The sequence below is a fragment of the Janthinobacterium sp. 17J80-10 genome (assembly GCF_004114795.1).
Lineage (GTDB): Bacteria > Pseudomonadota > Gammaproteobacteria > Burkholderiales > Burkholderiaceae_D > Paucimonas.
The window spans coordinates 3,374,456-3,489,798 of record NZ_CP035311.1; the positions used below are offsets into that span (position 1 = coordinate 3,374,456).

Sequence of the window (115,343 nt, forward strand, 5' to 3'; positions counted from 1 at the left end):
ACAAAGGCACCGATGAAGCCGGCGGCGCCGGTCACCAGGATGGTTTTACTGCCGCTACTCACTGGCCAGTCCAGGGATTGCGTCGGCCGATGCCGTAGTAGCGCAGGCCGGCAGCACGGACAATTGCCGGATCATACTGGTTGCGCCCGTCAAAAATAGCCTTGCCGCGCAGCGTGCTCGCCAACAGGCTGAAATCTGGCGCACGGAACTCTTTCCATTCGGTGACCAGCACCAGGGCGTCCGCATCCTCGATCGCATCACTTGACGACGCCACCAGAGCAAGTTGTCCCGAGCCCAGGCTTTCCACCGCCGTGGTCTGCAGAATGCGCGCGGCCTCCTCCGTGGCCACAGGATCGTAAGCGCGCACGCGCGCGCCAGCCTGCAGCAATTGTTGAATCAGCACCAGGCTGGGCGCCTCGCGCATGTCATCGGTATTGGGCTTGAACGACAGGCCCCACAAGGCAATCGTCTTGCCGCGCAACTCGTCGCGGCCGCCAAAATGACGGGCGATTTTCTCGAAGAGCACCGCCTTTTGCGACTCGTTGACGTTTTCAATCGCCTTCAGCAGGTGCAGCGTGCGGCCATGATCGACTGACGTCTTCAGCAAGGCTTTGACGTCCTTGGGAAAGCACGATCCGCCATAGCCCATGCCGGAATAGAGGAAATGCGGTCCGATGCGCGGGTCCGAACCGATGCCAAGCCGCACTGCTTCAATATCGGCATCCAGTTCCTCGGCCAGGTTGGCCAGTTCATTCATGAAGCTGATGCGCGTTGCCAGCATGGCGTTGGCGGCATACTTGGTCAACTCTGCGCTGCGCACGTCCATCTCGATCATCTTGTCGCGGTTGCGGCTGAAAGGCGCATACAACTGGCGCATCACCCGGGTTGCCTGCTCGTCGTCGCTGCCGATGATGATGCGGTCCGGGCGCATGAAATCTTCGATTGCCGCCCCTTCCTTCAAAAACTCCGGATTGCTTACCACGGCAAAATCGATGCGCGCACTGCGCCGTTCCAGTTCCTGGGAGATTGCCTTGCGCACCGAGTCGGCTGTGCCCACCGGGACAGTGGATTTATCGACGACCACGACGGGACGGTTCAGGCGCGCACCAATGCTGCGCGCCGCCGAGAGGATATGGGTCAGGTCCGCACTGCCATCCTCGTCTGGCGGCGTGCCAACGGCGAGAAAGATCACTTCGGCATGTTCGACTGCCTCATCGTAGCTGGTGGTGAACGCGATACGGCCGGCGGCAGAATTGCGCGCAACCAGTTCGTCCAGGCCAGGTTCGTGGATGGGAATGCTACCGGCCTTGAGCATGTCCACCTTGCGGGCGTCAACATCCAGGCACAGGACGCTATTACCGAAATCCGCAAAACATGCGCCAGATACCAGGCCGACATAGCCTGTTCCGATGATGGTGATTTTCATGAATTTATCAAGCTTCCAATAATTGACTTACAGAAATACGATGCAATTACGCCAGGCCAACGAGATATTCGTAAAGAAATATGACCTTGCAATGAATAAATGAGTTTTCCGAAACAATGCGCGACATCGACAGATATTAGCTGCATTACCACATGATTTTATGGACCGAAATGTTAACAAAATTTAAATCCAAACATGTCTGATGAACAATCTTGCCGACATTTTATCGAAACGAATATACTTAATAAATTACTAGTAGTAAATATTTAATATTAGAATATTGTAAATACTTTTTATTTCAGTACTTGCTCGGCAATTTCACGATTGCCGGAACACGGGCCCGAATGAAATTGCTTACTTTCAGCACCCTGTTTCCCAACGCGGAAAAGCCCAGTCATGGCATTTTCGTAGAGACACGCCTGCGCTATCTTCTTGCCAGCGGCAAGGTTCAGTCCAGGGTCATTGCCCCAGTTCCCTGGTTTCCCTCGACGCATCCGCGTTTTGGCCGCTACGCCGGCTACGCCAAAGTGCCGACAGAGGAAACCCGTTCCGGCATCCAGGTGCACCATCCGCGTTACGCCTTGCTGCCCAAGGTTGGCATGAACCTCGCACCGCTCCTGCTTGCGCAATCAGTCAAGCCCGCGATGCGCCGGATGATCGAGTCAGGCTACGACTTCGACCTGATCGACGCCCATTACTTTTATCCGGATGGCGTTGCCGCCGTCATGTTGGGCAAGCACTTCAACAAACCTGTCGTCATTACCGCGCGCGGCACCGACATCAATCTGATTCCTCAGCACGCCATCCCGCGCAAGCAGATACTCTGGGCCGCCCGGCATGCACAGGGCATGATCACTGTCTGTAATGCATTAAAAGAAGAAATGGCAGGCCTGGGTATCGATGCTGCAAAGGTTACACCGCTGCGAAACGGCGTGGACCTGGAACGTTTCCAACCGGTCGACCGTGCTTCGGTGCGTGCATCGCTTGGAATGCGTGGCTTTACCCTGCTCTCGGTTGGACTACTGGAACCCCGCAAGGCACACGACTTGATCATTTCTGCCCTGCCAAAACTGGAAGATACCGAACTGCTGATCGCCGGCAGCGGCCCGGAACGCGCCAGGCTGGAAGCGCTGGCGCAGCAGCTCAACGTCGCAGAACGGGTCAAATTTCTTGGGGCGCTGCCTCAAACCGAATTACGCAATTACTATGGGGCGGCCGACGCCATGGTGCTGGCATCCAGCCGCGAAGGCTGGGCCAATGTGCTGCTGGAATCCATGGCCTGTGGCACACCGGTCGTCGCCAGCAATGTCTGGGGCACGCCGGAAGTCGTCGCCGCGCCCGAGGCAGGCGTACTGATGGCAGAGCGAACCCCGCAAGGCGTGGCCGATGCCGTGCGCCGGCTGCGCGCGAATTACCCCTCGCACGCAGCAACGCGCGCCTACGCTGAAAAATTCAGCTGGGATGACACCACCGAAGGACAGCTGCGCCTGTTTGACAAGATACTGGGAGCGTCACGCCCGTGAAAATTCTCTATCACCATCGCACCCGTTCCAAGGATGGCCAGTACGTCCATATCGAGGAAATGATCGATGCCCTGCGCAAGCAAGGACATGAGGTCATTATCGTTGCGCCGCCCAGCGCGGAAAGCGAAGCATTCGGCGCCGATGCCGGGCTCGTGGCATGGCTCAAGCGCCACTTGCCGAAATGGTTCTATGAATTGATGGAGCTGGCCTATTCGCTGGTTGCCTACCGGCGCCTGTCGAGGGCGGTCAGACTGCACCGGCCCGACTGCCTGTACGAACGCTATAACCTGTTTCTCCCGGCCGGCATCTGGCTCAAGCGCAGATACAAGTTGCCCATGCTGCTGGAAGTGAATGCGCCGATATTCGAAGAACGCGCACGGTACGACGGCCTCTCCCTGAAACGGCTGGCGCGCTGGTCTCAAGGCTACGCATGGCGCAATGCCGACTATGTCCTGCCGGTGACGCAGGTGCTGGGCGACATCGTTGCATCCTATGGCGTGGCGCGCGAACGCATCGTCGTCATCCCGAACGGGATCAACGAAGAACGTTTTGCCGAGGCGCCCGACGCACAGTCGGCCAAAGCGGCACTCGGCTTGCAGAACAAACTGGTGCTGGGATTCACCGGTTTCGTGCGTGACTGGCATGGCCTGGACAAAGTGATTGACCTGATCGCGCAAGACCCGCCCGCGTCGAGCCGGCATCTGCTGGTCGTCGGCGATGGGCCGGTACGCGCAGCATTGGAACAGCAGGCACGCGACCAGAACATCAGCCAACGGGTCACCTTTACCGGCATTGTCGGGCGCGACGACGTGGCGCGCTACGTGGCTGCCTTCGACATTGCATTGCAGCCGGCGGTGGTGGCGTATGCCTCGCCGCTGAAATTGTTTGAATATCTGGCGCTGGGCAAGGCAATCGTGGGGCCGGCGCAACCCAACCTGATGGAGATTCTGACGGATGGCCACAATGCCGTGCTATTCGATCCGGATCACTCTCATGGCTTGCCGCAGGCGATCAGCCGATTGTGTGGGGATGCTGCACTGCGCCAGGAGATTGGAGATAATGCCCGTAAAACCATTGCTGCACAAAAGCTGACTTGGCAAGGGAACGCTGCCAGGGCAATCGGCCTCTTCAAGAACATGCGCCATGCGTGACTTGCTCATTTTTGGCCTTGTTTTTGCCCTAATACCATTTATTTTTAAGCGCCCGGCGGTCGGCATTCTTGCCTTTATGTGGATCAGCCTGATGAATCCGCATCGTCTGACATATGGTGCCGCCTATGATTTCCCTTTTGCCGCGCTGATTGGTGGCATCACGATCATCAGCGCATTCATGTCAAAAGATCGCAAACACTTGCCTTTGACACCAGTGACAGCAATCTTGATCGTTTTCATGGTCTGGACAACGTTCACAACCCTTTTTGCCCAAGACCCAAAATTGGCGTGGGAAGAATGGAGCAGGGTCAGCAAAACATTTCTTGTAACATTTCTCGCCATGACTCTGGTGAACTCGGAAAAAGAGATCAAGGCTTTTCCATGGGTATTGGGCCTTTCACTGGGATTCTATGGCTTGAAAGGCGGCATATTCACCCTGGCTTCTGGAGGAAAGAGCCACGTTCTCGGCCCGGAAGGAAGCTACATCACGGATAACAATTGCCTTGCCCTGGCATTGATTACCACCCTGCCCCTGATCTGGCACCTTCAGGGGCAGGCGCAAAAAAAATGGCAGCGCTATGGATTGCGGGGGCTGGCCATCCTGACCATGATTGCAGCCGCCGGCTCATATTCGCGCGGCGCCCTGCTGGCCGCAGCGGCGATGCTGTTTTTTCTTTGGCTGAAGAGCTCACAAAAGCTACGCACTGGCGCAATCCTTCTTCTATTGGTTCCACTCATATATGCAATCATGCCGGAAAAATGGTTTGCTCGGATGGAAACCATCGACGACTATAAAGAAGATTCGTCTGCACTAGGGAGGTTGAATGCCTGGCATTTTGCATTCAACGTCGCCAAAGATCATTTCCTCGGCGGCGGGTACATTGCGTTTACCCCATCGATGTTCTTGGCATACGCCCCTGACCCAATCGACTTTCATGTAGCGCACAGCATCTATTTCCAGGTTCTCGGCGAACATGGATTCATTGGCCTGGGCCTGTTTCTCGCGTTAATGGTAAGCGCGTGGCGCACCGGATCACGCATTCTTCAATTTTGCCGGGGACGCGAAGAACTGAAACATGTCGCGAATTTGGCAGCCATGCTCCAGGTTAGCATCATCGGCTATGCCGTGGGCGGCGCTTTTCTTTCTCTTGCCTACTACGATCTTTATTACTATTTCATTGCATTGCTCGTATTGCTGGAAAAGGTATTTATGATGAAACCTGCAATCGCAACCAGTTTCCCCGGCATCCGGGGTGCGTCCACGGTGACAAGACAAAGTGAGGCCAAATGACTGTCGCTTGCAAATCGCCCCTGGCTAGCTTTCCGACTCATCAGTCATCGCTTGTCAAGGCGATCTTTTCCCTCCTGGCGCCGCATGGCGTCAAGGGGAAATTGACCATTCTCGTCTTTCACAAAATTCCGCCGAATGCCGATCCCTTGGTGCCGGATGAACTGGTTATCGATCGCTTTGAACCAATGCTGGATTTTCTTAAGGCTAATTTCCATGTGATGTTTTTGGGAGAGGCGGTGGACGCTTTGGCAAAGGGAACGCTTCCAGGCAGGGCATTGGCGATCACTTTTGATGACGGCTATGCGGATTGGCTGGATACAGCATGCCCGGCGCTACTACGTCGCAATTTGCCGGCAACATTTTTCATAACGACGGAACAACTCTCCGGGCAAGCCATCTGGCATGAGCGCATCCTTGCCGCAGTTAGGGCGTTGCCAGATACGGGCGCCGTACTTCCATACGGCTTTAGCACTTATGCGCAACTGGATACGCTGGAATCCAGGATCAAACTAACGCGCGATCTTCAGGAACGGCTTAAATATGTTCCTCTCGCGGAACGTCTTGCCGCGATCGATTTGCTCGAAGCCCAGCGACGGTCAGCGCTTGTGCATCCTTCCCCTTTCACTGCCGATTCCGTTCGCGCAATCCATAACCATGGATTTGAAATAGGCGCTCATACCGTGCGCCATCCCATTCTCAACGAATGCACGACCAGCGAAGCAATCGCTGAGATTGGCAGCTGCCGGGAAGAACTCGAAGCTATCATCAGTGGACCAGTCACATTATTCGCCTATCCAAATGGACGACCGGGCAAGGATTTCAATAACGAACATGCCGACATGGTCAAGGCTGCCGGATACAAGGCCGCAGTTGCCACGCATGTCGGCGTCGCTTCTGCATCGTCCGACCCATTTCAGTTGCCGCGATTCTCTCCTTGGGGAAGCACGGATGCCCGCATGGCTTACCAGCTGGCGCGCAATATGGTGAAAAAATCCTGGCACCTTCCTGGCAGAAAAACTGGCGGAAATTCGCCGTCTGCATCCGAAGTAAGGTGCCTGATGATCGCCAGCACATTCCCGCCCATACATGGCGGCTCCGCAGTCGTCTACGAAAATCTCTGCGCCAGAATGCCCACGGGGAGTATCAGGGTATTGTCTGCCAAGTTCAATTATCTGACGAATCGTGAAATCAGCGACTGGCATAAGCATGACAAGGCGACATCGTTTCCAGTAGAGCGTACCAAGCTGCTGCGCCCATTGATGATGCCGCCGCCGGCAAACATTTTCGTGTCCCTATATCGCCTCCTTTGCAAGGACGTGCCGCTATATGCACGGATTTTTCTAAAGGCAGCCAGGATCGTTCGACGCCATGATATCAATATCGTTTGCATCGGCGAACTGGTTACTGGCAGCTGGATAGGTATCGCACTCCGAAAATTTTTCGGAACAAAGTTAATTATTTATGTACATGGCGAGGAAATCACTACTGCAACCGGCGGACGGTTGCATGGGATGCGGCGCCAGCGCTATCTGGCCGAGGCTGACAAAGTAGTGGCGGTCAGCGCGTTTACCTGTGATGCCTTGACCCATGAAATGAGCATGCCGCCGAACCGGATTTCGCTTATTCAGAATGGCGTCGATACCGACCGTTTTACGCCAGGCCCGCCAGTTGCCGATCTGATTGCCCGGCATAATTTGCTTGGAAAAAAAATCATCCTGACCGTTGGCAGGCTGGTTCCCCGCAAAGGCGTGGACAAGGCCATCATGGCCATGTCCGAAGTGCGCAAGAAAATCCCCGAAGTACATTATCTGGTGGTGGGTGACGGAGATTACCGCGCCGAACTTGTGCATTTGATTGCAGAACATCGTTTATCGGACTGCATTACTTTGGTCGGCAAGGTCTCCGATGATGAATTAGTGAACTATCTACGCACTTGCGATATTTTTTTGATGCCGAATAGAACGATGCCGGATGGAGATACTGAAGGGTTCGGCCTGGTTTTCCGGGAAGCGAATGCCTGCCGCAAACCAGTCATCGGCGGACGCGCAGGCGGCGCAGTCGAAGCAGTCATTGATGGTAAAACCGGAATGCTGGTCAATGGCACAGATCCGCAAGAAATTGCCGGTGCCATTATCAAATTATTTTCCGATCCGCGCCTTGTGTCAGCAATGAGCGATTACGGCTATCGAATTGCCCAAGAAAATAATACCCAATCCATGGCAGAAAAATTTTTAACAATCTGCGAAAGACTGTTAAGAGAACATACAAAAAAACAATAGGAAGCAAGTATATGCAAGTTGCGATCAAGACCTTTGACCAGCAAGAAGATTTGCAGGCTATCGATGCAATCAGGGGGTATGCCATCTTGCTCGTGATTGGCGTCCATGCAACCCCTTACATCCAAAGCCTTGTATGGCCCGCCAAGCGCGTGTTATTGCTGGGTGTCTATGGCGTGCAACTGTTTTTTATTGCATCAGCATTAACGCTGCTCATGTCTTGGACTAGAAGCAGTGATGGCTTTGCTTTGAGATGCACGAAATTTCTTACCCGTCGATTTTTTCGAATAGCCCCGCTGTATTACCTGGCGATCGTGTTTTACTGGCTAGTCAACCAGAATAAGGTAAGTGCCTTCAGTAGCGAACTACTGTTTGCCACTTTGGGTTTTTACAATGCCTGGAGCCCTTATCTGATACCTACTGTGCCAGGCTGGATGCCAGTGCCAGGCGGTTGGAGCATCGGGGTCGAATTCTGTTTTTATTTTCTTTTCCCATTTCTGGCCATTTCAATCACATCGATTCGCCGTGCACTTATTTTTCTTGTCGGAACTCTGCTTATTTTGATTGCGGCATCTACGCTGGGTAACCACCTTTTCCCTGGACTGACAATAGAGCAGCGTGAAAATTTCCTGTATTTCTGGCCACCCAATCAGTTAGCGATATTTGCAATGGGATTTTTGCTTTATCAATTGATCAAAGATGAATGCATTCGTACTGCAATTACCAACAGTAGAATCACAACCGGCAAAGCAAGCATCCTACTGCTGTTGGTTTGTTTTGCGCTTTCTTTCCAAGGGCAACAAAAATTTTTCGATTGGCACAGCGGGTTGCCGCCCACGCATTTGTTGATTTCTTTGGGATTCATGCTCTGGGCGCTGGTATTAGTCATCAAGACGGGAAACCGCATCGTCATCAACTCTGCAATCGTTCGTCTTGGGAAGGTCAGCTTCAGTGCTTATGTATTGCATTTCGCCATACTAAAACTGACTGCAGGATTTTTAGAGAAAGTTTGGCCATTTTCCACGCAAGGGGTCAACTCCTTGCCTTATGCAGCAATCTTGATCGGACTGTCCTTACTGCTGACCTGGTGTGCGGCCTCGCTCAGCTATCGATACGTAGAGCAAGTATTTATCAGCCAGGGGAAAAAACTTACAGCAAGAATGGGGAGATTCGGCACGTCCGATAGCGCCATTCCCAGTCCGGCCAGCCGCTTATAGATGCAATACTTGCATGGGTCTATTTACTGCGCGGATAAATTCTGTTGTGATCGCATCAAGCCCGCGCCTGAGCAATCCGCCACAGATTGGACCGGCAGACTGAGGGCAAAGCGAGGATCAACCTTTTAAGTAAGAATTTCAGATCAGATGGCTTTTTCCGCAGCAAGGAAAGCATTTCGGCTGCAAGTTCGAAATTTCCTTCTGCGAATGCCCCATGAAAAGCACTTAAACGCCGTTCCTCGACACTGGAAAGAACTGCATCTTTATAGGCCATCGCGTGGGGGTGTTGGGCCAAGGAATACTCTAATATGCGAGCTTCTCCTTGTGCCTGTCGCGCCGCATTGGCCGACTCATTGCCTACGTGCTTCCGCACCCTTGCAAGCGGGCACTGTGATACGCTGAGCTTACCGGCACCGACTGCGCGCAATAAAAATTCCAAGTCTTCCGAGCCTATGCCCTTGAATTCGACCCGGTATCCGCCTATGGCATGAAAAAAATTCTTTTTCATGGAATTACCGGCGGTAAACATCGGTTGAAAATCGATCAAGCGTTTATACAAATCCGGGATTTCACTCAGAAATTCTCCATGCACTGTTGCGCCAGAAAAAAATCCTGGCGGCGCCATTGAGAATTTATCGGGAAACGTCGTCCGGTCTGTAAAGGGAATGAAATTACAGTAAAGAATGTCGCATTGCGGGTCTTCCAAAAAATATGCAGCGACCTTTCTTACAAATTCCGGCTCCAGCAAATCGTCTGAATCACAAAAACTGATGTACTCGGACGTTGCAATAGCCACCCCTGCATTGCGTGCCGCTTGAACGCCTTGATTCGGCGTACGCAAAAGTCGGATGCGCCCTTCGAATTTCTGCAACACCTCTTGAGTATTATCGGTTGAGCCATCGTCGACAACGATAATTTCGGTAAACGAACGGGTCTGTCCAAGTGCGCTTGCGATGGTTTCGCCAATCAAATCAGCGCGATTATAAGTAGGTATCACCAAGCTTAGCGTGACGCCTTCCTGCACTGACAATTCACCCATTAGTCTTCTCCATTTCGACGATGCCTGATAACCGGCGGACGATTTTGCCAGATACTATTCTTTGCCAAAGCGCTGATAATTCTTCTTTCAAGGGATGCTTGAAATAGAAAACACAGACGAGCCACACGCTTCCCATACTAATGATCGCCAGCGACAAGCGAAGAAAATCCGGCCACGTGACTGGCATGGCATATTTCAAAAACAACGTTACCGCCAAACAGGAAAATCCCACCTTAAAACTTACCGCATGCGCTGCAATGGACATCCGCAGGGTATAGCCCAAATAGCGTGCCATCAGCATTGCAGCCACTGGCGTCGTAAGCAAATCAGCCAGACATAGTCCCAACGCGAAAGATGTGATGTCCCGCGCACCAAAAGCATAAATAAGTGCAATCCTCGCCAGCGTACCCAGTCCCGAATAAATGATCGACAAGTAAGGCCTGCCGATCGCGGTCAAGGCAGTCTGGCATAACGAGTAACCGATACGTGCTGCGCTTGCCAGAGAAAGAATAATCACTAAGGGTGCTGCTTCGAGCCAGCTCTTTCCATAAAGCGTGAGGATAATTTCTTCTGCAAAAATTCCGATCAAAATAAATGCTGGCCAAGCGATACCAGTCAAATAGCTTGTCGATTTAGCGAGGATAGGGCCCAATGAAACCTGGGCATGATGATTTTTTGCGATGTAAGGTAAGGCATTGTAATTGACAGTAGGGCCGGCAATCTGCACGAAGATGCCGACAAGGCCATTCGCGCGACTGAAAAGCCCGACGCTATGCGCGCCGCTGGACTTGCCTAACACAAGGTCAGGAATGGAATTGTATGCCTGCTCCACTAAGCGACCAATAATCGAGCCGCCGCCAAACTGTATGGGTTTAGCCCAGCCGCGGAAAGTGGGAATGAATGAAATACCTTTAGGTCGCAGCGGGATATAAATCAGGATCGTAACCGCAATATTCACTACATTTGCCCAAGCCAACGCCATGTAACTAAAGCCCATCGACGCGAGCGAAATGCATGTTACTGCGTAGGCAATAGTACTTAAAATGTTGACGACCGCCTGCTTTTCCGCCTGCAAATCGCGTGACAACAGTGCATAAAAAAATGAAGCGAAGGGGAGCAATACGAAACTTATCGTCAAGGTGCGCATGACGGAACCAATGCCCGGCTGTGCATAAAAAGCTGCGACAAAATCGCTTGCAAAGTAGATTAATGTAGCGATCAACCAGGATGCTGTGACCAGCAAGCCCATTGCTGAACGCATTTTTTCCGGCGTCAAATCTTTTTCTTGTTGCAAATAATTTGAAACACCAAAATCTCGGAACACATGAAATATTCCGATGAATACTGCGGTGATCGAAAAAATTCCTACCTCTGCCGGAGTCAACAGACGGGAAAGAATGACTGTGACGCCAAACTGCATTGCAGTTGCAGAGTTTGACGATAAAAAAGTGACGATTAAGGAGCGACGCAGTCGAGTCATTGGCGAGGATAAAGATTTTTACTTACCTGCATGCCACAATTGTCTCACTGTTAGTAGTGAATTGATATGACCGTCAAGCAGAATTGCCCAAGGAAAAACACATAATTACCTGATGGCAATGTTCAAACAGAAAGTTGCCGGTTCCGTGACTTCCTGCAAGAAGTCACGGAACCGTTCAATTAGCGGGGAATGATGGCGAATTGCGGTTCAGTCGGATAGTCGGCCTTGAGCTGGCGCTGGTCGAAGAGATTCCAGGCATTGGCGGCGTTCGCAATCCCGGAATCCTTTGCATAGGCGAGTGCCGGCTGCATGTTGGCAGGGAAGCCTGTGGGCGAAGTCGGATAGCCGACCATGGCACCTGCCACCATCGGCGTTGCGGTGTCGGTTTGCAAGATGCTTGCCATGGCGGCACTGCCGCACGCCGTTGCCAGCAAGGCTACGCTATTGGACGCTTGATATATCTGGGCAAACGAGGCATACAGCGGGCTTGCGTTAGTCGCCCGCAAATTAACTGTATAGGCCGAGCCCAGCACCCAGCAATAGCCCGGCGCTGTCATGCGCCCTACCGGAAACTTCGCTTTCCAGGCCAGCAAGGCCGGCGCACCTGCAAATCCACGTTCTGCCGCACGACCAATCACGGAGGTGAAGAAGTCATCCTGCCAGGGCGCGATGCCCGTTTCGCTATTGTAGGAATACGCATATCCGTTGGTCAGGACGCCAAAAGGATTCGCCCCCGCGTTGTTGGTGTAAGTGCTGTTATACCAGGCAATGTTGGCATTCAAAATGCTCGCAAAATGGGCTTTCATGGGATCGGCATCCGGCAGGATATACGCTGCATCTGCAATGTTGCGCAAGCTCCAGGCCTGTCCCCTGACCTGGTCCGAATGCACCAGGCCATTGCCGAAGTCACGATAAACAGGATTGCCGGCACCGACATTCCACATCGAATAAAACTGCAACTCTTCCAGATAATAGTGTTCCCCGGTCAACAGGTAAGGAAGATAATTGAACGCAGGCTGATGCGACGTATCCACCACATTCGTGTTGTTGCACACCGTTGAGCAATTCGGCATGGCTTCCTGCCGGCTGGCAGTCGCATTGTAGGAATCTGCCGAGGCCGGATACAGCGTCATATTCGGATAATCCACCAGGCTGATGGGACGGCCGGTGACCTTGTCGCGATAATGCGTCGGCCAGCTGCCCGACAGGTCGCCCATGGCCAGGGTCACGTCCTTGGCGCGCTTGTCCATGCTCAAGATCGTCATGGCGCCCCAACCTGGATTGAGGCCGATGTCTGGACGTCCTCCAGTATTAGGCATATAAGCCGTGGCAATCCCGTTACCCATCGGCCCATTCGGGGCCGCGTCGAAAATACTTTTCAGGTTCGCCAGGGCAGCCTGGGACACAGTCACGCTCTGGTCGTAGTTGGGCACGGCGCGCGAGCCGATCAGATAAGCAGTATGGTGCTTGAGATGCGCCTGCGGGGCAGTTCCCCACCAGAACGACTTGCGCCAGCGCGCATGGTGGTAATGCGTCAGCGCATTTTGCGAATACACAGCCTGGCCGCCGACATTCACCTGCACGTTGTAGGTAAAGTCTTGCGGACCCGGCTCGTAAGCCCAGCCATTCTCGACAATCACATCGACCTTGGCCTTGTCGTGGCCGGCGTAGGAGCGAATCGCGAAGCGCGCGCTCAGGTGCGGATGTTCCACGCCCCCTGCCGTCTTCAATGGCGCCGAAACCAGCCATTCATTGACCACAGGGCCGGAAAGCCATTTTGGTGGCGTACCGCTGCCAAGCAAAGTCTCGGCAGACACGCTGTAAGGAACCCCGCCAACGGTGACAGTCACGCTGGCAGTAAATCCGTTCCCCAGCAATTCGCTCAGGGCATTCGATGGCGGCGCCCCTGAAGAAGTCGCCACGCTGGAGAGAGATAACGTCTTGTTTTGTCCGGCATTAATTTGCGGCAAAACTGCGGAGATGACTGCATGGCGCAACGAGCCGTCTGTATGCCGCGCTTTTGCGTCGATTTGCAGGGTCAATGGAACGCCATCCAGGTTGCCAGTGACAGTCTGCCCTGAGGGAACGTCACCCACGGCAAATACCTGTCCGAACGTCAGGGGCACGCTACTTTGTTGAACGCCGGCGAGGCTGCTTATATCCAGGACGGTAAGTGCACCGGGTGGCAAGGTCGTCGTCGTGGTTGGCCCGGCAACCGTCGTAGTCGTAGCAGCGGTCGAGGATGTCGATGAACTTGCAGTTACCGAGGTTGAACCAGCATTCAAACTGACGGTTTGCCCTCCGCCTCCGCCACCACACGCAGTCAGTAATGTGACTCCAATCAAGAGAACACCCAACGACATTGCCTTGGATAATTTAGCCATTATTCTTCTTCCGCGCCCGATTATTTCTATGAAACAATTATTTACATTTCCCAAGTGAAATATAACATAGGCAAGTTTTTCACATAAAAAATATTTCCGTAAGAGATTGATTTCATTGCCATAAATCAACATTTGTCGCAAACAACACACTTGCCGATGTAACGCCCTATTTCCACAACTTTTCCGCCAAAAATCGCCGTCTTGATACATTTGGTTGCATTCTTTACGAATTGAATATGGTCGATCGCAGGTGCGCGGTGTGTAATGAGTGCATTGCCACAGCGAGCCCGATCATGAAAAACATATCTATTCGTCTTATTGCCACACTCGCGACCAGCACAATGCTCGGAGCGTGTGCCAATACTGGCTACTCGAATCCTGCCGGGTCACAGCCATATCCTTCGACAGGCCAAAATTACCCCACGAGTTCCCAGCCGTATCAGGTTTCATATGGCACCGTGGAATCGATTCAATTGTCGCCGGCAACTGCCAGTCAGGGGGTTGGCGCAGGCGCTATTATTGGTGGTGTCGTCGGGGGTGTACTGGGTAACCAGGTTGGCAGCGGCAGTGGACGGACAGCTGCCACTGTGGCGGGTGCAGTCGGCGGCGCACTGGCCGGCAATGAAATTGAAAAACGCAGAGATGGCGTACAGCGCAACCAATATCAGATCGGCGTGCGACTAGACAACGGCGCTTATCAAACGGTGGTTCAGGACAATATCTATGATCTGCAAGTCGGTGCCAGGGTCCGCATCCAGAACAACACCGCGTATCGTTATTGAACGATACGTATGAGACAAGAGAAAAGACTGATCCCGCAAGCCGGGGGCATAAAACGGCCTGCGGAAACCACAACCAAGGTACCAGGCGCTCAGGAAGCCATGCTGGCAGCCCCATGTAGTGCGCTGACGGAGGGCGGTGCGGCTGATTTTGGTTTGCCCATGATGTCGCCAAAGCGATATTTGGCCCTGCGGTCACCCAGCACTTGCCTTAATTCCCGAATGCTGCGCCCTGTCGTTTCATGCATGCGTATCAGAATCGAAGCGCTGACAGGCAATCTGCCATGGCGTATTTTACTGATCAACGGCGGTCCGATTTGCAAAGTACGACATAATGCCGCATCGTTCTTGAGATGCATTTCCTTGATCAGCGTATCCAGCAAACGATTTGGCTGGTAACCATCTTGCAATTGCGTATCGCTCATGTCGTCTCCCATCAGGTTTCAAAGGTCCTTCATGCCCATAAAAGATGACCAGCTTGCAGTGGCGGAATTCCCGGCTTGATTTGTATGTATTTGCGCACCAACAAAAGCCGTTTCAATGCCGCTGGGGACATGTAATGAGCTTGTGAGTCATATTGGTTGCATGCATCGATTGCTCAAGAAAAAAGTCAGAGTTACGTCAAGAAACGTGCCGTTTTTGCGGGGCCACCTGACGGGAACGCAGGCGGCGTGAAAATGCCGTGATAAACGCTGCATACTCATTCGAGCCCGGACGAATACCGGACTTGGCGGCCTTGGCCACCCCACTTTCAAAGGTATCCCCCAGATCGTAAGCTTGATCTCCCAGGGACCAGGCATGGCCATTGCTGGTAGCCGTTATTTCCGGGAACATGAATTTACCGAGGGTGGTGCCGGACAGCATCTGTTGTGGATGATCCATCTTTGTCGACTCCAATTGTCATTAAGTGGGCTGGAATGCGTTGCGGCCTTAGACTGGTTACAAGGTACACGGCTGAAATACATTCTCTTCTGCATAGGATGGAACAGTTTGAATTTGGTCAAAATTTGTCTTGCGTACGTCATTCAGCCAAACTGCAGGCAGAGTAGTAATGGGTTACTCGACAAGGCTTCCCGACGTTATTCCTACTTGGCAATATTTGGAGTTGCAGATACCATGGTCTTCATCAAATCCGAGGGTAGCTCAAAATGCAGGTGAAAATTCGCAACTCAGGCATGTGCCTGGCCATCATGCTGCTACTGACTACAGCCGCTATTCCTGCGGACGCTGCCAGCGAAGACAATACTGCGCTGGCGCGACGCTATCTGCGTTGTGCCGCTTTTTATGTATTTGGCAGTACCGGGGTGAAAAAACCGGAGTTAAAGCAAGAACTCCAGCATCTTGCCAACATCAGCCTTTACAGTGCCGAATTGTTGATGGAAAAAGACAAGCCGCTGGTTAAGAAGGAATTTGATATCGCACGCGAAAAATTTCTTGCCGAAACCTTGAGCGATGAAGTCAAGGCCGATACACGGGGATTTTTACAATATATGGGTAACCACTGTAACGAATTACGAAAAACGCACACTGTGGCGATGCCATAATTGGGACATTCATAGGCGCAGAAGAATCCTGACCGCATGAGAATCTGGCGAGACACATTGAGGTGTAGTAGTGTCGACTTGATCGTACAGTAAGGCCATGCCAGAGCGGAATCACCAGAACACTGTGTGCCGTTGGGTGCGCGAGCAACTCCACAAGATTTGCCAGACACTCTAGCCTAGTCGCCGCCGGTACCGTTGAACCTGACAGGCCCGGTGGCGTCCGTCTCCTGCGCGCTCAAGGCCCGCTGGTGCCTGGAAAAAAAGTCCCACATCATGCGGCTCGCATCCGGGCCCAGACTATCGCTGAAATTTACCGCGTCATCGCCGCCGCTCCAGGCGTGACCAAGTTCGCCAACTTCGCAAATCTGCAGCAATTTCTTCTTGCCGCAGTAATACTCGTAAATCTTGCACGGCCGGCCTGAGCGCTGGCTCGCCAGCTTCTCCGAAATTTTTACCAGCATGTTTTCGCGGGGGTACCCGGCAAGATGATGAAGCTCACGGAATTGTTCGGCAAGTTGGGCAAGGTTGACCGGCCGCACGATGCTGTCTTCTTGCCCATGGATCAAAAATGCCGGCATGGCAGGCAAGTACACCTGCCGGGCGGCAGCTTGGCGGATAGTCTGGCGCAGGCTGTCTGCAGCGCCATTTTGCATGACAGAATAGCCTTCCATCGGGGTGTCGGCAGCGCCGAACACCGCACCGGAATGCATGCCGACCGCCGCAATCAAATGCGGATGGTTCATGGCAATGATTTGTGCCATGGCAGCACCCGCCGAAATGCCAGCAACATAGATCCTGCTGCGATCCATGGCATATTGCTCTGCCACCTTCTGGATGATCGCCACGACAGATTTGACTTCGGCGTCTCCCTCGCGCACTTCCTTCTTGTACCAGCGCCAGCATCGGCCGGCATTGCTGCTGGCAGCCTGCTCAGGATAAAGAACGGCAAATCCCTTTTTGTCAGCCACCTGGTTCATGCGCGTACTTTGCGCGAATTGCCGGGCGGTCTGGGCGCAGCCATGCAGCATGACCACGAGCGGCAGGCGGGCGACATGCGGCGTCTCAGGCAGGTATAGCCAATAGTTCATGGTAGCGCCCGGCCGGCCACTCTCAAGAACACTCAAGGGATGGCTGAATTTCAACCATTGGCCCGGGCCCTGCACGCTGCCTGCTTGCTGGTGCGAACGCCGCGTTGACGGTATGGATGGTGAAAGCGCGGACGACACGTTGACTGCCCGTGTTCGGCGCGGCCGAGGCGCACGACTTGTTGGTGGCTTGGCAAGCAAGAGTGTGGCAAGCTTGGTATTACGCTTGTTTTGCGTTTTGATCCAGCGCTGGACGCCTTGGCCCCATAGGCCTGTCAACTTTCTTAGTAACATGCACTTTCACCTCAGACAATTTCAAATCATACCTCAGAGAAATTGTCTTCAACAGCATCGGTGCAACATTCATTACGACATCATTGTGGTCCGTGGAAACTCTGACAAGGAACGCAGGCTTTTTCACCACACTTGGTAAAAAACTTAAGATTTCGGCATTGCCAGATAATGTAAAAACCAGTCGGCGGCCTGCATTGCCACGCTTTCCAGGGTACCCGGCTCCTCGAACAAATGCGTAGCATCTGGAACGATGCGCAATTGTTTTTCACATCGCATGTGGCCATAGGCGATCCGGTTCAAAGCGATGACTGTATCGTCATTGCCGCCCACGAGCAAAAGCGTTGGGGCTTGTACCCGTTCCAGCGTACTGAGTCCCGCCAGGTCAGGCCGGCCGCCGCGGCTGACGACCGCCCTTACCCACTGTGGCAGTGTCGCGGCGACACGCAGTGCTGCAGCAGCACCCGTGCTGGCGCCGAACAAGCCGGTCGGGAGGGTGGCGAGTTCGCCCCCTGCCTGGCGCAGCCATGTCAACGCCGTTGCCAGGCGATGGGCCAGCAGTGAAATGTCGAAGCGGGTGTCATAGGTCCGGTCTTCGGCAACGGTCAAAAGATCCAGCAGCAAGGTCCCGAGCCCGGCCTGGCGCAAAACGGTGGCAACATGATTATTGCGCGGGCTCAGGCGACTGCTGCCGCTGCCGTGTGCAAACAAGACGACGCCGCATGCATTGGCAGGAATCTCGAGCATGCCTTCCAGGGCCACGCCATCGGCAGCAATGCTGACCAACTCCTTGCTTTCTGGTGGCGACATTCGTGCTTTCGCCTGCAACAATGGAAATCAGTTTGACGAAGCGACAATCAGAAGGTTGCGCATCAGTTTCGGAAATTGCTCCCGGCAGACACCGGATCAATGCGACTGAGATGCCGTTTCAGAGGGAAGATTTTCGGAAGGAGAATTTTCTGGGCTGCAATTTTGCAGACTGGGTTGCTGGCGGCGATCCAGTGCATCGCGCTGAACGGCGCGACGCTCGGTAACGCGCCGTTCTATGAATTTGTTTAAATCATAGCTGGCAGCTTCAAAAAGCGAATCGGGGCGAGTCATGAATCTTTCTCCAAATGTTTCCAAAATACAAAATTATGCACTGCCCTAAATCCATGCCTGTGCATAAGCTCACATCATGACTTGCATGGCCGCACGTGTTTTGACTAACGTCAATACTCGTAGATCCCGCTCCCTTAATGTAACTCCTTACCGAAAAAATAGATTCTTTCCGGAATCATTCTCGTCGAACCCTCTGGTGATTTGCAGGATTTTTGTAAAGGATACGAATATGCATGCTAATGGCCGCTCAAAATCAATGCCACTGGACGAATCTGGCATTAAACAGCTTTACCCGCAATTATTTTCCGAACTGGACGCCATGGCAGACGCTTCAGATGCCCAGTTTTGCGTACGTTATCCGCAGTTCGTTGCTGAGCTGGAACATGATTTTGCAACCGAAGAACAATGGATGGGCGAACTGGAAACGGGCATGCTGCAGCAACATCGCGCCGAACATGCCCAGCTCCTGCGTTTGCTGCACCATGCCCAATCTCGTGTAATGGCAGGGGACTGCCAACTGGGGCGCAAGATTTTACCCTTGCTGTCTCCCTGGTTTGCGGAACATATTTCGGCGATGGATACCGTCTGGGCACATGCCGCATGCCGTCCCAGCGTGCCTGTTGAATCGCGAGCGTAACGAGTTGTAACGGCAGGCGGCCATCCCTGCCAAAACGTACTACAATTTTTACGGGCCGTTATGATGTGGGCGGCTGCCTCACCGGCGGAAATTTAGCGCATCGGTCATTCAGCACATTACGCTGAACGTTGGAATCGAGTGCCCATGTTCAGAAAACCGTTTAACGCCTGGCTGTATGGACTTGCCTGCCTGTTATTGGCAGGTTGTGGCGGTGTTTCGGTTTCAGTGCTCTTGTTTGATGAATTTCCACATGACGACGTCCGGCCCATTGCGTTTCAGAATGTATTGCCAGCCGTAGATTCTGCCATTGGCGACCGTCGCCTGGTCGTCGTGCGCGACCTGGTAGCTTGGGACGGCTTGTGGCGTGCCCACACCATTGGCCTTGTACCGCTACCCACCCTGCCCCCCATCAATTTCGCCCAGCAGATGGTCATTGGCGTTTTTTCTGGAGTGCGCAACAACCCCTGTATCGATATCGAGATTCGATCCGTTTGGCACCACACGCGTCCAGAACGGATAGAAGTCAATTATCGGGAAGTACCGCGTCCGCCTGACGTAAATGGACAATGTACTTCTGGCATGCGCAATCCCGCAGCACTGATCGTACTCACCTATTCCCACTTGCCTGTGGAGTTTTTCCCGGTTAGCTAGAAAGAAGTGTGCGTACAATTGTTTAAAACGGTGCAAGCATTCCCCCTGCCCACGTAACTAGACGCAGGGGATGCTTAACTGCACGCAGCACATAATGAAGCGCAATGTTGCACATCGTCATTGTTCATCAAACCGTCGAACCCTAAGGCGCCGGTGAACAACATTGCGTCATTTCCGTCCAAATAGCCTGCCTTGCCAAAAACAAGCTGTCTAATGCATCGAGCCGGCTTGTTGCTGGACGCTACCCACATTTTCGCTGACCTTGGGCTTGCCCTGAGCATCGCTCAAACGGTATTTCGTCCGACGATCACCCATCAAGTCACGCAAATCGCGAATACTCATGCCAGTGACTTCATGCATGCGGATCAAGAGCGATGCACCAATCGGCAAGCGCCGATGGCGGATTTTGCTGATGACCGGCGGCGCCACTTCGAGCTTGCGCGACAAGGCAGCGTCATTTTTCAAGGCCATTTTCTCGAGCAAAAAATCGAGCAAATGGTTGGGGTTGTAGCTTTCCTGAGATGAGAGAGCGTGTTCAGCCATGATTTCCTCTAGAAAGAATGAATCTGTCATTTACTGCAATGACAATGAGCCATTGCTGATAAAACAAGACTTCATTGCGTATGAAAAAGTTCCGCAGATAATTCTTAATTAAGCTTGCTAAACATATCTAATCGTGCACTGCAGCACATTGATCAGCAGCAAAAGCACAGCAGAACAAGGGAATATGGCAATAAATATGTCGCTTTGCATCACAGCGGCAAAAGCGTTGGGCTTGCCAGCGAGACAATCCTCCTTCAAAGTAGGTGTTTTGCCCTCTATGCAATGTTCATGCAAAAGAATGAAAGATTGATCGAGCGCGTCATCGCGGTCACTGCAATGGCTTCACTGATCGGCGGCTGCCTGTATATTCTGGCGCCATTTTTCGCGCCGCTGCTCTGGGCGGCCATCATCAGCTTTTGCACGTGGCCGATTTATATGCGCCTGGTGCGCCTTTTGCGTGGCGAGCGCATCGCGCCAGCCATTTTCATGGTATTGCTGGCCCTGCTCTGCGGCGTCGGGCCACTTGCCTTTGCCCTGTTCGGCCTGGCCGGACAGACCGATGAAGTTCGCGCAATCGCCAACAGGCTGATTGAACGCGGCGTGCCGCCGTTGCCTGAATGGATCCACGGCCTGCCGCTGGTCGGCGCACGCATCCAGGAATTCTGGAACGACTTGACGCATGGCGGCGCCGAATTTGCCGAGTTCCTGCGCAGCCGCCTGGCCGCGCCACTGGGGCAATGGCTGCTGAGCCTGGGGGCGGCCACCGGCGCCGGCCTGCTGCAACTGGCACTGAGCATCATTTTTTCATTTTTCTTTTATATCGGCGGCCATGTCGCCCTGGAATGGCTGCTGGGCGGGGTACGCCGCATTGCCGGCGACCGCGGGCCCTACCTGCTGCAGCTGGCGGGCGGCACGGTCAAGGGCGTCGTCTATGGCATCCTCGGCACCGCCTTGGTCCAGGCCTTGCTGGCCGGACTCGGTTACTGGATGGCGGGCGTGCCGGGCGCCGGCATCTGGCTGCTGGCGACATTTTTTCTTTCAGTCATACCGATGGCGCCAGCCCTGATCTGGATACCGGCGGCGATCTGGCTCTACACTCAGGGCGCGCTGGGCTGGGCAATTTTCCTGGTGCTATGGAATGCGCTGGTCGTAGGCAGCGTGGATAATGTGATCAAACCACTCATGATCAGCAAGGGGGGCGGACTGCCATTCATCGTGGTGCTGCTCGGGGTGCTTGGTGGCGCCCTTGCCTTTGGCTTTCTGGGCGTCTTCATTGGCCCGACCATGCTGGCTGTCGGCTACTCCGTGCTGCACGACTGGACAGTCGGCGCGCAACGCCGCGTCGAAGTTACCTGAGAAGGCGGCGCGCCGGACTGCCCTATTTTGCCGGTTGCATTGGCGTTACCGGTTTGACGGCGCCGCAATCGGCAGCAAGCCATTTGCCGCTGCTTTCATGGTGGTTGTCGACTGGCCGGCCATGGGCGGTCCCCTTGAAATCGTAAGTCGAGGTAAAGCCGGTATCGCCGGCAAACGTGCCCTTGACCTTGCCCGTGCCTTTCATGTCGGGGCCATCGCAGACGATGTCGCTGCTGTAGGCATTACCGCTGCGCTGGAAGTTCCTTGCCTGGCAACCGCGATCATGGCGCCCCATCGGCGCCTGCTCGCGCTCGGCCATTTCCTTCGTAATGCACACTCTGGACACCATGGCGCCGTCCTGCATTTGCGGCACATTCACGCCCATCTTGCGCATTTGCGCCATCTGTTCCGCCGACATTTTCGGCATGTTCTTGAATGCGTCAGATTTCATCGACATTTCCCACAGGCCGGGCTTCATCGTTTCAGCAGCCCAAGCCGCAGGGGAGCCCACGGTACAACAGATCAACATCGAAATGACAGTCTTGCGCATGACGGTATCCTTTGCTTGCATGAGGTTCGAGGGAAAAGGCTCACCTGCGCAGATCGGCAGGTGATGCCCGGTTGCCGCTCAAAGATGATAACTGGTTTCAGGCGGCACTCCTGTCGTCTTTTTGGGCCTCTACCGGGTTTGCAGGGCACGACATTGTTGGCATAATGCCTCCTGACGCCTGTCGCCGGCATGGCTACCTATGAGGGGATGGATTGGAATCGTTGAACACCTTTGCCGAATACCGCCATGCCATCGGCGAACTGCAGCTGTTCGCGGGCGTCTCCGATCCGGCCCTGCCAGGCCTTCTGGCCGACTGTGCCGTGCTGCGGGTTGCGGCCGGCGAGGTTGTCATGAACAACAATACTGCCGGGGGGCGGCTATACATCCTGTTGCGCGGCGCCCTGCGCGCCACCCAGCCGGACCTCGAGGGCGGCCCGGCAGAGACCGCCGGGGTATGCCTGCTGCCTGGCGAATGCGTCGGCGAATTGTCGGTCCTGGACCAGCAGGCACAGGCAGCGACGATTCAGGCACTGCAGGAATCCGACCTGCTGGTGATCGAGGCAGGGCGGCTATGGCAATTGATCGACCACTCCAATGGGGTCGCGCGCAACTTGCTGCACCTGCTGTCGTTTCGCATCCGCGCAGTCAATGCCCAATTGCGCCGCCGCCACCGCGTCGGCGAGTTTTATCGGCAGATGTCGCTGGCGGATGGCTTGACCGGCTTGCAAAACCGCGCCTGGCTGGACCAGAACCTGCCCTTGCTGATCGAGCAGGCGCGTGTTGCCGACAATCCCCTTTCCGTGGTCATGCTCGACATCGACCACTTCAAGAAATTCAATGACGAATATGGCCACCAGGCAGGCGACGAAGTCCTGCGCGTGGCGGCCAAGGTCTTGACCGATACGCTGCGGCCACGCGACTTCCCGGTGCGCTACGGCGGCGAAGAATTGCTGGTGATTTTGCCAAACACCCATGGCAAGGGTGCTGCCGGCGTGGCGCAACGCCTGTGTGACAACCTGCGCAGCACTGTTTTTTTCAGCGACATGCACAAGGCGCTGCCGCATATTACCGCGTCCTTCGGCGTGGCCAGCCTGGCGCCGGACCAGGACGCCGGCGCCCTGATCGCCAGTGCCGACACGGCCCTGTACCGCGCCAAGCACGCCGGGCGCAACCAGGTCGCGCTCGCCTAGGCCGCTGCACCGCATTGCCGCCTTAAGCCGGCGGCGCGCCATTCAGGCTACAATGCGGGCACCCATCTTTTGACGTACCGCACTGCCCTTCCCCATGAGCTACCTCGCCATCAAACACATCCACATGACTTGCGCAGTCATAAGCTTGCTGCTGTTTTCCTTGCGCGGCATCTGGATGCTGCAAGAATCGCCGCTGCTGCAGCGGCGATGGGTGAAGATCGTGCCGCATGCTGTCGACACGCTGCTGCTGGGGAGCGCGCTCGTCATGGTGTTCTGGAGCGGCCAGTACCCCTTCGTACAGCCATGGCTCACAGCCAAGGTGATCGCGCTCGTCGCCTATATCGTTCTGGGCACCATTGCCCTGAAACGCGGAAAAACCAAAGCGGTGCGAATGACCGCCTTTGTCGCGGCGCTGGCAGTATTTGGCTATATCCTCAAAGTCGCACTGACCCGCCAGCCCTGACCGTCCACCTGCCCCCCCTATCTGACAATCGCCATGCCCATGCATCACACCGCCGCACTGCACACCCTGAGCGAATCGCTGGACGCCCTGCGCAACCGTCAGACCGGCATCGCCGCCTTTTGTATGCAATGGCGCGGAGAAACCGCCCTGCTGGCCGCGTTACCGCCGCGCTATGCGCAAGTCCTGGAAGATTTGCTCGGCCGCCTCGAAGCGGGCAGCCTGTTTACCGAAGAGAGCTGCTCATTCAGCCAGGAGGATTTGCACAAGCATCTGGCGGTATGGATCGACAAGGCGCAACAGACATTGCAAGCCGACGGCAAGGCATGAGCCTTGCCAGTTTGCACCCCAGGAGACACGACATGCAGGAAATCGACTTTGCGCTGGAAGGCGACTACATCGAATTGAACCAGTTGCTCAAACTCGCCGGCCTGTGCGACAGCGGTGGCGCCGGCAAGATGCTGGTCGCCTCAGGCGAGGTTGCCGTCGATGGCCAAACCGAGCTGCGCAAGACCTGCAAGATCCGCGCTGGTCAGGTAATTACTCTGGGCGACGTGCGCATACGCGTTGCCAGCACCTGATGCAGGCAGGCCATATTGCTGCCCTTGACGCATTTGGCATGATAATTTGGCATTTGGGCTACACTGACAACCGGATAGCTCGAACTCTGCACAAGGCCCACTCTAATTCCTGAGAGCAATTTACCTACGCAGCGCGCACCAAGGAGACAGCAATGAAATGGGAAGGCAACCGGGAAAGCGACAATGTCGAAGACCGACGCGGCGGTGGTGGATTCGGCGGGCGCTCGATTGGCCTGGGGACAATCGCCATTGCGCTGGTTGCCTCCTATTTCTTTGGTATCAATCCGCTCACCGTCATTGACATGATGAGCGGCGGCGGCCAGGTCGCCCCGGTGCAGCAAGACCCTTCCGCCCCGCCCGCCAATGATGCGGAATCACGCTTCGTGCGCACCGTGTTGGCCGATACCGAAGATACCTGGACCACCTTGTTCAAGCAGGGCGGCGCCAGCTATGCGCCGCCCACGCTGGTCTTGTTTGCCGGCCGCACGCCAACGGCCTGCGGTACCGGCCAATCCGCCAGCGGCCCGTTCTACTGCCCGGCCGACCAGAAGGTCTACATCGATCTCAGTTTTTTCCAGGTCATGCGCGAACGCTTTCAGGTCGACAGCGAATTCGCCCAGGCCTATGTCATTGCGCATGAAATCGGCCACCATATCCAGCACCTGACCGGGGTCGACGAACAGGCGCGTCGCGCGCAAAGCCGCATGTCCCAGGCCCAGGCCAACGCCGTCTCGGTACGTGTCGAGCTCCAGGCCGATTGTTATGCCGGGGTCTGGGCCCATCATGCAGACCGCGCCCGCGGCATCATCGAACAAGGCGATGTGGAAGGTGCCTTGCGCGCCGCCACGGCGATCGGCGACGATGCCCTGCAGCGCCAGTCGCAGGGGCACGTAGTGCCTGATTCCTTTACCCATGGCAGCTCTGCGCAACGCCAGCGCTGGTTTTCAATCGGTCTGAAAAGCGGGCAACTGGAGGAGTGCGACACCTTCAAAGCAGCCCAGCTGTAATCGACGCCGCCTCTTCTTGCCCCCTGCTGCAGTGGAACGCTGCGCGGGAGCATGTCTCCAATTCGCAAAAGCCCGGCACAAGCGGCTTTATTTCATAGAGCATTTGGTTATAATCTATCCAAGAGACAATTGACGCACTTCAAAAAGTGAGCGCACACCTGCATTCAAATCGTGCGCTGTTGACATATAACAAAGCGTTTGTGACGCGCCTTAGTCGCACCAATGAAGCCACCTTCCCGGATTATCAGCGATCCATTGCGCCTGGCGCTCAATAGCGGGGGCCATGTCGCCTTTCACTGGGAAATCACTGGCAATTCGCTGCAGGTCAATGGTGAATTGCCCGCCTGCTTTGCGCACGTCGCCTTGCAGGGCATCGTCAAGGCTGGTGCCTTGCATGCATTGATCCATGAAGAAGATTTGCCGGCTGTGAAGCAGCAATGGACACAGTTGCTTCAGGGTACTTTAGCGCATCCGGAATCAGGGATGCAGGTCGACCTTCGCTTGCAAGACAGCAAAATCGGTTGGCGTTGGGTTTGCCTGTCCGGCCAGGTGGCGGAACGTGACGCCCAAGGGCAGGCGCTGCAGGCAGTCGGTGTCCTGACCGACATCATGGCCCGCAAGGCGCACGAGGAACGCATCGGCAGGCTGCGCGACCTGTATGCGGCACTGCGACAAACCAATCAGGCAATCCTCCATGCAGAAGACCGCGAAGCCCTGTTCAACCAGATTTGCCGTATCGCTGTGGAGCGCGGGGGCTTCCAGATGGCGATGGTGCGCCTGGTCGATCCGGCATCGCAGGAATTGATCCCCATTGCCGGCCACGGCACCAAGTTGCCGCAAGCGCCCATTGCGCGCATTTCCATCGATGCGGAAAAAGCGGAGGGCAAGGGTCCGGCCGGCATTTCCATCCGCGAACAGCGCCCGAGCATCTGCAACGATTTTTTAGCCGTGGGATTTCACGATGAATGGATCGCCCTGGCCAACAATGTCGGTTTTCGTTCTGTCGGCAGTTTCCCTTTCCGCCAGGACGACGAGATCATTGGCGCCCTGCTGCTGTATGCCGAAGAGAAGGATTATTTTGACCAGGAATTAATCGAACTCCTGGAAGAAATGACCAATGAAATTTCTTTCGCGCTGGACAATTTCGAGCAACAATCCCGCCGCACCGAAGTCGAAGCGGCGCTGGCCAACAGTGAGAAACTCAAGAACGCGATCCTGCAGGCATCACTGGACTGTATCGTTTCCTTCGATGAAGCCGGACACATCATCGATTTCAATCCGGCGGCCGAACGCACCTTTGGTCATGTGCGCGCCGATGTGATCGGCCAACCCCTGGTCGAACGCCTGCTCACGCCGGCCTCGGGCGAGCAATTCGAGCAGGGCATGGCAGACCTGCTGCAAAACAGCGACAGCCCACTGCATAAGCGGCGCATCGAACTCTGGGCCGTGCATGCCGAAGGCATGCCCTTCCCGGTCGAAGTCGCCGTCGCGCCGATCGCCCTGGACGATCGCCTGGTCTTTACCGCCTACATGCGCGATATCTCCGAATGGAAGCAAAGCCAGGCGATTCTGGCCGATAGCGAAGCCCGCTACCGGCAATTGATCGACTTGTCGCCGGAGGCAATTTTCGTGCACCAGCACGGCAAATTCGTACTGCTCAACCAGGCGTGCGTGCAATTATTCGGGGCCAGCCATTCCGGCGACCTGCTGGGACAGAGCGTACGGCCCTTCATGCACCCTGATTACAAGGAAATCAGCAAGAAGCGCGCACTGGCGCTGCCGATGGGTGAACTGATCACCGGCCAGGTCGAGGAAGTGTGGTTGAAGATCGATGGCACGCCTTTCCATGCCGAGGCGTCCGGTTCCAAATTCATCTATCTCGGTTCGCCAGCGGTACAAGTCGTCATGCGCGACATCAGTGCGCGCAAGCTGGCCGAGGCATTGCAAAGCGCACAGAATGAAATCCTAGGCATGATCGCCGGCGATGAAGCGCTGCCGGATATTCTCGCCACCTTGACGCGCCTGATCGAAGACCAATCCGAACGCGGCAAGTGCGCCATTGCACTCTTGAATGCCGCACGCACGCACCTGCATGCGGTGGTGGCGCCGGCGCTGCCGCGGGAACTGGTGGAAAGCATGACCGGGTTGGCGGTCGGCCCCTGCCATTCGTCGGCGGGAACCGCGGTGTTCCGGCGCGAACCGGTGCTGGCAGCCGACATCGCCACGGACCCGCTGTGGATCATGTGGCGCGACCAGACGCTGACGCACGGCTTGCAGGCATGCTCGGCCTGGCCTATTTTCGGCAAGAACAACAAGGTGCTGGGCGCGCTGTCACTGTATTACCGTGATCCTCACCTGCCCAGCGCAAAGGAACTGCAGGTCATCGAAATAGCCGCCAACCTGGCCGGCATCGCCATCGAAAACAAGGAAACCGAAGACCGCATCCGTTACCTCGCGCACTACGATGAAATGACGGCCTTGCCGAACCGGGCATTGTTCAACCAGATTCTCAATCACGCCATGAAGACGGCGCACCGGCGCCACCAGAAGCTCGCCGTAATGTTCGTCGACCTCGACCGTTTCAAGAACATCAATGACACGTTCGGGCATAGCGCAGGCGACCAGGCCTTGCAGGAATTCGCCGAGCGCATGCGCGGCTGCCTGCGTGAAAACGATACCGTAGCCCGCATGGGCGGCGATGAATTTTATGTGCTGATCGAAGAACTGGTGGATGGACAGATCGCTGCCGGCGTTGCCGAGAAAATTCTCGAGGAAGCCTCTCGCCCGTTTTATGTCGATGGCCAGGAATGCCACCTGTCGGCCAGCATCGGCATCGCGCTCTATCCTGACGACGGCGGCGATGCCATGGCGCTCTTGAAAAATTCCGACATAGCCATGTACCGCGCCAAGAGCGATGGCAAGAATGCCTACCGCTTTTATTCCGCCAGCAAAAACATGCACTCGGTGGAACGGCTGGCGCTTGAATCGCAATTACGCCGCGCCATCGACAACCACGAACTGGAACTGTACTACCAGCCGAAGGTGGATGTCTTCACCGGCCGCATCAATGGCGTCGAGGCGCTGGTGCGCTGGCACCATCCCGATCTCGGCTTGCTGCCGCCGCAGCACTTCATCCCGATGGCCGAAGAGACCCGCCTGATCATCCCGCTATCCAAACATATCCTGCGCATCGCCTGCGAGGAAGCACACGCCATCAACAAGGCCAGCGGCTACCCGGTGCGGGTCGCTGTCAACCTGTCCGCACGACAGCTCGACGACAACCACTTTCCCGAAGCCTTGCAGCAGCTGCTGGAACAGACGGCGCTGCCAGCCGACTTGCTGCAACTGGAAATCACGGAAAGCATGGTGATGGACAACCCCGAGCAAGCCGTGGAGATCATGAATCGCCTGCGCGCGATGGGCATCCGCCTCGACATTGACGACTTCGGCACAGGTTATTCATCGCTGGCGTACCTCAAGCGCTTCCCGGTTTACAGCCTGAAAATCGATCGCTCTTTCATTCAGGATATTCCGACCGGCCCCAACGATACGGCCATTACCCAGGCCATCATCGCCATGGCCCATTCCATGGGCATGCGCGTCGTGGCAGAAGGCGTGGAGAGGCGCGAGCAAGCCGAAGCCTTGCGCCAGTTCGGCTGCGACGAATACCAGGGCTTTTACTTCAGCCGACCTGTGCCGCTCACGCAGTTGCTGGATTTACTCAGCAACCAGAAGAACTGGATGCAAGTGATGCCCGCCAGCCTGAAAGCTTCCTGAAGCGCCTTGCATGCCGGGCGCCTGGCTGTCCGCTTGCGCCAGGCAAGCCACCAGTTGCAGTTAAATCCCCCGCACTCGCCGCATTAGGTGAATTCCCCTCCGGAATCACTGCACAGTATCCGCTGCAAGGCAAAACTGCATAAATGCGCACACTCATGTGCGTTTGCACGAAACTGCGGCATGCCAAAACGTTCTAATGCTCACATTTACTTCAGATAAAGATCGTTTTTTCTTTGTTTTCCCGTCACAGGAAAACAGATTATTTTCTTTTGGAGCTGCCGATGGAACATGTGCCCACCCACAAAGTGCAACGCGACCTCGATGAAATCAATGAAAAGCTGCGGCGGGATGTCATCCGTACAATCGAACCTTACGGCATCAAAAAAATCGCAGAACTGGGCGAGATGACCGATAGCGAACGCACCAAATGGTTCTTCTGGAACATGCATGAAAATATCGATGAAATCCGCACCTGCGAGCCGGCGCTGATCGGCCAGGTGATCCGCACCCAGCTGACCGTCAGCGATGGCCAGTCGCTCTGGACAGAAAAATGCGGCTTGGAAAAGCGTATCGAGCTCAGCTGCAAATGGCAACTCCTCCTGAAGGATGGCGCCTATCAAAGCGAAGAAACCTATGCCCTCAGTGATGGGTGGATCGACCTGTCGGTCGCCCAGTGCCCGCCGCCGCATCCTGCCCTCCAGGAAAACCAGAAAGGCTATCTGGATTCCGACAGCAAACTCTATCCGAACCAGCTTTATCTGTATGGCTGGATTACCGAGGGCGTGTGGCAAGAAGTAAAAAACGAGCTGTACAATGCCAGCGCCAACTGCCACACGGACATTTTTATTCGGGATAATTTTCTATTTCCCGTCAAGCCCGGGCACAATTTCGTCACCGGTCCGACCGGTTCGATCGGCATCACGAATATCGAGTTCCGGGTATCGTCACAGCCCAGGCTGACCAGTTGGGTCAAACAGTAAACGCCTCTGGCCGGGGCGGCCCGGTGTGCCATTTTCGTGCAATCAAGGGAATAACACCGCGAATCCCCCACTATTTTCGGGACTGAACAGACCAAAGGCTGGCAAAATGACAGCCTGATCCTCGAATAGCGCGTACGGATCGCCCGCCAGCCCGGCACAACCCGACCGACAGAAAGAGGCACCATGGCCACCAACCTCATTTTCATCGCCGACCCCATGTGTTCGTGGTGCTATGGCTTTGCGCCGGAACTGGATGCATTGCAGCAAGGCTTGCCGGAAGTCCCGGTAGAAATCGTGCTTGGGGGCTTGCGCACGCAGCAGCAGCCGCTCGATGCTGACGGCCGCCAACTGATTCATACCCACTGGGAGCAGGTACAAGCTGCCACCGGCCTGACTTTTTCCAGCACGGCGCTCGACACTGAGGGGTTCATCTACGACACCGAACCTGCCTGCCGCGCGGTTGTAACGGCGCGCGGGATTGCGGCGCAAACCAGCCTGCCGGTGTTTCACGCGATTCAGCAAGCCTTCTATGCTGAAGGACGCGACGTAACACAAGCTGCCATTCTGGCGGAAGTCGCCGCGCAAGCCATGAGCAACGCGGGCCATGCAATCGATGCGGGGCAATTTCAGGAAATCTGGAGCAGCGCCGCCATGGTGGATGCGACCCAGGCCGACTTCGCCCTCACGCGGAATTGGGATGTGCAAGGCTTTCCCACCCTCGTGCTGGAACGCGGCCGCGATCTCGACCTCGTGACATCAGGATTTGTCACCATGCCCGTCCTCGTCGAACGTCTCGAGGAATTGGTCGAACAGCAGGCTGCAGCCTAGGGGCACCGGCCCGCCGCAAGCCTGCCGTCGCAACGCAAACGGTCAGTACATGTGCTGGCCGCCATTGATGGCGATATTGGCGCCCGTGACAAAGGCAGCTTCTTCCGAGGCCAGGTAGGCGACCAGGCCTGCCACTTCTTCCGGCTTGCCCAGGCGTCCCATCGGGATTTGCGGAATGATCTTGCCGTCGAGGACTTCCTGCGGGATGGCCATCACCATCTTGGTGCCGATATACCCCGGCGAAATGGTGTTGACGGTGACGCCCTTCCTGGCCACTTCCAGCGCCAGCGCCTTGGTAAAGCCATGCATGCCTGCCTTGGCAGCGGAATAATTGGTCTGGCCGAATGCGCCTTTCTGGCCATTGACGGAGGAAATATTGATGATCCGGCCCCAGCCGCGTTCGACCATGCCATCGCAAACCGGCTTGGTCATGTTGAACACCGAATCCAGGTTGGTGCGCATGACTGCATCCCAGTCAGGCTTGTCCATTTTCTTGAAGGTCATGTCGCGTGTGATGCCGGCGTTATTCACCAGCACATCGACAGGACGCACATCTTTTTCGATCTGCGCGATACACTCTTTCGCTGACTCGTAATTGGAGACGTCACATGGGTAAGCGCGGAAATTGAAGCCTTGCTGTGCCATTGTCTCCAGCCATGCGGGCGCCTTGCTGCTACCGGGCGAGTAGGTAGTGATGACCTGGTAATCCAGTGCCGCCATCTTGATGCAAATTGCCTCACCCAGACCGCCCATGCCGCCGGTCACCAATGCTATGCGTGCCATGTCCTATCCTCTTGCAAAATGACTATAAAAGAAGTGCAGCGGTCAGGACGGCAATCGCACCAGACCGGATACCCGCCATAAGCATGCTTCATGCCAAATCATGCCACACAGCAAACATCCGGTCTATGCCACTTTAAAACAGCAGTCTTACCGCTCCACCGCCAGCGCTACACCCATGCCACCGCCGATACACAGACTGGCCAAGCCGCGCTTTGCATCGCGACGGACCATTTCATGCAACAGCGTCACCAAAATACGGCAACCCGATGCACCAATCGGATGTCCGATCGCAATGGCACCGCCGTTGACGTTGATCTTGCTGGTATCCCAGCCCATTTCACGGTTGACACCAATCGCCTGGGCTGCGAATGCCTCATTAATTTCCATCAGGTCGAGATCCTGGTGCGTCCAGCCCGCCTTTTTCAGGCACAGCTGCGCCGCTGGGACCGGGCCCATGCCCATGACGCTCGGATCGACGCCAGCGGACGAATACGCCTTGATTTTTGCCAGCGGGGTCAGGCCCAGCTCCTTGGCCTTTTCAGCCGACATCAGCATGACGGCGGCGGCGCCATCGTTGATGCCTGAGGCATTTGCCGCAGTCACGGTACCCGCCTTGTCGAAGGCCGGACGCAGGCCGGAAATCGATTCCAGTGTCACGCCTTCCTTGACGTATTCATCGGTATCGAAAACGAACGAGCCTTTTTTCTGGGGAATTTCCACGGGCAGGATCTCATCCTTGAACTTGCCGGCCTTTTGCGCGGCTTCGGCCTTGTTCTGCGAAGCGACGGCGAATTCATCCTGCTCCTGGCGCGAGATGTCGTACTTCTTGGCGACGTTCTCGGCAGTGACGCCCATGTGGTAATTGTTATAGACATCCCACAGGCCGTCAGTGATCATGGTATCGATCAGCTTGGCGTCGCCCATGCGGAAACCGTCACGGGAATTGTTCAGGACATGCGGCGATGCGCTCATGTTTTCCTGGCCGCCGGCAATGACGATTTCGGCATCGCCGCACATGATGGCCTGGGCCGCCAGGTGGACTGCCTTGAGGCCGCTACCGCACACCTTGTTGATCGTCATGGCTGGAACCATGCTGGGCAAGCCTGCGCGGATCAATGCCTGGCGCGCCGGATTCTGGCCAACGCCTGCAGTCAGGACCTGGCCCAGGAGCACTTCGCTGACCTGGTCTGCCGATACGCCGGTCTTGGCCAGCAATCCTTTGATCACATGCGCTCCGAGATCTGCTGCGGCGATTTTCGCCAGGGAGCCACCAAACTTACCGACTGCTGTTCGCTGTGCTGCGACAATTACGACGTCTTTCATTTCAATTCCTCTATAACGGCAAAAAAGCTAACTAATAAGTTATAAGCCCTTCTTCTGTGCGGAATATTGCGGAGGACTAATACCACTTCCATCTTCAATAATTCGGTATCAAGAAAAAGATCGCTTATTGTAACCAGCCTCACGGCGGGTTCTCCCTGTTTTGCACCCAAATCTCCTGTTTTTAGGGCAATTTCTTAAGGAATTCGCTCTTCCTTGCCGTAATGAATCATAACTACTGGCAAAACTACGATATTGACAATCATCAAAGCATTAAAAACGCATCGTTTTTTCCTCGTCTGGATTCACGCCATTTCTGAAACCTCCAGGTTCAGGTTCTGCAGCATTTGACCGACGCCTGGAACCGTCGACTGTTGCAGAATCTCACGGTCAAAAAAATAATTGCGCGTTGTCACGAACAGGCACTTAATATGGTGCACAATGATTTGGCTTCCCCGTGCCGCGGCACACCGTGCTTCCTACAGGGGAAAACTCGACAGGCGCGAATGACAGGCCTGAGCCTGAATTTGCAAATGGCGAATCTGCTTTACTTTGACGGAGTCTGGCATGGATCGTTTCAGCAGAAATAATTACAGCAATTCGGCGCATCTGAAGGAATTGATGACTGCGCCGCCCATGACCGCCGAACAGCACGCCGCGATCAACCGCAAACGCAATGAATTGCGGCGCATGATCGAGGAAGCCAAGGAAATTCGTAACGAAAACGCGGATCTGCTTTACCAGCCCTGACGGCAGCAGATGATGCGCTGCCAGGGTGCCGCGCCGGCACCCTGGGGCAAACAACGCTCAGTGAATCAGGATGGCCCTGAAGTCATTTACGTTGGTTCGGGTCGGCCCGGTGATTACCAGGTCATCCAGCGCAGCAAATGCAGCATAGCTGTCATGCCGCGCCAGGTGTAGCGGCAAATCAAGTCCACGCTCGCGTGCCCGCTGCACACTATCCGGCAGCCAGAGGGCGCCGGCATTGTCTTCGCTGCCATCGATGCCATCGGTGTCGCACGCGAGGGCAAACATCCCCTGTTCTTCCTGCAAGGCCAGGCCAAGCGCGAGCAGGAATTCCGTATTGCGGCCTCCCTTGCCCGCCGGAGTGTTCCCCAGGCTAACGCGGCATTCCCCGCCGGAAAGCAATACCGCCGGGGGTGCCAGTGGCGTGTAATGGCGCCGTATGCTTTGGGCAATACCAGCATGCACCTGCGCCGCCTCCGCCGCCTCGGCTTCAATGCAATCTGAAAGGATCATCGGCACATAACCCAACTCGCGCGCGCGTGCCGCGGCTGCCTGCAAACTCTGGATCGGGGTGGCGATGGTCATGGTGCGGCAATGTGAAAAATCTTGCCGTGCATAACGGGACGGCTGCGCCAGCACAGCCAACACATGCGGCGGCAGACGCAAACCCAGGCGGGTAATGATTTCCAGCGGCGACGCCGACTCCGCCGGTGGCGGCACGGTGGGTCCGGAAGCAATGAAGGCGGGATCGTCACCTGGCACATCCGAAATTACCAGCGTCAGCACTTGTGCTGGCCATGCCATGGCCGCCAGTCCGCCGCCTTTGACCAGCGACAATGCCTGGCGCACCCGGTTCAACTGGCGGATGGTCGCTCCCGCCTGAAACATGGCTTGTGTGACCTGTTGCTTGTCGGCCAGAGTAATGCCGGCGACCGGCTCCACCAGCAAAGCCGAGCCGCCGCCCGAGATCAGGCTGATTACCAGGTCGTCTTTCGTGAGACCGGTAAGCTGCCGGCGCATGGCTTGGGCGGCATCCAGACTGTTCTGGTCAGGCTGAGGATGACCGGCTTGCAATACCTGGATCTGGCGACACGCCGTCGCATGGCCATAACGCGTGACCACCACGCCTTCCACCGGCGTCGGCCACATCGCTTCCAGGGCTGCGGCCATGTAGGCGGCGGCCTTGCCGGCGCCAATCACGATGGTGCGCCCGCGCGGCGGCGGCACTTGCGCCACGGCCGCGCGCATGCATGTCGCGGGCTGGGCCGCAGCAACTGCGGCAAGGAACAATTCGACCAGGATCGCGCGCGGGGTCATGTCCGACACGTCTCCCGGTCGCCTTTACTTGATGATGCGATAGCAGGGCGTGTACTTTTTCCCTGGCAGCTTCATGCGGTGATGCTCGACAAACGACGCCAGCAGCGCATCCATTGCCGTCATGATGTCGGCATCGCCGCGGATTTCAAAGGGCCCGTGCTCTTCAATGGCGCGAATGCCCTGGTCCTTGACATTGCCCGCCACGACGCCGGAAAAGGCGCGGCGCAGGTTGGCCGCCAGCAGATGGCTTTCCTGCTGACGCTGCAACTTCAGGTTGCGCATGTTGTCATGGGTCGGCGCAAAAGGCTGCTGGAATTCGCGGTCGATCTTGAGGCGCCAGTTGAAGTAATACGCATCGGCTTTTTCCTTGCGAAATTCACGCACGCGTTTGATCCCCGCCTGCATTTCGCGGGCTACCGCTGCCGGGTCGTCAATGATCACCTGGTAACGTTCGCGCGCCCGCTGCCCAAGGGTATCGCCGATGAAGCGGTCGATCTGTTCAAAGTAGGCTGCCGCGCTGTGCGGACCGGTAAAGATCAAGGGGAACGGTAATTCGGCGTTGTCCGGATGCAGCAAGATTCCCAGGATATAAAGAATTTCCTCTGCCGTGCCGGCGCCGCCGGGAAACACCACGATGCCGTGCCCGAGACGCACGAACGCCTCCAGGCGCTTTTCGATATCCGGCAAGATAACCAGGTCGTTGACAATCGGATTGGGAGCCTCGGCGGCAATGATGCCCGGCTCGGTCACGCCAAGATAACGGCCGCTGGTGATGCGCTGCTTGGCATGGCCGATCGTCGCCCCCTTCATTGGCCCCTTCATGGCGCCCGGGCCGCAGCCGGTGCAGATATCCATGGCGCGCAAGCCGATCTGGTAGCCGACCTTCTTGGTGTACTCGTACTCGATGCGTGAAATGGAGTGTCCGCCCCAGCACACGACCAGGTTGGGACTGATAAGCGGCCGCAGCATGTTGGCATTGCGCAGGATATGAAAGACGGCGTCGGTCGTGCCTTCCGTACTTTCCAGGTCGAATCGGGGATCGTCCTGGATTTCATTGCTCACGAAAATCACATCACGCAAGACCGCGAACAGGTGTTCGTGGATCCCCTTGATCATCTGCCCATCGACAAAAGCAGAAGCCGGGGCGCTCTTGATATCGAGCTTGATGCCGCGCTCGCGCTGGATAATGCTGATGTCGAAATCCTTGAAGCGCTCAAGCAATTCCTTGCCATCGTCCATGGCATTGCCGCAGTTGAGTACTGCCAGCGAACAGTTACGGAAAATTGTGTACAAGCCGCCCTGACTGGTATCGCGCAACTTGGCGACTTCCGCCTTGGACAAGACTTCTAGCCGCCCTTCAGGAGCGATCTGGGTATCGATAACCTCGTATTTCATGGATGCGACTATCCTGGTAGTGAATCTGCTTCCAGTTTTAACTGGAAAGCGGCCTCAAGTCCAGTATTTCGCAGTGCCATGCCCATCGATTGCATGGCTTGCGTCGCATCCAGGCATATGGCGCTGCAGCACGCCGTCAGTCAGTACTTTCAGCAAGTGGTCCGTGGCTACGCTTGAGCAACCCCTGCCGCTGCGCTTCGAACACGGCTTCGCCGCGCGAGTGCACAGAAAGCTTGCCATAGATGCTCTTGATATGGGTTTGCACGGTTCCCACTGAAACACTCAGCATGGTGGCAATGTTGCCGTAAGAATCACCACGCGCAATCAAGTCCAGGATCACTTTTTCGCGCTTGGTCAAGCGCGCGTCAGCCTGCAGCTTTTTATCGGCAGACACGGTCGCAGGCGGGCCGGCGCGCACCCGTTCGAGCACCATGCGGGCAATCGCCGGGCTCATGGGCGCCCCGCCTTCGCGCAGGCTCATGACTGACCGCGCGATATCGCTTTTGTGCGTGCCCTTGAGCAGATAGCCGGACGCGCCTGCCTCGATGCACGCAAGCACATCGGCTTCATTGGACGACATGGTCAATACCATGATGTCGCAGTGGGGATGCCGCTGCCGGCAAGCACGAATCAATTCGATGCCGGAACCGTCAGGCAAACCCAGGTCCGTCAGCAAGACGTCGAAGTTACCTGTCTGAATCCACGTCAATGCGGGCTGCATGCTATCGAACACCGCAGCCAGCGACAGGCTCGGCGCGGCCTCGATCGACAGGCACAAGGTCGCACTGGTGACTGCATCGTCCTCGACGACCAGCACCCGGGCGGGCGAGGCGTCGGGATCCGCTACCTGGTTCATGGCGCTATGGCAGGCCAGGCGGCCCAGGCAAACGATGCGGAAGCGCTGAACGCCGCCGGGAATGGCAGACGCTGCGGCAGGCGAATGGAGCTTTGAAATGACATTTTTTGTTGTTTATTGGAAACTACTGATGGTATAACAAGGAATATACCATCTTTCAATATCAAAATATCCCATAAATATGGGATGTGCGAAAACCAGCAATCTTCTATAGTGGCCTTGTCTCTTCCAACGCTTCTCCAGTGTTGAAGTTTGCCCGCTGCGCCTGGCGTATGCGGGCTATTTTTTTGCTCTCCGCGTTTTAATTTCCTGTTTTTTCTTACCCATTCGACGCCATTGCAGGATCGCCTGCGCATCCGCAATCGATGTGTGTAATTTTCGACACGTTTGCGACAATCAACGGCCGGTTTGGGCAATGTCACAGCAATGTCGGTTGCGCAGTTTCATAGTTAACCCATGAGAAATTCAGGTCTGGCAACCGACAAAACAGCGCATGGAAAATAGACCACGACAACCGGCGTCCGAATCCAGGGACACGGCCATACATGCCGGAATCAGAACGAGGCAACGACGCTATCGCTCGCTTGACAGCGTCATGCAGGAAAATGGCGGCGTGGGGCCTGGCTTCGATGCCATCCGCATCGCCCTGTCACTGATCATTCTGACTTATCACTCGTTCCTGCTGGCGCCGGATCGAAGCGGCATCGCCTTTATCAGCAACTATTTCTACCTCTTCATCATCGCCCTGGTGCCGATGTTTTTCGGCCTCTCGGGGTTCCTTGTGACAGGCAGCGCCTTGCGCACACGTTCGGTAAAGGTATTTCTGACGTACCGCGGCTTGCGAATCTTTCCCGCGCTTGCCGTCGAAGTCACCTTGTGCGCCCTCTTGCTCGGGCCATTCATGACCAGCTTGCCGCTTACAGAATATTTCACGACCAAACAGTTTTTTTCTTACTTCGGCAATATCGTCGGCATCGTGCGCATGGAATTGCCAGGCGTGTTCCTGACCAACCCCTTGCCAAAAATCGTCAATGGCAGCTTGTGGACGCTCCAGCCGGAATTCTATTGCTACCTGATTATGGCGGCACTCATGCTCTCCAGCCTGGTTTACCGGCGCACCTGGTACAGCGTGGCATTTCTGGTATCGACTGCGCTCCTGACAGCAAGCAATGCACTGTATGGCTACGGCAATCCGGGCGACTTGTTCCCCCCCAACGTCATCATTTATTACTTTTTTGTCGGCATTGCAGTGTGCCACTGGCGCGACTGGATTCCCGCTCATCCGCTATTGTTTGCCGCCGCGCTTGGCCTGGCTTGCCTCATGCTGTCACAACAAGGCCTGGTGTACCTTGCGGCATTTCCCGTCACGTATTGCATCGTGTATGTCGGCATGTTGCGACTGCCGCGCATCCCCCTGCTTCAAAATGGCGACTATTCCTATGGCATTTATTTGCTGCATTTTCCCGTCTTGCAAAGCCTTGCCCATCTTTTCCCGGGCTTGCATGCATGGTGGATGCTGTGGCTAGTCGCCGCACCAGTGGTGATCCTGTTATCGGCCGTCTCGTGGCACTGGATCGAGAAACCATGCCTGCAACTGAAAAAGCGGATATTGCCACGACAGGCAAATTCCGCAAACCGTGAAATGGCGACTCAACCAGGAAAGCCTCTGCCACGGATGAGCAGTTAAACAATCAGGACACCCTGCCTGCACTCGCAAAATTGACGGGGCCCGCAATAGCACAACTGGAGAGCGGAAAATGGATACCAACTTGTCTGGGCTGAACAAGACGGCGGACACCACGCAAACGCAACCTCTCGCAAGCAGGATTGCCGGCGTGTTTGCAGGACTGCCGACGGCCGCGATGGCGATGGAAAAAAACCGGGGCGCCGGCCCGGGCTTTGACGCCTTGCGCATTGGCCTGGCGCTGTGCATTCTGCTGTTTCATGCAATCCAGAATTCTTACGCAAAGCGTTATGTCGAGTACATCCCGACTGCCTTTTATCCTGTGATCCTGGCCCTGTTGCCGATGTTTTTCTGCCTCTCTGGCTTCCTGGTCACCGGCAGTGCAGTTCGCACGCGTTCCGTGCCGCTGTTTCTGAGTTACCGCGGCTTGCGCATCTTCCCGGCGCTAGCGGTAGAAGTTGCCTTGTGCGCGCTGGTGCTTGGCCCCTTGCTGACCATTGTGCCGCTCAAGGAATACTTTCACGACCGCCACTTCTTTGAATATTTCGGCAATATCATCAGCATGGTCCGTTACACTTTGCCGGGTCTTTTCACGGACAATCCTGTTCCCAATATCGTCAATATCAGCCTTTGGACCTTGCGCCCGGAATTTTATTGCTATGTGGTGATGGCAGGCCTGATGCTGACGTCCATCGTCTACAGGCCGGCCCTGTACACATGGCTGTTTTTAGCCAGTACAGTGGCTCTTGCGATGCTCAATATCGTCACCGGCTTTGGAAATGCAACGTCGTCATATCCGTGGCATGTGATCATTTACTACTTCTTTGTCGGCATTGCATTTTTCCACTGGAGAGGTCGTCTTCCGCTGCACATCGGACTTTTTGCAGCAGCCGCCACCCTCGCCTATATCTTGATACCGTTTGACGGCACGACCTATATCGCTGCCTTCCCCTTGACTTACTGCGTGGTCTATCTCGGCATGCTCAAGATACCTCGAATTCCCTTGCTACAAAATGGCGACTATTCGTATGGCATCTACCTGTTCCATTTCCCGATCCAGCAAACACTTGTGCATCTGTTTCCCGGCATACGCGAATGGTGGCTACTGTTTCCTACTGCGGCCATCCTGACCATGTTGTTTGCCGCAGCATCCTGGCACTGGATTGAAAAACCCTCGCTCAAGCTCAAGAAGCGCTTTGACTTCCTGCGGACCTGGCGACTGGCAAGAATGATGTCGGCAGATCGCGCATAAGCCGGAAGCTTCAACGCCGGCGTCACCAGGTTCAGGCAGGGAATTCAGGCAAATGCCGGCATGACCGGCATGGGAAAATCAGATTGGCGTTCGGCAGGCGGCAAGGGCTTGGCCACGTAAAACCCCTGGACTTCATCGCAACGCAGGCGTTTGAGGATTTCGAGCTGGCGCCGGTTTTCCACGCCTTCGGCCACGACCCGCATGCCAAGGGCATGTGCCATGGTGATGATCGCCGTGAAAAACACCTTGCCTTCCTCGGTCTTTTCTACCTCGGAGGTAAAGGAACGGTCCACCTTGAGCACATCGAAATCCAGCTTTTGCAATTGCGACAGTGAAGAATAGCCGGTGCCGAAATCATCGATCAGGAATCGGATGCCGAGTTTTTGCAACGCTGCCAGCGCGGCGGCAACATCTTGCGTGTCGCCCATCATGCAGGACTCGGTGATTTCAATCTCCAGCAAATGCGCCGGGACCCTGTGGCGCTTAAGACAGCCAGCGACGATCTTGATGAAATTGGCGTGACTGAACTGACGTGGGGAAACATTTACCGAAACCGGCAGCAGTCCGCGTTCCTGGCGTGCCCAGGCGGCCAACTGGGCGCAGACCTTGTCGAGAACCTGCTCCCCGATATCGAGGATTAAGCCCGTCTCTTCCGCCAAGGGAATGAATTCCAGTGGCTCGATCAATCCCCGCACGGGATGCTGCCAGCGCACCAGCGCCTCCATGCTCGAAACGACGCCAGTTTTGATATCGAAGCGAGGCTGGTAATGTACGAGTAATTCGTCATTCTCGATCGCCTGCCGCAATTCCTGTTCGCGGTCGACGCGCTTGCGCAATGCCTCATAGAGCTTGTGCTCAAAAAAACGGAAATTCCCCTTGCCGGATGTTTTGACGGCATACATCGCAATATCGGCATTCTTGAGCAGGGTATCCGCGTCCGCACCGTCGTCAGGAAAAACACTGATGCCAATGGAAGTACCGATTGAGTGCGTCCCTTGCGACAGCCGGAATTTCTCCCGAAAAGCGGCCACGACGCGCTCCGCCACATGCGCAGCATCCTGCCGGTCTTCAAGCTGTTCGACAATCACGACGAATTCGTCGCCCCCCAGGCGTACCACATGGTCATGCGGGCGCACTGCCACCTTCAGCCGCTCTGCCGAGTAACGGAGCAATTCGTCGCCAACCGGGTGCCCCAGGGTGTCATTGATCCACTTGAAACCATCGAGGTCGATGAACAGCAAGGCCAGCATGGCATGTTCGGTTCTTGCGCGAGCAATCGCCTGGGGCAGGAATCCCTGAATCCAGTATCGGTTTGGCAAACCCGTCAGGGCATCTTCATTGCCACGCCGTTCAAGCTCGGTCACATGCGCCTTGGTATCGCTGATATCGCGGATGGTAATGGCAAGTTCATCATCGGCGCGCACCATTTTCAGGTGCACCCATTTGACCACGCTCGACCATTCACCACTCGATTGCATTTCGCCTTCATAAAAACCCGTCTCCATGGCCTGGCGCATATGGTTCATGAAGCCATGGCGTTCCGGTTCGGGAAACAGCGTGGAAAAATGCTTGCCAAGCACGCCTTCGCGCCTTTGCTGGAAAAGTCTGGCGCCATAGGAATTGCAATCCCCGGCGATAAAATCGATGATCTTGCGGTCTCTGTCGCGCACGGGATGGGCGATGTAAAAACCTTCATGACCTTCCTCGGTCGCCATGCGGTAGGTGGCCTGCGTTTGCTCAAGCTGATGCTTGCGCCAGGCAAGCAGCAGCGACAAGATCATGGCAATCAGGCTGAACCCTAACAGCCCTGTCGTCGCCAGCGTGGCGCTACGGAGTGCCGTGGTACGGGTTTTCAAATAGGGGACCAGCACTTCTTGCTGGTCGAGCCCGGCAATTGCCACCAGGGGATACCCCTCAATCTGTTGCCAGCCAACATAACGAGAACGACCGTCGGCAAACCAGGCCTTACCCTCCAGCAAGCCACTTCCCCAAAGCATGGAAAATTGCGGAACTTTATTAAAGGCAAAGGCACTCACGCGGCCGATCTTGTTGCCCACCCTCGTCGCGCGCATGCCGCCGTCGTCACCCGCCAACGCCAGCAAGCCCTGCTTGCCCAGGCTGTTTTCATTGTATGTCGTCGTAAAGTAGGCTGGATTGACCGCCACCATCACCGTGCCGGCAAAACTTCCGTCCGGATCGTTCAGACTGCGCGCGAAATGCACAACGTCCTGGTTTAACGCGGAACTGAACACTGCCTTGCCCAGATACAGAAAATCAATGATGGCAAATTTCTGCGCATTGAAAAATTCGCGGTCGCCGAGAAACTTGTTTTTTATGCCCGGCATGGTGCTGGTATGAATATTTCCTTCACGATCCAGGATCGAAACGTTAAACAAGAGGCCTGCGTGAAACAGCTTTCTTTTATTGAGGGTTTCGAGTTCAAGATTGCCTTCCGTCAACTGCCATTCGTACCGAATATGCAGCAGTGTTTGATCAACCGTGTCAAAGCTTCTTACTAGATGATCGGCATGGTTCTTCGCCAGATTGAGCGCATCCGCCAGGGCCCGAGCTTCGGTTTGCTGCCAGGTTTTATCCAGATCGTGCACCAGATAAATCCAGCCCACCAAGGCGATCAGCAATGCACCTGCCGGCCATAGCAGGGCCCAAAATATTTTGCGCTTTAAAAAATGGCTTTTATCAAGAATTTCCTTGAAACGAAGTGGGAATGCACCGGCAAATGTCTGCATAAACGGAAATTTCTCGTCGTTCTACCGGCCACAAGTTCAATAACTTCTGTCCGTTACTTTTTCGTTGGAGGCCCCCCGCAATGAAGCGAAATCTGGCCAGTCACCTTCGCCGATAGGAGCGGTGTGGCAGATTAGCGCACACCTTTCTGCAGGAGTTTGACTTCAGACAAAGGGATTCTGTATTAGTTGCAAGATCGGAATTTTTTTCCAACCTAGCTGTCATCTTTTCCCTACTTTCTTTCCATTAATTTTTTACGCTTCAAAAAATGCATGGGCAAGGACGATTCGCGGCTACACAAATAAATATTAAATTTTTTACCGGACAATTAAGTCAAAAACCAGAGGAAGGCAAGAAGCAATCATTTATTGACAGGGTGCGCTGCGATATAACTTGAAGAACATGGGCCATGAACAACAGCGTCTGGAAGATTTTTATTGTTTTCGTTTTTGCAGCGATGCCTGCTGCTGTTCCTGCCTCGGTCAGGCCAGTCACGCTGATGACACTGAGCGGCGCGATCGCTCCGGCCGGTGCCGACTATGTCGAACGCGGTATTGCCCGCGCATCCCGCGATGACAGTCAATTGATTGTATTGACGCTGGACACTCCTGGCGGCCTGGATACCTCCATGCGTTCCATTATTAAAGCAATTTTGTCCGCACCCATGCCAGTCGCATGTCATGTCGCTCCAGGAGGTGCGCGCGCCGCCAGTGCAGGCACCTATATCCTGTACGCCTGTCACATTGCAGCGATGGCGTCTGGCACCAACCTGGGTGCTGCTACGCCGATTGAATTGCGTCTGCCGCTGAATGAACCTGCCGGCCCGCCCCCCGCACCCAAGAAGGACGATGGCGACCGGAAGCCCCGGTCTCCGACAGAACCCAATGAAAATGCCTCAACGCCTCTGCGGCAAAAACAGCTTAACGATGCGGCTGCCTATATCCGAGGACTTGCGCAGTTGCGTGAACGCAATGCCGACTGGGCCGAACGCGCAGTACGCGAGGGAGCCAGCCTGCCCGCAAACGAAGCATTGCGTTTGGGCGTCATCGATTTTCTCGCCAATGATACGCATGCACTGTTGGCACAACTGAATGGCAAGGAAATCCGCATCCAGGAAAAAAAACAGATGTTGCAAACGTATGGAGCGCCATTGCATGCATACGAACCAGACTGGCGCATGAAAATATTGGCGGTCATTACGGATCCCAGTATCGCGCTGTTGCTCATGACTATAGGCATCTACGGACTTCTTTTTGAATTCATGATTCCGGGCGCCGTTGTGCCCGGTGTTCTCGGCGCGGTGTGCCTGGTGATCGCACTGTATGGCCTGCAACTTCTGCCGGTCAACTATGCCGGCCTCGCGCTCATCCTTCTCGGCCTGTCATTCATGGCCGCCGAAGCCTTCCTGCCAAGCTTCGGTGCTCTTGGACTGGGCGGCATTGCTGCCTTTGCGGCCGGCGCCCTGCTTTTGATTGATACCGAGGCGCCAGGATTCGGCGTTCCCCCGGCGCTGGTTGGCGGGTTGGCGCTGCTGAGCGCGCTGCTGGCAGTCACCATGACAGGTATTGCCGTGAAGACGCGCCGGCGCGCCACCGTGGGCGGACTGGACGACATGCGCGGCAGGATTGGCGAGGTCATGACGATCCAGAATGACACCGACACAAGCTGGGTGCGCCTGGGCGGCGAGACCTGGCATGCAGTCAGCTCACAGCCTTTGCATGACCATCAAAAAGTCAGGGTAATCAGCCGCAAGGGGCTGGTGCTCGAAGTTGCACCAGTGGATTCCCGCGAAAAGGAGCATAGCCATGTTTTATAGTTTCGGGTTAGGCACGCTATTCATTTTTCTTCTGGCCTTGATCTTTTCAGCACTACGCATCCTGCGCGAGTATGAACGCGGGGTAGTGTTCCAACTCGGCCGGTTCTGGGCTGTCAAGGGACCGGGGCTCGTCCTGTTGATACCGGTAATCCAGCAAATGGTCCGAGTCGATCTGCGCACCATTGTGCTGGACGTGCCAACCCAGGATGTCATTTCCCGCGACAATGTCTCCGTGAAGGTCAACGCGGTCCTTTATTTTCGCGTGGTGGATCCGGAAAGAGCCATCATCCAGGTCGCCAATTTTTTCGAGGCGACCAGCCAGCTGGCGCAAACCACGCTGCGCGCAGTGCTCGGCAAGCACGAACTCGATGAAATGCTGGCGGAACGTGAACGCCTGAATGTCGATATCCAGCAAGTTCTGGATGCCCAGACCGACGCCTGGGGCATCAAGGTGGCCAATGTCGAAATCAAGCATGTCGACCTCGATGAATCGATGATCCGTGCAATTGCGCGGCAAGCCGAGGCCGAGCGCGAACGGCGCGCCAAAGTGATCCACGCAGAAGGAGAACTGCAGGCTTCGGAAAAACTGGCCCAGGCCGCCCATGTCCTGGCGCAGCAGCCAGGCGCAATGCAGCTGCGCTATATGCAGACGCTTTCCAATATTGCCGGCGACAAGGCATCCACGATCGTTTTCCCGCTGCCCATCGACCTCCTGTCCGGCATGGCAGAGGTTTTCAAGCGGCCGCCGCCCTGACCGCAATGAATGTATAGAAAAAAGCTGGCCACCCTTGCGGATGGCCAGCTTTCTTGTTTCAGCAGGCTGTAAAGCTTGTCGCACTCCCCATCCTGCTGCAGCTTGGGTACAGGCTGGCTGGAACCGCTTACCAGACTGCCTTGCCGGAGTCGTCTTTCAACTGGTTCTTCCAGGCATCCTGTACCAGCTTGACGACGGCCGGCGGCATGGCAACATAGTCCAGGTCCGCGGCCATGGCGCCGCCATTCTTGTACGACCAGTCAAAGAATTTCAAGACTTCCTTACCCTTGGCAGAATCCGCCTGCACCTTGTGCATGATGATGAAGGAGGCGCTGGTGATTGGCCAGCTTTGCTTGCCCGCCTGGTCGGTCAACACGACGCCAAAGCCGGGCGCCTTGGCCCAGTCGGCGCCGGCAGCAGCTGCCTTGAAAGTGATATCGTCCGGCTGCACCCATTGGCCATCGCGGTTTTTCATCTGGGTATGGGACATCTTGTTTTTCTTGGCATAGGCGTATTCAACATAGCCGATCGAGTTCTTGATGCGCTGGACATTGGCTGCGACGCCTTCGTTGCCCTTGCCGCCCACGCCGGTAGGCCACTTGACGGCCGTGCCGGCGCCAACGGTCGACTTGAAGTCCTCGTTGACCTTGGAGAGGAAGTCGGTGAACTGGAAGGTGGTGCCGGAGCCGTCGGCACGATGCACGACCGTGATGTCTTCGGCCGGCAATTTCACGCCGGGGTTGTCGGCGGCGATTTCAGCAGCATTCCACTTGGTGATCTTGCCCAGGTAAATGCCTGCCAAAACATTGCTGGATAATTTCAGCTGGCCCGGCGCAATGCCTTCGACGTTTACGACCGGCACCACGCCGCCCATGATGGCGGGGAATTGCATCAGGCCTTCCTTTTCCAGCTCGTCCGCCTTCAGGGGCATGTCGGAAGCGCCAAAATCGACGGTCTTGGCCTTGATCTGCTTGATGCCGCCACCGGAACCGATGGACTGGTAATTCATGCCGGTGCCGGTGGCGGCCTTGTAAGACTCGGCCCACTTGGAATAGATGGGATAGGGGAAGGTTGCGCCGGCGCCGGTGATATCGGCTGCCTGGACTGCGCCACTGGTCAGCACGACACCAGCCGCGAGAATCAGGGAAGGAACGAATTTGTGCAAACGCATTGGAACTCCTCGTAATGAATTAAAGTTGCACGCGAACTTTAACCACTCTTTATGACATCTTCATTACGTCAACACAGGCAGAAACCTTGACATCACTTTGTCACATTGAACTCATATCATATCCACAAGGAAATTACTTAATCTCTTGTCTACAAGTCAGGCTGTAAATCATGGAAGGACCTGCATGCATTTCTGGATCGCACGTATTACGGAGAATCGAAATCCGGTCCCGACAAGTGCGGCAAGGACTATCTGAAAGGGAGATTGACCCGGTCCTGACTGCTTCGCTGGAGGAAATACTTCAACTGGGATTGCTCGACCCGGTGTTTCAACCCATCGTCGATATGCGCAATGGCGCGCTGATTGGTTATGAAGGCTTGATTCGTGGCCCGCAAGGGTCGCCTCTGCATTCACCTTTTCATTTATTCAGCGTGGCGCGTAGGTGCGGCCTGGGACTGCAGCTGGAAAGCTTGTGCAGCGAAATCATTCTCAAGAAATTCGTGGAACTGGCTTTGCCGGGACGAATTTTCCTGAACATCAGCCCGGACTTCCTGAGCAAAGCAGGCTTCGCTTACAGGGAAAAGCTGGCGCAACTGGAGCAGATCGGCCTGGCGCCGCGACGCATCATCCTGGAACTGACCGAAAACCAGGCAACGTACGATTACGAGCAGATGCGCGACGTCTTGAAACAATGCCGCGATCTCGGATTTCAAATCGCCATTGATGATCTGGGCGAGGGCTTTTCAAGCTTGCGGCTATGGTCGGAAATCTTGCCCGATTACGTCAAGATCGATATGCATTTTATCCAGGGGATCGACCGCGACCCTGTCAAGCTGCAATTTGTGCAATCGATCCAGCAGATCGCCACCAAGTCAGGGGCGGTTTCGATCGCCGAAGGCATCGAAACCGCGGACGAATTGCGCCTGCTGCAGGAACTCGGGATCAGTTGGGGCCAGGGATACCACATTGCCCGGCCACATGCGCAACCGGCATCGGCGGTGGCCGGCGAACTGGTAGGGCGCATCCGCCACAACACCGCCTTGACCAGCGCCGGGAACCAGCGCGGATTCAATCTGCCGACCGCCCTGAAGCTCTTGCGCATCGTCCCGATCGCAACGCCGGACACCTCCACCAATGCCGTCTATACGACTTTCGCTGCAAACCCCGAACTGGCAGTCATGCCGGTGGTGCGCAACGGCGTGCCACTCGGAATCATCAATCGCTTCCAGTTCATCGACCGGCTGGCACGCCCCTACCAGCGCGAACTCTACGGCAAGCGTTCATGCACTGAATTCATGACGCCGTCGCCGCTGACAGCGGAAAAAAACACGCCCCTGCAGGATATCAGCCTGATGATCGTCGAAGGCGAATCGCATCATTTTTCCAACGGCTTCGCCATCACCGACCAGGGCCGTTACATCGGCGTTGGCTCAAGTCAGGAGGTCATGCGTGAAATTACCCAGATGCAGATCAACGCTGCACGTTATGCCAACCCTCTGACACAGCTGCCAGGCAATGTGCCCATCAATGAAGAAATCGACCGCCGCCTGACGGCCGGCGCCGCATTTAACGTCTGCTACATCGATATCGACAATTTCAAGCCATTCAACGATGTCTACGGCTATTTGCGCGGTGACGACATCATCCGCCTCACCGGCGACATCCTCGCACGCTATTGTGTGCCGGGAATGGATTTCCTGGGACATGTCGGCGGCGACGATTTCATCATCCTGTACCAGAGCGGCGACTGGGAAGAACGCTGCAATGGCATACTGGCCGCCTTCGCCTCAGCCATACCGGCCTTCTTCAGCGCAGAGGACCGCAGGCATGGCGGCTATGTCAGCGAAGACCGGCGCGGCAACAAGGTTTTCCACGCGCTGGTATCGCTCTCCCTTGGCGTGGTGAAAATCGATGCGAGCCGCCACCTGTCGAGCTACCAGATTGCGGCTGCCGCGGCAGAGGCAAAGAAACAGGCCAAAACCATCGCCGGCAACAGCCTGTTCATTGAACGCCGGGCATTGAAGTAATGCGGCAGCGCCTGGACACTCATCCGGGCGCTCAGGCGTCATCCAGTACAGGACGCGTTCCCGCCAGCAGCGCCGCCTTCACCTGCTCGAGATAGGGGCCGGCAAAGCGCTTGCCCTGCTGTGAATCGCGCAGCGCCATGTTCCAGTGGCCGGCCACCGTCATCAGCTGGGCAGCAGTGCGCGCCTGCTCGATGCGCTGGATTACCGGCGCACTCAACAGGCCCAGATAGGTCTGTGCGGTGGTAGTCATGAAATCCTTTACCTGGCGGACAATCGCCGGATCATCCGTCAGGGAATCACCTCCGCCCGCAGGCACGGCAACGGGCGTAGCAGCGCCGGCGGACGTCGCCGCTTCTCGCCGAACGTTATCGGGATAAGACTGCGGTGAAAATGCCGGGATCCCTGGATATGTCTGGCTTGCCGTGTCGCTGTCGGATGGCGCGATGAAGCCATGCTCGAGCAAATGCACAAGAATTTCCCTGAGCTGCCCGGCAGGCACCATCGCTGGAATCATGTCTGCGAGGGTTTCCAGATCCTTGCTGCCATCGATCAGGATGAGCACGCGCCGCTGCAGCGGGTTAAGGCCGAAAGTGCGCTTCGCCATTTCCTCGCGCCCTTTGTCGGTTTTTGAAAAAACGAGCCCGGTACTATCCAGGGTTTGTGCCAGCATATAGTTCCCTTTCATGCCGTCCGTGCCGCTGTCAAGCGAAGTCGCGTAATTCATGGACTTACACCACGAAGGGCACTTCGTTGAAATTCAGCCAGGTAACGCCAAGTCCATGCATCAGGTCCTCACCCAGGTCCTGTATGGCATCGTCCTCCTCGTCGAATTCCCAGTCGACATCGACGGCGGCACCGGCATGGGCAGCTTCGTTCAAGGCCATGAACAACTGCCGCATCGACTTGGTCGAGGCGCTATTGACATAGGAGAGGCGGACGCGCGCATAAAATTTTGCGGGCAATTTGTTGCTGAAATGCGCCTGCAAGGTTCCGAGGATCGGGAGGAAGAACAGGTTAGGATTTTCCGGATAGCATTCACCTGCAATAAACAGGGTGTTGTGCACCGGGTTGAAGATGACTTCTGGCGTACTTTCGGTACGGGCTGCTTTGATTGCTTGCATTTTTCGGCTCCCGAAAACTTTAGATCACGGTCTTTAAATAAAAATAGGAAAATCGTCCCGCCGACTGCGCGTGCGGAACAAAGTCAAATTCAATCGGCTGCGTGCTGTCGCGGGCAATCGTCAACAGGCCAAGGCCTGCGCCCTTGCTGATGGCATCGGTGGATTCATGTTCGTCATTGGCCAGTTGCTGGCGATAGGCGGCCTTGATCTCGGCCAGCGGCATGCGCTTCAACGCTGTCAGCTTGCCGTGGATACGCTCGACCTGTTCACTGGGAACCAGGTTGCCGCAGGCGACCCAGTAGGACTGCTCCTCATGCCCCATGCCGATCGCGCCCGGCTTGCCGGACTCCGGCGCGGTGCCGCCGGGGGCGCCGCCGTAATGCAGGACGTTTTGCGCCATCTCGATAAAGCTGGAAAACAGCTTGCGCTTGACCGGGCCGCTGGCGTTTTCACGCTCCAGCTTGTCCTTTAGCGCGCGCGCCAGCATGTCCATCATGCCGCTGTCAAAAAAGCCGGAATAGTAATAAATCACCCCGGCATCCGCCGCGCCATTCTGGAACAGTTCAAACGAGCGCAAATTCATGCCGCCTCCCCTGCGGCGAAGGCAAGGAAGCAGACATCGTCGCGCCGGCGCTGCTGGCCCTGCCATTCGGCAAAGCGCGTCAGCAAGAGCGACGTGAACTCCGCCGGCGCCAGGGCGCGCTCTTCGGACAACATCTGGTAAAGGCGGCGCCGGCCGTGCGCAATATTCTTGGGTCCGCCGATCTGGTCGATGACGCCGTCGGTGGTCACCAGGGCGCGGTATCCGGCCGGCAGGCGCACGCGATGCGATGCAAAGCGGTAGTCATCAGGCGTATCGCTGTAACCCACGCCCATGCGGTCGCCCTCGAACAGGCTCACTTCCTCGGCCTGCGGCTGCACCAGCGCCATTTCCAGGCGGGCGCCGGCATAATGCAGCGCATGGCCGGATTCGGTCAGGGCAAACATGAAGGCGTCCATGCCGTCATCGGATTTGTTTGCCGCAGCGCTGCCCGGCTTCTTGTCGTCGCTGCGCTGGCCCAAAACTTTCTTAATGTAGCCGTTCAGGCCGCTCAGGATGACGCCCGGATCCGGCTCATCGTCGCCATGGGCAACCTGGTTTTCCAGGTACGACAGCGCAATCAGCGTCATGAATGCCCCCGGCACGCCATGGCCGGTGCAATCGATGATGGCGCCAAAGATGCCGTTTCGGGTAGTGCGGAAAAAATAGCAATCGCCGCCCACCACATCGCGCGGCAGCCAGGTCAGCTTCGCGGCGGGCAGCGCGGTTTGCAATTCCAGGCCGGAGCTGCGCAGGTTGGATTGTTGAATGGCAGAGGCATAGTCGATGCTGGAAAGCAGCTGGCGCGTCTTTTCCGCCTCGATGTCCGACATTGCCTTCAAGAGCGCCATGCCGGTGCCCAGCCCGAAGTACTTGCCAGCCCTGGTGCAAATGAAACCATCCTTCATCACGCGCGCATCCGGCTCGACGGCATGGCGCACCAGTACCTCGACGGGCGTTTCTTCAGCGGCAATCAACGGTGCCCCATCGGCAAAGCCAAGACAAGACTTCTTGCCGAACAGTTCGCGGCTGAACGGCTTGCTGTACTGCTCCATGAAGACATTGCGATTGACCAGGCCAACGGGAATCTCGTTTTCAACCACGGCCACAGTTTCCATGTCCGGGTGGGCAAGAAAAAATTCCTGCAATCCCGCATTGGTCATTTCGGGCCCGATGCCGGGCACCATGGCTGCCAACTGACCGGCATGCACTGCCAGCACACCGTGCGCATCGCCGCCGGCGCTTGACGCCGCATTGGCAATGGAACTGTACAGATCTTCAATACTTGCCACTTGCTTTACTCCTTGAATTTCACTGGGATGCACTGGGGATATCGCCTTTTGTGAGCGACAGCCTGTCGAATTTCTTATTGGAACTTTTTCTCGAAGGCAAATATATAGTTGCCATATGACATGGGTATGAAGAATTGATGACAACTGTAAATTTTTTCCCTGCGTCGTCATCGCGCCGGCGATGTCATGTAATCGTCACAAAAAACTTTCCTGTTTGTAACAAAGCGGTCATACGCCCCACCTAAAATTCGCTCCAGAAATTTCGGTTTCTTCTTTGACAAACAACAGGAGTTGATCAATGAATTTGAAAAAAGTGTTTGCAGTTATGGGCGTTGCCTCCACGGCGTTGCTGACCCAGGGCGCACTGGCCCAGGCAGTAAAAGTGGATGCCGGCCTGCCGACTTACCAAAAGGCTGCGGGTGTTGCCGGCAACTTCACCAGCGTCGGTTCCGACACGCTGAATAACCTGATGACACTGTGGGCAGAAGAATTCAAGCGTCTCTATCCGAACGTGAACATTCAAATCCAGGGCGCCGGCTCCTCCACCGCGCCGCCGGCACTGACCGAAGGCGCCTCCAATTTCGGCCCGATGAGCCGCATGATGACTGCCAAGGAAGTCGAAGGCTTCGAGAAAAAGCATGGCTACAAGCCTTTTGCCGTGCCGGTCGCCATCGATGCCCTGGCCGTGTACGTCAACAAGGACAACCCGATCAAGGGCCTGAGCCTGCAAGACATCGACGCCATCATGTCGGTCGGCCGCAAGTGCGGCGGCGCTGCAGACGTCACAAAATGGGGCGAAGTCGGCATGAAGGGCGAATGGGCCAATCGCGATATCGCCATGTATGGCCGTAACTCGGTGTCCGGCACGTATGGCTACTTCAAGGAAATCGCTCTGTGCAAGGGCGACTTCAAGCGCAACGTCGCCGAGCAGCCTGGTTCGGCGTCGGTCGTGCAAAGCGTGGCCACCCAGCTGAATGCCATCGGCTACTCCGGCATCGGCTACAAGACTTCCGGCGTGCGCGCGCTGCCACTGGCGAAAAAGGCAGGCCAGCCTTTCGTCGAGCCGGATGCCGTTCACGCAATCGACGGCACCTACCCGCTGGCACGCGTGCTGTACGTGTACGTCAACAAGAAGCCGAACCAGCCGCTGGCGCCGCTGGAGCGCGAATTCTTCAAGATGGTGCTATCCAAGCAGGGGCAGACCGTTGTCGTGAAGGATGGCTTCGTGCCGATGCCGGCACGTATGGCCCTCAAGGCCACGCAAGATCTGGCCAAGTAAGCGCTTGCGGCGTGCCCGGCATGCCGCGCCTTCCCGCCTGGTCCTGCGCGGGAAAAATCATGACATGCCGCCGCCAACCGCGGCGGCAGTTCGAATTCAACAGGCAGCGTGGAATCATTCAAGCCGGATTGCCGGCGCCGTCGCTGCCTGACCATCAATACTAGGGAGTTAGGCATGAAGCAAAAAATGCGCATGGCAGCATTGCTCGCTGGCACCGCAGCAGTACTCGCACTGAGCGGCTGCGCCACCGACATGAACCAGACCGCGCCGGCGGCAACAGCCCCGGCAGTCGCGCCGGCAGCAGCGCCAGTCGCTGAAAAAGCGGTGGCGGCAGCCCCTACGGCGAAGGAATTCTTCATCATCCTGCCGCAAAGCGGCCGCATCCACGCTTTTGGCGAGAGCAAAAATTACCTGCAATTCCTCGCCAATGGTGAAGTGGCGCTGACCCGCACACAGATTGGCGTCGGTCCGAAAGGGGAAACAGTCGTCTATGGCATCACCAGCGACGACGTCAAGAAAAACCAGCCAAGCCTGGGCGAACTGGTCTACCAGGACAAGCTGCCGGCAGCCGCCGACTTCCATGGTGAAGTGGTCAAGAATGGCCGCTACTACGTGTTCGGCGACCTCAAGGACATGAAGGCATTTGCCTCCTTCGGCGAAGTGCCCTACTCCTACACCGATGTCGGCGCTGGCCCGAAAGGCGAAACGCTGGTGTGGGTAATGAACAAGGATAGCTACAAGAAGGGCCGCCCGCTCGCCACCATCGAGCGTTTCAAGCAGATCCGCGCCGCCAGTTAAGCATTGCGGAACCAGGTGTGACCTAACTGGTTCCTGCAGCTTGCGCCAGGATCGCAAAAGGGCGGCGGAATATCGTCGCCCTCGTTTTATTTTAAAACAGACAATATCCTCATGAATACCACAAGCCAGCGTCAGAGTCCGGCCAGCGGTGCGACCGCCAAGCTCGGTAACCGCCAGATGAGCCATCGCATGCTGATCGATCGCCTGTTCAAGCATCTGATGTCGATTGGCGGCATCAGCGTGATCGTCGCGATCTCGGCCATCTTCTTCTATCTTGCCAGCGTCGTCGTACCGCTGTTTACGCCGCCGGCGATCGAACAGGAAAGCCAGTTCGCCGCACCAGGCGCGGCAGGCCAGGATACCGCTGCCCTGTCCAGTGAAGAACAGCGCGAGATCGGCATTCGTGTGGGCGCCGCGGGCGCAATCAGCTTCTTCAGCTTCGGCACCGGCAAGGTGCTCGCCACCCACGCCATCAAACTGCCGGAGGGCGCACGGGTCACCAGCTACGCCAACGGCGAACGACGCACCTATGCGCTGGGCTTCGGCTTGTCGGATGGCCGGGTGGTGCTGGCCAAGCAAGGCTACCAGGTCACGTATCCGGACAACAAGCGCCTGATCACGCCATCGATCGAATACCCGCTGGGCGAAGAACCGCTGGTGATCGACCCGCAAGGCAAGGCCATCTCACAACTGGCGATCCAGCAGTCCGAGGATGGCTCCACCATCGTCGCGCTGACCGATGACGGCCGCCTGCTGGTATCCGCGGTCAGCATTACCAATAACCTGATGACGGGCGAAGCCAAAAGCCAGGTCGAACAGTCGGAAATCATCATGCCGCCGGCGGACATCCGCCGCCTGCTGGTGGAATCCAAGCAGCGCGAACTGTACGTGCTGCATGGCGACCGCGCGCTGGCCCGCTACGATATCGGCGACAAGTCCCAGCCCAGGCTGATCGAAACGGTGCAACTGACCGACGCCAGCGAAAAAGTCACCTCGCTGACCATGCTGAGCGGCGGCTTTTCAATCATCGTCGGCACCAACCGGGGCAATCTGGCGCAGTGGTTCCCGGTCCGTAAGGAATCCAACAATTTTGTGCTGACCAGGATCCGCAGCTTCGAGCCAATGCAAGGCGCCGTGACGGCACTCGCGCCAGAATTCAACCGCAAGGCCTTCATTGCCGGCGATAGCCAGGGCAACCTGGGCAGCTACTTCGCCACATCGAACCGCCAGCTCTTCGTCAAGAACCTGGCCACCGAGCCGCTGACGGTATTGGGCATTCCACCGCGCGGCAATGGCTATCTGGCGCAGGATTCCGGCGGCAAGGTGTATTCGGCGGCAGTGCATAACGACCATCCTGAAGTGTCGTTCAGCAGCCTGTGGCAAAAAGTCTGGTACGAGAGTTATGAAGCGCCGGATTACGTCTGGCAATCGTCGGCCGCCAATTCGGATTTCGAACCGAAGTTCAGCCTGGCGCCGCTCACCTACGGCACCGTCAAGGCAGCTGCCTATGCGATGCTGATCTCGATCCCGCTGGCCTTGCTGGGCGCCATCTTCACCGGCTACTTCATGACGCCGAAGATGCGCACCATTGTCAAGCCCAGCATCGAGATGATGGGCGCCTTGCCTACGGTGATCCTGGGTTTCCTCGCTGGCCTGTGGCTGGCGCCGCTGGTGGAAAACAACCTGGCCGGCATATTGCTGTCCATCGTATTTCTGCCGGTATCAATGGTCGGCTCTGCATGGCTCTGGCAGTTGCTGCCGGAAGACTGGCGCAACCGCGTGCCGCCAGGCTGGGAAGCTGCGCTGCAATTGCCTGTGGTGGCTTTCATGCTGTGGTTGTTCTTCCAGATCGGCCACCCGATCGAGGCCGCCTTCTTCGGCGGCGACCTGCCCAGCTGGTTCAGCAACGAACTTGGCATCAGCTACGACCAGCGCAATTCCCTGGTGGTCGGCATCGCCATGGGTTTTGCGGTCACACCCAACATTTTCTCGATTGCCGAAGATGCCATCTTCAGCGTACCCAAGCACCTGACGTCGGGTTCGCTGGCACTGGGCGCCACGCCCTGGCAGACGCTGGTCGGCGTGGTGCTGCTGACTGCCAGCCCCGGCATTTTTTCGGCTGTGATGATCGGCCTGGGACGCGCCGTCGGCGAAACCATGATCGTCCTGATGGCCACGGGTAACACCGCGGTGATGGATTTCAGCATGTTCTCCGGCTTCCGCACGTTGTCAGCCAATATCGGCGTGGAAATGCCGGAAGCCGGCGTCGGCGAAACCCACTACCGCCTGCTGTTCCTGTCGGCCCTGGTGCTGTTTGCCTTCACCTTTATCGTCAACACTTTCGCTGAACTGGTACGCCAGCGCATGCGTGAAAAGTACAGCACTATCTAATCGGAGTTCACAACATGCGAGACTGGTTCAAATCAGGTACCCCCTGGATCTGGCTGACTGCCGGCGCAGTGGCGCTGGCGCTCTTGATGGTCGCCGGCGTGCTGGGCTTGACTGCCATGCGCGGCCTCGGCCATTTCTGGCCCAAACCGGTGGCCGAGACCACCTACAAGGAAAAAGACGGCAAGCAGATTCGCCTGATCGGCGAAATCCGCGAACGCGAGGAAGTCTCGGTCAAGCGCTTGAAGGAAGCCGGCTTTGACATCGGTGGCGAGGCCGTGTTCGTCAATCGCCTGCTGGTCAAGATGGGTAACCGGGACGTGACCGGCGTTGATTTCCGCTGGTTCCCGCAGCCGCTGCTGGGCGAAGTGCGCTATCCGGGCGACGTGCTCACCATCGAGCGCCATGAATGGGGTAATTTTTATGGCCACCTGAAATCGGTCAAGGAAAACGGCGCCGTGATTGCCTCCAACGAAGCCGCCTGGCCGGAATTGCAAAAGCGCTTCGAACGCGCCCGTACGTTATTTAAAGAGATCCACCAGATTGAAAAAGATGAGATTGGCAAAATCAACCATGGCATCGAGCAATTGCGCCTGGAACTGCGCCGAGGCGAACTCAAGGGCACGCTGACCGAGGCAGACAAGGCCGATATCGCGGCGCGCAAGCAAAAACTAGACGATAGTTTCGCCGCCCTGCAAGTCCAATTGCAGGCGCTGCGCGCCGATATCGACCGCGACACCCTGGTGGCCGAAGTCATGGATGGCAAGGAAGTGGAAATCAAGCTGGCGCTGGTAGCGGACGTCTATCGCGCCAATGTCATGGGCCTGTTCGACAAGGTCGGCCACTATTTCCGCAAGATGGGCGAATTCGCCTTCGACGACCCGCGTGAAGCCAATACCGAAGGCGGCATCTTCCCGGCCATTTTCGGCACCGTGCTGATGGTAATGATGATGTCGGTAATCGTCACCCCTCTGGGCGTCATGGCAGCCGTGTACATGCGCGAATACGCCAGGCAGGGTCCGCTGATCCGCATGATCCGCATCTCCGTCAACAACCTGGCCGGCGTGCCTTCGATCGTGTATGGCGTGTTTGGCCTGGGCTTTTTCGTGTATTTCCTGGGTGGCAACATCGACCAGCTGTTCTTCGCCGAATCGCTGCCGGCGCCGACCTTCGGCAGCCCCGGCATCCTGTGGGCCTCGCTCACCTTGGCGCTGTTGACCCTGCCGGTGGTGATCGTTTCCACTGAAGAAGGGCTGTCGCGGGTACCGCGCTCGGTGCGCGAAGGCAGCCTGGCATTGGGGGCAACCAAGGCGGAAACACTGTGGCGCACCGTGCTGCCGATGACCGGCCCGGCCATGATGACCGGCCTGATCCTGGCCGTGGCGCGCGCCGCCGGCGAAGTCGCGCCGCTGATGCTGGTGGGCGTCGTGAAGCTCGCGCCGACGCTGCCGCTGGATGGCTACTTCCCTTTCATCCATCTCGAACGCAAGTTCATGCATCTGGGCTTCCACATTTACGACGTCGGCTTCCAGAGCCCCAACGTCGAAGCTGCGCGCCCGCTGGTGTACGCCACGGCCTTGCTGCTGGTGATCGTCATCATGGTCCTGAACATGGCCGCCATCCGCCTGCGCAACCGCATGCGCGAAAAGCTGCGCGGCCTGGAATCGGTGTGACCTGCACCGGCAACCACAACTGAATAATCTTTCAAGGTGAATCTCATGCAAACCACAATCAAAACCGCGCTGCCCGGCATGAAGGCCAATGCAGCCATCGTCCAGCCTGCGCTCGGCCATGGCGGCCCGGCGGACCCGAGCGTCGCGCTGAAGGTCAAGAATGTCAATCTGTTCTATGGCCAGGCGCAGGCGCTGTATGACGTCAACATGGATATTCCGCGGGGCCAGGTGGTTGCCTTCATCGGCCCGTCCGGCTGCGGCAAGTCGACCCTGCTGCGCTGCTTCAACCGTATGAACGACCTGGTGGACGATTGCCGCGTCGAAGGCCAGATCCTGGTCGATGGCAAAAATGTTTATGAGCGCGGCGTCAATGTCGCCGACTTGCGCCGCCGCGTCGGCATGGTGTTCCAGAAGCCGAATCCCTTCCCGAAGTCGATCTATGAAAACGTCGCCTATGGCTTGCGCCTCCTGGGCATCAAGGATCGCGCCACCCTGGATGAAAACATCGAACGTGCCCTGCGCCAGGCGGCGCTGTGGGATGAAGTCAAGGATCGCCTCCACACCAGTGGCCTATCCCTGTCCGGCGGCCAGCAGCAGCGCCTGGTCATCGCCCGCGCGGTGGCGCTGGAGCCCGAAGTGCTTCTGCTTGACGAACCCTGCTCCGCGCTCGATCCGATCGCCACGGCCAAGGTGGAAAACCTGCTGGAAGAACTCAAGAGCAAGTACACCATCGTCATCGTCACCCACAACATGCAGCAGGCGGCGCGCGTGTCGGACTATACCGGCTTCATGTTCATGGGCAAGCTGATCGAATTCAGCGAGACACAGCAAATGTTTACACAGCCGGGCAACCAGCAAACGCTGGACTACATCACGGGCCGCTTCGGCTAAGCAACGCCAGAAAACATACAAGAGAGAATGCGATGAACAACCCACATATCGTCAAATCCTACGACAAGGAATTGCAGACCCTGGCATCGAGCGTCGGCGCCATGGGCGACTTCGCCGGCGTGCAGTTCGCCGATGCGATCCAGTCGCTGCTGGCGCAAGACTCTGCGATGGCGCAACGCGTCATCGAACAGGACCGCATGGTCGATGCATTGCGGCGCGACCTGTCGGCGGCGGCGGCCAATGTCATCGCCCGTCGACAGCCGGTGGCCGATGACCTCGATGAAGTGCTGGCAGAATTGCGCATCGTCGAAGACCTGGAACGCATCGGCGACCTTGCAAAAAACATTGCCCGGCGCGCCATCACCATTGCCGGCGAACCTTTGCCGGCAGAAATTACCGACAAGATCCGCCGCCTGGCCGCGCTGACCTCGGAACAATTGCGCAATGCCATCGATGCCTATATCGCCGGCGATATCGAGAAAGCCCGCGCAATGCCGCAGGATGACGACGAAATCGATGCCCTGCACGGCGACATTTTCGCAGACATCATCGCCCTGATGAACGCGCGCCAGATGCAAGTGATTGGGCTCGTGCATTTGCTGTTCTGCGCGAAAAACATCGAGCGCATCGCAGACCACGCCACCCACATCGCCGAGATCGCATCCCAGTCCGTCAGCACCGGCCAGGCGCGGCAGTCGCATCCGCACGCATGACTGCCTCATAAGGAAGAAAAAGGCAGGATATGAGCTTGGCGAACAGCGGGGATTCCGGGGGTACTTTGCTGCCAGAAGGCAGCGCGGCCTCGGGCGCCGCCGGCACGACAAGTGCATATCCGGCTTACCGCATTTTTCTGCACCATGACGGGCAGGCTTATGTCGCTGAAGTGCCAGAATTCCCCGCCTGTCGTGGCAGCGGAACCAGCCCGGCGTCAGCGCTGGCAGCGGCACAGGGGGCGATCGCGGCCTGGCTGGATCGCAGCGTGGCGCCGCCGCCACTGATGTCGGCATCAGATCTGGCACAAACAATCCGGGACTTGCTGAACATACCTGCTGTCGCCCCCAAGCATGGACCCCGCATGTCGCCGGTGAAGCAATTACTGGTGAAAAAATTCGGCAAGATGTCCAATCGCGAGATGGCCACGCGCATCGGGCTGAGCGGACGCGACGCACCGACCATGCTGTCGGCGGCCGCATCCGGCAAGGGCACGCGCAAGGCGCGTTGTGCCATTGCCCTGGCATTGAACGAACTGCCATCGTGCTTGTGGCCGAATCGGCAGCCGGCGATTTGCCAGGATGACGATAGCCTGTATGTCAGCTTGCATGCCAACGCGGATGATTGGACACCGTCGAAAAATTGACAGCCGCGACGATTCATAACGAGTCGTCTCGCAGGTAACACGCTTGTCACTCAATGGTCACGGCGATGTAATGTTTCATATCTACACTCTTGCTGGTTATCACCTCAACCACAACCGGAGCAAGATGCATGAACAAGCCCAAGGATCTTCCGCTGACACATCTCGATTCTGAAGATATCGGCAGCAATACTTCCAACAATCCTGAATTCGGCGAAATTCTGAACGCCCGCATCAGCCGCCGCAACATGCTGCGCGGCGGCGTGGTCTCCGCCGCCGGCGCCCTGTTTGGCTCGCTGGGCTTGTCCGCCTGCGGCGGCGACAGCAGCGTGACTGGCAACACCACCACGACGACCACGACCACCACCACTTTGCCTCCCGAAAAGTTGTTGGGCTTTAGCGCGGTTGGCAAAAGCCTGGCCGACAGCGTCGTCGTTCCGGCCGGTTATACTGCTTCCGTCATCTTCGCGTTGGGCGATCCCCTTGCGGCCGCGACGCCGGCCTACAAGAACGATGGCACGGATACGGATTTTGAAAACCGCGCAGGCGACCATCACGACGGCATGGAGTGGTTCGGCTTGTCTGCCGCCGGCACACCGTCGTTGACCGCGACTGACCGTGGCCTCCTGGGCATGAACCATGAAGCCACGACGGACGAAACCAAGGCATCTTTCTTCCTGCATGCCAATGGCGGCACCGCAACGCTGCCGCGTCCGGCAGCCGAAGTCGACAAGGAAATTCCGATTCATGGCGTGGCCATCGTCGAAGTCAAGAAAACCGGCGCTGCCTGGGCCTATGTGAGCGATTCGACGTTCAACCGCCGCGTCACGCCATTGACGGTCGTGGAAATTTCCGGTCCTGTGCGCAGCAATGCCTTGATGGTCACCAAATACTCGTCCACCGGCACCACGACGCGCGGCACCATCAACAACTGCGGCACCGGCAAGACGCCCTGGGGCACCCTGGTCACCGGCGAAGAGAACTGGAATGGCTACTTTACTCGCGGCGCCGCCGACAATGCCGCGCGCGGCAATGACAAGAGCGTGACTTCGCTCAACCGTTACGGCAAGACGCAGGGAAGCGCCTCTCGCCACGGCTGGGAATCGGCTGGCGCAGACGACAAGTACGCGCGCTGGAACCTCAGCGTGACCGGCGCAACCGCCGCCGATGACTATCGCAATGAAATGAACACCTTCGGCTACATTGTCGAGATCGATCCGTACGACAAGACCCGGGCCATCAAGAAGCGCACGGCGCTTGGCCGCTTCGCGCATGAAAGCGCCGCCTTCGGCAAGCCTGAAGCCGGCAAGCCGCTCGCCGTGTATCAGGGTGATGATTCGCGCGGTGAATACATCTACAAGTTCGTTTCCAGCGCCAACTGGGATGCGGCAGATGCGAATGCTGCCGATCGCATTGCCACCGGCGACAAGTACCTCGATGCGGGCAAGCTGTATGCGGCCAAGTTCAATGCCGACGGCAGCGGCCTGTGGATCGAACTCAACATCAGCAACGCGGCCATTTCCGGCTTTGCCGGCTATGCCTTTGCCGACCAGGCCGATGTGCTGGTCAATGCCCGCCTGGCAGCCGATGCCGTCGGTGCGACCAAGATGGACCGCCCGGAATGGTGCGCCACCAATCCTGCCAATGGCGAGATCTACTTCACACTGACCAACAACTCTGGCCGTGTGGTCAATTCGGCGACCACGCCGCCCGATGCTGCCAATCCGCGCGCCTACACCGACATGAAGGGTGCCACCGCCCAGCCGGGCAACCCCAACGGCCACCTGATCCGCCTGCGCGAGGGCGCTGCCGGCTCGGCAGCCACCGGCTTTACCTGGGATGTATACCTGTTCGGCGCCGAAGCAAGCGCGGACAAGTCCCTCGTCAATCTGTCGAGCCTCACCGACGACCAGGACTTTTCCAGCCCGGACGGCCTGGCATTCACCCCCTCGACCGGCATCTGCTGGATCCAGACCGACGATGGCGCTTACACCGATGTCACCAACTGCATGATGCTGGCGGCATTGCCGGGCCAGGTCGGCGACGGCGCTGCCAAGACGCTCAGCTACACCAAGGCCGATAGCAGCCAGCTCAACGTTTCCACCCCTGTCGGCAAGGCGCCGACAGCCGACACACTGAAGCGTTTCCTGGTCGGTCCGAAGGCATCCGAAATTACCGGCATCTGCGAAACGCCCGATGGCAAGGCGTTGTTCATCAATATCCAGCATCCGGGCGAAAGCACCAGGCACGCCGACGTGGCAGACCCGACCAAGTACGTCAGCCAGTGGCCAAGCAATGCCGGTTACGGTGCCGGCAAGCGTCCCCGCTCCGCCACCATCGTCATTACCAAGAATGACGGCGGCCGCGTAGGTACTTAACCGCCTGCTCTGGCAACGGCGTTCAAACAACGGGCTGCGGCATTTTCAAATGTCGTAGCCCGTTTTTGGTGATGAGACAAATGACATTTTGTCATATCACCGTCATTGCAATTTTCAACACTTGATTTTTCAATAACTGGAATGATGATGATCCGCAATTCACACAAGCATTGGGCCGCAAGCGCGGTCGCGGTACTGGCAAGTCTGGGAATTCTGTCCGCCTGCGGCGGTTCGGGTGAGAGCGTGCCCTCTGCTGGCACATCCACGACACTGAGCGGAATTGCTGCAGTTGGCGCGCCACTGGTCGCATCTACCGTGGAATTCCAGTGCGCAGCCGGCAAGCCGGCAAACACGACCACGGCTGCCGATGGCGCATGGTCTGCCTCGGCAACCGGCATCACCTTGCCCTGCGCCATCGAAGTGTCCGGCGGTACCGCTGGCGGCGTAGCCAACACCGCCAGGCTACATGCCGTTGCCACTGCGGCAGGCCTGAATAACGTCACCACGCTGACAACCCTGCTGACTTCCCTGATGGCCGGCCAAGACCCCGCCACCTGGTTTGCCCAACTCAAGACCAGCCCGGCCGTGCTTGGCAACATCACCGCCGCGGTGCGCACTGGTGCGCTGGAACAATTGGTCGAATTGCTGAAGACCCTGCCGACCCCGGTGGATCTGCCGGCCGGTTTTGATCCGGTAACGACGAAATTTGAAGCAAAACTCGGCGACAAGTTCGACGCCTTGCTGGAAAAACTCGCGGCCAACGGGATTCCGCTCGCAGAAATCATCGCTCAGTCAAAGGAAAAAACCCCTGCCTCGCTGACGCTGGCTGCGCTCTCCGGCTTCGGCGGCGATGTGGATGGTACTGGCAAGCTCATCGACACCCATGAAATCCCGGCATACGACCCGGCCAGCAAGCGTCTGTTCGTCGTCAACGGCTCCGGCGTGGGCTCAGTCGAAGTCTGGAACATTGCCGATCCGAAAACACCGGTGCAAGTGGGGACGCTGACCGCTGCGGACTTTGGCACTGGCCTGGCCGGATTCAACAGCGTTGCTGTACACAACGGCGTCGTTGCACTCGCAATAGAAGCCAGTCCCAAGACCAGCGCCGGCCTGGTGGCGTTCGTCCGTGCCAGCAACCTGAGCATCATCAGCAAGATCGCCGTCGGCGCCCAGCCTGACATGGTCACTTTCTCGCCGGACGGCCGCTACGTGCTGTCTGCAAATGAAGGCGAACCAAACAGTTACAACGCGCTCGACTCGGTCGACCCGGAAGGTTCGGTCAGCATCATCGACGTCAGCGATGTCACAAAACCGGTCGAACGCCGGGCGACTTTCACTGCCTTCAACGGTCAGGAAGCCACGCTGCGCGCAGCCGGCGTACGCATCTATGGCCCGAACGCCACCGTCGCACAAGACCTCGAACCGGAATATGTGACCGTCAGCGCCGACAGCAAGACAGCCTATGTCACCCTGCAGGAAAACAATGCAATTGCGGTGGTCGATATCGCCACGGCAAAAGTCACCAAGATCATTCCGCTGGGTTTCAAGGACTTCAACGTTGCCGGCTACGGCATTGATGCCAGCGACGAGGATGGCGGTACCAACACCAACACCGGCACGGCAGCAGTCAAGATTGCCACTGTCCCGGTAAAGGGCATGTACCTGCCGGATGGCATCGCCAACTATACCGTGGGCGGCGTCACCTATCTGGTCACCGCAAACGAGGGGGATGCCCGCGCCGACTGGCCCGGCTTCAACGAAGAAACCCGCGTGCGCGAGCATTGCGCGGCGGGCGGCATGGACCTGTCGGTATTCGGCGCGAGCGCGGCCAATTTCCTGTTCGACTCCAATCTGGGCCGTCTGCGCATCACCAACACGCCGAATGGCGGCAGCACGGGCAAGAACGCTTCCGGCGAATGTAGCGAGCTGTACGCTTTTGGCGGCCGTTCGTTCACGATCTGGAATGCCGCAACCGGGGCGCGTGTGTTTGACTCCGGCGATGCCTTCGAGACCCTCACCTCCTCCCTGGCAGGCACAAGTGGCTTCGACTTCAAGTTCAACACCAGCCATGACAATAACAGCCTCGACAGCCGCAGCCCCACCAAGGGCCCGGAACCGGAATCCGTTGTTCTGCAACGCTTCGGCGCCAAGGTGTTCGCCTTCATCGGCCTGGAGCGCGTTGGCGGCGTGATGGTGTATGACGTAACGGTGCCGACCGCACCAAAACAAGTGACTTACGTTAATACCCGCACCGGCATCACTGGCGACCGCGGTCCCGAAGGCTTGATCGTGATCCCGGCTGCAAAGTCGCCCAACGGTGTGCCGCTGCTGGTCGTCGCCAATGAAGTCAGCGGCACCACCCGCCTCTTCGAAATCAAGCTGACGTACTGACGCAGGCAAGCCGCGTTCTGTGAAAGGTACCGGAAAAGCACCTGCGGGTGCTTTTCCTTTTTGCCCCGATTGTTGCCTGATAGGCGCCCAGCAGCGATGTCATTAACCTGTCATATTTTTACATTAACATTTTGCAAGATATGTGTGTTGCTGACGTCTCAACACCCACCTGAGCATACTGCACGCGTGTAAAATAAATAACAGAAGTGCCGGCATCCCCGTCCCATAAAACAAGGCTAGCCGCCCCGTGGCCAGACCATTACAGCGCAGTCGTATGCCAACATTATCGAGCCGCATGGATCAACGTGTAAAAACCGCCAGCAAGCCCGCCGCCGCGGATCCTGCCGAGATTTTCCTGAACCGCGAATTGTCGCAGCTGGCGTTCAACCGCCGCGTGCTGGCGCAGGCGGAAGACCGCACCATTCCCCTGCTGGAACGGCTGCGTTTCCTGTGCATCGTCAGCAGCAACCTGGATGAATTCTTTGAAGTGCGCATCGCCAGCCTGCTCGCGCAAGATCAGCGCGAAGGCAGCACGCCAGGGATGCCGGGGTTCGTCGAGCCGCTCGACCGCATCAGCGAGGAGTGTCACCAGCTGGTCAAGCGGCAGTACGGACTGCTGAACCATGAAATCCTGCCGCAACTGGCGAACCATGGCATTCGCCTGCTGCGCCATCAGGACCGCAATGAAGCGCAGCGGGCCTGGGTCAAGGCTTATTTCGAGCGCGAAGTACGGCCGCTGCTGACGCCCATCGGGCTTGATCCGGCCCACCCATTCCCGCAGGTGGTCAACAAGAGCCTGAACTTCATCGTCGAATTGGCGGGCAAGGACGCCTTTGGCCGCAGCACTGCCATCGCCATCCTGAAGGCGCCACGGGTCCTGCCGCGCATAATCAAGTTGCCGCCCGAGCTCTGCGACAACGGCACGGCGTTCTGCCTGCTGTCCTCGGTCATCCATGCCCATGTTGCCGACCTCTTCTCCGGCCGCGAAGTGCTCGGTTACTCGCAGTTCCGGGTCACCCGCAACAGTGACCTGTGGGTAGACGACGAGGAAGTCAAGAACTTGCGCGAAGCCCTGCAAAGCGAGTTGCAGACCCGTCCCTTCGGTTTTGCCGTACGCCTGGAAGTGGCGGAGAACTGTCCGCCGCAATTGTCACAGTTCCTGCTGGAACAGTTCGCCATTCCGCCGCACCGCCTGTATCACGTCGATGGTCCCGTCAACATGGTACGGCTGCTTGAACTCGCCGATTATGTGAATGAGCCGAGCCTGCGCTTCGAGCCGTTTCATCCTTCCTTTCCGGCGCGCCTGTCCGATGGCAGTATCTTTTCCATACTTGCCAGGCAGGACGTGCTGCTGCATCACCCTTTCCAGTCCTTCCAGCCGGTGGTGGACTTCATTCGCAGCGCTGCCACCGATCCCAGTGTGCTGGCAATCAAGCAGACCATTTACCGCACCGGCATGAATTCCGACCTGATGGAAGCGCTGATCGCAGCGGCGCGCCAGGGCAAGGAAGTCACGGTGATCGTCGAATTGATGGCGCGCTTTGACGAGGAAGCCAACATCAACTGGGCAGAACGCCTAGAACGTGTTGGTGCGCAAGTCGTTTATGGCGTCGTCGGCCTCAAGACCCATGCCAAGCTGGCGCTGGTGCTGCGCCGCGAAGAAGGCGGACTGCGCTACTATGCCCATCTCGGCACAGGCAACTATCATCCGACCACCACCAAGTTCTATACCGACTTTGGCCTGCTGACGTCGCGCCCGGAATTGACGCGCGACGTCAATGAAGTGTTCCTGCACCTGACCAGCCTGGCCAGGCCCAAGAAGCTCAATCACCTGTGGCTGGCGCCATTTACGCTGCAGAAGGAATTGATCCGGCTGATCCAGAACGAAGCGCGCATCGCCCGTGAGGGCCGTCCGGGACGCATCATCGCCAAGATGAATGCGCTGCTGGATGAATCCGTCATCCGCGCGCTTTATGATGCATCAGGCGCCGGTGTCAAGATCGACCTGATCGTACGCGGCGCCTGTGCCCTGCGCCCCGGCGTACCAGGCCTGTCGGAAAACATCCGGGTGCGCTCGATCATTGGCCGCTTCCTGGAACATACCCGGATCTTTTACTTCCGCAACGACCTGGCGCACGATGTTTACCTGTCCAGCGCGGACTGGATGAGCCGCAACCTGTTCCGGCGCATCGAAGTTGCCTTTCCCGTGCTCGACAAGACGCTCAAGAAGCGCGTGATCGCCGAGGGCTTGAACCCTTATGTGAAGGATAACCTGAACGCCTGGGAACTTGCCCCGGATGGCAGCTATCATCAGAAGAAGGCGCGCGGCAAACAAAAGGCGTTTGGCGCGCAACAGTCGCTGATGCACACCGTTGGTTCACCCTTGTCAAAGTAAATCATGGATATCGTGCTCTGGCGTCACGCAGAAGCTGAGCCGGGGGAACCCGATGAAGGACGCGTTCTGACGCCGAAGGGCATACGCCAGGCGCAAAAAATGGCGCAGTGGCTTGAGCGCAACCTGCCGAGCCGCTGCCGCATTCTCGTCAGCCCCACCGTACGTACACTGCAGACTGCGCAGGCGCTGGAGCGCAAGTTCAGGATTTGCCCGGAAATCGCCCCCGATGCCACACCCGAAACCTTGCTCGCTGCCGCCCATTGGCCGGAGGGGAAGGAGCCCGTATTACTGGTCGGCCATCAGCCGACACTGGGGCAGGCTGCCGCCCTGCTGCTGACGGGCAGCACGCAAGACTGGACGGTGCGCAAGGGGAATGTCTGGTGGATCGCCCAGCGCGAACGGGAAGCCATGAACAGCAATTACCTCAAAGCCATGATCGCGCCAGACCTGGTAATGAAATAGGCGCCAGGCACCTGGTTCATTATCTGCCATCACGCAATTTTCGAATCGCCCAGATCCCCCAACTGCAATATCGATGCCGGGAATGCTGCCGCAGGCCGCGACTTGACGGCAGGTCGCAGATTGCGAAGAAATTGCTGCGTTGATGCTTCCCACGAATACTTCAGGGCATGCTGACGCACCTGTTCTCGCGGCAGGCTCATTGCCTCGAAACAGGCACGCTGAAGGTCATTATCGAGCACGCCGGTAATGCCCTGTTCCACCACGTCGATGGGACCGGGAACCGGATACGCAGCGACAGGGACGCCGCAGGCCATGGCTTCCAGCATGACCAGCCCAAAAGTATCGGTTGTACTGGGAAACACCAGCACATCGGCACAGTTGTAGTAGGGTGTCAGCTTGTCGTTCGTGCGCGCGCCCAGAAAGCGCGCTGCAGGATAGCGCTGTTCCAGCTTTTCGCGTTGCGGGCCATCGCCGATCACCCACTTACTACCGGGCAATTCCATGTTGAGGAATGCCTCGATGTTCTTTTCGACTGCCAGCCGGCCGACATACAGATACAACGGGCGCGGAATGCCGGCATGATCGCGCAGCGCCGGCTTGAAACGTTCCGTGTCGACCCCCCGCCCCCACAACACCAGGTTATCGAAACCGCGCTCGGCCAGCCCGCGCATGACGGCCGGAGTGGCAACCATGACCGCGCTGGCCGGCTCGTGGAACCAGCGCAGCCAGCGATAGCTCAGGCGCAAAGGGAGCATGAATCGGGCGCGGATATACTCGGGGAACCGGGTATGGTAGGACGTCGTGAAACGCAAGCCATTGCGCAGGCAATAAGCGCGCGCGGCCAGGCCGATCGGCCCCTCGGTAGCGATATGGATGCAATCCGGTGCAAAGGCCTCGATGGCGGCGGCAGCCTTCCGGTTGGGGCGGTAGGCCAGGCGGATTTCCGGATAGGTCGGACATGAAAATGTCCTGAACCCCTCTGCCGACAGGACCATCACTTCATGTCCCAGGCGCTGCAGGCGTTCCCGCGTCGCCATGAGTGTATTGACGACGCCATTGACTTGCGGGGCCCAGGCGTCGGTGGCGATTACAATGCGCATAGTTCCTCGCTGGTCACTGCTTTGGACTGCTTTTGCAGCCCCATGATTTCTTGCCATGTGACCAGGCGCAGTCCGCCGTCCAGGTCCTCGACCAGCGCTGACAGGCTTTCCACCCAATCCCCGTCATTGCAATACGTGATGCCGTCGATATCGCGGATTTCGGGCTTGTGGATATGGCCGCAGATGACGCCATCCAGCCCCTTCTTCCTGGCTTCCGCCGCCAGCGCATGCTCGAAGGAACTGATGTAGCTGACGGCATTCTTGACCTTCAGCTTCAGGTATTGCGACAGCGACCAGTACGGCAGGCCGGCGCGGGCGCGCCAGCTGTTGTAGACCTGGTTGAATTTCAGGATCACGGTATACAGGCTGTCGCCCACATAGGCCAGCCACTTCGCGCAGGCGATGACGCCATCGAAGCGGTCGCCGTGCAACACCAGCATGCGCTTGCCCTGCGCCGTTACATGCACGTGCTCGTCGCGGATGCGGATGCCGCCGAAGTCAAGGTCGATGAACTGGCGCACCACCTCATCATGGTTGCCAGGCACGAATATGACCTCGGTGCCTTTCTTTGCCTTTTTCAGGACGGTCTGGACCACGTTGTTATGGGCCTGGTCCCAGTACCAGCGTCGCTTGAGTTGCCAGCCATCGATGATATCGCCAACCAGATACAGCGTTTGCGATTCAGTTGCTCGCAAGAATTCCAGGAGCCTGGCTGCCTGGCAACCAGTGGTGCCAAGATGGATATCGGAGATCCAGATGGTGCGAAAGCGCGTGCCCTCGCGCATGCGCCGGTGCGCCGTCGCACGCTTTGCCGCGTCCAGTTGCTCGCGCAATGCGTCCGCCAGAAACTGGTCGCGCGGCTTCATGCTGCGCGCGCTTCCAGGAAGTGCTTCGCATAGCGCGATTCAAGCTTGGCCAGAGGCATCAGCATGAACAGGTCGATGCAATTGAAATCGGGATCCCAGGCCGGCTCGCCGCACACCCAGGCGCCACTGCGAAGGTAACCCTTGATCAGCGGCGGAATGTAGGCGCCGGCAAGCTCGGGCGGGCGCTCGCCCACGGGAAAGGGCAGGCGTGGTCGCACGCGGTATTCAGCCGGCGCAATGTTATTCGCATTTAAGGTATGGTAAAGCGCCAGCGCATTCTGGCCGCCATCCGAGAGGCTGACGCTGGCACAACCGATCAGGTAGTGGCAATTTTCCTTTTGCAGGTACTCGGCCAGCCCCGCCCACAGCAGCATGATGACCGAGCCGCTGCGATAGTCCGGATGGATGCAGGCGCGTCCCGCTTCCGCCATGTTCGGGCGCATGTGATTCAGGCGAGTCAGCTCGAACTCTTGCTCGGAGTAGTAAAGGCCGACGCGGCGCGCCGCATGCGGGCTCAGGACGCGGTAGGTGCCGACTACTTGCAGCGACCGCGCGTCGCGCACGATCAGGTGATCGCAATGTTCGTCGAACTCGTCGCGGTCCAGGCGCTCGGCATTGGCAAGCGCCGAAAGTCCCATGCCTTCGACAAAGACCTGGTAACGCAAACGCTGCACCTCGCGCACCTCTTCCGGGGTGCTGGCGAGACTGAGGACGAACTTCGAGGAACTGGAGAGGTTTTCCGCTGGAGCCGTGTTCAGTTGACGCATGGATCATCCTGGTTATGAAGATGAGCCAAGCGTAACGACGGATTACTTCCAGAAAATGACAGCTCCGTGTCAATTCCATGACATGACAACACCCTGCAAGGCCAGCGCAGGCTTGCCCTGCAGGGCGGGGTGTCTTGCGGCGGTTAGGCTGCCTTACTTGGCCTTACTTGGCCTTGCGGGGCCGGCCTGCCTTCAGTGCTGGCAAGGTCGTGAGAATCTGCTTGAGTTTAGCCACGTCCGCCTGCTGCAGCAGCACCACGCCAACCCGCAACAGTTCGCTTTTCTTGACTTCAAAACCGGATTTGATGCACGCCTTCTTGAGGTCGACCAGAACCTGGTATTCGGCTTCCGGCATGGTGAAACTGTCGCGCACCAGCTTCGGCTTCTTGATTTTTTCGCGTGTCGCTTCGACAGCCTTGGTTGCCGACCTGGACCCGGCATTGTCAGCCGTGGCAAGCGGCATGCTGGCTGCCGTGTTCTGTTTTGCCGCCGCGGCCGGCTTGGCCGCCGCGGCCGGCTTGGCCGCCGCGGCCGGCTTGGCCGCAGCCTTGGGAGCTGCTTTGGCGGCGGGCTTCACAATTTCAGTCGAGACGGGCTTGGCAGAGGCTTTAACGGCGGATTTTGCGGCGACTTTCACCGGCGCTTTTGCCGGGGTTTTCGCTGGCAACTTGGCGACGGATTTGCTGGGGGACTTGGCTGGCATTTTGCATCCTCATATTAAATTGTATAAATCATATAAATAATATATACAATTTAATGCAAAAAGACAACCTAGCTCCTTACAATGAACTCGATGCCAGCCTCGCCCCACCACTCCTGCTCTTTCTCGATCCAGTAGGCCAGCGTGGGGTGCTGGCGTATCCAGTCGCGCCGGATCTCGATTTCGATCCGGCTTTTCATCTTCACACGCAACTCGTCGGCCAGCACATCAATGCGGGAATGCATGGCCATCACTGCCAGCCGCAGCGCCAGCACGGCCTTGGCAAAGTCAGTATCTGCCAAGGCGCCGTTGAGCTTGCGCAAGTTGCCCTTCTGTCCCAGCACCAGCCTGCCCAGCAGGCGCTGCTCACCAGAGGTAAATCCGGGCAAATCGGCGTTTTCGATCATGTAGGCGCCATGCTTGTGATAGCCGCTGTGCGACACCACCATGCCGACCTCGTGCAACTGGCCGCTCCAGTACAGCTGCCTTTCATAGGCATTCGAAGCCGGCTTGAGTTGCGCATACAGGCCACTGGCAATCTGGGCGACATGATCGGCACGCGCCTGGTCGACATCGAAACGGTCGCGGAACTGCTGGACCGACTGTTCGCGGCGGTCACGCCGCGTTGCACGCAACTGCAAGTCGCGCAGCACGCCCATGCGCAGCCCCGCTTCGACTGGCTGCATGGCCTTGACGCGCAACTCGCGCAAGGCTCCCATGAGTACCGCCAGGCCACCCATGATAATGGCGGCGCGATCCGGTTTCATGCCGAGCAGGTCGATGCGGCTGACATGACCGAAGCCGATCAGGCTCGCCTTGAGCGCTTCCATGCTTTTATAGGAAAGCTTGCCGTCGCCCAGGGCATTTCTGGAGATGGCATCGGCAATGGCGCGAATGGTGCCGGACGAACCGTAGACGTTGCCCCACTGCCGTTCCAGGAAGGCGGGCACACCGTCTTCGAAGTGGCTGCGCGCCGACAGGATGGCCTTGTCAAACGCTTCCTCGGTAATGCGACCATCCGGAAAAAAGGCGTGACTGTGTCCCACCGTGCCGATACTGAAGGACTCCACCATGTCGATGCCGAATCCCTGACCAACAACGAGTTCGGTGGAACCGCCGCCGATATCGATGACCAGCCGCCTTTCGTCAGGAGAGCCCAGCGCGCTGGCAACCCCCATATAAATCAGGCGTCCCTCCTCTTCACCGGAAATGATTTCTATTGGATACCCTATCGTCTGCTCAGCGGCTGGCAGGAAAGCTGCAGCATTTTTTGCGATGCGCATGGTATTGGTGGCGACCACCCTGACGGCATCCAGTGGATAGGCATCGAGAACCGCACGAAAGCGCGCCAGCGAGGCCAGCGCAGTTTTAATGGCAGTTTCGGTGAGGAACATATTCTTGTCCAGGCCGGCGCCCAGCCGTATCGGATCGCGCTCGCTCTTGACAATGCGAATCACGTCGCCATCCTGCCTGCCAATGTGCAATCGAAAACTGTTCGAACCCAAATCCACTGCCGCCAGCATGCAAAACCTCGCTTTAATCGATCGATGTCGTAAACCGCTCAGGATACACCAGAGTCGCCAGGCTTGAATCAGGCAAGCGCATTCCGCGCCCAAAAATTGCGCGCATGCCGATCCGGAGATCGGGTTCGTCATCGTGGCGTCATGAATTGGCAATAGCATTGCGTACGCTCGCCAATTCAACATTCACTCATTACAAGCAGTCTTCCCCATGAAACACCACACTGCCAATCCAGGCAGCCGCAACCTCATTTTCTTCTGGCCCATCATCTGCCTGGTCGCGGGTGCCGCGCTGTGGCTATTCGTCGATTTCCGCCAGGCGGCGGAAAAATCCGCTTTGGAAACCCAGGCACTGAAAGACACCGCCTCGCTATCGCGCGCCTATGCTGCGTACCTTGGCCGCAGCCTGGAGCAGATGGACCAGATCACGATGCATGTCAAATCGGACTGGGAACGCTGGAACCGGCGCCTGAAACTGGAAGACCTCAAGAAAGATGGCCTGTTTACCGCCACTGCCTTCCTTGCAGTGAGCGTGATCGACCGCGACGGCCGCACCGTCACCAGCACGGCGCCCATCCGGAACGATGAAAATTATGCTGACAGTGCATTTTTTCATTTTCACCATGGGAATATCTCGACGGCGCTGCGCATCAGCAAACCAGATGCCGGGCGCGCGCCATCACCGTCCGTGATTCACTTTACCCGCCGGCTGGATACGGCCGACGATTCCTTCGATGGCGTCGTGCTGGTAGCCGTGGAGCCGGCCTACTTCCTGTCGTTTTACGACCCGGCAATCCTGGGAGAAAATGGCCTCCTGGCCGTCATCGGCGACGATCAGGTGCTGCGTGCCGCCACCATTGGCGGCAATAGCAGCAGCGATGCCGGATTCAACGACCTTGTGGCCCTGCGCGATATTGGCAAGCCATGGCGTTTGTCCTCCGCTGAAAAATTTGCCGATGGCGAGGCGCGTTTTGTTGCCTGGCAAGATTTGAAAACCTATCCTCTCACGGTCATGGTGGGCCTCTCCCGGCAAGAATTGCTGGCCCCGCGCGAGCAGAACTGGGGCACTTACCGCAACGTCGCGCGCGGCGGCACCGTATTTCTGATCATTGTCGCGGTGGCTGGCGGCATTTTCGGCATCCGGGTCACCCGCCAGGAGCGGCAGGCGCAGGCAGTGCGCAAAACCTACCGTCTCGCCACGGATAGCGCCAATGAAGGTTTTTACATCCTCGATCCGCTGCTCGATGATGCGGGCGATATCGTCGACTGGCTGCTGGTCGACACCAACGAGCGCGGCGCCAGCTTTTTCGGCATGCCGGGCGAACGCATGGTCGGCAAGCGCCTGTCGGATTTTTATCCGGGTCCGCTGTTCCAGGTCATGCTTGATTTATTCCGCATCGCCTGCGCCGCAGGTGAGTATGAAGATGAATATCGGGTGCCACGCGAAAGCCCCCTCAATGCACAATGGCTGCATCGGCGGCTGGTCAAGTCGGAAACCGGCGTGGCCATGACCATCCGGGATATTTCGCAGATCAAGAAAAACGAACAGGAATTGCTGCGCCTTGCAAATGAAGACGCCCTGACCGGTCTGCCCAACCGGCACTGGCTGGCCAAGTTCCTGCCGCTGGCCGTACAGCGCGCGAGCCAGAATGGCGACATGCTGGCGGTATTGTTCCTTGACCTGGATGAATTCAAGAACATCAACGATACCCTGGGCCATTCCGCCGGCGACAAGTTGCTGAAGATTGCGGCGCAGCGGGTCAAGTCGGTGCTGCGCCCGAGCGACAAGATCGTTCGCCTGGGCGGCGACGAATTCACCGTGATCGTCGAGCAGGTCAGTCATCGCAATGCCGCCGCACATGTGGCCGAACGCATTGCCCAGGCGCTCCAAGCCCCGCTGGAACTGGGCGGCAGCCGGCAATCCATCCGCGCCTCCATCGGCATCAGCGTCTACCCCGACGACGGCCTCGATCCGGAAATCCTGCTGAAAAATGCCGATATCGCCATGTACTCGGTGAAGGAATCGGGCAAAGGCCATTTCCGCTTTTTCGAGCCGCAACTTTATGCAACGCTCAAGGAGCGCCTGGATATCGAGCAAGCGCTGCGCCAGGCAATCGAACTGGACCGCTTCGTACTGCATTACCAGCCGCGCGTGGATGCCGTAAGCGGCGCCATCTGCGGCATGGAAGCGCTGGTAAGGTGGATCGACCCCGTGCGCGGGCTGATTCCGCCGCTCGACTTCATCCCGGAAGCCGAACGCACCGGCCTGATCCTGCCGCTGGGCGCACTGGTGATCGACAAAGCCTGCGCCCAAGTCGCTGCATGGAAGCAAGCGCGCTTGCCGGTCGTCCCGGTATCCGTGAATGTCTCGGCGCGGCAGTTCAACGAGGGCGATATCAAGAGCCATCTGCTGGAATGCATCGCGCGGCACGGCATCCAGGCAAGCGATATCCAGATCGAGCTGACCGAATCTGCAATGATGGGCGACCAGGCAGATGTCGCCGACCAGCTCGCCGCCATTCGCAGCCGTGGCATCAAGCTGATGGTGGACGATTTCGGCACCGGCTACTCTTCGCTGTCGCAATTGCAGCGGCTGGACATGGATGTGCTGAAGGTCGACCGCGCCTTTACTGCGGAACTCGGCAAGGCGGCCGAGGGCCAGGTGTTTTTCAAGGCGATCGTTTCGATGGCCCATGCGCTCGGCATGAAAGTCACCGCGGAAGGCGTGGAAGACATGCAGCAGCTGGCGATTCTGCGCGCGCTGGGCTGTGACGAAGTCCAGGGCTATTTCATTTCGCGCCCCTTGCCTGCGGGGGAAATGTCCGTCATGTTGCAGAATTATCCCGGCTTCCCGCCGGCTGCACGACTCGCCGAGTTGGCCTCCTGATCACGGCACACCCATGCGGCGCCGGTGCGCAGCCGCCTTGCGCCGCCCTCCCTGCGCCAAATGCTACAGCTTGAACATTGCGACTGCCTGTGACACATGCATGGCTTGCGCGTGCATGCTTTCCGTCGCTGCCGCAGCCTGCTCCACCAGCGCGGCATTACGTTGGGTGAGCTGTTCCATGCTGGCAAGCGCATCACTGACGTTTTCGATACCACTGCGCTGTTGCTGACTGGCAGTGGTGATTTCCTGCATGATGTCGGCGACCCGCTTTACCGCAGAAATAATTTCCTGCATGGTTTGACCGGCTGCCCCGACCTGGCGGCTGCCGGCATCGACCTTGCCGATCGAATCAAGGATCAGCGACTTGATCTCCCTGGCTGCACTGGCCGTGCGCTGGGCCAGGCTGCGCACTTCCGCGGCGACGACGGCGAATCCGCGGCCTTGCTCGCCCGCGCGTGCGGCTTCCACTGCGGCGTTCAGGGCCAGTAAATTGGTCTGGAATGCGATCGTATCGATGACGCCGATGATGTCACCGATCTTGCGCGAGGAGTGCGTAATCGAGTCCATGGTGTCGACCACCCGTTCAACGGCATCGCCGCCGCTGACGGCAATCTGCGATGCGGACACGGCCAGGCGATCCGCCTGCTGGGCATTGTCCGTATTCTGCTTGACGGCGTCGGTCAGCACGGCAATCGCAGAAGCAGTCTGCGCCAATGCCTGGGACTGCGCTGCTGTGCGGCTCGAAAGATCGGCATTGCCGGAAGCAATATCGCGCGAGGCGATGGCCATCTTGCGAGTGCCGGAGCGGACTTCGCCAGCCATCTGCGCGAGACCGCCATTCATTGCGCCGAATGCATTCAGCAACAGGCCGATTTCATCTTGCGCGTCGGATTGCACGCGATGGCTAAGGTCGCCGCCGGCAGCACGCCCGACTGCCTGCTGGAGCGCCCGCACCTCGCTTGAAAAGGAGACATAAAATCCCGCCAGGAGATAGAGTGCGAGCAATATGGTCAGCGCTACGCCGCCCAGGATCAGGTTGCGCCGCTGCAGATCGCCTTCGATGCGCTTCATCAAAGCCTGATCGAGCAGCGTGGCCGTGGCGCCGGCAAAACCGTACAAGCCGTCCAGCACCTGGCTGCCGGCGGCATAAAATTGCCCGCCAGAGCTCTGATCGACGGATTTGAGCACTTCATTGCCGGCCCGCTCAAGAAAGGCGGTCGCTTGACGGGCCACCCCCTCCTGCCGCGACAGCTGCGCGCGCAGTGCCGGAGTTTCGCGAAACATGCCATCGACATGCATGGAAATGCGCGCCAGCTCGTGCCCTGCCACCATCACGGCGGCATTCAGCATGACATCCTCATTGGCCTCGAACAGCCCGCTGTCAATGTAGGCAGCGCCGCGCCCGGCAATATTCGACAGCCCTTCGCTCACCTCGGGCAATGCCTTGATGAAGAGACCGGCCAGGTAATAAGTTTCCACTTCGGGATCCAGCGTCAGCCTGGAACGGTCGGCAATCATGGCATTGAGTTTGTACAACTGGCCAATCAAGGCCGCATGCGCAGCATTGCTCTCCCTGGCCTTATCCGTCGCCCGACTTGCCTGCAATGCTTCCCAGCTGCGCCGGATTTCTTGCAAGGCGGCGCTGGTACCCAGTACCGTGCGCGCGTCGGCATCGCTCTCGATGCGCGCGATCGCCGCCGTGATCGCCGCATGCATCTGCGTGACTTGCCGGGTTGCCGCGACATTCCCGCTTAATACCATGTGGCGCAATGCGCGATGCTGCTGACTGAACCGCAACAAGTCTTGCGCTTGCCGGGCATGTCGAACGCCGATCCGCTCCTTTTCCGCAAAGGCGATCGAGCGATTCAGCTCTGCGACCAGCAGCGCGCTGACAAGCAACAGCGGTAACAGCACCAGTAAGGTAACCAGAGAAAACTTGGGCAGCAGACGGAGACGCCGCATCAGGCGGATGGCAGGTTGAAGCACGATACTCATACAGGAATTCCAGATCAAAAGCGAAAGATAGGCAACCAGACTAATGTTGCAATCTTGCAATAAATTTATGACAGGATCATGAACCTGGAGATCCGTACAACCGGTAAAAGCGCACGGTCCGGCAACACAGGCAGGGATGGGAACAAGGGCAAGAAGGGAAAAGCGGGAGGCGGGGTCGGTGGGCCAGCCCGAGTCTGTCGGGCACGGCGCACCTCACTGCCGTCATGCATATCGGTTGCATGTACTGCAGATACGTCATCCTACCCAATCCATGTGACAGCACGATGAATCAGATCAATTACATGACGTTACATGTACACCAGATAAAATGTTAATTTTTTCAGAAAACTTTCGTCACACTCCTGTCATGCACAACCCTTATCCTACGGGCTGCCGGATTGGACGTAACGGTTTTTAGCGATTCCCTATAAGTTGCGATCCGGCAGGCACCCGATGCGCTTGATCGTGTGCGTCTCCTCTGCCTTGATCTCCGAGATACAGGGTTTACCCGCTGCATTCTGCAGCGGGCTTTTTCTTCAGTACAAGAAAACACGACTTCCTTGCCGCCTGCGCTTACTATTGCGCCAACTCGCAGGAGTTGCCTCCGCAATTACCCGGCAACAATATGAAAATGGCAAAGTGATTTACAATGCATGCCTCGTAGCCCGGGGGGTTACGCTATGCGTTATCAAGTTACGCCAGTTCCGCACGCGACCATCCATTCATCAAGGATTATCACGGTGTCTTGTCAATTGCTGCGCCAATCGCTGCATCGTTTCTCGCACGCGCTGGGATTGCTGCTCTGGCTGGCCGGGATCGCCTCGGCGCATGCCTATACCGTCGAAATTCGCGGCGACGAACCCTTTGCCGAGATGTTCGCCCAGCACCTCGATATCCGCCGCCATCAAGACGATGCGGCTGTCAGCGAAGAAGAATGGCGTCGGCTGGCAAGCATTACACCCCAGCAAATCCGTGATTTGCTGGCTACCGAAGGCTATTTTTCCCCCGCCGTTACGGCAGAACTAGTGACCGAAGGCGGACTGCAACTGGCGCGCTTCACGATCGACCCAGGCGCGCCGACGCTGATCGATGCTGTGGATATCCGTGTTCACGGCCCCATTGTTGACGCCTATCCCCAACGGATCGAGCGGATGCGCCGTCAATGGGGCCTGCCGAGCGGCGAGCGCTTCACCCAGAAAGGCTGGAGCGAAGCCAAGAGTGCCTTGCTGAGGAATCTTCTGGTGCGCGATTATCCCGCTGCCGCCATCACTGCCAGCGAAGCGCGCATCGAGCCGCAACAGCAGCGCGCAATGCTGACAGTGGAAATCGATTCCGGCCCGGCCTTCACCTTCGGCGAGCTGCAAATCGAAGGACTGCAGCGCTACTCGCGCGCCATGATCGAGGGGCTTAACCCGATCCGGCCGGGCGAGCGCTATTCACAGGAGAAGCTGAACGAACTGCAGTCGCGCCTGACTGACACCGGTTATTTCAGTTCGGTCTTTCCCAGCATTGACACCGACCCGGCACATGCCCAGGGCGCCCCCGTCAAGCTCAGCCTCGTGGAAAATCAGCGCAAGCAGTTAGGGTTGGGTGTGGGATTTTCCACCGATACCGGCGCGGGCGTGCAAGTAAAATGGCTGGACCGTAATTTTCTGCAGCGCGACTGGCGTTTGCAGACGCAACTCGAACTGAACCGCGAAGCGCGCCTGCTGGATGGCGAACTGTACTTGCCAGCCAGGCGCAACGGCTGGATTCCCAATTTCAATGCCCGTTATGAACGCACTACAAGCGCGGGGGAAATCAACGACAAGATGCGGGCTGGCGCGCGCATGAGCACCCCAAGCCGGATCGACGAACGTTCCGCTGGCTTTTCTTTTTTCATGGAGCGCCAGCGCCTGCCGGACGGCACCATCAACAATCGCCAGGCAATCATCGCTGCCTACAGTTACGCGCGCCGGCGCCTGGACAACCTGGTGGCGCCACGGCGCGGCTATGTCGCGGCCGTGGAACTCGGCGCCGGTCCCAAGGGCTTGGTCAATGAAGCCAATATCGTGCGCGTGGCGGCCCGCGCCACCTGGCTGAACCCTTTGCAACGCGATTGGCGCAGCGTGCTGCGCGGCCAGGTCGGCCAGGTATTTTTCGCCGGGCGCGACAAGGTGCCGGGCGATTTGTTGTTTCGCACCGGCGGCGCCCAGAGCGTACGCGGCTACGGCTTCGAAACCCTGGGCGTCTCGCAGGGCGGCGCCGTCGTGGGTGGCCGGGTGGTGGCGGTAGTGAGCGCCGAACTGGTCTACCGGATCACGCCGGAATGGGGCGCTGCAGTTTTCCATGATGCCGGCAATGCCGCCGATACCTGGAAGAATTTCAGGTTCCGCCATGGGACCGGCATTGGCGCCCGCTGGCGCAGCCCGATCGGCCCGGTCAACCTGGATCTGGCTTATGGTCACGCGACCCGCGAGCCGCATCTGCATTTCTCGGTAGGCTATGTCTTCTGAAGCGCCTGTGCCGAAGCGGCGACACTGGCGACTGGCGGCAGGCGCGCTGGCGCTGGCCATTTTCGCCTTGCTTGCCCTGTCCTTCTGGCTCCTCGCCACGACTGCCGGCGCGCGCACGGCCCTGTCTGCACTGGCACAGCTCAGCGGCGGCGCCCTGCAGGTGGGCGCAGTCGAGGGTCAATTGGCCGGGCCGCTGCGAATCGAAAAGCTGACAGTGCAAGGCACCGGCCTGGCAACCGAACTGCATGACGTGCGCCTGGACTGGCGGCCCCAGGCACTGCTGCAAGGCCAATTGCATATCGCAGCGCTGCGCATCGATGCGATCCGGCTCCGGCAGCGCATCGGCCAGCCTCCCCAGCCGGCGCGATTGCCTGCCACTCTTGCCTTGCCGCTGCGCCTGCGCATCGATACCCTGCACGTCAATGGCGGCACACTCGCGTGGGGCGCGCTGGATATCATCGAACTGGGCGCTTTCACGCTGCGGCTGGATTACGATGGCGATCGCTACCGGCTCGGGCTCGAGCAACTGAGCGCCAACACCGGCAAGGGCGCAGTCGCGGCCGATCCTTCCCCTCCCGGCGGGTTCGGCGGCAGTCTGCGCGGCCAGGTCGAACTCGGTGACGCCACACCCTATCCGATCAAGGGAAAATTTGATGCCAGCCTCAATACCCGCCTCGGCCAGCAGAACCTCTCCGGCAACGGCAACATCACGCTCGACGGCAGCCTGGCACAACTGCAAACCCGCACGGCCCTTGCACTGGGCACGTCCCGCCTGACAGGGCGCGCGGCATTGCAGCCATTTTCGGAACTGCCGCTGGGCGATGTCGAAATCCATGCACAGGCGCTTGACCTTGCCGCCTTTGGCACTGGCCTGCCGCGCACCCGCATCGACGGCAAGCTTCTGGCTACCGCGCAAGGCGGTACGCTCGCATTGAGCAACGCTGATGCCGGCACCTACGATGCCGGCCTCCTGCCGCTTGCCGCGCTGTCGACCCGATTTCGCCAGAACACCGAAGGCTTCCGCTTCGATGCCATTTCCGCCAGCCTTGGCAACGCGGCGGCACCTGGCGGCACCATCCAGGGTTCCGGCACCCTCGCCAAGGGCGCGCTCGATCTCATGCTGACCACCTCGGCGCTCGACCTGCGGCGACTCGACCGGCGCCTCCTCGCCACCCGGCTGGAAGGCAGTGCCGGCGTGCGCCATGTTGCGGGCCGCCAGGAACTCACGCTGGAGCTGTCCGAGCCCCGGCAGAGCCACCGCCTGGCATTGTCGGCCCACGCCACGCTGGCAAATGACGCGCTGGCACTGGAGCGCGCCGAACTCCGGCTGGGCGATGGCAAGCTGCGCGCCGCCGGCCACCTGCAACTGGCAAAATCGCGGGAATTCAGCGCCAGCGGCACGGCCAACCGCGTGCGCCTGCAAGACCTGGGGCAATTTGCCGGTGTGCCCGAACTTTTCCTGACGGGCGAATTTTCCCTGACAGGCGCGCTGGCGCCGCAATTGACCGCCGACCTGGCATTCCGCATTACCGACAGCCGCCTGGCTGGCCAACCGCTACAGGGCGAAGGCCGCGCCCGCCTGCGTGCCGAAAGCCTGGAAATACCCCGGTTTGCATTGACAGCCGGAGCCAACCGGCTCGATGTTGCCGGACAATTGCAGCGCGAAAGCGGGCAACTGACATTCGCGCTTGCCGCCCCAAAGCTGGAGCAGCTCGGTGCGGGCTTTGCCGGCACGGTGCAGGCAAACGGCACGGCGCGCGGCAGCTTTGCGCGCCCGCGGATCGCGGCGGAATGGCAGGCCAGCAAATTGCGCCTGCCCAAGCTGCTGCAGGTTAACGATGCGCGTGGCAGCGGCGAATTCGATCTGGACCGCACGGCCACCTGGCTGCTCGGCAGCGCCCGCCTGGAGGCGAGCGCCGAGGGTGTGCGGTACAGCACCATGCAACTGGAAAGTATCAGTGCCTCATTGCGTTTCGCGCCGTCTGCCAATGCCCCGCTGGCACTGCAGGTGCGCGCGAAAAAACTTGCTGCCTCGGGTTATCGCGCCGACAGTCTCAACCTGGACGCCAGCGGCACAACCGGGAGTCACACCCTGGCGGCCACCCTGGCCCAGGCACAACAGCAATGGCGCCTGCAAGCCAGCGGCGCGTTCCAGGCAAAGCTGCCGCGCTGGCAGGGCAGCATCGAGCAGCTGGAAGGGAGCGGCAGCCTGAAAGCCAGGCTGGCCGCCGCCGCGCCACTGGACATTTCCCGTGAAAGCCTTGACTTGCGGCAGTTCCGCCTGGAGGCCGACGGGGCCCTGCTGGCAATCGAGCAGTTCAGGCGGGACCAGGCTGGCATTCAGACTCGCGGGCGCTTCGAGCACTTGCCGCTGGTGACATTATTGCCTTACCTGCAGCCACCGCCGCAATTCAGCACGGACTTGCTGTTCGCTGGCGCATGGGATATGTCGCTGGCCGGCCTGCCCCACGGCACAGTCTCCTTGCGCCGTGAAAGCGGCGACCTGGCCACGCTCGGCATGGCCCCCGTCAAGCTCGGCCTCGCGCGCCTGGAAGCCAGCGCCCGGGCCAGCAACGGCAGGCTGCAATTGCAATTGAACGCTGATGGCGCCAACCTGGGCAGTATCGCGGTCGATGCCGGGGTTGCAATGAATGGCGCGGGCAGCTTCGGCATCTCGCCGCAGTCGGCACTATCCGGCAGCGCCAGACTCGCCATTCCCTCGCTGCGCTGGATCGGGCCGATGGTCGCGCCAACGGCAGTGGCAGAAGGCAACCTGGAGGGAGAGGTTCAACTGGCCGGTACCGTTGGCACGCCGCGCCTGGCCGGTGTGGTCAGTGGCCAGCGGCTGCGCCTGTCCCTGCCAGACCTCGGTGTGGACTTGCAAGGCGGCAGCCTCGATGCCAGTTTTCAAGACACGCGCTTGCTGGTGCAAAACCTCGCCTTTGCCCACGGCGGCGGCACAATGACCATTGCCGGACCAATCGACCTTGCCGGCGCCGAGCCTGACGTGCAATTGACGATCAGGGCGGTACGCTATCCCCTGCTCGCGCGCAGCGACCGCAAGCTGGCAGTCAGCGGCGATGGCGCAGTCAGCTTGCGCGAAGGCAGCCTGCAAGTGACTGGCGGCTTCAATGCGGATTCCGGCCTGATCGATATCGGCCAGGCCGACAAGCCGGCGCTGTCCGACGACGTCGTCATTGTCGGCCAATCAAAAAAGCGGGCCGTGACGCCGCTGGCGCTGGATGTCGTCATCGGTTTGGGTGAAGGCATTACCGTCCGCGGACGCGGCATCGATGCCGTGCTGGTCGGGCAAGTGCAGTTCCGCAATGCTGCCGGTGAACTGCTCCGGGCCCAGGGGGCCATGCGTGTGCTGCGCGGCAAAGTTTCTGCCTATGGGCGCGAACTCGATATCGAAAAGGGCTTCCTGTACTTTAACGGCAACCCCGGCAATCCCGGACTTGATATTCTCGCCATGCGACGCGGCCAGCAGGTCGAAGCCGGTGTGGCGGTGCTGGGAACGGCGCTTGCCCCGCGCATTGTCCTGGTATCGGATCCACCGGTGGCAGAAGCGGAAAAATTATCCTGGCTGGTATTGGGGCGCGGACTGGATGCCACTACGGGCGGCGGCGACCTGGCCGCCTTGCAAAACGCCGCCGGGGCCCTGCTGAGCCAGGGTGCCGCCGCCGGCGTGCAAGCCGGCCTGGCAGGCGCTTTCGGCCTGGATCAACTGAGCCTGGGCACCAGCAGCGATGGCTTGCAGCAGCGCATCATCACGATCGGCAAACAAGTTTCTTCCCGCCTGCATATCGGCATCGAGCGCGGGCTCGAGACTGCCAGTAGCGTTTTACTGCTGCGCTACACCATTTCACGCAAGCTCAGCCTGGAAATCGATACGGGCACGCGAACCGCATTCACATTGTTTTATAACTTTGCATTCGATTGAGCGCGGCTTGGATCGGCAGCAAATCCTGGCGTGGCTGCCCATGCTAAAAATGATGCTAATAACGACTTTGTTATTTGCCACTGCCAGAAACAGGAAGATTGCCATGAATGAACGCCTCCCGTCGGACACAACACCTACCCAAACCAGGACGCGCTTCCGCGGTGGCAAGCCTGCCTTGCTGGGCGCGATCGCCGGCGTTGCATTGCTGGCCGGCTGGTCGGTCCTGCGCACGCGGCAACAGGCGCGACGCTATGCCGACCACGCGCCGGAGCGACGTACCCCGCTGAGCATGTTTGTCGGCGGCGATCATCCGCGCCGGCGTCGCATCGACCATTCCGGCACCCATCCGCTGTTCGAGCGGCGGCAATCCGTCTACGACACTTACTGACCATAGCCGCCGACGGCCGGGACCCGAGTGCCCCTTCTGCGGGCACACGATTGCAAAAATCCAATTGAAACTTCAGCGCCGATTGGTATTTCCCTAAGGCATGTTTTTCAGGCAAGCATGCGAAACAACGTTTTATTGATTTCCGTAAAAAACACTAGCAATACGGCATTGTTGCCCGCCATTAAAGCGGTAAGATACGTGCTGTGCGTCAATTTATTGTTTTTGCCGGATCATGCTGAAAAAAACCCTGCTTGCCCTGTTCCTGTCCTCTGCCTCGGCGGCGTTCGCCATGCCTTTCCATTCGCAGCATGCGATCGTGTATGAAGAAGGCAGCGGCAAGGTATTGCTGGAAAAAGATTCGCATGCCGTCGTATCGATTGCGTCGCTCACCAAGCTGATGACAGCCATGGTGGTGCTGGATGCCAAACTCGACATGCAGCAATCGATTGATATTGCCGACGCCGATGTGGATGTCGTCAAGCACAGCTCATCGCGGGTGCCTGTCGGTGCCTTGCTGCCGCGCGCAACCGTTCTGCAACTGGCATTGATGTCTTCGGATAACCGCGCGGCTGCGGCCCTGGCGCGCACTTACCCAGGGGGACGCGAGGCCTTCCTGGCGGCGGTACGGCAAAAATTGCAAGTGCTGGACATGCGCCAGACCGTGATCGAGGAACCGACCGGCCTGTCGCCGCATAACCGTTCGACCGCCTCCGACCTGGTCAAGATGACAACGGCAGCTTCCTATTACCCCGACATCGCCCGCCTCTCTACGAACACGGAAGACGAGGTCGACCTGAACGGCAATATGGTGCACTTCAGGAATACCAATCGCCTCGTCGGCAAACAAGACTGGGATATCCAGCTATCCAAAACCGGCTACACGCGTGAAGCCGGACGTTGCCTGATCATGCGCATGAAGGCTGCAGGCAAGCAAGTTGTCCTGGTCCTGCTCAATGCCAGCGACAGCATGGCACGCATGGCGGATGCAGAAAACATCCTGCGCCACCTCGAAGGTCGCGAACTTGTCGCAATGGCAAGCGCGAAAGTCGCCAAGGTGGCAAAACGCACCACCGAGGCCAAAGCGACGTTGCGCGGCAAGCGCAAGCTGCATAACACCAAGATGGCGGACCAGCGCCAACCCAAACACCGCCGAGCATAAAAGGCATCGGGCAGCGCACGCATTCATTCCCCTGCGCCGGCTTTGCCGGAAATTCTGTCAAGATCTTTTGCCATTTGACGTTTTCCGCTATCCTGCCCGGCTTACTTTCCCGCCGGCGTGCTGCGTTCACGCTTTTGCCGGCCTTCCCCGTACCCAACAGGACATGACATGTGGTTCAAGAATCTGCAAATATTTCAATTGACGTCGCCGTGGACCATCGGCACCGACGCTCTGGAAGACGCGCTTGCCAAGCAAGCCTTCCAGCCCTGCGGCAGCTCGGACATGCAAAGCCAGGGCTGGCTGCCCCCGCGCGACAATGGCGGCCTGGTACATACCGTCAACCGCCAGTTGCTGCTGCGTTTTGGCACAGAAAAGAAACTGCTGCCGGCATCAGTGATCAACCAGTTCACCAAACTCAGGCTGGCTGACATTGAGGAACAGCAGGGTTACAAACCCGGCAAGAAGCAGCGCAAGGAAATCAAGGAACAGGTCACCGACGAATTGCTGCCGCGCGCCTTTGCCGTCAGTAGCAGCACGCACGTCTGGATCGACCCGGTGCATGGCTGGCTGGTGGTCGACGCTGCCAGCCCGGCCAAGACCGACGATGTCTTCAAATGGCTGTTGCGCTCCATTCCGGACCTGGCAGTGACCTCGCTGCAGGTGGTGCGTTCCCCTGGAGAGGCCATGACCAGCTGGCTCGAAACCGATGAAGCCCCGTACAACTTCACGGTCGACCAGGATACCGAACTGACCTCCACCGGCGAGAACAAGTCAACCGTGCGTTATGTGAAGCACACCCTGGAAGCCGACGACATTCGCCGTCATATCAAGGGTGGCAAGCGCTGCACCAAGCTGGCCCTGACGTGGAATGACCGTATTTCCTTCGTCCTGACCGAGACGCTGGCAGTCAAGCGCGTGGCAGCGCTCGATGTGCTCAAGGAAAACACTGGAGGAGGATCCAAGGATGACGATGAGCGTTTCGATACCGACTTCGCCCTCATGACCGGGGAAGTGGACGGTTTAATGACGAGCCTGGTAGCGGCACTGGGCGGCATTGCGCCCGCCTGACATCTTGCCGGGTGAGCAAAGCGCCTGCCTGCTCACCCGGTTTTCCATGCCTTCCCCTTTATCTGCCGCGACTTCTTTCACCCCACCGAGCGATTCCGGCAGCATTTCCTAAAAAATCGCCTTTGGGCAAGAACGGTGCTGTCGACATATGCCGATGCCACTAGTACCTACCTCCCTCCTTCTGGGGTAAACGCAAACCCAGAGCAACAACGCCGTGCTATTTTCAACAGCAATCAGTCTAAATAATCAATGTAATCGCAAGGCAACTGGCGCACCGATATTCGGACATCCAGAAAAAACATTTCTTATTTAAAAATTGAAGGCACCAACGCAATTTTCCGTGATTGCCCGACTTGGGTTGTTCACCGCTGTATATATATTGCTTGGAAAAATTTCCCTTTTATTGGCAATTGACCCAAGCAACATAAGCGCAGTTTGGCCAGCAGCGGGGTTCGCAGTCGCAATCACCTTAAAATATGGCTACCGGATGTGGCCTGCCATCTTTTTGGGTGCCGTCATCTTTGTGGGCACGACCGGCCTGCCCCCGGCACTCGCCGTAGCGATGGGGATGGGCAATACGCTGGAAGCGGTGATCGCGTCATGGCTGATCAAGCGGCATATCGCCTTAAGTGACCGGTTCACCCGTAGCGGCGATGTCTTCAGGTTCGTGCTATTTGCCGCCGCAGGCGCATCGATTGCCGGGTGGACGGGGGCGACCGTCTTGCTGGCAAGCGGACATCTTCAGGCGAGCCATTACCTGGAAAGCTGGTTTACCTGGATTCTGGGTGACTTGACCGGCATTGCAATTTTCGCCCCCCTAATTCTCACCTGGCGAGCCAATGCCGGCAGGGACTGGAACCGCCAGGCCATTGCCGAGATCATCCTGTTTTCACTGGCGTATTTGCTGTGTGGATTATTTGTTTTTACGCTACGTGGCGCGCCGCTGCTGTTTCTGTTCCTGCCATTCCTGATCTGGCTGGCTTTTCGCTTTTCCCAAAGTGAAGTCGCCAAGGCCAATGTCGTACTGGTTGCAATGGTCACGATCGGCATTATCAACAACACTGGCCCACTGGCTGGCGCAGCATTCAATCCCCTGCTGCTGCTGCAGGTTTTTGTCAGCGTCGTCGGCATAACAGCCCTGGCACTGGCAGCGACGATCGATGAACGCCGCCAGGCGACACATGATCTGAAAAAATTACAGGATGAACTGGAATTACTGGTGCAGCGTCGCACTGCAGAATTGCACCATGCGGTTGCTGCGCTCGAAAACGATGTCGCAGCGCGCGAGAAAATCCAGAATGCTTTGCGCGCCAAGGAAACACAGCTGGAAGAGGCGCAACACCTGGCACACATGGGCAGCTGGGAATGGGATGCCGCCAATGATCGCATGACCATTTCCAACGAAATGGCGCGAATTTATGGCATTCCGCCAGACAGGCACGCCTCGCTCCCCTACAAAGACTATCTGACCTATATCCCCGCAGAGGAATGCCATCTGGTCGACGAAGTTGTCCAGGGCGCTTTGACCACAAGGCAGCCGTTCAGCTATGAACATCATGTCATACGCTCTGATGGCGCATGGCGCTATCTGCATTGTCGCGGCGGCGTCAAAACCGACGCTGCCGGCAACCCGGTCATGCTCTATGGCACAGCCCATGACATCACGGAAGAAAAAGCGCTGCAAGCTGGTCTGCGCGAAGCGGAAGAACTTTACCGCAAGCTGGTTGAACTGTCGCCGGATGCGATCTATCTGTTGCACCAGGGCCGGATTGCCTTTTCCAATGACGCCGGCCTGAAACTGGCCGGGGTTGGCAGCCATGGCCAACTGACCGGGAAAAATTTTATCGACCTGATCTGCCCGGGCGACCGGAAATCCGTTGCCGAAACATTGCACCGCCTGGCGCATTCCGACCAGGCTGTATCTGCCGTCGGGAAAATAGGGCACGGCGACGGCAGCACCGTTGATATCGAGCTCGCCGCGACACCATTCAGCACCCAGATCAGGCAAGATACCCTGCTCGTGGTGCGCGACATCGCCGAGCGAAAAAGTGCGGAGCAAAAGATTTATCACCTGGCACATCACGATCCATTGACGGGCCTTGCCAACCGCATGCTGTTCAAGGAACGCCTGGAACACGCAATCGCGCAGGCACATCGCACCCGCAAGTCGCTTGCCGTCCTGTTCATCGACCTCGACCACTTCAAGATCATCAATGACACCGCCGGCCATAACGCCGGGGACCAGGTCTTGCGTGAATGCGCGCAAAGGCTGCACGATTGCCTGCGCGACAGCGATACGGTGGCCAGAACCGGTGGCGACGAATTTCTGGTCCTGGTTGAATCTTCGTCAGATCCCCTGCACGTGCCTTCGGTTGCGCAAAAGCTTCTGGCTGCCGTGGAACAGCCCTTCCATGTCGGCGAAAAGGAATATGCGATCGGCGCCTCCATCGGCATCAGCACCTACCCGGCTGACGGGATCCAGGTCGAGACGCTGGTCAAGAATGCGGACATCGCCATGTACCGGGCCAAGGCCGAAGGTCGCGGGCGCTTCCGCTACTACTCGGCGGCGATGGCCGCGCAAAGCCTGGAACGCTACGCGATGGAGGCGGCCTTGCGTCATGCGCTCGATCGCGGCGAAATGGAACTGTACTTCCAGCCCAAGATCAGCCTGCGCAACGGCCGCACCAGCGGCGCCGAAGCCCTGATCCGCTGGAACCATCCGGACCATGGATTATTGCTGCCGCACCGTTTCATTTCGCTGGCAGAGGACATGGGCCTGATCGCCGAAATCGGACTATGGGCCATCGGCGAAACATGCCGCCATTGCCGGGGCTGGCAGGACCAGGGACTGCCGCCGATCCGGATTGCGGTCAATCTTGCCTACAGCCAGTTTACCGACGATAGTTTCTGCAGCAGGGTCCACCATCTGCTACAGGATGCCGGCCTGCGTCCGGACAGCCTGGAACTGGAGCTTACCGAAACCATGCTGATGAAAAACGCCGAGCGGCTGATGGACATCCTGCACCAGCTGAAGCGTCTCGGCGTGCATTTGTCGGTGGATGACTTCGGCACCGGCTATTCGTCGCTGGCTTACCTGAAACGCCTGCCGGTCGACAGCGTCAAGGTCGACCGCTCGTTCATCAAGGACCTGCCGGGCGATAGCGAAGATGTGGCGATTACCCATGCCGTGCTGGCACTGGTGCACAGCCTGAAGCGCACGGTGGTGGCGGAAGGCGTGGAAACCCGCGAACAGTTTGAATTCCTGCTCGAGAACGGCTGCGAGGAAGGCCAGGGCTTTTACTTCAGTCCGGCCCTGCCGGCCGGCGAATTCCGCCAGTTTCTCGCTGCCGGCAAAGTCTTCGCCCTGTAAGCTGCGTGGCCTGCACCTAACGCGGTCGATAGCCGAGCTGCTGGCCGATGAACCCGTCGAACGCGTGCAGCAGCGATTCGAATTTCTGCGCATCTCCCTCCAGCCGGCTCAATGCCAGGCAAGCCGCTTCCAGCGTCGACAACTGGTGCGGCAGGTGCGCCTTGCGGATCAGGTAGCGTGAGGCGGGCACCTCCGTCAGCGCCAGGCGCGGCAGCGCCTGCAGCAGGGGATTCAGGTGCAACATCTTGCGGCTCTTGCGCCAGGTTGCATCCAGCACTACCAGCCGCAGCCGCGCCGGATCGCGCAACCTTGCCGCATCCAGCGCTGCCCTATTGCAGTCTGACACGACCTCCCCGGCAGACTCCGGATACAGGAGGACCGGATAACAGGCCGCCTGGTTGGCGTGCGCATCGGCCTGACGGTCGCGCCAGGGCGCATGCAGCAAGGCCCGCAAGTCGGCTTCGGCAAACGTCTCGCCGCCTGCCAGGCGGCTGCGCGGCAGGCTCAGGTGCAGCAGGCGCGCGCTCCCCTTGGGATTCGCCACTTCCAGCGGGTGCTGCAGTATCAGCACCTCGGCTGCGGCGGCCACCGGCGTAATCCAATGGCAGATGCAGGCACTTTGCGGACGCAGGCAGGACGCGCACATGCGCCGGCGCGGGGAAAACGGATCTGGGCAAGGCTCGCGCATCGGACGCCGTCTTCCTTTCGTTCTGCAAATCTCTGGTAAATAGGGATGCCGGCCATGGATTTCAAGATCTTGAAAAAATCCAGCGCCAATCCCATTTCGGTATCAGCGGATGCTCAATGGAGGTCCGCCAGGCGGGCCACCAAGGCCTGTAACCCTATCGCTTAATTGATGAGGATATCACCATGCGTACATACGACTTTTCTCCGCTTTACCGTTCCGCCATCGGCTTTGACCGCCTGGCGCAATTGTTCGACCAGGCGCAGCGCGCCGACGGACAGCCAAGCTATCCGCCCTACAACATCGAACTGGTGGAAGAAAACCGTTACCGCATCACCATGGCGGTGGCCGGATTCAGCCGCGCTGAACTGGATATCGAAACCGAACGCGACACCCTGACCATCGTCGGCCGCAAGCAAAAGGACGATGGAGCACGCACCTTCCTGCATCGCGGCATTGCGGCGCGCGACTTCGAACAGCGCTTCCAGCTGGCCGACCATGTCAAGGTCGTCAGTGCCCAGCTCGACAATGGCTTGCTCAACATCGAGCTGGCGCGGGAAATCCCGGAAACCCTGAAGGCACGCAAAGTGGCCATCGGCGGCGATACCGTGCAGGCACTGGAACGCCAGGCAGCGTAATAGCCATCGCCCCTGCCTGCGCCCGGCAAGGCAGGGATTCACTACAATGCCGCGCACGCCAAACCGTGCGCGGCATTTTCCATCGATACAACTGCCGGATGGGTCGCTTCTTGCACCAGGGCCAACATTAAAAATATCAGGCTGTCATTGACTTGTTGGACGCATATTATCGACTGTATAACGCGCGGCAAATTTACTGTGGCAAGCCGCAAATATTTTTCATTTGTCGCCCTTTGTCCTCTTGATAGCACAGGACAAGAACGCTAAAGTTGATTGCACCATGGAAAATAAATTTCCGTGAAAATTACCGATCACAAAGCTTAGCAATCGAGAAACAAGATGCAAATGAAGTTGGCACACAAACACGAAACCGCCTGGGATATGGGTGATTTTTCTTACGATGCAGAAGACACTCTGGAAACAGGCAAGGCCAAGGCGGCGAGCCTGGGGATTCATCCCTGTTCGGATGAATACGCGGCATTCATCACGGCGTTCGGTCGACGTGTGCGCATGAAGCAGGTATCGCCGCGCAAGGTGGCGGCCAATGCCGCGGCCATGGCGCAAGCCGATATGCCTGCAGATGCAGCAAGCGCGCCGGAATTATTGCGCGCCGTTTCTTAAGACTTACGATAAGACGCACGCCATGCTGCCACACGTCCGCCCCGCCAGGATCCAGCGCGAACTCGATGCCCTGGGCATCAGCGAGGCCATGCTCGCCGCCAAAGGCCTGCCATTCCACGATGAAGCCCAAAGTCTGGTGGTGGCGGAAACCGACGCGCGCGGCCGCCAGCATCTGCTGGTGCCGGCCGCCGCGACGGCATGGCACCACATGAAACTGGCTGCGCATGATGACGGCATTGCCATCGAACTGGTATCGGCATTTCGCAGCATCGAGCAGCAGGTCGACATCCTGCGCAACAAGCTTGCCTGCGGTTTGCCGATGACGACCATCCTGACCTTGAGCGCGCCGCCGGGTTACAGCGAACACCATAGCGGCTGCGCCATCGACATCAATACCCCCGGCTGCGCCCCGACCGAAGCAGAGTTCGATGCGACCGAGGCCTTTACCTGGCTGGTCGCGCATGCGGGCCGCTTCGGCTTCACGCTTTCCTATCCGCGCGATAATGCGCTGGGCTTCATCTACGAACCCTGGCACTGGTTTTTCCATCCGCTGCCTGCCATGCTGGCCGCCTGAAGGCGTCCGCCAGAAAATCAATCAAGTGCCGCAGCTTCAGCGGCAAATGCTTCCTTGAGGAATACAGGGCATAGAGACCCAGCTCCACCGAGCGATACTGCGGCATCAGTTCCTTCAGGCGTCCGGCGCGCAAGTCCTCGCCAACCAGAAAATCCGGCTGCAGGATGATCCCCTGGTGCGCCAATGCGGCGGCACGGCAAGTGTCGCCGCTATTGGCGGTCAGGCGCGGATGGACGCTGGCCTGCACAGGCCCCTGCGGCCCCTCGAAACGCCATTCGTCGCGCGACGCCCAGTAAGAGTAGGCAATCACGTCGTGCCCGGCGAGCTCGTGCGGATGCACCGGCTCGCCATGCGTCTCCAGGTAGGCGGGCGACGCGCACAAGACAATGCGACTGGTTGCCAGCTTGCGCCCGATCAGGGTCGGATGCGGGGCGCTGGCAATGCGGATGACCAGGTCATAGCCTTCTTCCACCGGGTCCACCGTGCGGTCCGACAGGGAGACGTCCAGGGTGACACGGGGATGCAGGGCAAGGAATTTCCCCCACAGCGGCGCCAGGTACAGGATCCCGAAGGTGACCGGGGCACTGACCCGCACCCGGCCGCTGGCCTCGCCGCTGCGCGCACTCAGGTCGGCCTCTGCTTCCTCGATGGACTCAAGGATTTCCAGACAATGATGATAGAAAGCCTGGCCATCATCCGTCAGCGATAGTTTGCGCGTAGTGCGGTTCAGCAGGCGCGCGCCGAGGCGTTGTTCCAGCTCCGCCACATGGCGCGAGACCGCCGCCTTGGACGTTTCCAGCGCATCGGCGGCCCTGACGAAACTGCCGGCATTGACCACCGCGACGAAGGATTGCATTTCCTGGAATCGATCCATTGTCTCGAATTATGAAACAAAATGTCATGCTAACGCATATTTATCCCGATTTGCAATATGGTTATAGTGAATGCCTAGCCTGACGGATTTTGCGCCCCGCGCAACCGTCATACATTGCCATTTGTTTTCAGGAGGTCATCATGTCCCGCTTACCGACACTGTTCATTTCGCACGGATCGCCCATGCTGGCGCTGGTCGATAGCCCGGCACGCCGTTTCCTGCAGCAACTCGGGCATTCGCTGCCGCGTCCGACTGCCATCGTGGTCGTCTCCGCCCACTGGGAATCGGTCGGCGGGGCGTCGGTGAGCCTGGCCGCGCAGCCTGCAACCATCCACGACTTCGGCGGCTTTCCTGCGGCCCTCTTCGCTATCCAGTACCCGGCTCCCGGCGCGCCGCAAGTGGGCGAGCAGGCGGCGACACTGCTGGAGGCAGCAGGCTTTGCCGTACGCCGCAGCGACGTGCGCGGCCTCGACCATGGCGCCTGGGTGCCGCTCTCCCTGATGTACCCGCAGGCCGATATCCCGACCCTGCAAGTGTCGGTATTGCGCGGCGCCGGCGCGGCCGAACATGAACGCCTCGGGCAGGCCCTGTCGGCCCTGCGCGAGCAGGGCGTGCTGGTGATCGGCTCGGGGTCGATGACGCACAACCTGTACGAATTCCGCGGCCAGGACATCGATGAAGCCGCGCCAGCCTGGGTCAGCGAATTCAGCGACTGGATGGCTGACAAGCTGCTGGGCGGCCAGCGCGAAGCCTTGCTGAACTACCGCGAGCAGGCGCCGCATGCGGCGCGCAACCATCCGACCGACGAGCACCTGATGCCGCTGTATGCAGCCATGGGCGCCGCCGGTCCGGCGGCCAAAGCCGAACGCATTCATGCCAGCTACGAATACAGCGTGCTGGCCATGGATGTCTACGCCTTTGCCTGATGCCCCTGGCAATCCTTGCCTGAACCGAATCGATTGATTGGAACACCGCTATGCAACATAGTCTGAATGACCTTGTCACCCACCCTGCCCTGCCGCTGGCGCATCGCCTGCGCAGCCCGGCCGCGGCCACTGATGACGCTGGCGGCGGCATTGCCTGCCTGATTTTGCTGCACGGCGTGGGCGCCAACGAAGCCAACCTCATCGACCTGGCGCAGCGCCAGGATCCGCGCCTGCTGGTGATACTCGCGCGCGGCCCGCTGGCGTTCGGCCCGGCGCAGTTCGGCTGGTTCAACGTCAACTTCACTTCAGGCGGCCCGGTGATCAATGCGCCACAGGCCGAAGCGTCGCGCGCCGCGCTCGTGCAATTCATCGAGGGCTTGCCCGCCGCCTATGGCGTCGACCCGCAACGCATCTGGATCGCCGGCTTCAGCCAGGGTGGCATCCTTAGCGCCAGTGTGGCGCTGAGCCGCCCGGACCGGGTCGCCGGCTTTGGCATCCTGAGCGGGCGCATCCTGCCGGAAATCGCGCCGATCACCGCGCCGAATGAATTGACGCAAAATCTCGCCGGCTTCGTTTCGCACGGCATCGAAGACAACAAGCTGACGGTGGAATTCGCCCGCAGCGCGCAGCGCCTGCTGCAGCAAAAGGCCGTGCAGCTGACCTACCGGGAATACAATGCCGTGCACGAGTTGAATGCGGCGATGCAGGGTGACTTCTGCCATTGGCTATCGCAGCAGCTTGATGCCACCCAAGGTTGAGCGGCAATGACAAGCAACATGCCGTCAATCGACCACTGTGCGCAACTGCTTGATGACGCCGCGGTGAATGCCGTCGCCATAGCGCCGGCGCAGCAACAGCAGGAAATCAGCATGGCCGACGCCTATCGCATCCAGCAGGCGCTGCTGGCGCGGCGACTGGCCCGGGGCGAACACATGGTTGGACTGAAGATGGGTTTCACCAGCGCAGCCAAGATGGCGCAAATGGGCGTGTCCGACCAGATTTGCGGACGCCTGACGAATGTGATGCAGGTGGAGAATGGCGCAAGGTTTTCGCTGCAGGGCACTATCCATCCGCGCTGCGAGCCAGAGCTTGCTTTTTTGCTCGGAAAACCTCTGGCAGAAAATGTCAGCGCAGCCGAAACACTGGCGGCGATTGCCGCAGTGGCGCCGGCGATTGAAATCATCGACTCGCGCTACCGCCAGTTCAGGTTTTCGCTGACCGACGTCATCGCCGACAATGCTTCGTCTACCGCGTTCGTGGTCGGCGACTGGATCGACTGCACAACGCACGTCGCCCCGCTCAATGACTTGTCCGTGACACTGCGCATCGACGGGCAATTGCGCCAGAGCGGCTCGACCGCCGACATCCTCGGCGATCCCCTGCTTTCACTGGTAGCCGCTGCGCGCCTGGCGGCGCAATCCGGCGCGCCGCTCAAGGCTGGAGACATTGTCCTGGCCGGCGCCGCCACGCCTGCCGAAGCGCTGGTTTCCGGCAGCCGGATCGAGGCCGTCATCGACGGACTGGGCGCTGCAGGGTTTTACGTCGCCTGAAACAGGACTGCTAGGGCAGCAGGCGCTGGGCGCCATCCCACAACATGCGTGCAAGGCCGGCAGCCGGCTCAGCGCGTGCCAGCGCGGCGGATTGCCCCGCCCATGCCTGCATGCGGTGCAAGTCGCCCGTCTCGAGCGCATGCTTGCGCATGGTCGCCGTCAAGCCACGCTGGACCGGATAAGGGGCCGGCGCAGGCGCCCCCGGTCCCGCAGCGGCGATGGCATAGTCGGTTGCAAGGCTGCGGCCGGCGCGCCCGCTGAACGCCCGTGTCAGCATGGTTTTTTCCGGCATGGCGGCAGCCAGCCCCTGTGCCCACGCCGGATGGATGCCGGCCTCCGGACAGCGCAAAAAACCGCTGCCGATCTGCACGGCGCAAGCCCCCAGGGTGAGCGCCGCGGCAATGCCACGGGCGTCGGCAATACCGCCGGCGGCAATTACCGGCACCTGCACGGCATCAGCGACCGCCGGCAAGAGCGCAAACAGGCCTGACTGCGTTGCTTCCGCGCGCGCGGCATCAAAGCAGCCACGGTGCCCCCCCGCTTCCATGCCCTGTGCAACGATCGCATCGGCGCCGGCACTTTCTGCCGCCCTGGCCTCCGCAACCGTGGTGGCCGTTGCGAACCAGGCAATTCCCGCGGCTTTCATGCGCCCGACAAACTCGGGCGAATACAGTCCCATGATCGAGGAGGCGATCGCCGGCCGCGCCGCAAGCAACGCTTCGCACTGGTCGGCAAAGTTCAGCGGCAAGGCATCCCCCGCCGCCGGCGGCACGGGCGGCCCCCATTTGCCGAGAAATTCGCGCACGTGTGCTTCATGCACAGGATCGCGCGCTGCCGGCGGGTCGGGCAGCCACAGGTTGACCTGGAAAGGACGGTCGGTGTGCGCGCGAAACTCTGCGGCCCACGCGGCCATATCGGCAGGCGCCATCAGCAGCGCGCCACAAGCGCCGGCGCCGCCGGCTTGCGCCACGGCGACCGACAGGGCCGGCGGACAGGCGCCGGCCATCGGCGCCAGCAGGATCGGCAAGTCAAGCCGGAAGCGCCGGCAAAAATCCTCGCTGCGGGTACGGACATCGCTCATTGACCTATCCTCCGATAGTGAAACTTACCTTTATTGTACAAGAGGGCCCAGGCCGGTGTGACGCCTCCGGACCAGCTCCTGATGCAGGCGCGCAAGCAGAAGAGGATCATCCAGCAGCGTCAAGCGGTCGGTATCGCTCAAGTCCTCCGGCCCGGCTTCCAGCGCGCGCGCGAACAGGCGCGCACGCGCTGCCCGCGTCACCGGCGGCAGCACCGGATGCGGCCGCGCCGCCGCACATGCCAGCGCATTGATCGCTGGATCGCGGACCGCATCGATAAATCCCGGCAAGACATCCTTACGATCTTTACCGCCATCGCTACTGGCAAAGGCAGCAACAAGTTCCGCCGGCGGCGTCACTTCTTCCGGGATCAGGAACAATCCCGCCTGCATGGCGCGGCGGCCTGGCATCACCCGGCTCGACCACACCGACAGCAGTGGCGCCAGCACAAGCGCGCCGGTGATCGGCAAAAGCCAGGGCAGGAATGCCGGGTTGAGCCAGGCAACCAGCCCGCCCCAGGCCGCGCCAAGCAGCGCTTGCCAGCCGTGATGACGCAGTGCTTCGCCCCATCCGGTTTGCGCATCCTCCCGCGGCGGCGACTTCCATCCCTGGCGCCAGCCCAGCAGCGCCGCCAGCACGAAGCGGCTATGGAACAGCATCCGCACAGGCGCCAGCAGCATCGAGAACAGCCATTCCAGCAGCATGCTGGCGACCACCTTCATGCTGCCGCCGTATTGCTTTGCACCGCTTGCGCATACCAGCAACACCGCCAATAATTTAGGCAGGAACAGCAGCGTGGCCGTGGCACTAAACAAGGCCAGCGCGCGCCCCGGATGCCATTGCGGCCAGATCGGAAACAACTGGCGCGGCTCGGTGAAATACTGCGGCTCGACCAGCGTATGCTGCGCCAGCAGCACGGTGGACAGCAACAGGAAGAGGAACCAGAGCGGCGCCGACAGGTAGGCCATCGCGCCCGTGACAAATACCGTGCGATGCACCGCATGCATGCCGCGCGCGGCAAGCAGGCGGAAGTTCATCAGGTTGCCGTGACACCAGCGACGGTCGCGCTTGAGTTCGTCGAGCAGGTTCGGCGGCAACTCTTCATAACTGCCTTCGAGGTCGTAGGCAATCCATACCGCCCATCCGGCGCGCCGCATCAGTGCCGCCTCGACAAAATCATGCGAGAGGATGTCGCCGGACAGGGCGCCGCGCCCGGGCAACGGCGCCAGGGCGCAATGCGCCATGAAAGGCGCCAGGCGGATGATGGCATTGTGGCCCCAGTAATGCGATTCGCCTAGTTGCCAGTAATGCAGACCGGCGGTAAACAATGGACCATATACTGCCCCGGAAAATTGCTGGACGCGCGCATACAGGGTCTCGCGCCCGATTGCCCGCGGCGCAGTCTGGATGATGCCGGCGCCGGGATGCGCTTCCATCATGCGCACCAGGGTGGAGACGCAGTCGCCGCTCATGATGCTGTCGGCGTCGAGCACGATCATGTAGCGGAAGGCGCTGCCCCAGCGGCGGCAGAAATCGTCGAGGTTGCCGCTCTTGCGCTTGACGCGGCGGCGTCGTCGTCGATAGAAGATGCGCCCGAAACCATCGACCTCGCGGCACAGGTGCTCCCAGGCGGCCAGTTCAGCAGCGCAGATATCGGCATCGTTGCTGTCGCTCAAGATGAAAAAATCAAAATGGCCCAGCGTTCCGGCCTGGCGGATCGATTCATAGGTGGCGCGCAAGCCGGCCATGACGCGCGCCACATCCTCGTTACAGACCGGCATGACCATGGCCGTTCTGGCCGCCATGTCGATGGTCCCCTCGCGGGCATTGCGCGACGAGACCGCAAACGAGTCACCGCCGCGCCACAATACGAGAAAGCCCGCAAGCGCCGTCCAGAAGCCGGCCGAGACCCAGCAAAAGAGAAGCGCGAACAAAGCCAGCGCGACCATCTCCAGCGGCTGCTCTCCCTGATACGGCAAGACTCTTGCCATCGACATCGTTGCCAGCGCTGTTTGCAGCAGCATCAGCGACAGCAGGGTCAACCGGCGCAAATTGCCGGCGTGCTGCCATTTTCCTGCGACGGCAGGGTCCTCGGCCGCGTCGCCGCCCGGCGCGGGTGCGGCATGCCGACGCCTGAACGGGCTAAGCGGCCCCCACGGCTGCGGCACCATGGCAGCGCGCTGCAGGGCGGGCGTCAGGGGCAGGCCGGCGGCTGGCGCTGGCTGTGCCGGCACCGCGGCCGCAGCCGATGCATGCCTTACTCGGCGGGCAGGATATAGCTCCATGTTTCAGACAAGGTTTGTTGATCGTTGCGCAAGTGTCCACGGATTTCCACGGGCTTTTTGTCGTCATCGCGATGAAAGCGCAAAGCCACGCGCCAGCCGCCTGTCACCGCATTGCGATATGCCTGTTGCGACAGGATCCTGGCATTGGCATCGGCGGCAAAGTTTGGATTGACGCGCGCATCGGCCGCCAGCGACTGCAAGGCCGGTCCTTCAAAATCAATGGACAGGGCAATGCTGTCATCGGGCTTGGGCAAATAGCCATGGCCGCGCCGGGTTTGCGTCACCCAGGCCAGCGGTGAACGCGCCTGTTGCTGCCCCTGCCAGAGAATGCTGTACTCCAGGTCGACCGGCTTGCCAACGGCAGGCGCTGCCTGCGGCACCCAGAATGCGACGACATTGTCATTGGTCTCATCCGGTGTCGGAATCTGTACCAGCTCGACACGGCCTGCGCCCCATTTGCCCTTCGGTTCAATCCAGGCGCCCGGCCGCATTTCATAGCGCGCTTCCAGGTCCTGGTAACTGGCGAATTGCCGGTCGCGCTGCATCAGTCCGAAGCCCCGCGGATCGCTCAGCGCAAACGAGGTCACCAGCAGGCGCTTGGGGTTGACCAGTGGCCGCCAGATCCATTCGCCGCTGGCCGCGTGGATGGCCAGGCCGTCGGAATCGTGGACTTCAGGGCGGTAATCGTTGCTTGCAGCCGGCTGGTTCTCGCCAAACAGATACATGCTCGTCAATGGCGCAAAACCCGGCTTGGCAAGAACGTCGCGCAGGTACAGGCGCGCCTTGACGTCGACTGCGGTCGACTCGTCAGGCTTGAGAACGAAACGGTAAGCGCCGCTGGCGCGCGGTGAATCGAGCAAGGCATAGATCGTCAATTCCCGCGCATGCGGGCGCGGACGCTCGATCCAGAATTTTATGAATCGCGGAAATTCCTCTCCCGAAGGCACCGCCGTATCAATCGCCAGCGCACGGGCAGACAAGCCGTATAACTGGCCCTTTCCCAATGCACGAAAATAGCTTGCCCCCAGAAATACCAGGGCCTCGTCCTTGTACTGCGCCGTGTTTAGCGGGTAGTGCACGCGAAAGCCGGCAAATCCCAATCCTTCCAGATCGGCCGGATCGAGGCGGTTCTTGCCGTAATCGAACTGCGCCGGGGAGTAAGTGATCGGGCGTACCCGCTTGCCGTCGATCTCATGGAGCGCGACCGGGCTGTCGTACAGCGGGCCCTGGTGGAAGAACGCCAGTTCAAACGGCAGACCGTCACGCTGCCAGTGAAAATGCCGTGGTTTGAAGCGGATATCGCGATACTGGTCGTAACTCAGCCGGGCGAGGCCCTTGGGCAAATTTTTTTCCGGTGCCTGGTAAGGACTGGCAGCCAGCCGCTTGGCCTGGTTTGCTACATCGTTGAAGCCGAAAGCAATTGCCGCCGGGCACGCCAGCGCCAACAGCCAGCAACCCAGCAGGGCCGGCCAGGTGGAACCGGCAATTTTCCGTAAATTGAAAAGCATGGAAAGTCCAACGATATGCAGGAGAGGAACCTGCTTATCGTGCCAGATTGGACTTCAGTGTTTTTGAGTGGGAGCAATAACGATCAGAAAGGAGACACTTTGTCTTGAGCGCTCTCAAAACAAAGTGATCGTTATCGTGCAAATTGGTAAGTAAATCGAACGCAAGAGCGGAACTGATCGCGACGGCCTGCGCCTCAAGCCTGTTGCCGCACCTTTACGCGCACGTCCACGGCAGGCTTTTCACGATCGGACTGGGTAGCGTTTTCTTCCTTGCGCAACAAATGGATAAAAAAGAAAAAAACGATTGCTGCAAGCGTAATCGAGACAAGGAGGAACAATAAATCTTTAGAAACAAAGATTGGAAACAGGCTGGCCAGGGCGTCCATAAAATGATCCTTTTTGCGCTATTGCGCGAAGAATGGAAAAGATGCAATCGGCCTCAAGAACCCGGGGCCTGGGTGGGTGAAAAACCCACGAAATTTCTACTGAGCGAATTGCGAGCGCACAACTAAAGCATAGGCGCGATGGCAGCTCATTGCATCTTCTAAATAGGCAAATACCGCCGTTTTAACAATCGTTGACACTACTGCTCAAAAGCAAACACCCCATCCCGCCAAACAATTTACATGTGGAAATATTTTTACCTAAGCTCGGGCGCCAGCGAACTCTCGCCGATCTGGTTACAATTCTTGTTTATCCGCGTCCTGGCGCAATGCCGGATGCCAGCCTGCCATGCCTGCTTCACCTTCCCTGTCCGTACTGGATCTTTCACCGATTGCCGAAGGCAGCGATGCCGGTCAATCCCTGCGCAACACGCTCGACCTGGCGCGCCATTGCGAGCGCCTGGGCTTTCGCCGCTACTGGTTGGCGGAGCACCACAGCATGCCGGGCATCGCCAGCGCTGCAACTGCGGTCGTGATCGGCCACGTCGCTGCCGGCACCTCTACGATCCGCGTTGGCGCCGGCGGCATCATGCTGCCCAACCATGCGCCGCTGGTGATTGCCGAACAATTCGGCACGCTGGAATCGCTTTTCCCGGGCCGCATCGACCTGGGCCTTGGCCGCGCGCCGGGCTCGGACCAGGCCACCGCGCGCGCATTGCGCCGCAACCTGGACTCCGACCCGGACCAGTTCCCGCAGGACGTGCAGGAACTGATGCATTATTTTGATCCCGTCCAGGCCGGCCAGGCGGTGCGTGCCGTGCCTGGAGCGGGTCTGCAGGTGCCGATCTGGATTCTCGGCTCCAGCCTGTTCGGCGCCCAGCTGGCGGCGGAACTCGGCTTGCCCTATGCCTTCGCCTCGCATTTCGCGCCGGCGCAAATGATGCAGGCAATTGCGCTGTACCGGGCGCGTTTCCGCCCGTCGCGCCATTTGCAAAAACCCTACGTGATGCTGGGCTTGAGCGTATTTGCCGCAGACAGCGACGAACAAGCCCGTTTCATCGCCAGCTCGGCGCAGCAAGCCTTCGTCAACCTGCGCAGCGGACATCCCACGCTGCTGCAGCCGCCGGTCGCAGGCTATGTCGAAAGCCTCTTGCCGCACCAGCTTGCCATTCTTGAACACACCATGTCCTGCAGCGTCATCGGCGGCCCCGACACGGTGCAACGCGGCATTGCTGCCTTTCTTGAAAGCACTGGCGCCGACGAATTGATGATTACCTCGCAAATCTTCAGCCATGGCGCACGCCTGCATTCCTACGCGTTGACGGCTGCGGCGGCAGGCATGCGCGAACTGCAGGCCTGACACGATGGAAACCATACAAGTTCCACCTCCTGCACCAGCGCATATCCGTCCACCCGGGCCCATCCTGCTGGCGATTCTGCTGGCAGGCCTGGCCATGCTCGGGCCCTTTTCGATCGACACTTACCTGCCTGCCTTTCCCAACATACAGGCAACCCTGCATGCCAGCCCGATCCAGGTGCAACAAACGCTGACTGCCTACATGGTGGCATTTGCGCTGATGATCCTGTGGCACGGCGCGCTGTCCGATGCCTTTGGCCGGCGCAATATCATCCTGGCTTCGCTGGCAGTATTCGCCGTCGCCTCGCTCGGCTGCGCCGCGGTGCACAGCATCGAATACCTGTGGGCCTTTCGCATCCTGCAAGGCGTCTCCGCCGGCGCAGGCGTCGTGATCGGCCGCGCGCTCATCCGCGACATGTATGCCGATGCCCGCGCCGCGCGCCTGCTGTCACTGGTCACCATGATCTTTTCGATCGCCCCGGCCATCGCGCCGATCCTGGGCGGCTGGATTGTCAAGTTGCTCGACTGGCGTTCGATCTTCCTGTTCCTGTTCATCTACACGCTGCTGCTGTTCTGGCTTTGCTACAAACGGCTGCCGGAAACGCTGCCGCCTGAACAGCGGCAACCCTTTAATCCCGCGTTCCTTGCGCAAAGCTACAAGAAAGTATTGCGCTCGCCATTGTTCCACCTGAAATCCGGTGCGGTCGCCTTCAACTTTGCCGGCCTGTTCCTGTACGTCGCCGCCGCGCCGGTCTTCATCACGCGGCATCTTGGGCTGGGGCCCGACCAGTTCGGCTGGCAATTCATACCGGCTGTGGGCGGGATTTTCCTGGGGGCGCTCGCCGCCAACCGGCTGGCCGGCAAAATGCCGGTGCCCAGGCAGGTACTCATCGGCTTTTGCTTCCTCGTCGGCGCGGGCGTGCTCAATGTCGCCTACCATGCATTTTTCCCTGCCGCCGTGCCCTGGTCGGTCGCGCCGCTTTTTTTCTATACCTTCGGCATGTCGGTAGTCGCTCCGGGCGTCACCTTCATGGTGCTCGATCTCTTCCCGGAAATACGGGGCACCGTCGCCTCGTGCCAGTCATTTACGCAAACCATGCTGGGCGCCATTGTCGCCGGCGTCATTGCCCCGCTGCTCTGGCACTCGGTGCTGTGGCTGGCCATCGGCCAGCTCGCCATGGCGGTAATCGCGCTGGCCTTATGGCTGGGGGCGCGCGCGAAACTGCGCGCAAGCCCACGGTAAAACGGCCGGTTCTCGCTAATTGCGGCAGTGATCAGCCGCCGCTTGCGGCAAGCCGCAGCTGCAGTTTTTTCGCGCCGCGGGGCACCGACTCAACCAGCACTTGCGGCTCGCCCGGACTCGGCGTGGCACTGCCGGTTCGGGAAATGCGTGCGCCCACCACGACCGTGGCATGATCCGACAGTTTCGATCCAGGCATCATCGCCATGCTGTCGTCAAGCACGAAACTCACAGGCAAGTCGCGCACCTGCTTGCGCAGCACTGCCAGCGGAAAACGCGGACCGGACACCGCACGCGCATAAATGAAAACCGTATCGCTATCCTTCACCTGCGCGCGCAGCGCGGGATCGATCTCCACCCGGCCTTCCAACCGGTGGTCCCCCGCTACTGCGACTTGTGAGGCGGCAGCGACCGGCGCCTTTGCCGTCGCCGGCGCGCCCTTGCCCATCATCGCACGTGCCTCGTTCATGCTCGCAGTAGTCGAGCGGGCAATCTCGGAGTCCGCCGGCGCGAGATCCATGATCTTTTGCCAGCGCGTCAGCGCCGCGGCATAGTCGCGCCGCTCGAATGCGGCGCTGCCCGCCAGCGCCAGCGCCTTGAAGTGTCCCGGATCGATTGCCAGTGCGCGCTCGACCAGCTTTTCCGGCTCGCCCTGCAGGCTGCGGTTCAGCACCATCGCCAGCGTATCGGCATAATCGGCCAGCAAGTCAGCATCGCCGGGTGTTTTCGCAAGCAGGTGGGCATAGGCATTGCTCGCGTCGCGGTGGCGCTCCAGGGCGTTGTAGGATCGCGCCAACATGTGCCAGCCCTCGATATCATCCGGCCGGTCCTTTAGCCGCTGCGCCAGCGCCTCGACCATCGCCTCGATCGGCTGCGGCGCGGCGTCGTGGGGATTGTCGCGCACGCTTTCCAGCGCCAGTGGCGAACCCAGCAGGATATACAAGACACTCGCCAGGGCCGGCAATGCCAGCAACAGTCCGGCCGAGGTCCAGCGCGCCGGCGCCCTTGCCGTGGCGACGCGCGCCGGCAAGCCCACTTCTTCGGCGACCCGCCGCTCCAGTTCCAGGCGGGCGCTGTCATATGCGGCGCGCCCGATCACACCCGCAGCGAGATCGGCCTCAAGTTCGCGCAACTGGTCGCGCAGCACCGCCAGGTTCAGGTCATCGCGCCGCACCTGCCCTTCCTCCGCATCGTCCCGTCGCAATAGCGGCGGCAAAAGAAACAGCAATGCGCAGGCCGTCAATGCAAACGCCGCCAGCAAAAATGCACTCATGGCTTATCTCCCTGCACAACATGCCCATCGTCTCCGGCGAGCAGTTCCGCTGCCCGCTGGCGTTCAATATCGGTCAAGGCGTCTATGGGACGGCGCCGGGCCAGCCTGAGCAGAAGTGCCGCAACAGCGGCTGCCAGCAGCACGAAAGGCCCGAACCACAGCAGCCAGGTCGACGTTTTCACGGGAGGACGGTACAACACGAAATCGCCATAGCGCGCCACCATGTAGTCCACCACTTGTTGCTCGGACTGGCCGGCGGCCAGTTTTTCGCGCACCTGGTTTTTCAGGTCGAGTGCCAGAGCCGCATTGGAATCGGCCAGCGACTGGTTCTGGCATACCAGGCAACGCAGCTGTTCGGACAAGGCCGCCACACGTTTTTCCAGCACCGGGTCAGTCGCGCCTCCCGCCGGCACCGAAGCCTGCGCCGGGAGCGCCAGCAGTACCTGCAACATGCAGGCGCAAATAAATTTATGCACGGTTCAACTCCCTGAGCAGGGGCAGCAGGCGACTCTCGACGTCCTTCGGAGTCAGCGGGCCGGTGATTTTCAAGCGGATGATGCCCTGCTTGTCGACCACGAAAGTTTCCGGCACCCCATACACGCCGTAATCGATACCGACACGTCCCTCGCCATCAAAAGCCGATACGGCATAGGGATCGCCATGTTCGCGCAGCCAGGCAGCGCCCTGGTCGCGCCCATCCTTGTAATTGAGGCCCACCAGCGGCACACCTGCGGTTTTGGCTAGGTCCATCAATACCGGATGCTCCTGGCGGCAGGCCACGCACCATGAAGCCCAGACATTGAAGATCCAGACCTGCCCGGCCATTTGGCGCGCCGAGACAGTCTCGGCCGGCGCATGCAGTTGCGGCAGCACGAACGCCGGCGCAGGCTTGCCGATCAAGGGCGACGGCACCTCGCGCGGATTCAGGCGCAAGCCAATGGCGAGAAATGCCAGCAGCACCAGAAAGCCGATGAACGGCAACAGGAAACGCCGCATGTCAGCCTCCCGCGCCGGCCGGCGCCGTGCCTGCAGCCACCGGCACGGTGCGGCTGCGGCGCGCGGCAATGCGATAGCGCCGGTCGGATGCGGCCAGCAAGCCGCCGAACGCCATGATCAGGCATCCGCCCCAGATCCAGCCAACGAAGGGCTTGTGCTGGATGCGCACGATCCAGGTCTGGCGGTCGATCGCCTCGCCCAGCGAGACATACAGGTCGCGCGTCAGGCTGCGGTGGATTGCCGCCTCAGTCATCGGCATTTCCTGCGCCATGTACAGGCGCTTTTGCGGCGTCATGGTCGCAACAGGACGTCCCTCGCGCGTAACCTCGAAAGCGGCTTGCGCGGCGACATAATTGGCGCCCCTGGCCTCGCCAATACCTGTCAGGCGGAACTGGTAGCCGCCGACGCTGGCAATGTCGCCCTGCTGCATGCGCACGTCTTCGCCGCTTTCCATGCCCTTGACCAGCGTCACGCCGATCACGAATACACCGATGCCCGCATGGGCCACCAGCATTGCCCAGTAACTGCGCGGCTGGCTGCGTAATCTCTTGCCCCAAGGGGTGCCGGCCGGCGCATGGCGCAGGCGCTCAAGCAGGTGCGACGCGGTCGCCAGCAAGATCCAGCTGGCCAGCGTCAGCCCCAGCACCACCATGGGCGACGCAGCACCGCTGGCCGCAGCTGCCAGGAGGCCCAGCGCAATCGCCGCCAGCGCCACCCAGCGCAGCTGGCGCGCCAGTTCCGGCAGCGACGCCTGCTTCCAGCGCACGAAGGGGGCCACCGCCATCAACAGCAATACCGGCGCCATCAATGGCACGAATACCGCCTCGAAATACGGTGGCCCGACCGAGATCTTGCCGAGATTGAGGGCATCCAGGAACAATGGATACAGGGTGCCGAGGAATACCGTGCCCGCCGCCACCAGCAGCAGCACATTATTCATCAGCAGGGTCGATTCGCGCGAGACCGGCGCAAAGGCGCCGCCGACGCCCACCGATGGCGCGCGCCAGGCATACAGCAAGAGCGAGCCGCCGATGACGATCGCCAGAAATGCCAGGATATAGGCGCCGCGCGCCGGATCGGTGGCGAAGGCATGCACCGAGGTCAGTACGCCCGAACGCACCAGGAAGGTGCCGAGCAGCGATAGCGAGAAGGTGACGATTGCCAGCAGCACCGTCCAGTTCCGGAAGCTGCCGCGCTTTTCCGTCACGGCCAGCGAATGGATCAGCGCGGTGCCGACCAGCCATGGCATGAAGGAGGCATTTTCCACCGCATCCCAGAACCACCAGCCGCCCCAGCCAAGCTCGTAATACGCCCAGAAGCTGCCCATGAAAATCCCCAGCGTCAGGAACACCCATGCGACGGTGGTCCAGGGCCGTGACCAGCGCGCCCAGGCGCTGTCGAGCCTGCCTTCCAGCAGCGCCGCGATGGCAAAGGCGAAGGCCACGGAAAAGCCGACATACCCCATGTACAGCAAGGGCGGATGGATGATCATGCCGAAATCCTGCAGCAGCGGATTGAGGTCGCGCCCGTCCGCCGGCGCCGGCAGCAGCCGCTCGAAGGGATTGGAGGTAAACAAAAGAAAACTCAGGAAGCCGACGCTGACCAGCCCCATCACGCCCAGCACGCGCGCGACCGTCTCCTGCGGCAGCTGGCGGCTTAACAGCGCAACGGCAAAGGTCCACAGCGCCAGGATCGTCACCCACAACAAAAGCGAGCCCTCATGCGCGCCCCAGGTCGCGGCGATGCGAAAATGCAGCGGCAGGTTCAGGTTCGAATTTGCCGCCACATAAGCGACTGAAAAGTCGTTCACGGCAAAGCTGTGCGCCAGGCAAACGAACGCCAGGCAAAGAAAGGCAAACTGACCGCCGGCTGCCGGCCGCGCCAGCGCCATCCAGCGACGTCGTCCGGTGGCCGCGCCAGCCAGCGGCAGCGTGCCCAGTACCAGCGCCAGGCACAGCGCCAGCATCACGGCAAAATTGCCGATTTCCGCAATCATTTCTTTTCTCCGGTCATGCCTGGATGCTTTGCGGCCGCGCCGCCCTTTTCAATCGCATACGCCGCCTCAGGCGGCATGTAGTTTTCATCGTGCTTGGCCAGCACTTCGTCGGCAAGGAAAACACCGTTGCCGCCAATCTTGCCTTGCGCAACTACGCCCTTTCCTTCTCGGAAAAGATCCGGAAGGATGCCGCGGTACGTCACCGGCAGGCTCTTTGCCATGTCGGTCACCATGAACTGCACGGTCATGCCGTCGGCCTGGCGCTTGACGCTGCCCGCCTCGACCATGCCGCCGATGCGAAAGCTGCGACCTGCAGGCGCCTCGCCCGCCGCCACCTGCGTGGGCGTAAAGAAAAACACGAGGTTCTTCTGGAATGCCGAGAGCACCAGCGCTGCCGCAATGCCCAGCAGCGCCAGCCCGGCGAGCACCAGCGCCAGCCGCTTATGCCTGGTTTTCATTGCCCGTCCTTTTGAAAGATGCGCGTTCGATTTGCCGTGCATGGCGCTGCAGGATGGCGCGGCGCCGCCATTGCAAACCAAGCACTTCCGCTGCCAGCAAGCCGAATACGACCAGCAGCGAGCCCCATACGTAAGGCGCATAACCGCCCATTGCAAAAAATTCCTGCCAGCTGTGCCAGATCATGCCGTCTGCTCCAGAGTGCGTTTTGCCCAATCGGTGTCGCCCTCGCGCTCAAGCACGATGCAGCGCAGGCGCGCCAGGCTCACCGCGATCGCATAGCACCAGAGGCCCGCGGCCGTCAGCAGCATGCCTGCCAACATGATCGTCGCCATGCTGGGCGCACGCGTAAAACTCACCGAAGCGCCCTGGTGCAGGGTATTCCACCACTGGACGGAAAAATAAATTACCGGCACATTGACCACGCCGACAATTGCCAGTACCGCACCGGCACGGTCGGCGCGGCGCGGCTCATCGATGGCGGCCTGCAGCGCCATGAAACCGATGTAGAGAAACAGCAGGATGAGTTCCGAGGTGAGCCGGGCATCCCATACCCACCACGTGCCCCAGGTCGGCTTGCCCCAAAGCGCGCCTGTCCACAGCGCCAGGAAGGCAAACAGCGCCCCGGTCGGCGCCAGGGCGCTGGCCAGCATGGATGACAGGCGCGTGTTGAAAATCAGGCCAATGCCGGCCCAGAATGCCATCGCCACATAAATCAGCATCGATAGCCAGGCGGCGGGCACATGGACGAATATGATGCGGTAGGCATCGCCCTGCTGGTGATCGGTCGGCGCCATCAGCAACCCCAGGGCCAGGCCGGCCAGGGACAACAGCGCGGCGGCAGCGCCGAACCAGGGAATCATCTTGCCGGCCAGCGGGAAAAATGCGGCCGGCGCGGCAAAGCGCAGCCAGCCGCCTTCGCCGCTGCCGGCTTTCGCTGCAAAAATAGAGTCAGTCATCATGCCATCCATGCTCCTTCAATGCGATCCGCGCTCAAGCGCTTTAGCGTTTTATTCAAGCGAGATGCGCAGCGCCGCCGCGGTTGCCCAGGGCGCCAGCGCCATCGCCGCCGCCAGCAGGCTTCCCAGCACCAGCAAGTGGGCATCCGCGTTTTCGGGGCCAGCTGCCGCTGCGCCGGCACCGAAGATCAGCACTGGCACATACAGCGGCAACACCAGCAGCGCTACCAGCACACTGCCGCCACGCACTCCCAGGGTCAGTGCCGCACCGATGGCGCCGACCAGGCTCAGCACGGGGGTGCCTAGCAACAGGCTCAGAAACAACAGCAACGCCGCGCCATTCGGCAAATCGAATTGCACCGCCAGAAGCGGCGCCACCAGCGCCAGCGGCAAGCCTGAAACCAGCCAGTGGGCGATTACCTTTGCCACCACGATCACCGCCAGCGGTTCGGTCGACATCAGCATGCCTTCCAGCGTGCCATCGGCATGGTCGGTGGCGAACAGGCGGGACAGAGCGAGTATGGATGCCAGCAGCGCGGCGGCCCAGACGATTCCCGGCGCCATCATGCGCAGCGCCTCGCGTTCCGGCCCGACTGCCAGCGGAAAGAGCGTGGCCACGATCACGAAAAAAAACAGGACATTGGCGACGTCCGCCGGCCGCCTCACGGCAAGCAGCAAATCTCGCCGGACCATGCACCATGCCACCTTCAGCATGCACCGCCCTGCCCGAGGTCAACTTGCAGGTTGCGCCGCGCCGCCAGCGGCATGGCCTGGTGCGTTGCATGCACGATCATGCCGCCTTGCGCCAGATGGGCGTCCAGCACGCTGCACAGGGCCTTGACCGCATCATCGTCCAGCGATGCTGCCGGCTCGTCGAGTATCCATAAGGGCTTCGGACCGGGCAGGCACAGGCGCGAGAGCGCCACGCGCTTGCGCTGGCCTTGCGAAAGCGCACGCACCGGCGTGTCGCACAACTCGGCCACGTCGAGCTGTTGCAGTGCCTGCAAGGCTGCCTTGCGGCTTATGCCCAAGCCGGATAAACGTGCCGCAACCACGAGGTTTTCCCAGGCCAGCAAGTCGTCCTTCAGGCCACTGGCGTGGCCGACATAGATCACTTCGCGCCGGAAGGACTCGCCCAGGCGCCGTATTGCGGCTTCTTTCCAGAGAACTTCGCCCTCCGCCGGCGGCGTCAATCCGCACAACATGCGCAGGAGGGTGGTTTTGCCACTGCCGTTGCGACCGCCAATGCGCAGGGCATCGCCGCTGCCGACCTCAAGATCAATGCCACTAAACAATTCACGTCCCCCACGACTGCTGGCCACCTGCCGCGTACGCAGCATCAGCAATCACCTGCTGCGGCGCAGCAAACGGCACACCGGCACGCAGCCCGCCGACAACGAGACAATTGCGCAACTGATTTCATGTTTTGTAAAGGCATACGCAGCGAGAATTGATAAAAAATCCGGTTGCAAAAACAACATTGTGCGTTCATCATAAAGTCTAATTTGACATTCGGCAAAGCAAACGACCAGAAAAATCTTTGCCGATAAATTGCCCTATCCGGAGATAGAAACTCGTGATAGAAAATTACAGCACGATGACAAGCGTCCGGCGCGCCACACGGCATTGCGCCCACCCCAGTAGTCGCAAAATTCGGGCAGCAGTTTTCTTCGCCATTTTCGCGGCAGAACACTTGCCACATCAATCGATCCTGCCACTGGAGAACGCAGATGGATAACTCGCAGCCGGTCCCGACCAAAACCCAGGAATTGCGCGCCTTCTTTTTCCTGACCGTGGTTGCCGCGCCGATCCTGGCCGTGGCGATTGTCGGCGGCTATGGTTTTTTTGTCTGGATGTACCAGTTATTTACCGGCTCTCTGCCGACCGGATAAGCCGCGCCGCACGCTACCACGCTTGCCGCCACAAACAGCCCTATGCAGGAACAAACACGCATGACCGATAGCGACAACAGCAACTTGCCGGGAGGCGATCGTGAAATCCATATTGCCGGCATCATCGCTTATTGCGATGCCCGCCAGGTCGACGCGATCAAGGCCCGCATCAGCCTGCTTCCCGGTGCGGAGTGCCATGCGCAATCTGCCGAAGGCAAACTGGTCATCACGCTGGAAACCGAGAGCACGCGCCGCACGGTCGACTGCATGGACGCCATCCGGGCGCTACCTGGTGTATATGATGTTTCGCTCGTCTATCAACACGCGGAGCCGGCTACCGCAATGGAACAGGAAATGGAACCATGAAACTTACCCGACGTGATTTCATCAAGCAGACTGCGGCCATCACGGCCGCTTCCACCGCCGGCATTCCGCTGGCGGCCGAAGCCTCGAATGTGGTGACCGATTCCGCCAGGACCCAGCTCAAATGGTCGAAGGCCCCCTGCCGTTTTTGCGGGGTCGGCTGCGGCGTCAACGTTGCCGTCAAGGATGGCCGGGTGGTTGCAACCCACGGCGACATCAATGCTGAAGTCAACCGCGGCGTCAATTGCGTCAAGGGCTATTTCCTTTCCAAGATCATGTATGGCGCCGACCGGCTGACCAAGCCGATGCTGCGCATGAAGAACGGCAAGTACGCCAAGGATGGTGAATTTGCGCCGGTTTCCTGGGATACCGCCTTCGATGTCATGGCCGAGAAATTCAAGAAGGCCCTGAAAGAAAAGGGGCCGACGTCGGTCGGCATGTTCGGCTCCGGGCAATGGACCGTCTGGGAAGGCTATGCGGCACTGAAGCTGTTCAAGGCCGGTTTCCGCTCCAACAATATCGACCCCAATGCCCGCCACTGCATGGCCTCGGCGGTTGCCGGCTTCATGCGCACTTTCGGCATGGACGAGCCGATGGGCTGCTATGACGACATCGAAGCAGCCGACGCGTTCGTGCTGTGGGGCTCGAACATGGCGGAAATGCACCCGATCCTGTGGACCCGTGTGACGGACCGCCGCCTGTCGGCGCCGCATGTGAAAGTGGCCGTGCTGTCGGTATTCGAGCACCGCAGCTTCGACCTGGCGGACCAGTCGATCATTTTCCGTCCGCAAACGGACCTGGCGATCCTGAACTTCATCGCCAACTACATCATCAAGAACAACGCGGTCAACCGCGAGTTCGTCAACAAGCACACACGTTTCGCCACTGGCAATACCGACATCGGCTATGGCTTGCGGCCGGAGCATGCGCTGCAAAAGGCGGCAAAGAATGCCGGCGACGTCGGCGGCAGCAAACCCAGCACCTTCGATGAATTCGCCAAGTTCGTCTCTTCCTACGATGTCGATACGGTTTCCAAGCTCACCAACGTTTCCCCGGACAAGCTGATCGCGCTGGCCAAGCTGTATGCGGACCCGAAGGTAAAGGTCATGTCGTTCTTTACCATGGGCTTCAACCAGCATACGCGCGGCACCTGGTGCAGCAACCTGCTCTACAACATCCATCTGTTGACCGGCAAGATTTCCACGCCCGGCAACAGCCCGTTCTCCCTGACCGGCCAGCCCTCGGCGTGCGGCACCGCGCGGGAAGTCGGAACCTTCTCGCACCGTCTGCCTGCGGACATGGTCGTCACCAATCCCAAGCACCGGGCGATTGCCGAGCAAATCTGGAAGCTGCCCGAAGGCACCATCCCGGAAAAGCCCGGCTACCATGCCGTCTTGCAAAACCGCATGCTGAAAGACGGCAAGCTCAACGCATACTGGGTCCAGGTCAATAACAACATGCAGGCCGCGCCGAACATCGTGCAGGAAGCGATGCCCGGCTACCGCAATCCCGACAATTTCATCGTTGTTTCCGACGCCTACCCGACCGTGACCACCATGGCGGCCGACCTGATCCTGCCGACGGCAATGTGGGTGGAAAAGGAAGGCGCTTACGGCAATGCCGAACGGCGCACGCAGTTCTGGCACCAGCTCGTGTCCGCCCCCGGCGAGGCCAAGTCCGACCTGTGGCAATTGATGGAATTTTCCAAGCGCTTCAAGATGGAAGAAGTCTGGCCGCCGGAACTGCTGGCCAAGGCGCCGCAATACAAGGGAAAAACCCTGTTCGACGTCCTGTACCGCAATGGCAATGTGGACAAATTCCCTGTCAGCCAGGTGGAAGCAGGCTATGCCAACGACGAAGCCAAGGCCTTCGGCTTCTATCCGCAAAAAGGCCTGTTCGAAGAATATGCCGCATTCGGTCGCGACCACGGCCATGACCTGGCGCCTTTCGACACATACCACCGCGAGCGCGGCCTGCGCTGGCCGGTGGTCGACGGCAAGGAAACCCTGTGGCGCTACAAGGAAGGCACCGATCCCTACGTGAAAGCGGGAGAAGGCTTCCGCTTCTATGGCCATCCGGACGGCAAGGCCGTGATCTACGCACTGCCCTATGAAAAGGCGGCCGAGGAACCGGACAAGGAATTCCCGTTCTGGCTATCCACCGGCCGCGTGCTGGAGCACTGGCATTCCGGCTCGATGACGCGGCGCGTGCCGGAGCTGTATCGCGCCTTCCCGAACGCCGTGTGCTACATGCATCCGGAAGATGCCAGGCAGATCGGCGCGCGACGCGGCGACACCATTGAAATCGTGTCACGGCGCGGCGCGATGAAGTCGCGGGTGGAAACGCGCGGACGCAACAAGCCGCCACGCGGCCTGGTGTTCGTGCCCTGGTTCGATGCCAGCCAGCTGATCAACAAGGTGACGCTGGACGCGACCTGCCCGATCTCGCTGCAGACGGACTTCAAAAAATGCGCGGTCAACATCCGCAAAGTGTAGGAGAACATCATGAAAAAACTACTCATTGCGCTTCTGATGCTGCCCGTTCTGGCATTTGCCGCGCCGGGCGGTACCGGCGCGCATGACGCCATGCGCGGCCCGACCCCGATACTTGAGACGACCACACCGCCACCGCTGCTCAACCCGGACAACAGCGACGTGCGCCGCTCGCGCAACTATGCCATGCAGCCGCCCGTCATCCCGCACAAGGTCGAGGGCTACCAGCTCGACAAGAATGCCAACCGCTGCATGATGTGCCATGCGCGCACCCGCACCCAGGAAAGCCAGGCGCCGATGATCAGCGTGACGCACTTCATGGACCGCCAGGGCAACTTCCTGGCCGAACTGTCGCCGCGCCGCTATTTCTGCATGCAGTGCCACGTGCCGCAGGCAAATGCGAACCCGCTGATTGAAAACCGCTTCATTGATGCCGATACCATGCTGAACAAGCCAGCGCCGGCCACGAAAAAATGAAGGGAGCCGCCATGAAACAATTGCTGAAGCGCTACTGGAATGTCCTGAGGCGGCCCAGCGTCCACCTGAGCTTCGGCTTCCTGGTGATCGGCTCATTCATTGCCGGCATCATTTTCTGGGGCGGCTTCAACACCGCCCTGGAAGCCACCAATACCGAAAAATTCTGTACCGGCTGCCATGAGATGCGCGATAACGTGTTTGTTGAACTGCAAAACACGATCCACTTCTCCAACCGCAGCGGCGTGCGCGCCACTTGCCCGGATTGCCATGTGCCGCACAAATGGACTGACAAGATCGCGCGCAAGATGCAGGCATCCAAGGAAGTCTGGGGCAAGATTTTCGGCACCATCGATACGCGCGAAAAATTCGAGGCGCACCGCCTGCAGCTGGCCAACAATGAATGGCGCCGCTTGAAAGCCAACAACTCGCTCGAATGCCGCAATTG

The 115,343-nt window shown here is 58.9% G+C and carries 100 protein-coding genes (2 of these 100 running past the window's edge); 55 read left to right on the forward strand and 45 right to left on the reverse strand.

Going from position 1 to position 115,343, the window contains the following annotated elements:
• Positions 1-62 carry the start of an NAD-dependent epimerase/dehydratase family protein gene (locus EKL02_RS15160; RefSeq protein ID WP_128902815.1) on the reverse strand. 925 nt of this gene lie to the left of the window's left edge, so only the first 62 of its 987 coding nucleotides appear in the window; its start codon is at positions 60-62; the stop codon falls past the left edge of the window.
• On the reverse strand, positions 59-1,426 hold the full coding sequence (locus EKL02_RS15165; protein WP_128902816.1) for a UDP-glucose/GDP-mannose dehydrogenase family protein: 1,368 nt from the start codon (positions 1,424-1,426) through the stop codon (positions 59-61). Before EKL02_RS15165 ends, EKL02_RS15160 begins: the two co-directional genes overlap by 4 nt.
• Positions 1,427-1,770: 344 nt before the next feature.
• Between EKL02_RS15165 and EKL02_RS15170 the strand changes: the two genes are divergently transcribed.
• From EKL02_RS15170 to EKL02_RS15190, 5 genes are read left to right on the forward strand one after another with little or no spacing between them, the layout of a single operon-like run.
• Positions 1,771-2,949 (forward strand): glycosyltransferase family 4 protein, encoded by a 1,179-nt coding sequence (locus tag EKL02_RS15170; protein ID WP_128902817.1) that lies wholly within the window; start codon positions 1,771-1,773, stop codon positions 2,947-2,949.
• On the forward strand, positions 2,946-4,100 hold the full coding sequence (locus tag EKL02_RS15175; protein ID WP_128902818.1) for a glycosyltransferase family 4 protein: 1,155 nt from the start codon (positions 2,946-2,948) through the stop codon (positions 4,098-4,100). Before EKL02_RS15170 ends, EKL02_RS15175 begins: the two co-directional genes overlap by 4 nt.
• Positions 4,093-5,391 carry a putative O-glycosylation ligase, exosortase A system-associated gene (locus EKL02_RS15180; protein WP_128902819.1) on the forward strand — a complete coding sequence of 433 codons (1,299 nt, stop codon included), beginning with the start codon at positions 4,093-4,095 and terminating at the stop codon, positions 5,389-5,391. Before EKL02_RS15175 ends, EKL02_RS15180 begins: the two co-directional genes overlap by 8 nt.
• Entirely contained in the window at positions 5,388-7,670 is a 2,283-nt protein-coding gene (locus EKL02_RS15185) for a glycosyltransferase (RefSeq protein WP_128902820.1), read from the forward strand. Before EKL02_RS15180 ends, EKL02_RS15185 begins: the two co-directional genes overlap by 4 nt.
• An 11-nt stretch (positions 7,671-7,681) precedes the next feature.
• Entirely contained in the window at positions 7,682-8,884 is a 1,203-nt protein-coding gene (locus tag EKL02_RS15190) for an acyltransferase (protein ID WP_128902821.1), read from the forward strand.
• Between the two features lie 55 nt (positions 8,885-8,939).
• On the opposite strand, the gene EKL02_RS15195 is transcribed toward EKL02_RS15190, so the two are convergent.
• The 3 genes from EKL02_RS15195 to EKL02_RS15205 all read right to left on the reverse strand — a co-directional run bounded on the left by EKL02_RS15195 (position 8,940) and on the right by EKL02_RS15205 (position 13,499).
• Positions 8,940-9,923 (reverse strand): glycosyltransferase family A protein, encoded by a 984-nt coding sequence (locus EKL02_RS15195; RefSeq protein WP_128902822.1) that lies wholly within the window; start codon positions 9,921-9,923, stop codon positions 8,940-8,942.
• Positions 9,916-11,403, reverse strand: a complete 1,488-nt coding sequence (locus EKL02_RS15200; RefSeq protein ID WP_128902823.1) for a lipopolysaccharide biosynthesis protein — start codon at positions 11,401-11,403, stop codon at positions 9,916-9,918. Before EKL02_RS15200 ends, EKL02_RS15195 begins: the two co-directional genes overlap by 8 nt.
• A 179-nt stretch (positions 11,404-11,582) precedes the next feature.
• Complete coding sequence (locus tag EKL02_RS15205; protein WP_241687730.1) at positions 11,583-13,499, reverse strand: hypothetical protein; 1,917 nt, start codon at positions 13,497-13,499, stop codon at positions 11,583-11,585.
• A gap of 581 nt (positions 13,500-14,080) precedes the next feature.
• On the opposite strand from EKL02_RS15205, the gene EKL02_RS15210 reads away from it, so the two are divergent.
• On the forward strand, positions 14,081-14,569 hold the full coding sequence (locus tag EKL02_RS15210; RefSeq protein WP_128902825.1) for a glycine zipper 2TM domain-containing protein: 489 nt from the start codon (positions 14,081-14,083) through the stop codon (positions 14,567-14,569).
• An 89-nt stretch (positions 14,570-14,658) separates the two neighbouring features.
• Here the strand turns inward: EKL02_RS15210 and EKL02_RS15215 are convergent, their stop codons facing one another.
• Positions 14,659-14,991 carry a hypothetical protein gene (locus EKL02_RS15215; protein ID WP_128902826.1) on the reverse strand — a complete coding sequence of 111 codons (333 nt, stop codon included), beginning with the start codon at positions 14,989-14,991 and terminating at the stop codon, positions 14,659-14,661.
• 196 nt (positions 14,992-15,187) lie between these two features.
• Positions 15,188-15,448: a hypothetical protein gene (locus tag EKL02_RS15220; protein WP_128902827.1), complete on the reverse strand. Its 261-nt coding sequence runs from the start codon at positions 15,446-15,448 to the stop codon at positions 15,188-15,190.
• A gap of 266 nt (positions 15,449-15,714) precedes the next feature.
• On the opposite strand from EKL02_RS15220, the gene EKL02_RS15225 reads away from it, so the two are divergent.
• The gene (locus EKL02_RS15225; RefSeq protein WP_128902828.1) at positions 15,715-16,110 is read left to right on the forward strand and encodes a hypothetical protein; all 396 of its coding nucleotides are present in this window, start codon (positions 15,715-15,717) and stop codon (positions 16,108-16,110) included.
• A gap of 176 nt (positions 16,111-16,286) precedes the next feature.
• Here EKL02_RS15225 and EKL02_RS15230 read toward each other — a convergent pair whose 3' ends face one another.
• The 3 genes from EKL02_RS15230 to EKL02_RS15240 all read right to left on the reverse strand — a co-directional run bounded on the left by EKL02_RS15230 (position 16,287) and on the right by EKL02_RS15240 (position 18,587).
• Positions 16,287-17,489: a PHB depolymerase family esterase gene (locus EKL02_RS15230; protein WP_128902829.1), complete on the reverse strand. Its 1,203-nt coding sequence runs from the start codon at positions 17,487-17,489 to the stop codon at positions 16,287-16,289.
• Positions 17,490-17,633: 144 nt separating this feature from the next.
• Complete coding sequence (locus EKL02_RS15235) at positions 17,634-18,296, reverse strand: alpha/beta family hydrolase (protein ID WP_128902830.1); 663 nt, start codon at positions 18,294-18,296, stop codon at positions 17,634-17,636.
• A 96-nt stretch (positions 18,297-18,392) separates the two neighbouring features.
• Positions 18,393-18,587, reverse strand: a complete 195-nt coding sequence (locus tag EKL02_RS15240) for a hypothetical protein (protein WP_128902831.1) — start codon at positions 18,585-18,587, stop codon at positions 18,393-18,395.
• A gap of 229 nt (positions 18,588-18,816) precedes the next feature.
• Here EKL02_RS15240 and EKL02_RS15245 point away from each other — a divergent pair, with 229 nt between their 5' ends.
• Entirely contained in the window at positions 18,817-19,224 is a 408-nt protein-coding gene (locus tag EKL02_RS15245) for a hemerythrin domain-containing protein (RefSeq protein WP_128902832.1), read from the forward strand.
• Positions 19,225-19,368: 144 nt separating this feature from the next.
• A complete protein-coding gene (locus EKL02_RS15250; protein WP_128902833.1) occupies positions 19,369-19,875 on the forward strand; it encodes a hypothetical protein in 507 nt (168 codons plus the stop codon).
• 210 nt (positions 19,876-20,085) lie between these two features.
• Here the strand turns inward: EKL02_RS15250 and EKL02_RS15255 are convergent, their stop codons facing one another.
• Positions 20,086-20,418 (reverse strand): hypothetical protein, encoded by a 333-nt coding sequence (locus EKL02_RS15255; protein WP_128902834.1) that lies wholly within the window; start codon positions 20,416-20,418, stop codon positions 20,086-20,088.
• 288 nt (positions 20,419-20,706) lie between these two features.
• Between EKL02_RS15255 and EKL02_RS15260 the strand changes: the two genes are divergently transcribed.
• Entirely contained in the window at positions 20,707-21,774 is a 1,068-nt protein-coding gene (locus EKL02_RS15260) for an AI-2E family transporter (RefSeq protein WP_128902835.1), read from the forward strand.
• A gap of 22 nt (positions 21,775-21,796) precedes the next feature.
• Here EKL02_RS15260 and EKL02_RS15265 read toward each other — a convergent pair whose 3' ends face one another.
• Positions 21,797-22,345 (reverse strand): DUF3617 domain-containing protein, encoded by a 549-nt coding sequence (locus EKL02_RS15265; RefSeq protein ID WP_128902836.1) that lies wholly within the window; start codon positions 22,343-22,345, stop codon positions 21,797-21,799.
• 191 nt (positions 22,346-22,536) lie between these two features.
• Between EKL02_RS15265 and EKL02_RS15270 the strand changes: the two genes are divergently transcribed.
• The 8 genes from EKL02_RS15270 (at position 22,537) to EKL02_RS15305 (ending at position 31,147) form a co-directional block, all read left to right on the forward strand.
• Positions 22,537-23,514, forward strand: coding sequence for a GGDEF domain-containing protein (locus EKL02_RS15270; RefSeq protein WP_128902837.1), 978 nt, complete (start codon positions 22,537-22,539; stop codon positions 23,512-23,514).
• A gap of 94 nt (positions 23,515-23,608) precedes the next feature.
• Positions 23,609-23,977 carry a SirB2 family protein gene (locus EKL02_RS15275; RefSeq protein ID WP_128902838.1) on the forward strand — a complete coding sequence of 123 codons (369 nt, stop codon included), beginning with the start codon at positions 23,609-23,611 and terminating at the stop codon, positions 23,975-23,977.
• 39 nt (positions 23,978-24,016) lie between these two features.
• Positions 24,017-24,304 (forward strand): hypothetical protein, encoded by a 288-nt coding sequence (locus EKL02_RS15280; protein ID WP_128903536.1) that lies wholly within the window; start codon positions 24,017-24,019, stop codon positions 24,302-24,304.
• Positions 24,305-24,336: 32 nt separating this feature from the next.
• Positions 24,337-24,555, forward strand: coding sequence for an RNA-binding S4 domain-containing protein (locus EKL02_RS15285; protein ID WP_128902839.1), 219 nt, complete (start codon positions 24,337-24,339; stop codon positions 24,553-24,555).
• Between the two features lie 152 nt (positions 24,556-24,707).
• Entirely contained in the window at positions 24,708-25,562 is an 855-nt protein-coding gene (locus EKL02_RS15290) for a neutral zinc metallopeptidase (RefSeq protein ID WP_128902840.1), read from the forward strand.
• Between the two features lie 222 nt (positions 25,563-25,784).
• The gene (locus tag EKL02_RS15295; RefSeq protein WP_128902841.1) at positions 25,785-29,339 is read left to right on the forward strand and encodes an EAL domain-containing protein; all 3,555 of its coding nucleotides are present in this window, start codon (positions 25,785-25,787) and stop codon (positions 29,337-29,339) included.
• A 281-nt stretch (positions 29,340-29,620) separates the two neighbouring features.
• The gene (locus tag EKL02_RS15300; RefSeq protein WP_128902842.1) at positions 29,621-30,319 is read left to right on the forward strand and encodes a hypothetical protein; all 699 of its coding nucleotides are present in this window, start codon (positions 29,621-29,623) and stop codon (positions 30,317-30,319) included.
• Between the two features lie 183 nt (positions 30,320-30,502).
• Positions 30,503-31,147 carry a DsbA family protein gene (locus EKL02_RS15305; protein WP_128902843.1) on the forward strand — a complete coding sequence of 215 codons (645 nt, stop codon included), beginning with the start codon at positions 30,503-30,505 and terminating at the stop codon, positions 31,145-31,147.
• A gap of 42 nt (positions 31,148-31,189) precedes the next feature.
• Here EKL02_RS15305 and EKL02_RS15310 read toward each other — a convergent pair whose 3' ends face one another.
• Positions 31,190-31,930, reverse strand: a complete 741-nt coding sequence (locus EKL02_RS15310) for a beta-ketoacyl-ACP reductase (RefSeq protein WP_128902844.1) — start codon at positions 31,928-31,930, stop codon at positions 31,190-31,192.
• A 147-nt stretch (positions 31,931-32,077) separates the two neighbouring features.
• Positions 32,078-33,253, reverse strand: a complete 1,176-nt coding sequence (locus EKL02_RS15315; RefSeq protein ID WP_128902845.1) for an acetyl-CoA C-acetyltransferase — start codon at positions 33,251-33,253, stop codon at positions 32,078-32,080.
• A 564-nt stretch (positions 33,254-33,817) separates the two neighbouring features.
• Here EKL02_RS15315 and EKL02_RS15320 point away from each other — a divergent pair.
• Positions 33,818-34,000: a hypothetical protein gene (locus EKL02_RS15320; RefSeq protein WP_128902846.1), complete on the forward strand. Its 183-nt coding sequence runs from the start codon at positions 33,818-33,820 to the stop codon at positions 33,998-34,000.
• Between the two features lie 57 nt (positions 34,001-34,057).
• Here the strand turns inward: EKL02_RS15320 and EKL02_RS15325 are convergent, their stop codons facing one another.
• From EKL02_RS15325 to EKL02_RS15340, 4 genes are all read right to left on the reverse strand, one after another.
• Entirely contained in the window at positions 34,058-35,314 is a 1,257-nt protein-coding gene (locus EKL02_RS15325; RefSeq protein ID WP_128903537.1) for a glycerate kinase, read from the reverse strand.
• A gap of 24 nt (positions 35,315-35,338) precedes the next feature.
• A complete protein-coding gene (gene ppnN, locus EKL02_RS15330; protein WP_128902847.1) occupies positions 35,339-36,709 on the reverse strand; it encodes a nucleotide 5'-monophosphate nucleosidase PpnN in 1,371 nt (456 codons plus the stop codon).
• Positions 36,710-36,845: 136 nt separating this feature from the next.
• Entirely contained in the window at positions 36,846-37,565 is a 720-nt protein-coding gene (locus EKL02_RS15335) for a response regulator transcription factor (RefSeq protein WP_128902848.1), read from the reverse strand.
• A complete protein-coding gene (locus EKL02_RS15340; RefSeq protein WP_164932038.1) occupies positions 37,562-37,981 on the reverse strand; it encodes a hypothetical protein in 420 nt (139 codons plus the stop codon). Before EKL02_RS15340 ends, EKL02_RS15335 begins: the two co-directional genes overlap by 4 nt.
• 179 nt (positions 37,982-38,160) lie before the next feature.
• Here EKL02_RS15340 and EKL02_RS15345 point away from each other — a divergent pair, with 179 nt between their 5' ends.
• Positions 38,161-39,252: an acyltransferase gene (locus EKL02_RS15345; protein WP_164932039.1), complete on the forward strand. Its 1,092-nt coding sequence runs from the start codon at positions 38,161-38,163 to the stop codon at positions 39,250-39,252.
• A 70-nt stretch (positions 39,253-39,322) separates the two neighbouring features.
• Complete coding sequence (locus EKL02_RS15350; protein ID WP_128902851.1) at positions 39,323-40,501, forward strand: acyltransferase; 1,179 nt, start codon at positions 39,323-39,325, stop codon at positions 40,499-40,501.
• Between the two features lie 44 nt (positions 40,502-40,545).
• Here the strand turns inward: EKL02_RS15350 and EKL02_RS18690 are convergent, their stop codons facing one another.
• Entirely contained in the window at positions 40,546-43,140 is a 2,595-nt protein-coding gene (locus tag EKL02_RS18690) for an EAL domain-containing protein (RefSeq protein WP_164932040.1), read from the reverse strand.
• Between the two features lie 515 nt (positions 43,141-43,655).
• Between EKL02_RS18690 and EKL02_RS15360 the strand changes: the two genes are divergently transcribed.
• Both EKL02_RS15360 and EKL02_RS15365 read left to right on the forward strand, forming a co-directional pair.
• Positions 43,656-45,062, forward strand: coding sequence for a nodulation protein NfeD (locus tag EKL02_RS15360; protein ID WP_128902853.1), 1,407 nt, complete (start codon positions 43,656-43,658; stop codon positions 45,060-45,062).
• Complete coding sequence (locus EKL02_RS15365; protein ID WP_128902854.1) at positions 45,052-45,816, forward strand: slipin family protein; 765 nt, start codon at positions 45,052-45,054, stop codon at positions 45,814-45,816. The genes EKL02_RS15360 and EKL02_RS15365 overlap by 11 nt, the downstream gene beginning before the upstream one ends.
• Before the next feature lie 127 nt (positions 45,817-45,943).
• Here EKL02_RS15365 and pstS read toward each other — a convergent pair whose 3' ends face one another.
• Positions 45,944-46,987 (reverse strand): phosphate ABC transporter substrate-binding protein PstS, encoded by a 1,044-nt coding sequence (gene pstS, locus EKL02_RS15370; RefSeq protein WP_128902855.1) that lies wholly within the window; start codon positions 46,985-46,987, stop codon positions 45,944-45,946.
• Positions 46,988-47,310: 323 nt separating this feature from the next.
• On the opposite strand from pstS, the gene EKL02_RS15375 reads away from it, so the two are divergent.
• Positions 47,311-49,014: a GGDEF domain-containing protein gene (locus tag EKL02_RS15375; RefSeq protein ID WP_241687879.1), complete on the forward strand. Its 1,704-nt coding sequence runs from the start codon at positions 47,311-47,313 to the stop codon at positions 49,012-49,014.
• A 31-nt stretch (positions 49,015-49,045) separates the two neighbouring features.
• Here the strand turns inward: EKL02_RS15375 and EKL02_RS15380 are convergent, their stop codons facing one another.
• From EKL02_RS15380 to EKL02_RS15395, 4 genes are read right to left on the reverse strand one after another with little or no spacing between them, the layout of a single operon-like run.
• Positions 49,046-49,738, reverse strand: a complete 693-nt coding sequence (locus tag EKL02_RS15380; RefSeq protein ID WP_128902857.1) for a hypothetical protein — start codon at positions 49,736-49,738, stop codon at positions 49,046-49,048.
• A 4-nt stretch (positions 49,739-49,742) separates the two neighbouring features.
• Positions 49,743-50,135 carry a DUF1987 domain-containing protein gene (locus EKL02_RS15385; RefSeq protein WP_128902858.1) on the reverse strand — a complete coding sequence of 131 codons (393 nt, stop codon included), beginning with the start codon at positions 50,133-50,135 and terminating at the stop codon, positions 49,743-49,745.
• 19 nt (positions 50,136-50,154) lie between these two features.
• Positions 50,155-50,718: a SiaB family protein kinase gene (locus EKL02_RS15390; protein WP_128902859.1), complete on the reverse strand. Its 564-nt coding sequence runs from the start codon at positions 50,716-50,718 to the stop codon at positions 50,155-50,157.
• Entirely contained in the window at positions 50,715-52,007 is a 1,293-nt protein-coding gene (locus EKL02_RS15395) for a SpoIIE family protein phosphatase (protein WP_164932041.1), read from the reverse strand. The genes EKL02_RS15390 and EKL02_RS15395 overlap by 4 nt, the downstream gene beginning before the upstream one ends.
• A gap of 298 nt (positions 52,008-52,305) precedes the next feature.
• Here EKL02_RS15395 and EKL02_RS15400 point away from each other — a divergent pair, with 298 nt between their 5' ends.
• The 11 genes from EKL02_RS15400 to sixA all read left to right on the forward strand — a co-directional run bounded on the left by EKL02_RS15400 (position 52,306) and on the right by sixA (position 68,016).
• Positions 52,306-53,286, forward strand: coding sequence for a phosphate ABC transporter substrate-binding protein (locus tag EKL02_RS15400; RefSeq protein WP_128902861.1), 981 nt, complete (start codon positions 52,306-52,308; stop codon positions 53,284-53,286).
• A gap of 174 nt (positions 53,287-53,460) precedes the next feature.
• The gene (locus EKL02_RS15410; RefSeq protein WP_164932042.1) at positions 53,461-54,084 is read left to right on the forward strand and encodes a hypothetical protein; all 624 of its coding nucleotides are present in this window, start codon (positions 53,461-53,463) and stop codon (positions 54,082-54,084) included.
• Positions 54,085-54,195: 111 nt separating this feature from the next.
• The gene (locus tag EKL02_RS15415) at positions 54,196-56,475 is read left to right on the forward strand and encodes an ABC transporter permease subunit (RefSeq protein WP_241687732.1); all 2,280 of its coding nucleotides are present in this window, start codon (positions 54,196-54,198) and stop codon (positions 56,473-56,475) included.
• 14 nt (positions 56,476-56,489) lie between these two features.
• Positions 56,490-58,145: a phosphate ABC transporter permease PstA gene (gene pstA / locus EKL02_RS15420; protein WP_128902863.1), complete on the forward strand. Its 1,656-nt coding sequence runs from the start codon at positions 56,490-56,492 to the stop codon at positions 58,143-58,145.
• Positions 58,146-58,223: 78 nt separating this feature from the next.
• Positions 58,224-59,036: a phosphate ABC transporter ATP-binding protein PstB gene (gene pstB, locus EKL02_RS15425; protein ID WP_128903539.1), complete on the forward strand. Its 813-nt coding sequence runs from the start codon at positions 58,224-58,226 to the stop codon at positions 59,034-59,036.
• A gap of 32 nt (positions 59,037-59,068) precedes the next feature.
• Complete coding sequence (gene phoU, locus EKL02_RS15430) at positions 59,069-59,749, forward strand: phosphate signaling complex protein PhoU (RefSeq protein WP_128902864.1); 681 nt, start codon at positions 59,069-59,071, stop codon at positions 59,747-59,749.
• Between the two features lie 35 nt (positions 59,750-59,784).
• Positions 59,785-60,393 (forward strand): hypothetical protein, encoded by a 609-nt coding sequence (locus tag EKL02_RS18420; protein WP_206732408.1) that lies wholly within the window; start codon positions 59,785-59,787, stop codon positions 60,391-60,393.
• A 128-nt stretch (positions 60,394-60,521) separates the two neighbouring features.
• A complete protein-coding gene (locus tag EKL02_RS15440) occupies positions 60,522-62,768 on the forward strand; it encodes a PhoX family phosphatase (RefSeq protein ID WP_128902865.1) in 2,247 nt (748 codons plus the stop codon).
• A gap of 147 nt (positions 62,769-62,915) precedes the next feature.
• Positions 62,916-65,159 carry a choice-of-anchor I family protein gene (locus EKL02_RS15445; RefSeq protein ID WP_241687733.1) on the forward strand — a complete coding sequence of 748 codons (2,244 nt, stop codon included), beginning with the start codon at positions 62,916-62,918 and terminating at the stop codon, positions 65,157-65,159.
• A gap of 295 nt (positions 65,160-65,454) precedes the next feature.
• The gene (gene ppk1, locus EKL02_RS15450; protein ID WP_128903541.1) at positions 65,455-67,554 is read left to right on the forward strand and encodes a polyphosphate kinase 1; all 2,100 of its coding nucleotides are present in this window, start codon (positions 65,455-65,457) and stop codon (positions 67,552-67,554) included.
• Positions 67,555-67,557: 3 nt separating this feature from the next.
• Positions 67,558-68,016 carry a phosphohistidine phosphatase SixA gene (gene sixA / locus EKL02_RS15455; RefSeq protein WP_128902866.1) on the forward strand — a complete coding sequence of 153 codons (459 nt, stop codon included), beginning with the start codon at positions 67,558-67,560 and terminating at the stop codon, positions 68,014-68,016.
• A gap of 29 nt (positions 68,017-68,045) precedes the next feature.
• On the opposite strand, the gene EKL02_RS15460 is transcribed toward sixA, so the two are convergent.
• The 5 genes from EKL02_RS15460 to EKL02_RS15480 form a co-directional block, all read right to left on the reverse strand.
• Complete coding sequence (locus EKL02_RS15460) at positions 68,046-69,116, reverse strand: glycosyltransferase family 1 protein (protein ID WP_128902867.1); 1,071 nt, start codon at positions 69,114-69,116, stop codon at positions 68,046-68,048.
• Complete coding sequence (locus EKL02_RS15465; protein ID WP_128902868.1) at positions 69,104-69,982, reverse strand: UDP-2,3-diacylglucosamine diphosphatase; 879 nt, start codon at positions 69,980-69,982, stop codon at positions 69,104-69,106. Before EKL02_RS15465 ends, EKL02_RS15460 begins: the two co-directional genes overlap by 13 nt.
• Positions 69,979-70,749, reverse strand: coding sequence for a GNAT family N-acyltransferase (locus tag EKL02_RS15470; protein ID WP_128902869.1), 771 nt, complete (start codon positions 70,747-70,749; stop codon positions 69,979-69,981). The genes EKL02_RS15465 and EKL02_RS15470 overlap by 4 nt, the downstream gene beginning before the upstream one ends.
• A gap of 163 nt (positions 70,750-70,912) precedes the next feature.
• Entirely contained in the window at positions 70,913-71,452 is a 540-nt protein-coding gene (locus EKL02_RS15475; protein WP_241687734.1) for a hypothetical protein, read from the reverse strand.
• A 68-nt stretch (positions 71,453-71,520) separates the two neighbouring features.
• Complete coding sequence (locus EKL02_RS15480) at positions 71,521-72,972, reverse strand: Ppx/GppA phosphatase family protein (RefSeq protein ID WP_128902870.1); 1,452 nt, start codon at positions 72,970-72,972, stop codon at positions 71,521-71,523.
• Between the two features lie 208 nt (positions 72,973-73,180).
• On the opposite strand from EKL02_RS15480, the gene EKL02_RS15485 reads away from it, so the two are divergent.
• The gene (locus EKL02_RS15485) at positions 73,181-75,856 is read left to right on the forward strand and encodes an EAL domain-containing protein (protein ID WP_128902871.1); all 2,676 of its coding nucleotides are present in this window, start codon (positions 73,181-73,183) and stop codon (positions 75,854-75,856) included.
• 63 nt (positions 75,857-75,919) lie between these two features.
• Here the strand turns inward: EKL02_RS15485 and EKL02_RS15490 are convergent, their stop codons facing one another.
• The gene (locus tag EKL02_RS15490; protein WP_128902872.1) at positions 75,920-77,851 is read right to left on the reverse strand and encodes a methyl-accepting chemotaxis protein; all 1,932 of its coding nucleotides are present in this window, start codon (positions 77,849-77,851) and stop codon (positions 75,920-75,922) included.
• A 740-nt stretch (positions 77,852-78,591) separates the two neighbouring features.
• On the opposite strand from EKL02_RS15490, the gene EKL02_RS15495 reads away from it, so the two are divergent.
• The 6 genes from EKL02_RS15495 to EKL02_RS15520 all read left to right on the forward strand — a co-directional run bounded on the left by EKL02_RS15495 (position 78,592) and on the right by EKL02_RS15520 (position 90,274).
• Positions 78,592-80,346: an autotransporter assembly complex family protein gene (locus tag EKL02_RS15495; RefSeq protein WP_241687735.1), complete on the forward strand. Its 1,755-nt coding sequence runs from the start codon at positions 78,592-78,594 to the stop codon at positions 80,344-80,346.
• Entirely contained in the window at positions 80,336-84,289 is a 3,954-nt protein-coding gene (locus EKL02_RS15500; RefSeq protein ID WP_128902873.1) for a translocation/assembly module TamB domain-containing protein, read from the forward strand. Before EKL02_RS15495 ends, EKL02_RS15500 begins: the two co-directional genes overlap by 11 nt.
• Before the next feature lie 103 nt (positions 84,290-84,392).
• Positions 84,393-84,677: a hypothetical protein gene (locus EKL02_RS15505; RefSeq protein ID WP_128902874.1), complete on the forward strand. Its 285-nt coding sequence runs from the start codon at positions 84,393-84,395 to the stop codon at positions 84,675-84,677.
• Positions 84,678-84,909: 232 nt separating this feature from the next.
• Positions 84,910-85,836, forward strand: coding sequence for a serine hydrolase (locus EKL02_RS15510; RefSeq protein ID WP_128902875.1), 927 nt, complete (start codon positions 84,910-84,912; stop codon positions 85,834-85,836).
• A 168-nt stretch (positions 85,837-86,004) separates the two neighbouring features.
• Positions 86,005-86,904 carry a recombination-associated protein RdgC gene (locus EKL02_RS15515; protein WP_128902876.1) on the forward strand — a complete coding sequence of 300 codons (900 nt, stop codon included), beginning with the start codon at positions 86,005-86,007 and terminating at the stop codon, positions 86,902-86,904.
• Positions 86,905-87,244: 340 nt separating this feature from the next.
• On the forward strand, positions 87,245-90,274 hold the full coding sequence (locus tag EKL02_RS15520; RefSeq protein WP_164932043.1) for an EAL domain-containing protein: 3,030 nt from the start codon (positions 87,245-87,247) through the stop codon (positions 90,272-90,274).
• A gap of 16 nt (positions 90,275-90,290) precedes the next feature.
• On the opposite strand, the gene EKL02_RS15525 is transcribed toward EKL02_RS15520, so the two are convergent.
• Positions 90,291-90,962 carry a tRNA-uridine aminocarboxypropyltransferase gene (locus EKL02_RS15525; protein WP_128902878.1) on the reverse strand — a complete coding sequence of 224 codons (672 nt, stop codon included), beginning with the start codon at positions 90,960-90,962 and terminating at the stop codon, positions 90,291-90,293.
• Positions 90,963-91,144: 182 nt separating this feature from the next.
• Between EKL02_RS15525 and EKL02_RS15530 the strand changes: the two genes are divergently transcribed.
• The 3 genes from EKL02_RS15530 (at position 91,145) to EKL02_RS15540 (ending at position 92,792) form a co-directional block, all read left to right on the forward strand.
• Positions 91,145-91,597 (forward strand): Hsp20 family protein, encoded by a 453-nt coding sequence (locus tag EKL02_RS15530; protein WP_128902879.1) that lies wholly within the window; start codon positions 91,145-91,147, stop codon positions 91,595-91,597.
• A gap of 345 nt (positions 91,598-91,942) precedes the next feature.
• The gene (locus EKL02_RS15535; RefSeq protein WP_128902880.1) at positions 91,943-92,218 is read left to right on the forward strand and encodes a hypothetical protein; all 276 of its coding nucleotides are present in this window, start codon (positions 91,943-91,945) and stop codon (positions 92,216-92,218) included.
• A 22-nt stretch (positions 92,219-92,240) separates the two neighbouring features.
• Complete coding sequence (locus EKL02_RS15540) at positions 92,241-92,792, forward strand: M15 family metallopeptidase (protein ID WP_128902881.1); 552 nt, start codon at positions 92,241-92,243, stop codon at positions 92,790-92,792.
• Here EKL02_RS15540 and EKL02_RS15545 read toward each other — a convergent pair.
• Positions 92,734-93,666, reverse strand: coding sequence for a LysR family transcriptional regulator (locus EKL02_RS15545; RefSeq protein WP_128902882.1), 933 nt, complete (start codon positions 93,664-93,666; stop codon positions 92,734-92,736). The genes EKL02_RS15540 and EKL02_RS15545 overlap by 59 nt on opposite strands.
• A 140-nt stretch (positions 93,667-93,806) precedes the next feature.
• On the opposite strand from EKL02_RS15545, the gene EKL02_RS15550 reads away from it, so the two are divergent.
• From EKL02_RS15550 to EKL02_RS15560, 3 genes are read left to right on the forward strand one after another with little or no spacing between them, the layout of a single operon-like run.
• Positions 93,807-94,592 carry a class III extradiol ring-cleavage dioxygenase gene (locus tag EKL02_RS15550; protein WP_128902883.1) on the forward strand — a complete coding sequence of 262 codons (786 nt, stop codon included), beginning with the start codon at positions 93,807-93,809 and terminating at the stop codon, positions 94,590-94,592.
• 50 nt (positions 94,593-94,642) lie between these two features.
• Positions 94,643-95,350, forward strand: coding sequence for a PHB depolymerase family esterase (locus EKL02_RS15555; protein ID WP_128902884.1), 708 nt, complete (start codon positions 94,643-94,645; stop codon positions 95,348-95,350).
• Between the two features lie 6 nt (positions 95,351-95,356).
• Positions 95,357-96,142, forward strand: a complete 786-nt coding sequence (locus EKL02_RS15560) for a fumarylacetoacetate hydrolase family protein (protein WP_241687736.1) — start codon at positions 95,357-95,359, stop codon at positions 96,140-96,142.
• Between the two features lie 10 nt (positions 96,143-96,152).
• Here the strand turns inward: EKL02_RS15560 and EKL02_RS15565 are convergent, their stop codons facing one another.
• The 4 genes from EKL02_RS15565 to EKL02_RS15580 all read right to left on the reverse strand — a co-directional run bounded on the left by EKL02_RS15565 (position 96,153) and on the right by EKL02_RS15580 (position 101,400).
• On the reverse strand, positions 96,153-97,223 hold the full coding sequence (locus EKL02_RS15565) for a nitronate monooxygenase (RefSeq protein ID WP_128902885.1): 1,071 nt from the start codon (positions 97,221-97,223) through the stop codon (positions 96,153-96,155).
• A gap of 30 nt (positions 97,224-97,253) precedes the next feature.
• Positions 97,254-99,506, reverse strand: coding sequence for a glucans biosynthesis glucosyltransferase MdoH (gene mdoH, locus EKL02_RS15570; RefSeq protein WP_128902886.1), 2,253 nt, complete (start codon positions 99,504-99,506; stop codon positions 97,254-97,256).
• Positions 99,479-101,014, reverse strand: a complete 1,536-nt coding sequence (locus EKL02_RS15575; protein ID WP_128902887.1) for a glucan biosynthesis protein G — start codon at positions 101,012-101,014, stop codon at positions 99,479-99,481. Before EKL02_RS15575 ends, mdoH begins: the two co-directional genes overlap by 28 nt.
• A gap of 194 nt (positions 101,015-101,208) precedes the next feature.
• Entirely contained in the window at positions 101,209-101,400 is a 192-nt protein-coding gene (locus tag EKL02_RS15580) for a hypothetical protein (protein ID WP_128902888.1), read from the reverse strand.
• Between the two features lie 346 nt (positions 101,401-101,746).
• Here EKL02_RS15580 and EKL02_RS15585 point away from each other — a divergent pair, with 346 nt between their 5' ends.
• Positions 101,747-102,757: an LLM class flavin-dependent oxidoreductase gene (locus EKL02_RS15585; protein WP_128902889.1), complete on the forward strand. Its 1,011-nt coding sequence runs from the start codon at positions 101,747-101,749 to the stop codon at positions 102,755-102,757.
• A gap of 4 nt (positions 102,758-102,761) precedes the next feature.
• Positions 102,762-103,997: a multidrug effflux MFS transporter gene (locus EKL02_RS15590; RefSeq protein ID WP_128902890.1), complete on the forward strand. Its 1,236-nt coding sequence runs from the start codon at positions 102,762-102,764 to the stop codon at positions 103,995-103,997.
• 31 nt (positions 103,998-104,028) lie between these two features.
• Here the strand turns inward: EKL02_RS15590 and ccmI are convergent, their stop codons facing one another.
• The 9 genes from ccmI to ccmA are packed head-to-tail and all read right to left on the reverse strand — an operon-like array spanning position 104,029 to position 111,014.
• Positions 104,029-105,267, reverse strand: coding sequence for a c-type cytochrome biogenesis protein CcmI (ccmI, locus tag EKL02_RS15595; protein WP_128902891.1), 1,239 nt, complete (start codon positions 105,265-105,267; stop codon positions 104,029-104,031).
• Positions 105,264-105,743, reverse strand: coding sequence for a cytochrome c-type biogenesis protein (locus tag EKL02_RS15600; protein ID WP_347232090.1), 480 nt, complete (start codon positions 105,741-105,743; stop codon positions 105,264-105,266). The genes ccmI and EKL02_RS15600 overlap by 4 nt, the downstream gene beginning before the upstream one ends.
• A complete protein-coding gene (locus EKL02_RS15605; RefSeq protein WP_128902892.1) occupies positions 105,736-106,263 on the reverse strand; it encodes a DsbE family thiol:disulfide interchange protein in 528 nt (175 codons plus the stop codon). The genes EKL02_RS15600 and EKL02_RS15605 overlap by 8 nt, the downstream gene beginning before the upstream one ends.
• A gap of 1 nt (position 106,264) precedes the next feature.
• A complete protein-coding gene (locus tag EKL02_RS15610) occupies positions 106,265-108,259 on the reverse strand; it encodes a heme lyase CcmF/NrfE family subunit (protein ID WP_128902893.1) in 1,995 nt (664 codons plus the stop codon).
• Positions 108,256-108,717 (reverse strand): cytochrome c maturation protein CcmE, encoded by a 462-nt coding sequence (gene ccmE / locus EKL02_RS15615; RefSeq protein WP_128902894.1) that lies wholly within the window; start codon positions 108,715-108,717, stop codon positions 108,256-108,258. The genes EKL02_RS15610 and ccmE overlap by 4 nt, the downstream gene beginning before the upstream one ends.
• Positions 108,701-108,901 carry a heme exporter protein CcmD gene (gene ccmD, locus EKL02_RS15620; protein WP_128902895.1) on the reverse strand — a complete coding sequence of 67 codons (201 nt, stop codon included), beginning with the start codon at positions 108,899-108,901 and terminating at the stop codon, positions 108,701-108,703. Before ccmD ends, ccmE begins: the two co-directional genes overlap by 17 nt.
• Positions 108,898-109,674, reverse strand: coding sequence for a heme ABC transporter permease CcmC (ccmC, locus tag EKL02_RS15625; RefSeq protein ID WP_128902896.1), 777 nt, complete (start codon positions 109,672-109,674; stop codon positions 108,898-108,900). Before ccmC ends, ccmD begins: the two co-directional genes overlap by 4 nt.
• Positions 109,675-109,725: 51 nt before the next feature.
• Entirely contained in the window at positions 109,726-110,367 is a 642-nt protein-coding gene (ccmB, locus tag EKL02_RS15630) for a heme exporter protein CcmB (RefSeq protein WP_241687737.1), read from the reverse strand.
• A gap of 14 nt (positions 110,368-110,381) precedes the next feature.
• Positions 110,382-111,014, reverse strand: coding sequence for a cytochrome c biogenesis heme-transporting ATPase CcmA (ccmA, locus tag EKL02_RS15635; RefSeq protein ID WP_128902898.1), 633 nt, complete (start codon positions 111,012-111,014; stop codon positions 110,382-110,384).
• A gap of 390 nt (positions 111,015-111,404) precedes the next feature.
• On the opposite strand from ccmA, the gene EKL02_RS15640 reads away from it, so the two are divergent.
• The 5 genes in view from EKL02_RS15640 to EKL02_RS15660 are tightly spaced (at most 60 nt apart) and all read left to right on the forward strand, a layout consistent with a single transcriptional unit that may run on beyond the window.
• Positions 111,405-111,566, forward strand: coding sequence for a periplasmic nitrate reductase, NapE protein (locus tag EKL02_RS15640; RefSeq protein ID WP_128902899.1), 162 nt, complete (start codon positions 111,405-111,407; stop codon positions 111,564-111,566).
• 60 nt (positions 111,567-111,626) lie between these two features.
• Positions 111,627-111,932 carry a chaperone NapD gene (locus EKL02_RS15645; RefSeq protein ID WP_164932044.1) on the forward strand — a complete coding sequence of 102 codons (306 nt, stop codon included), beginning with the start codon at positions 111,627-111,629 and terminating at the stop codon, positions 111,930-111,932.
• A complete protein-coding gene (napA, locus tag EKL02_RS15650) occupies positions 111,929-114,424 on the forward strand; it encodes a periplasmic nitrate reductase subunit alpha (RefSeq protein WP_128902901.1) in 2,496 nt (831 codons plus the stop codon). Before EKL02_RS15645 ends, napA begins: the two co-directional genes overlap by 4 nt.
• A gap of 36 nt (positions 114,425-114,460) precedes the next feature.
• A complete protein-coding gene (locus EKL02_RS15655) occupies positions 114,461-114,898 on the forward strand; it encodes a nitrate reductase cytochrome c-type subunit (protein WP_241687881.1) in 438 nt (145 codons plus the stop codon).
• 11 nt (positions 114,899-114,909) lie between these two features.
• A protein-coding gene (locus EKL02_RS15660) for a cytochrome c3 family protein (protein WP_128902903.1) crosses the window boundary here: on the forward strand, positions 114,910-115,343 show its 5' portion. It continues 148 nt past the right edge of the window; 434 of the gene's 582 nt are visible here — the first part of the coding sequence; it begins with the start codon at positions 114,910-114,912; the stop codon falls past the right edge of the window.

What these genes read in the sequence shown, in the direction of transcription:
- EKL02_RS15165 (WP_128902816.1), bottom strand. Translation starts at nt 1,426, where the DNA reads ATGAAAATCACCATCATCGGAACAGGCTATGTCGGCCTGGTATCTGGC.
- EKL02_RS15170 (WP_128902817.1), top strand. Translation starts at nt 1,771, where the DNA reads ATGAAATTGCTTACTTTCAGCACCCTGTTTCCCAACGCGGAAAAGCCC.
- EKL02_RS15180 (WP_128902819.1), top strand. Translation starts at nt 4,093, where the DNA reads ATGCGTGACTTGCTCATTTTTGGCCTTGTTTTTGCCCTAATACCATTT.
- EKL02_RS15185 (WP_128902820.1), top strand. Translation starts at nt 5,388, where the DNA reads ATGACTGTCGCTTGCAAATCGCCCCTGGCTAGCTTTCCGACTCATCAG.
- EKL02_RS15190 (WP_128902821.1), top strand. Translation starts at nt 7,682, where the DNA reads ATGCAAGTTGCGATCAAGACCTTTGACCAGCAAGAAGATTTGCAGGCT.
- EKL02_RS15195 (WP_128902822.1), bottom strand. Translation starts at nt 9,923, where the DNA reads ATGGGTGAATTGTCAGTGCAGGAAGGCGTCACGCTAAGCTTGGTGATA.
- EKL02_RS15200 (WP_128902823.1), bottom strand. Translation starts at nt 11,403, where the DNA reads ATGACTCGACTGCGTCGCTCCTTAATCGTCACTTTTTTATCGTCAAAC.
- EKL02_RS15210 (WP_128902825.1), top strand. Translation starts at nt 14,081, where the DNA reads ATGAAAAACATATCTATTCGTCTTATTGCCACACTCGCGACCAGCACA.
- EKL02_RS15215 (WP_128902826.1), bottom strand. Translation starts at nt 14,991, where the DNA reads ATGAGCGATACGCAATTGCAAGATGGTTACCAGCCAAATCGTTTGCTG.
- EKL02_RS15220 (WP_128902827.1), bottom strand. Translation starts at nt 15,448, where the DNA reads ATGGATCATCCACAACAGATGCTGTCCGGCACCACCCTCGGTAAATTC.
- EKL02_RS15225 (WP_128902828.1), top strand. Translation starts at nt 15,715, where the DNA reads ATGCAGGTGAAAATTCGCAACTCAGGCATGTGCCTGGCCATCATGCTG.
- EKL02_RS15230 (WP_128902829.1), bottom strand. Translation starts at nt 17,489, where the DNA reads ATGTTACTAAGAAAGTTGACAGGCCTATGGGGCCAAGGCGTCCAGCGC.
- EKL02_RS15235 (WP_128902830.1), bottom strand. Translation starts at nt 18,296, where the DNA reads ATGTCGCCACCAGAAAGCAAGGAGTTGGTCAGCATTGCTGCCGATGGC.
- EKL02_RS15240 (WP_128902831.1), bottom strand. Translation starts at nt 18,587, where the DNA reads ATGACTCGCCCCGATTCGCTTTTTGAAGCTGCCAGCTATGATTTAAAC.
- EKL02_RS15245 (WP_128902832.1), top strand. Translation starts at nt 18,817, where the DNA reads ATGCATGCTAATGGCCGCTCAAAATCAATGCCACTGGACGAATCTGGC.
- EKL02_RS15250 (WP_128902833.1), top strand. Translation starts at nt 19,369, where the DNA reads ATGTTCAGAAAACCGTTTAACGCCTGGCTGTATGGACTTGCCTGCCTG.
- EKL02_RS15255 (WP_128902834.1), bottom strand. Translation starts at nt 20,418, where the DNA reads ATGGCTGAACACGCTCTCTCATCTCAGGAAAGCTACAACCCCAACCAT.
- EKL02_RS15260 (WP_128902835.1), top strand. Translation starts at nt 20,707, where the DNA reads ATGCAAAAGAATGAAAGATTGATCGAGCGCGTCATCGCGGTCACTGCA.
- EKL02_RS15265 (WP_128902836.1), bottom strand. Translation starts at nt 22,345, where the DNA reads ATGCAAGCAAAGGATACCGTCATGCGCAAGACTGTCATTTCGATGTTG.
- EKL02_RS15275 (WP_128902838.1), top strand. Translation starts at nt 23,609, where the DNA reads ATGAGCTACCTCGCCATCAAACACATCCACATGACTTGCGCAGTCATA.
- EKL02_RS15280 (WP_128903536.1), top strand. Translation starts at nt 24,017, where the DNA reads ATGCATCACACCGCCGCACTGCACACCCTGAGCGAATCGCTGGACGCC.
- EKL02_RS15285 (WP_128902839.1), top strand. Translation starts at nt 24,337, where the DNA reads ATGCAGGAAATCGACTTTGCGCTGGAAGGCGACTACATCGAATTGAAC.
- EKL02_RS15290 (WP_128902840.1), top strand. Translation starts at nt 24,708, where the DNA reads ATGAAATGGGAAGGCAACCGGGAAAGCGACAATGTCGAAGACCGACGC.
- EKL02_RS15295 (WP_128902841.1), top strand. Translation starts at nt 25,785, where the DNA reads ATGAAGCCACCTTCCCGGATTATCAGCGATCCATTGCGCCTGGCGCTC.
- EKL02_RS15300 (WP_128902842.1), top strand. Translation starts at nt 29,621, where the DNA reads ATGGAACATGTGCCCACCCACAAAGTGCAACGCGACCTCGATGAAATC.
- EKL02_RS15305 (WP_128902843.1), top strand. Translation starts at nt 30,503, where the DNA reads ATGGCCACCAACCTCATTTTCATCGCCGACCCCATGTGTTCGTGGTGC.
- EKL02_RS15310 (WP_128902844.1), bottom strand. Translation starts at nt 31,930, where the DNA reads ATGGCACGCATAGCATTGGTGACCGGCGGCATGGGCGGTCTGGGTGAG.
- EKL02_RS15315 (WP_128902845.1), bottom strand. Translation starts at nt 33,253, where the DNA reads ATGAAAGACGTCGTAATTGTCGCAGCACAGCGAACAGCAGTCGGTAAG.
- EKL02_RS15320 (WP_128902846.1), top strand. Translation starts at nt 33,818, where the DNA reads ATGGATCGTTTCAGCAGAAATAATTACAGCAATTCGGCGCATCTGAAG.
- EKL02_RS15325 (WP_128903537.1), bottom strand. Translation starts at nt 35,314, where the DNA reads ATGACCCCGCGCGCGATCCTGGTCGAATTGTTCCTTGCCGCAGTTGCT.
- ppnN (WP_128902847.1), bottom strand. Translation starts at nt 36,709, where the DNA reads ATGAAATACGAGGTTATCGATACCCAGATCGCTCCTGAAGGGCGGCTA.
- EKL02_RS15335 (WP_128902848.1), bottom strand. Translation starts at nt 37,565, where the DNA reads ATGAACCAGGTAGCGGATCCCGACGCCTCGCCCGCCCGGGTGCTGGTC.
- EKL02_RS15345 (WP_164932039.1), top strand. Translation starts at nt 38,161, where the DNA reads ATGCAGGAAAATGGCGGCGTGGGGCCTGGCTTCGATGCCATCCGCATC.
- EKL02_RS15350 (WP_128902851.1), top strand. Translation starts at nt 39,323, where the DNA reads ATGGATACCAACTTGTCTGGGCTGAACAAGACGGCGGACACCACGCAA.
- EKL02_RS15360 (WP_128902853.1), top strand. Translation starts at nt 43,656, where the DNA reads ATGAACAACAGCGTCTGGAAGATTTTTATTGTTTTCGTTTTTGCAGCG.
- EKL02_RS15365 (WP_128902854.1), top strand. Translation starts at nt 45,052, where the DNA reads ATGTTTTATAGTTTCGGGTTAGGCACGCTATTCATTTTTCTTCTGGCC.
- pstS (WP_128902855.1), bottom strand. Translation starts at nt 46,987, where the DNA reads ATGCGTTTGCACAAATTCGTTCCTTCCCTGATTCTCGCGGCTGGTGTC.
- EKL02_RS15380 (WP_128902857.1), bottom strand. Translation starts at nt 49,738, where the DNA reads ATGAATTACGCGACTTCGCTTGACAGCGGCACGGACGGCATGAAAGGG.
- EKL02_RS15385 (WP_128902858.1), bottom strand. Translation starts at nt 50,135, where the DNA reads ATGCAAGCAATCAAAGCAGCCCGTACCGAAAGTACGCCAGAAGTCATC.
- EKL02_RS15390 (WP_128902859.1), bottom strand. Translation starts at nt 50,718, where the DNA reads ATGAATTTGCGCTCGTTTGAACTGTTCCAGAATGGCGCGGCGGATGCC.
- EKL02_RS15400 (WP_128902861.1), top strand. Translation starts at nt 52,306, where the DNA reads ATGAATTTGAAAAAAGTGTTTGCAGTTATGGGCGTTGCCTCCACGGCG.
- EKL02_RS15410 (WP_164932042.1), top strand. Translation starts at nt 53,461, where the DNA reads ATGAAGCAAAAAATGCGCATGGCAGCATTGCTCGCTGGCACCGCAGCA.
- EKL02_RS15415 (WP_241687732.1), top strand. Translation starts at nt 54,196, where the DNA reads ATGAATACCACAAGCCAGCGTCAGAGTCCGGCCAGCGGTGCGACCGCC.
- pstA (WP_128902863.1), top strand. Translation starts at nt 56,490, where the DNA reads ATGCGAGACTGGTTCAAATCAGGTACCCCCTGGATCTGGCTGACTGCC.
- pstB (WP_128903539.1), top strand. Translation starts at nt 58,224, where the DNA reads ATGAAGGCCAATGCAGCCATCGTCCAGCCTGCGCTCGGCCATGGCGGC.
- phoU (WP_128902864.1), top strand. Translation starts at nt 59,069, where the DNA reads ATGAACAACCCACATATCGTCAAATCCTACGACAAGGAATTGCAGACC.
- EKL02_RS15440 (WP_128902865.1), top strand. Translation starts at nt 60,522, where the DNA reads ATGAACAAGCCCAAGGATCTTCCGCTGACACATCTCGATTCTGAAGAT.
- EKL02_RS15445 (WP_241687733.1), top strand. Translation starts at nt 62,916, where the DNA reads ATGATCCGCAATTCACACAAGCATTGGGCCGCAAGCGCGGTCGCGGTA.
- ppk1 (WP_128903541.1), top strand. Translation starts at nt 65,455, where the DNA reads ATGGATCAACGTGTAAAAACCGCCAGCAAGCCCGCCGCCGCGGATCCT.
- sixA (WP_128902866.1), top strand. Translation starts at nt 67,558, where the DNA reads ATGGATATCGTGCTCTGGCGTCACGCAGAAGCTGAGCCGGGGGAACCC.
- EKL02_RS15460 (WP_128902867.1), bottom strand. Translation starts at nt 69,116, where the DNA reads ATGCGCATTGTAATCGCCACCGACGCCTGGGCCCCGCAAGTCAATGGC.
- EKL02_RS15465 (WP_128902868.1), bottom strand. Translation starts at nt 69,982, where the DNA reads ATGAAGCCGCGCGACCAGTTTCTGGCGGACGCATTGCGCGAGCAACTG.
- EKL02_RS15470 (WP_128902869.1), bottom strand. Translation starts at nt 70,749, where the DNA reads ATGCGTCAACTGAACACGGCTCCAGCGGAAAACCTCTCCAGTTCCTCG.
- EKL02_RS15475 (WP_241687734.1), bottom strand. Translation starts at nt 71,452, where the DNA reads ATGCCAGCCAAGTCCCCCAGCAAATCCGTCGCCAAGTTGCCAGCGAAA.
- EKL02_RS15480 (WP_128902870.1), bottom strand. Translation starts at nt 72,972, where the DNA reads ATGCTGGCGGCAGTGGATTTGGGTTCGAACAGTTTTCGATTGCACATT.
- EKL02_RS15485 (WP_128902871.1), top strand. Translation starts at nt 73,181, where the DNA reads ATGAAACACCACACTGCCAATCCAGGCAGCCGCAACCTCATTTTCTTC.
- EKL02_RS15490 (WP_128902872.1), bottom strand. Translation starts at nt 77,851, where the DNA reads ATGAGTATCGTGCTTCAACCTGCCATCCGCCTGATGCGGCGTCTCCGT.
- EKL02_RS15500 (WP_128902873.1), top strand. Translation starts at nt 80,336, where the DNA reads ATGTCTTCTGAAGCGCCTGTGCCGAAGCGGCGACACTGGCGACTGGCG.
- EKL02_RS15505 (WP_128902874.1), top strand. Translation starts at nt 84,393, where the DNA reads ATGAATGAACGCCTCCCGTCGGACACAACACCTACCCAAACCAGGACG.
- EKL02_RS15510 (WP_128902875.1), top strand. Translation starts at nt 84,910, where the DNA reads ATGCTGAAAAAAACCCTGCTTGCCCTGTTCCTGTCCTCTGCCTCGGCG.
- EKL02_RS15515 (WP_128902876.1), top strand. Translation starts at nt 86,005, where the DNA reads ATGTGGTTCAAGAATCTGCAAATATTTCAATTGACGTCGCCGTGGACC.
- EKL02_RS15525 (WP_128902878.1), bottom strand. Translation starts at nt 90,962, where the DNA reads ATGCGCGAGCCTTGCCCAGATCCGTTTTCCCCGCGCCGGCGCATGTGC.
- EKL02_RS15530 (WP_128902879.1), top strand. Translation starts at nt 91,145, where the DNA reads ATGCGTACATACGACTTTTCTCCGCTTTACCGTTCCGCCATCGGCTTT.
- EKL02_RS15535 (WP_128902880.1), top strand. Translation starts at nt 91,943, where the DNA reads ATGAAGTTGGCACACAAACACGAAACCGCCTGGGATATGGGTGATTTT.
- EKL02_RS15540 (WP_128902881.1), top strand. Translation starts at nt 92,241, where the DNA reads ATGCTGCCACACGTCCGCCCCGCCAGGATCCAGCGCGAACTCGATGCC.
- EKL02_RS15545 (WP_128902882.1), bottom strand. Translation starts at nt 93,666, where the DNA reads ATGGATCGATTCCAGGAAATGCAATCCTTCGTCGCGGTGGTCAATGCC.
- EKL02_RS15550 (WP_128902883.1), top strand. Translation starts at nt 93,807, where the DNA reads ATGTCCCGCTTACCGACACTGTTCATTTCGCACGGATCGCCCATGCTG.
- EKL02_RS15555 (WP_128902884.1), top strand. Translation starts at nt 94,643, where the DNA reads ATGCAACATAGTCTGAATGACCTTGTCACCCACCCTGCCCTGCCGCTG.
- EKL02_RS15560 (WP_241687736.1), top strand. Translation starts at nt 95,357, where the DNA reads ATGACAAGCAACATGCCGTCAATCGACCACTGTGCGCAACTGCTTGAT.
- EKL02_RS15565 (WP_128902885.1), bottom strand. Translation starts at nt 97,223, where the DNA reads ATGAGCGATGTCCGTACCCGCAGCGAGGATTTTTGCCGGCGCTTCCGG.
- mdoH (WP_128902886.1), bottom strand. Translation starts at nt 99,506, where the DNA reads ATGGAGCTATATCCTGCCCGCCGAGTAAGGCATGCATCGGCTGCGGCC.
- EKL02_RS15575 (WP_128902887.1), bottom strand. Translation starts at nt 101,014, where the DNA reads ATGCTTTTCAATTTACGGAAAATTGCCGGTTCCACCTGGCCGGCCCTG.
- EKL02_RS15580 (WP_128902888.1), bottom strand. Translation starts at nt 101,400, where the DNA reads ATGGACGCCCTGGCCAGCCTGTTTCCAATCTTTGTTTCTAAAGATTTA.
- EKL02_RS15585 (WP_128902889.1), top strand. Translation starts at nt 101,747, where the DNA reads ATGCCTGCTTCACCTTCCCTGTCCGTACTGGATCTTTCACCGATTGCC.
- EKL02_RS15590 (WP_128902890.1), top strand. Translation starts at nt 102,762, where the DNA reads ATGGAAACCATACAAGTTCCACCTCCTGCACCAGCGCATATCCGTCCA.
- ccmI (WP_128902891.1), bottom strand. Translation starts at nt 105,267, where the DNA reads ATGAGTGCATTTTTGCTGGCGGCGTTTGCATTGACGGCCTGCGCATTG.
- EKL02_RS15605 (WP_128902892.1), bottom strand. Translation starts at nt 106,263, where the DNA reads ATGCGGCGTTTCCTGTTGCCGTTCATCGGCTTTCTGGTGCTGCTGGCA.
- EKL02_RS15610 (WP_128902893.1), bottom strand. Translation starts at nt 108,259, where the DNA reads ATGATTGCGGAAATCGGCAATTTTGCCGTGATGCTGGCGCTGTGCCTG.
- ccmE (WP_128902894.1), bottom strand. Translation starts at nt 108,717, where the DNA reads ATGAAAACCAGGCATAAGCGGCTGGCGCTGGTGCTCGCCGGGCTGGCG.
- ccmD (WP_128902895.1), bottom strand. Translation starts at nt 108,901, where the DNA reads ATGATCTGGCACAGCTGGCAGGAATTTTTTGCAATGGGCGGTTATGCG.
- ccmC (WP_128902896.1), bottom strand. Translation starts at nt 109,674, where the DNA reads ATGACTGACTCTATTTTTGCAGCGAAAGCCGGCAGCGGCGAAGGCGGC.
- ccmB (WP_241687737.1), bottom strand. Translation starts at nt 110,367, where the DNA reads ATGGTCCGGCGAGATTTGCTGCTTGCCGTGAGGCGGCCGGCGGACGTC.
- ccmA (WP_128902898.1), bottom strand. Translation starts at nt 111,014, where the DNA reads ATGCTGCGTACGCGGCAGGTGGCCAGCAGTCGTGGGGGACGTGAATTG.
- EKL02_RS15640 (WP_128902899.1), top strand. Translation starts at nt 111,405, where the DNA reads ATGGATAACTCGCAGCCGGTCCCGACCAAAACCCAGGAATTGCGCGCC.
- EKL02_RS15645 (WP_164932044.1), top strand. Translation starts at nt 111,627, where the DNA reads ATGACCGATAGCGACAACAGCAACTTGCCGGGAGGCGATCGTGAAATC.
- napA (WP_128902901.1), top strand. Translation starts at nt 111,929, where the DNA reads ATGAAACTTACCCGACGTGATTTCATCAAGCAGACTGCGGCCATCACG.
- EKL02_RS15655 (WP_241687881.1), top strand. Translation starts at nt 114,461, where the DNA reads ATGCTGCCCGTTCTGGCATTTGCCGCGCCGGGCGGTACCGGCGCGCAT.